We start from the raw sequence: 109,273 nt of genomic DNA, 5'->3' as shown, positions 1-109,273 counted from the left end.
ACGTTACCGGAGCTGGCTCCGGACTCGGCGGCCTGGCCCATCCCCGTGCCGACCGCGAGCGCCGAGCCGAGCAGCGCTGCGGCGGCACCTCCAATCACCAGCTTGCGCGTCCGGCTGCTGACTCCGCGTCGATACATGCACGGCTCCTCTTCGTCTCGGTACTGCTTGTGCCGAGATATACGAGCAACGATGTGGCGGCAGTTCATGACGCTGAGCAAGCGTTCCTTAAAGCTTCTTTAATGCAACTCCCGGGGCACTCACCTGGACCGTCACTGTGCCCTGGCGGGTCCGATGAGCCAGGCGCGTCATGCACGGGTGGTTACGAGTGCTCAGGCGAGTTGGCCACGCCGTGCCCGCTCTCTGGCGGATGACAGAGGGCCGGAGTGCTCCGATTGCCAGAAGTGCCAGATGTCCAGACCGGTGGCTGCCGCAGCCGCCGCCACCAGGTCGGTGAACTCACGGCCGTCAGGTAGTCGGACTCGTCCCTCTGCGGTCAGGTGGGCCTCGGCCGGAAACTGAAGGGAGAATCCGCCGATCGAGAGGGCCACATCAGGTTCGATCAGGCCCAATGTCACGAGATCGGTGACCCGCACGTCGTAGACGATGGCGAGCCCTCTTCGGGAGGCGGGCAGGGTCGTACGCCGGCACCTCGGACGGTCCGGCCGGGCTGGAGCCCAGGAAGGTCGTGGTAGACGGGTATTCCCCGCTCGACCGCGTGCAGCAGTCGCTCGCGGGCCTGCTCCTGACGAACCAGTGACGGACTCGGTGACTCCTGCTCCTGCCGGATCAGAGGCGCCAGGCGTGAATGACGGCCACATCCGGCATCCATAGCATCTGATCGGGCAGGTTGCCCGGCCAGTTCCACAGCCGGTCCAGCGCACTCAACCGCAGCAGGAGGTAACCCGCCACCGCAGCCGCGGCCGGATCCGTCGAGGTCTCGAGGAACAGACCCTCGGCCCAACCACAAGGCCGCCCAGCAAGCTTTGACCTGGCTCGCCGCAAGAAGCCACTAGATAGCCCGGTGAGTGGATCGGCCGAAGGACGCACCCCCGATGAAGGCGTGACCGGACCACCGACCGCGCCCACCGTAAGGTGGGGTCTGGGGGTCGCCCCCAGGCAAATATGGTGGGCCGGACGGGACTCGAACCAGTCGGCCGCACCCACCGCCGGCAGGAAGGGCGGGGTGGGGTCAGACGGTGGCCAGGGCCTCGGTCGGGGTCAGCCGGGCGGCTCGGATCGCCGGATACAGGCCGGCCAGCACCCCCGCAGCAAGCGCCCCGGCCACCCCGCCGGCCAGCGGCCCCGCCGGAATGACCAGCGGCCACTGCTGCCAGGTCACATAGGCGGCGGTGGCCACGATCCCGGTCGCCGCCCCGGCCGCCCCGCCCAGCGCCGACAGCAGCACCGACTCGGTGAGGAACTGGGCCCGGATGTGGCTGCGGTGCGCACCCAGAGCTCGCCGCAGCCCGATCTCCCGCCGCCGTTCCAGCACCGAGATGACCATCGTGTTGGCCACCCCGACCGCCCCCACCAGCAGCGACACCGCGGCCAGCCCGAGAAACAGTGCCCCGAAGGTACGGTCACCCTCGCGCTTGGCGGCCAGCGCGTCGGACGGCCGGCTCACCTGCACGAGCCCGGGCAACGACGGGTTGACCGTGGCCGGCAGCACGGACCGCACCGCGTCGATGGCGTCCTCGCGGGACCGCACATAGAGGACCGTCGGATGGCCGTCGAAGGCCAGCAACGACTTGGCCGAATCCCAGCCGACCAGGACCGCCTGGTCGAGTTCCGGGGCCAGGGGAGCGGGCGCCATGATCCCGCCGACGCTGAACCAGTGATTGCCGATCGATACGCGCGCGGACGGCGGCACCGACGAGATCCCGAGGCGGGCCGCCGCCTCGTACCCGAGAATCGCCACCGGGAAGCGCGCGGTGACCGCGGTGAGGAACGCACCGGTCTGCATGGTCGCCCCGGCGGCCGGCAGCAGGTCGGGCCGGGCGGCGAGCACGGTCAGGCCGGAGCCGTCGTTGGGGTCGATCAGGTCGTTGCGGCGCACCACCGCGTGGGTGTTGGCGACGGCGCTGACCTCGGTGACCGGGCCGATCCGGGCAACCATGCCGATCGACTCGGTGGGCAGAATCGTCGGCTCGTCGCCGGCGTCGACGGGCTGGACGCGCAGCAGGTTGGTGCCCAGGGCGGCCAGGCGGTCGGCCAGGGACTGGCGGCCGGCTGCCGGGATCGCGGTGACCACGACCATGGTGGCCACGCCGATCGCTATGCCCAGGGCGGACAGGGCGGCCCGGGCGCGGCGGCCGCGGACCCCGAGCAGGCCCAGCCGGAGGATGTCGCCGGGGCTCACCGGACGATCCGCCCGTCGCGCAGGGTGATGCGGCGGGGGAGCCGGGCGGCGATGTCGCGGTCGTGGGTGATGACCGCGATGGTGGTGCCGTCGGCCCGGTTCAGGTCGATGAGCAGGTCCAGGACGGCCTCGCCGTTCGCGGTGTCGAGGGCGCCGGTGGGCTCGTCGGCCAGCACCAGGGCGGGGCGGTGTACCAGGGCTCGGGCGATCGCGACCCGCTGTTTCTCGCCGCCGGACAGCTGCTGGGGGCGGTGGTCGGCGCGGTGGCCGAGGCCGACCCGGTCGAGGGCGGCGGCCGCGAGGGAGGAGCGGCGCCGGCGGGGCACGCCGGTGTAGAGCAGGGCGGTGGCCACGTTGTCGACCGCTGTCAGGGCGTCGAGCAGGTGGAACTGCTGGAAGACGAACCCGATGCGGGTGCCGCGCAGCGTGGCCAGATGGTGGTCGCGCAGGGTGCCGGCGTCGACGCCGTCGACCTCGACCGTGCCGGTGCTCGGTGCGTCGAGGGTGCCCATGATGTTGAGCAGGGTGGACTTGCCGGAGCCGGACGGGCCGACGATGCCGAGCAGGTCGCCGGCGGTGACGGTCAGCGAGACGTCGTCCAGGGCGGTGACGCCGCCGGGGTACGACTTGGTGACGTCGGTCAGGGCCAGGACGCTCACGGTGTGGTCACCACTTCCAGGCCTTCGGGCAGGAGATCGACCTCGACGAGGCCGTCGGCGAACATGCCGGTCTTCACCGGCACCAGGGAGCCGTCGCGTTTCTGCACGGCGTACCCGCCCTCGCGCAGTGCGACCAGCGCACCCACCGGGACGGTCAGCACCTGCTTGCGCACCTGCCCGGTGAAGCGCACCTGCACCGCCGCCGCGTCCTGTTTCGTCGCGGACACCTTGATGGTCACGGCCGCCTGGGCAGGGTCGGCGCCGGCCTCGGTGGCCGTCGCGATCGAGGCCACGACGCCGGGGATCGTCCCGCCGGAGGGCAGCTCGACGCTCACCGCGGTGCCGACCCGGACGCCGGCGGCATCCGTCGCGGACATCGGCACGGTAACGACCTTCCCGGTGCCGGTGACCGTGAACAGATCACCGGCGGCCGGGTCGCCGAGGCGGGCGGTGAGGGCGGAGACCCGCCCGGGACCATCGAGGACGACCGCGCGGGCAGGGGAGAGAACAGCCAGATCAAGATCTTCAAGCCACTTGTGTACGGCGTCGAGCAGTCCGGAATCGAGCACGTCGTTGTCCCGTACGCGATGGGACGCGTACCCCAGGAGCGTCAGATTCTCCCGCAGCTCGGCCACGTCCCGGCCGGTCAGGCCGGGTTTGTCGAGGCTGCGGAACAGGGGAGTGCGGCCGAACAGGACGACGACCGGTTGATCGTCCACCCGGTACAGCGGCTTCCCGCGACGCACCGTCGTGCCGGCCTTGGGCAGTTGGGTGACGATGCCGGTCCCGCTGCCACGCACGGTCACCCCGGCTCCGTAGCCGAGGGTGCCGGGCATGATCCGGCTGTCCGCGAGGTCGGCCCGGGTGACGGTGGCGACCGTGAGGGACGGTTTGGCCACCGGCGCCGGGGCCGCCCGTCCGGGGAACGCGCGGGCCGCCCCGAAACCGCCGGCGGCCAGCACGACCAGGGCGAGCGCGACCTTAACTGCCCGCACCGAACGCCTCCCGGATGCAGTCCTGCTCGATCTGGTCCTCGTTGGGCGGATGCACATTGGTGTCGCTGTCCCAGGTCCACTCGCCGGGCTTGGTCACGTGCACCTTGATGCCGTGTTTGCGCAGGCAGCGCACGTGATCGTTCCACTGCGCGGCGAAGTTCGGATTGCTGGCCTCGTCCAGCTCCCGGGGCTGCAGCGGCAGCTTGGAGGCGCAGGCGAGGTAGGCCGATTTCGGGTCGCCGCTGTCGTCGAGCCGCCGCGCGCCCTGCGGCCCGGGCACGGTCACCAGCACCTTCACGCCGTGCCCGACCAGGCAGTCGTCGTAGGCGGTGTAGAGCCGGTCCCGTTCCTCGTCGCTGGTGTCGAGCCGCAGCTGCGGCCGCGTGTCGGCGGGTGCCGAGGAGGCGGGCGGCGGACTGCTGATGGTGGCAACCTCGGGTGCCGCCACGGGGGTGGTGGCGGAGCACCCGCCGAGGGCCACCGCACCGGTCAGGGCGAGAACGATTTTTCGCATGCCGGAGACCCTGCCGGGCACTTTTAGTGAACCTGTCAGGATTTCGTGAGCCGTCGATGATCCCGCCTACACTCGCCGCCATGTGCGCACATGTGCTGGTCGCCGAGGACGACGCGAAGCAGGCCGAGCTGGTGCGCCGCTACCTCGAGCACGACGGCCACACCGTGACGGTGGTCGGCGACGGCCGCGCCGCGCTCGACGAATGGCGGCGCCGCGACCCCGATCTGCTGGTGCTCGACGTGCTGATGCCGCGGATGGACGGTCTCGACGTCTGCCGGGTGCTGCGCTCCGAGTCGAACCTGCCGGTGCTGATGCTCACCGCGCGGGCCGGCGAGAACGACCTGCTCCTGGGCCTGGACCTGGGCGCCGACGACTACCTGACCAAGCCGTACAGTCCGCGCGAGCTGGTCGCCCGGGTGCGCTCGCTGCTGCGGCGCACCGGCGCCGCGCGGTCCGCGCCGCCGGACCGGTCGCTGCGGGTGGGTTCGTTGCTCATCGATCCGGTACGCCACGAGGTGCGGGTCGCCGATCGCGAGATCGACTGCACTCCCGGCGAGTTCGAGCTGCTCTCGGCCCTGGCGAGCGAGCCCGGCCGGGTCTTCACGAGGGCTCAGCTGCTGCGCCGCCTGCACGGCTTCGACCGGTACGTGACGGTCCGCACGGTGGACGTACACGTCATGAATCTGCGCAAGAAGATCGAGGCCGACCCGCGCAACCCGGAACTGCTGATGACGGTGTACGGCGTGGGCTACAAGCTATGCGCTCCCTCCTGATCCGGCTGCTGGCCGCCCTGGCCGTGGTCTCGATCTGCTCGGTGGCCGCCACCGCCTGGCTGGTGGTGCGCACCACCACGAAGGCGATCCGCCAGGAGCAGGCGCAGGCCCTGACCGACGACGCCCGGGCCTACGACACCCTCCTCGGCTACGCCGCCACCCACCGCTCGTGGGAGTCGGCCGGCCCGGTGGTGTTCTCGCTGGCCGCGTCGACCGGCCACCGGGTGACGCTGACCCGCCAGGACGGCACGCCGATCGCCGACTCGGGCAGCGGTGCCCTGCCGGCCCGGCCGTCGGCCACGGTGGACCCGCTGCAGGACCTCTCCTCGCGGATCGACAGCCGCGCGGTCGGCCCGTTCCTGCTGCCGGCCGCCGAACGCACCGCGCTGGGCGTTCTGGCCGCGTCGGTCGTGGACTGCCTGCGCACCACCTCGGCCGGCGACTCCGAGCCGGGCGACCGGGTCGTGCGCGATGCCCGCGTCGTGGTCGACCCGAGCGGCCGTCCCCGCGTCGAGGCGCCCGGGGCCGACCTCTCCCTCGACGAGGCGTGCCTGCGCCCGCGCGGCGCCCTGGCCGAGCCGACGGCCACCGAACGCAAGGCCCTGGCCCAGCTGGAGAAGCTGGTCAACGACTGCCTGCGGCCGCGCGACGCCCCCGAGGTCCACATGTCACCCGACTTCACCTGGCGCTGGGCGGACCCGGGCGCCGTCCGCGCCGGCCTCGGCCTGGACACCGCGGTGGACCGGTGCGTGGCCCAGTCCCGCCGCACCCAGCTCGCCGCGTACACCGCCCCGGCCGCCCTGCTGTATCTGACGACACCGGGTGTCTCCCCGGCGACCGGCTTCGATCTGTCGCCGGCCAACCAGGCTCGGATCGCCGGGGTGAGCGCCCTGGTTCTGCTGGTGACGGTGCTGGCCGGGGCGTTGCTGGGCCGCCGCCTGGTCCGGCCGCTGCGGGCGCTGACGACGGCCGCCGCACGCATGCGGGACGGCGACGGCACGGCCCGGGTCACGGTGCGGGGCAACGACGAGATCGCCCGCCTGGGCGCGGCGTTCAACGACATGGCGGCCCGCCGGCAGGAGGCCGAGCAGCTGCGCCGCGACATGGTCGGCGACATCGCCCACGAGATGCGCACCCCGGTCACGAACATCCGGGGCTGGCTGGAAGCGGCCGAGGACGGCGTGGCCGTGCTCGACGAGGATCTGGTCAACTCGCTGCTGGAGGAGGCGATCATGCTCCAGCACGTGATCAACGACCTGCAGGACCTCTCCGCCGCCGACGCGGGCGAGCTGCGCCTGCACCGCGCCGAGGTCGACCTGGCCGAACTGCTGGCGCAGATCGCCGCCACGTTCCGCACCGCCGCGGTGTCCGTGCTGGTCGACGCCCCGGCCGGCCTGACGGCGCCGGCCGATCCGATTCGCCTGCGCCAGGCGATCGGCAATCTGACCAGCAATGCCGTACGCCATTCGCCGCCCGGCGGCACGGTGCGGCTGCTGGCCCGCCGCACCCAGGACACGGTGACGATCTCGGTGGCCGACCAGGGCCCCGGAATCGCCGCCGACGACCTGCCGCTGGTGTTCGAGCGCTTCTGGCGCGCCGAGAAGTCCCGCAGCCGCCAGACCGGCGGCAGCGGCCTGGGCCTGGCCATCACCCGCAAGCTGGCCGAGGCTCATGGCGGCACGGTCGCGGTGACCAGCCCGCCGGGCGAGGGCGCGACGTTCACCCTGCGCCTACCGGCGTACGGTGATTCGGGTGACTGATCTAGAGGGAGCTCTCCTCTTCGCCGGCATCCCGCTCGCCGTCGCGGCTCTGGTCTTCGGTTTCGTCTTCCTGACGAACGAGAAGCCGAGCCGCGAGCCCCTGGTCAAGCCGGTCATGGACGACAACCCGAAGGACTCACCCGGTCCGAGATGACAGCTGCGCGTCGGCCGTCCGGAAGGCGGCGGCGACCGCCTGCCGCAGTGGGGTCCGCCGGTGCTCGTCGGAGAGGATCTCGACGCCCCACGGGCCGTGCCACCCGGCGGTGCGCAGGGCGGCGATGACGCCGGCGAGGTCGAAGGTTCCCGTGCCGCACAGCCGGCGCCGGTGGACGGCGTCCTCGAACAGCGTCCCGAGCGGCTCGGCGTCCGCGTCGTTCAGCTCGACGCCGACGATGTACTCCAGCGGCACCCCGGCCAGGTCGGCCGGCGGGGTGTGGGCGCGCTCGGTGTGCCAGACGTCGATGATGAGGCCGCCGGCCGGATGACCGGCCGCCCGCACCAGGCCGAGGCCCTCGTGCACGGTCTTGATGTTGGACCAGGGCAGGAACTCGAGTCCGACCCGGGTGCCGGCCTCGGCCGCGTCGGCGGCCAGCGCGGCGAACGCGGCGGCCCACCGGTCGTGCTCCCACGGCCCGTCGGTGACGTCGGGCGCCACCTTGATGTGCCGGGCGCCGAGGGCGGCGGCCGCCTCGAGCAGGTCGCGGCGCACCCGGTCGGAGTCCGGCTCGGCGTTCCACCAGCCGGTGATCAGTTCGAGTTCGAGGTCGACGATCCCGTGATCGTCGAGCAGCGCGCGCAGGCCACCGGATCCGTACCCGTCGAGCGCGGGCATGAGGTCGTCGTGCAGAAGCCCGAGCCCCCGGAAACCGGCGGCGGCCGCGGCCTCGACCCGCTCGCGGATCGGAACCGGGCTGCGCTGATCACCGGGCAGCGGGCTCGCGTCGCCGGCGGTGGTCCAGCAGGTCGCGAGAAGGCGTTCGGTGGGCATGACCGGAGCGTAGGTGCCGGCGGGGGGCCGGTCGCCGGTCGGAACCCGTCAAAAGGCCCTCAGGCGCGGACGGTGGAGTCGCGGATCACCAGCTTGGCCGGGTGGCGGTGCAGGCCGGGGGAGGGGCTGCCGCCGATCGCCTTGAGCAGCAGCGACGCGGCGGCCCGTCCCAGGCCCTCCAGGTCCATGTCGATGCTGGTCAGCGGGGGACGGCTGGCCAGGGCGATCACGTCCCAGTTGTCGAAGCCGACCAGCGCCACGTCGCGCGGGACCACCCGGCCGGCCTCGCGCAGGGCGTCGGCCGCGCCGCGGGCTATCTGGTCGCTGCCGCACACCACGGCGTCGAACTCGGTGCGCTGGGCCAGGAGCAGGCCGGCGGCCTGACGGCCCCAGGCCTCGCTCCACTCGCCGTGCAGGGGTGGCGCGGCCAGCGACTCGCCGAGGTGGGCGACGGCGGCGCGGGCGCGCACCCGGGCCGAGTGGTGGTGCTCGGGGCCGGTGATCACGGCGATCCGGCGACGGCCCACGGTGCGCAGGTGGTCGACCGCGAGGCGGGCACCGCCCTCCTCGTCGGGGACCACCGAGCAGTCGGTGGCGGCCGAGGAGGCCAGGAAGGCGTAGACGACCGGCACGCCGGGGGCGACGGCCACGGGGGTGCGGGTGCCGGCCCGGCGGCCGGTGACGATGATGCCGTCGACCCGGCGGCTGAGCAGGATGCGCAGGTGATGCTGTTCGCGTATCGGGTCGTCGCGGGCGTCGCACAGCAGCACCGACATCTCGCCGGCGCCGAGGGTGTCCTCGGCCCCGATGAGCAGCGGGATGGAGAAACGGCCGATCGTGTCGGTGGTGATCATGCCGACCGTGAAGCTGCGGCCGGCGTGCAGGCTGCGGGCCGCCGGGTTGGGGTGGAAGTCGAGCTGGTCGGCGGCCTGGCGGACCCGGGCCACCGTGTCGGCGCGCAGCGAGCCGCGGCCGTTGAGCGCCTTGGATGCGGTGCCGACCGAGACGCCGGCGAGTGCGGCCACGTCGCGGATGGTGGCGGTGCGCGGCCGGGTCATGTCAGCAAACTACCGTGTGCCCGGGCCGGGATCGCACCGGCGGCCCCGGCCCGGGCTCATCAGGTCAGCCGGCTGTGCTCGAACCCGTTGCGGCGAGCGGGATCCAGACCCGCATCGGCCCGGCTTCCCGGTTGGCCCACAGGAAGTAGGGGATGGCCGGCACGGTGGCGCCGGGCCGGTCGGGGCCGTCCGGGGAGAGCGGCCGATAAAGAAGATCCGATTCAGCCGTACGGACTCGCAGGGTGGGCAGCAGCGTCACGGGGGCGATGCCGGTGCCGAGGGCGATCGGGGAACCGGCGTCGATGCTGAGGTCCTCGAACGGGACGCCGGACAACGACGGCGGCACGTCGGCGTGTTCGAGGCAGTAGACGATCGGGCCGCGGGTGAGCGCGACGCTGCCGCGCACCGCGTCGACCCGGGGGTGGGCGGCGATGAGCCGCGGCGGCATGGCCAGGGTGAGGGTGACGACGTCGCCGGCCTTCCAGGTCCGGGTGATCGGCAGATATCCGGACTGGGCCCCGGCCCGGATCAGCGAGCCGTTGACGGTCAGCCGCGCGTCCCGGCACCAGGCGGGCACCCGCAGCGACAGGGTCCGTGGCTGATCCGGAGCCGCCGCCACGGAGATCGTGATCGTCTCCTCCCACGGGTAGGAGGTCCGCACGTCCAGCACGAAGGACTCGGCGGTCACGGTGCCCGCCCCGTACAGATGAATCTGCACCCCGGCGGAGGTCGAAGTCGCGGCGTAGGCGTGCAGCGAGGCCATCAGCCGGGCCAGGTTGGGCGGGCAGCAGGCGCAGGAGTACCAGGTGAGCCGCTGCGACGGGGTGTCCTCGTGGGATCCGTCGTGCCCGGTGCGCAACTGCAGCGGGTTGGAGTAGAAGAACGCCCGCCCGTCCAGCGCGGTGCTCGCCGCGATCCCGTTGTAGAGCAGCCGTTCCATCTCGTCGGCGTAGGACGAGCGGCCGGTGGCCAGCAGCAGCCGCCAGGCGAGCTGGAAGCTGCCGATCGCCGCGCACGTCTCGGCGTAGGCCCGGTCCGGCGGCAGTTCGTACGGGTCGCCGAAGCCCTCGTCCTTGTGCCGCGAGCCCTGGCCGCCGGTCAGGTAGGTCTTGCTGGCCAGGGCCGAGTCCCACAGGCGTTCGGCGGCGGCCAGCAGCGCGGTGTCCTGCGTCTCGACGGCCACGTCCACCGCGCCGGCCAGCAGATAGACCTGGCGGACGGCGTGCCCGGTGGCCTCGTCGGCGGTCAGCAGCGGTTCGTGGTCCTGCCAGTACCGCGGCCCGAACCGGCCGTCGCCCAGCCGCCCGTGCCCGCGCAGGTCGAGGAAACGCCGCGCCAGGTCCAGGTAGGCGCCGTGGCCGGTCAGCCGGTACAGCTCGACGAGCGCGGTCTCCACCTCGGGATGCCCGTCGATCACGTCGTCGCCGTCGGCACCGAAACGGCGTACGAGCAGATCGGCGAACCGGCGCGCCACCGTGACCAACTGCGGCGACCCGGCGCCGCGCGCCGCGGCGACGGCCGCCTGGATGAGATGGCCGGCGATGTACATCTCGTGGCTGAAGCCCAGATCGGTCCACTGCTGGTCGCGCCGCTCGACCTGGTAGTACGAGTCCAGGTAGCCGTCCGGTTCCTGGGCCTTCTCGAGCAGCGCGGAGATGTCGGCGAGGAACTCCGGGAAGGTGCCCGACCAGGCCAGCGCCTCGAGGGTCTTGTAGACGTCGGTGTCGGCGAACCACATGCCGGTGAACTCGGCGTCCGCGTCACCGGTGACCCGGCGCAGGTTGTCGAGGTTGCCGTAGGTGGTCAGCTGCTCGATGACGTGCGGTAGCGTGGCGTCCGCATTACGTCGCTGCCAGCCGCCGAGCAGACCGTCCGGGTCGAACCGGACCGCGTCCAGGGCGAGCGGGTGCAGGGCGGCGAGCGCCGACGGGGTCGGCGCGGCGGGGCCGGTCATGCCAGCTCCTCGCTTCGCTCCGAGCTGCCATGAGCCAATTCCGGACTGAGCTTGCTGATTCCCTCGCTGCGCTCGGTCATGGGCGTTCCTCAATCTTTCACGGCGCCGGCGGTGACGCCGGCGGCCACGTAGCGCTGAGCCAGGATGAGCAGCAGCGTGGCGGGGATGGACGCGATGACGGCGGTGGCCATGATCGCGTTCCATTGCTGGTTGTTGTTGCCGATGTAGTGGTAGATGCCGAGGGTGATGGGCTGCCGCGGGCCGCCGCCGTCGAGCGTGGTGGCGAAGACGAAGTCGGACCAGGCCCAGAGGAAGGCGAACAGCGACACGGTGACGACGGCGTTGCGGCTCACCGGCAGCACCACCGAGCGGAAGGTCCGGAACGTCCCGGCGCCGTCGATCTTCGCGGCATTGATCAGCTCGGACGGAATGCCGGACATGAAAGCCGTGAAGATCAGAACCCCGAAGGGTACGGCGATCGTCGAGTCGGCGAGGACCAGGCCGGCCGCGCTGTTCAGGACGCCGAGCTTGAGGTAGATGGCGTAGAAGCCCATCGCCATGATGATGCCGGGGATCATCTGGGCCATGAGCAGCACGAAGCTCAGCGCTCCGCCGCCGCGGGGCCGCAGTTTCGCAAGCGAGTATCCGGCCGGGGCGGACAACGCGACGGTCAGGATCACCGTGCCCAGGCCGACCAGCAGACTCGTACCCAGATAGGGCATTTGTTGGTCTATTACCGCCCGATAGCCCTCGAGCGTTCCGTGGAGAGGGAACAACAGGGGCGGGTCGTGGCGCATGTCGGTGTCCTTGGTGAAGGACACGTTGACCATCCAGTAGACCGGGAACAGCATGATCGCGGTGAGGACCACGCCGATGCCGGTCTTTACCCGACTGTTCATGACACCTGCCTGCGCTGCATCCGGATGTAGAGCAGGCCGAAGATCAGCGCCATGATGATCAGCAGGTTGCCGACCGCCGCGCCCGGCCCGAACTGCGGCACGAGCGTGCCGAACCCCAACTTGTAGGACCAGGTCGCGAACGTGGTCGACGAGTCGGTCGGCCCGCCCTTGGTCATGATCCAGATGATGTCGAAGACCTTGAGCGTGTAGACCAGGCCGAGCAGCAGGGTGATCGCCGAGACCGGCCGCAGCAGCGGGAACGTGACCCGCCAGAACCGCTGCCAGCCGCTGGCTCCGTCCAGGGCAGCGGCCTCGTAGATCTCGGACGGGATGGCCTGCAGTCCGCTGTAGAGCACCACCAGGTTGAACGGGATCCCGATCCAGATGTTCGCGATGACTACTGAGGTCAGCGCCCACGAAGGCGAGGTGAGCCAGTTGACCGGATCGATCCCGACCGACCGGAGCGCGAAGTTGACCACCCCGGAGTCGCTGTTGAGCATCCACGACCAGGTCGACGCGCTCACGATCAGCGGCAGCAGCCACGGCACCAGGAACAGCGCCCGCAGCGTCGCCGACAGCTTGAAGTTCTGCGCGAAGAAGACCGCGAGGGCCATCCCGATCGTGAACTGGAAGAGCAGTGATACCCCGGTGAACACGACCGTGTGCAGGAACGCCGGCCAGAACGTGGCGTTGTCCAGGATCGTCCGGTAGTTGTCCAGCCCGCTGAACGGCGCATCACCCTGCACGAACGACCGCACCGTGTAGTGCCGCAGGCTCAGATCGAGGTTGCGGTACAGCGGGTACGCGTAGAACGCGATCAGGTAGATCACCACGGGGGCGAGGAACGCCCACGCCGCCCACTGCGGGGATCGCCGGCGCGGGGCCCGCGCCGGGGCAGCCGAAGCCGCCCCGGCGCGAGTCATGAGGCCGGAGGTCACTTGGTCGCCGAGGCAGCCGTCGTCTGGGCGGCCTTCAGGGCATCGGCGGGAGTCTTGCCACCCGAGAGGGCGGACTGGAACGCGTTCCACAGCGGCTCGGAGATCTTCGGGTACTTGGTGCCGAGGTTGTCCGACGTACGCCCCTTGGCGGCCTTGACCGCCTCGACCCACACCTTCAGATCCGGGTTGGCCGCGACCTGCTTGTCCTGCACCGCCGCGGTGGCCGCGACATACGACAGCGTGGTGTCCGTGGTGAGCGCGTTGTCGCTGCTGGACAGGCAGGCGATCAGCTTGTCGGTGGTCGCGTACCGCTTGGTGTCGGTCTGCACCGGCGCGGTCACGAACTCACCGCCGGTGGGGGCCGGGGCGGTGCCGCCCGCCTGCGACGGGATCGGGATGATCCCGTACTCGAAGCCGGCCTTCTTGGCGTTGGCCAGCTGCCACGTGCCGTTCTCGCTGAACGCGTAGTCGCCGGTGGCGAACTCCTGCCAGCTGGTGGTCTGGGTGTTGTTGAGCACCGAGTTGGGCGCGTAGCCCTTCTTCAGCCAGTCCGTCCACAGCGTCAGCGCGGCCACGCCCTGGGCCGAGTCGAGCTGGGTCAGCTGGGCGCCGGAGCCCCAGAACCACGGCAGGAACTGGAACGATCCCTCCTCGGTGCCGATCGCCGAGAACGTGATGCCCTTCTTGCCGGCCGCCTTGACCTTCTCCAGCGCGGCGGTCAGCGACGCCCAGTCCTTGACCGTGGCCGGGTCGACCTTGGCCGCGTCCAGGACCTTCTTGTTGTAGTAGAGCGCGAGGGTGTTGGCGCCGATCGGGATGCCGTAGGACTTGCCGTCCAGCTGTCCGGCGGCGAGCAGGTTGGGCTCGATGCCCGCGGTGTTCTCCGTAGTGTTCAGCACGCCCGCCTCGGCCAGCGTGGACACGACCGGGTTGTCGACGATCAGCACGTCGGGCGAGTTGCCCTGCTGGGCGGCGAGCAGGGCCTTGTTGGTCAGGTCGGTGGTGTCGTAACCGGTGCGCTTGACCGTGACACCGGCGTCGGTGCCGCACTTGGTCAGCAGCTTCACCCAGTCCGACGAGTCGTCGAACTGCGGGTAGGGATCCCAGATGTTGTAGGTGCCGCCGCCGGTGCTCGCGCTTTCGGTGGACGACGAGTTGGAGCATGCGGCCGTCAGGCAGACCGCGATCGAGAGGGCTGCGATGGCGCGCAGCCCTCGGCGGGGGAGGGTCATATTCGGTACCCCTTGGCTTCCGAGGAGAGGACTGAAGGCAACGGAAGGAAAACGATTGCCCTGACGCTAAGGAGGCTCTTGCGGCCATGTCAAGGGGAAGTTACGGTCTGGTTGCCGGAGCCGGGAAACGGGGAGGAAACACTGGGTGCCATCGATCGGGCCGCCACCATCAGCGAGGTCGCGGCCCTGGCCGGAGTTTCCCCCGGGACGGCGTCGAAAGCGCTCAACGGTCGGGGCGCGCTGCGCCCCGAGACCCGCCGCCGCGTGCAGGAGGCCGCCGAGCAGCTCGGCTTCGTGGCCAACGCCGCCGCCCGCAGCCTGCAGGCCGGCCGCACCTACACGGTCGGCATGATCACCACCGACAGCATCGGCCGGTTCAGCATCCCGCTGCTGATCGGCGCCGAGGACGCGCTCGGCGCCGGCCAGGTGAGCGTCTTCCTGTGCGACGCCCGCGACGACCCGATCCGCGAGCAGTACTACCTGCGCACCCTGCTGGGCCGCCAGGTCGACGGCATCATCGTCACCGGCCGCCGCACCCAGGCCCGCCCGCCGATCGGCGTCGGCCTGCCGGTCCCGGTCGTCTACGCCTTCATCAGCTCGACCGATCCCGCCGACTGCTCGGTGGTCCCCGATGAGGCCGACGGCGCCCGCCGCGCGATCGAACACCTGCTGGCCGTCGGCCGCCGCCGGATAGCCCACGTGACCGGCCCCGAACACCACCACTCGGCCACCGTCCGGGCCGCCGCCGCCCTGCGCACGCTGGCCGCCGCCGGCTTGGAACCGGCCGCGAACGTCCTCTTCGGCGAGTGGAGCGAGGCGTGGGGCCGGCAGGCCGCCGGCATCCTGCTCTCCACCGGCGCCGAGGTCGACGCGGTCTTCTGCGGCAGCGACCAGATCGCCCGCGGCCTGGCCGAGGCGCTGCAGGAGGCCGGCCGGGCCGTGCCGCGCGACGTGGCGCTGGTCGGCTTCGACAACTGGGACGTCATGGTCGACGGCAGCCGCCCCGCCCTGACCAGCATCGACATGGACCTGGAGGGAATCGGCCGCACCGCCGCCGAACTCCTGCTGACCGCGATAAACGGCGAGCCCGCGCACGGCCGCCACGCGCTCCCCGGCCGCTTGATCCCCAGAGCATCAACAGCGGTAAACCCTTTCTGAGTACGCTCCACGCCGGCCCCGCCGAGCAGTTCTCCCTGGCTGCAACACCGGGCCGTCCGCCCGCGGCGGCCCGGACGGGTGGCCTTCCCTATCGAACCAGACATCCATCCCTTAAGTGGTGTATCCCCGGACATATGTCCTACAGAACTTCATCTCGATCACGAGTGGCCGCATTGGCGCTGCTGGCGGTCCTGCTACCGGCAAGCCCGGCCGCGGCGCTCACCCCGGTAGCCGCACCCACGGCCGACCCGGCCGCGACCGCCGCCGACTCCGTCGACCTGGCCGTGACCGCCGACTCTGTCGACGTGGCCATGCCCGCCGCCGACTCCGTCGACCTGGCCGTGACCGCCGCCGACTCGGCCGACCCGGCCGAGGTCGGCAGCACCGTCACCTACAGCGCCGTGGTCAAGAACAACGGCCCGGTGTTCGCCACCGGCGTCGAGGTCACGGTCGCCGTGTCCGGCGCCGACCATGTCGTCCGCAGCGCCTCGGGCGGCACCGGCCCCTGCTTCCTGGACGCCTCGGTGGCCACCTGCACGATCAGCTCGATCCTCGCCGGCGCCACGGCCAAGGTCCAGATCATGGTCACCCCGCAGGCAGCCGGAACGATCTCCGCGCGAGTCACCGCCGCCACCGGCGAGCAGACCGACAGCACCCCGTCCAACAACGCCGCCACCGAGACCACCGTCGTCAACGCCCGCCCGTCGTCCACGGATCTGGCCGTGACCACGACCGGCCCCGCGGGCTCGGTCCAGGTCGGCGCCGGCTACCAATACCAGGCCGTCGTGACCAACAACGGCCCGGACGCCGCGACCGGGGTCAAGGCTGTCGTCACCCTGACCGGTGCGGACCGCACCATCCAAGCGGCCGCGGTGGGCACCGGGGCATGCTCGATCAGCGCACCGAGGGTCAACTGCGAGATCGGTGCCCTCGCCGAGGGCGCCTCGACCACGGTCACCGTGACGGTCCTGCCGCGGGCCACGGGGTCGATCACCGCCACGGCGGAGGCCGGCGTCGCGACGGGCGACGCGGTGCCGGGCAACAACACCGCCAAGGCGGACACCGTCATCGCGGCCGCGCCCGCGCCGCCATCGTCGGCCGACCTCGCGGTGACCGTCGCCGGCACCCGCGCGGTGGCTCTGGCCGGGACGTTCGCCGTCACCGGCACGGTGTCCAACCGCGGCCCGAGTGCCGCCGCTGCGGTCACCGCCACCGTGGCCCTGACCGGCGCCCCGAGCCTGATCCTCGGCGTGACCAGCAGCCGGGGCACCTGCGCGGCGACCGGCTCCACCGTGCGATGCGAGGTAGGCAACCTGACCCGGAACGCTCGCGCGACGATCACCGTCACCGTCGAGCCGCAGGCGCTCGGTGCGATCACCACCACCGCGACGGTATCCGCCGTTCCGGCCACAGCAACGATGCCCGCCGTTCCGGCTACGGCAATGATGCCCGCCGTTCCGGCTACGGCAACGGCGCCCGCCGATCCGGCTACGGCAACGGCGCCCGCCGATCCGGTCACGGCGAACAACACGGCCGTGCGGAACACGACGGTCGACAACCGGCTCGGCTGCACGATCGTCGGGACCGCCGGGAACAACGTCCTGATCGGCGGTCCGGGCCGGGACGTGATCTGCCCGCTCGGCGGCGACGACACCGTCAACGCCTCCGCCGGCAACGACATCGTCCACGGCGGCTCCGGCAACGACATCGTCCAGGCCGGTACCGGCCACGACACCATCTACGGCGGACTCGGCAACGACACTCTGACCGGCGGCCCCGGCTTCGACCGGCTCGACGGCGGTCCCGGCGCCGATATCTGCACGAGCGGCGAAATCGTGGTCAGCTGCCGGTAAGAGCCGATCGCGGTGTCGGCCCTGCTCGGCGGAATGACCGCGGCCGCGCTCCCGGTCGGTCCTGTGGCCGCCGGGGTCGGTCCTGTGGCCGCCGGGTCGGTCCTGCGGCCGCCCGGGTCGGTCCTGCGGCCGCCCGGTCGGTCCTGCGGCCCCCGGGTCGGTCCTACAGCCCCCTCGGCCCTCGGCTCCCGGCCCTCGGCCCTCGGCTCCCGGCCCTCGGCCCTCGGCTCCCGGCCCCCCGGCCCCCGGCGGCCCTCGGCGGGCCTGGCGGCACCCGGCGGCCCCGGTCACGCGGCGGATCGTCGACCTCGGCCAGGTGCGGGCCGGGCCTTGTCAGGCCCGGACGAAGGCCGAGCCGGACCAGGTGAAGCTGCGCGTCGCCGGGACGCTCGGGCAGCAGGACGAGTCCCGCTCGGCCCAGCCGATGGTGTCGATGGCGATCCGGCCGGCGGTGATCGTCATCTTCCGCACCAGGAGCCGCTCGTCGTCGTCGAGGAGCACGCCGAGGCGAACCGGCGCGTCGGCGGGGGAGGAGCCGTCGTAGACCGCCACCTGGTAGGGCCACGGGGACGTGTCGTGGACGCAGTCGACGCTCACGACGACGTCCTTCGTGCCGGGCCCGCGCAGCTCGGCGACCTGCCGGTCGCCGAGCTCGACGCCCTTGTTGACCGGGGCGCAGTCGAGGTCGTCGATGAGGCCGGCCCATTCGGCGTCGGTGAGGTCCGCGGCGGTCCGGGCCGGCGGCGCCGGCGACGGCCTGGCCGGCGGGGGATCGCCGCCGCACCCGGCCGCCATCGCGACCAGGACGACGGTCAGTATCCGCGTTCTCATCCCTGCGCTCCCTCGGCCACCACCGGCAGTGGCGGCAGGTCACGGATCCTTCCGGCGCGGCAGACGGACAGGCCCACCCCGGCGGCCTCCGCGGTCATCGGCGTCAGCCCGGCCGCCTCCCGCACCCGGGCGCAGGACGCCCGCTCCGGGTGGGCGGTGTAGACGGTGATCCCGCCGGTCGCGGCGCCGGCCGCGATGTGGTTGCCGTCCGGCGACCAGTCCAGCGCGGTGATGACGGCCGACCCGGTGGTGGTCTCGGCGAGCAGCGTGCCGCCGGCCGCCTGCCAGATGCGGACCCGGCCGTCGTAGCCGCCCGCCGCGAGCCTCGTGCCGTCCGGTGACCAGGACAGCGCGGTCGCGTCGCCGCCGATCCCGCTCAGGGTCCGCCTCAACCGCCGCTCGGCGACCGCCCAGACCCGCAGGGTGCCGTCCCGGGACACGGTGGCCAGCCCGGCACCGTCCGGCGACCAGGCCATGGCCCGGGCCCCGCCGGGCGCGGCCGTCCACGGCTCGCCGCCCGGGCGGCCGGTGGCGGTGTCCCAGCTGAGCGCCCGGCCGTCGGTCAGCCCGGCCCGCACCGTCCCGCCGTCCGCGGACCAGGCCAGCCAATCCGGTCGCCCGTACTCACCGATCGCCGCGGTCGGCGTGGCGGTGGGCCGCTCGCCGCGTTCGGCGGTCGCGGTGGGTTGCGCGCCGCTGTCGGCGGGCGCTGTCGGCCGCTCACTGCCGGCCGGGACGGTAAGGGTGGCGGTGGGCCGTTTTCCGCCGCTCGCCGCCCACAGCGTGATCCGGCCACGGGTGTCGCCGGCGGCCACCCGGTCGCCGCCCGGCGACCAGGCCAGCGCACGCGTGCCCCCGGAATTCCACAGCGGTTCACCCGCGACCACGGCGCCGGGCTGGTTTGCGGGCGTGGTGGTGGTGGCGAACTGGGCGAGCCGGACGCCGTCCTCGGCGGCCAGCGCGAGCGTGCCGTCGCCGCGCGGCGACCAGGCCACCGCGTTGGGTGAGTCGGCGGAGGGCCGGACGGTCCACCGGTCACGAGTGCGGGCATCGACGACGGCGACCGTCAGGTCCCCGGCGGCCAGGTGGTGGCTGTCCGGTGCCCAGTCGAGGACGCGGACGGTTCGCGGCAGCCCGGCGGGGGCGTCCGGCGGCAGCGGGGCCACCGCCCACACGTGCAGGTCGTCCAGCTCGGGGCTGCCGGCGAAACCGATACCGGCGGCGAGCATCCGGCCGTCCGGCGACCAGGCGAGCCGGCGCGGGCCCCGGTCGATCCCGGAGCGCAGCGGCGAACCGTACGGGATGAGCCGGCCGTCGCGCAGCGTCCACATCCGTAGGCCGTCGACCCCGCCGGCCGCCGCGAGCCGGTTGCCATCCCGCGACCAGGCCAGGTCGGCGACCCGGGAACGTTGGCCGATCGCCAGGGTGCCGCGCACCGCACCGCTGCGGCCGTCGCGGATCGTCACCTCGCCGTTGTCGGCGCCGACCGCGACCGTCGAGCCGGACGGGTGCCACGCGATCGACCACAGCCCGCTGGCGGAGGCGGCGGAGAGCAGCAGGCGGCGGTGCGGCACGTCCCAGAACCACATGCCCTGATCGCCCGCGACCAGAAGTCGCGTGCCGTCCGGCGACCACGCCGTACGCCAGGAAGTTGCCGGCCCGCCGCCCAGCGTGACCGACCGCCGGGCCCGCACCGTGTCCCACAGCTCGACGCCGCCGGGGATGGTGACCGCGAGGGTGCGGCCGTCCGGCGCGAAGGCGAGATCGCCGACCTCCGAGGCCGTCCGGAACGTCGCGCGGGTGCGCCCGGGCGGGGTGAGGTCGCGCAGGACCACCTCGTCAAGGCCGTTCTGCACGGCGAGGGTCGACTGGCCGTACCAGGCGACCGCGTCGTACCCGGGCGGGAGGACGGTGTCGAAGGCCGGCACCGCGGGCAGCGCGGCGCCGGTGCTCAGTTGCCAGCCCAGCACCGACCCGTCGTCGGCGGCCGCACGCAGCCGGCTGCCGTCCGGCGACCAGGAGAGTTCCCGCAGGGACAGGTCCGGGGAGGCGTACTGGGCGATCGGCCGGGTCGTCCAGGTGGCGGCCCGCTGCACGGCCGTGGCGTACGCCGTCCGGGCTTCCGGGAGCGGCTCCGGCGTGCGCTGCTCGGCGGCGATCGCCAGGCCCAGAGCCGCGTACGGGTCGGTGGCCGCGAGCGACTCGGCGGCGTACTGCCGGGCCTCGGCCACCGCCGCCCGGTCCTGCGCGACGTCGCGCTGCCGCACCGCGATCCAGGCCGCGGCCACCGCCAGTACGAGCAGCCCGGCGAGCACCGCGATCGCCGACCGCACCCAGCGCATCGTGCGGCGGTGCTGGCGGACGTCCTCGCCGATCAGCTCGTCCTTGGGCCGGCCGGAGATCGGGGCGGCGATGTCGGCGACCGCCGCCCGGAACAGCGGATCGTCCAGGGTCAGCCGGTCCCGGTCGCGGGCCCAGGCGAGGTCGACGATCCGCGGCTCGGCCGGGAAGAGACCGCGCAGGGCGGGCGGCAGCGCGGTGGTGCGGCTCCAGTCGAAGTCGCCGTCCGGCTCGCTCCAGACCAGGCGGTCCCCGTGGTCGGGGTCGGTGGCGACGACGATCAGCGTGTCCGGTTCCCGTTCCCGGCACCAGTATTCGAGTTCCCGGGCCACCCACGCCGAGTTCGCCGAGCCGCGCCCGGCCAGCAGCACCAGGAACCGGGACGCGGCGAGCGCCCGTTCCAGCGACGGCCACAGCCCCGGGTTGGCGCCGAGCGAGTCGTCGTCGCGGAACACCCGGCGGGCCCGCAACCGGTACCACGGCTTGGCGAACCGGTGCAGCGCGTCGTGCAGGGCGGCCGCGAGCCGCCCGTCGGCCTTGCGGTTGTAGGAGATGAACGCGTCGTACTCGTAGCGAGCCGCGAGATCGTCCACCATGGACCGAACGGTTCGCCTCCGCCGCAGAGCTGTCAACATCTGCGACGGAAACGAGACCGCGTCCGGGTTACTTCGCGATGGCGGTGCCGTGCCGGCAGCCGGCGCAGCTGACCGTGCTGAGGCCGGTCCAGGTGTTGAGGTCGGTGCTGGTGGCGGTGTAGATGCCGCCGCCGGTGCTGTACCGGTCGACGTAGATGCGCCAGCTGCCGTTGTCCAGCCTGACCAGGGACGGGCCCTCGTAGCCGGAGCTGAACAGCGTGCCGCGGTTGATCCAGCCGGTGGTGAGGCTGGCGGTGGTGGTCCAGTGCTCGATGTACTTGCCGGTCTCGTCCTTGGTGAAGGCGTGCCAGGTGCTGCCCGACTTCACCACGAACGTGTCGATGTGGTTGGTGCCGAGGCCCCACATCTGGGCCGGCCCGCTCCACGAGGTCAGGGCGGTGTTCTGGGCGGTGTATACGTACGGCCGGAAGCAGTTGGAGCAGGTGGTGGCCGCGACGCTGGTGATGATCCGGACCGTGCTGCCCTCGACGTAGAACTCGGGCGCCCACGTGTACTTGGTGCTGGCGATGCCGGAGGGGATGCTGGCGATGTTCGTCCAGCTGGTGAGGTTGCTGCTGGACGCGATATTGAAGTAGGTGGAGTTGGTGGTCCAGGACTGCACCGTGTAGGCGATGTAATAGATGCCGTTGTACTTCAGGATGCTCGGGTCGCGCAGCACCCCGGTGGGGCCGTGGAAGTTGGTGTCGGACAGCACGCTGTAGGTCGTACCGCCGTTGGTCGACTGGTAGATCCACAGTTCTTCGTCGGCGGCCGCGTCGCCCTTGAAGGTGGCGTACACCAGGGTGGTGGCCGCGGCGGCCGGTCGGGGCGCGGCCAGGACGCAGAGGAGCCCGGCGAGTACGGCGGCGAGAAGGCGCTTCACAGCCCCCACCCCCAGCGCAGCTGGGCCACCCCGGAGGCGTTGTTGACGGCCAGCCCGGAACCGCTCTGCCGGGTGATCGAGTAGGTGTCCCCGGACCGCAGGCCGGGCCAGTAGACGATGCCCATCTGCCGGGCCCGGGTGAGGTCGGTGGTGGCGGCGAAGTACGAGGTGAAGACGTTGCCGTCCTGGTTCGCCGCACCGGTGTAGTTGAGCCCGGTGGTCATCGGGGAGCCGGCCTCGTCGATGACGGTGCGCGACGAGTACGAGCCGAGCCGGTTGCTCAGGTTGGTGGTCCACGCGGCCCGGGTGGTGTCCGACGCCCAGAACCCGTAGAAGTGCAGGGAGAGCAGGGTGCCGCTGAGGGCGGAGGCCGCGCCCACGCCGGTGACGTTGTCGTTGTAGCCGGTGCCGCTGATCAGGACGCGGCCGCGGGGGATGTTCGCGTGCCGGGACAGCCAGGCCGAGCAGAGCGACACCCAGGCGCTGAGGCTGTAGCCGAACGGCTCGTTCATCGGCTCGAAGTAGACGTTGCCGTTACCGGCGAAGTCCGAGGTGACCTTGTCCCACATGGTGTTCCAGGCGGCCGGATCGTCGACGTAGCCGTCCTTGGCGGTGTCCGCCTCCCAGTACGACACGATCACCTTCATGCCGTGCGCGAGGGCGGAGTCGAACGCGGCCTTGTAGCTGGCCCACCAGGCCGAGTTGACGCTCTGCGGGTTGATCGGGAGCCGGACGGTGTTGGCGCCGAGCAGGCTCTGGAAGCCGCCGATGACGCCGTCGGCCTTGGTGTAGACGGTGCTGTAGCTGTCCGAGGCGGTCAGTCCGGACGGGATGACCCAGCCGTTGACGTAGTTGTCGCGGGCGTCGGCCCAGTTCACTCCGCGGAAGCTGTTGGTGGCCGCGGCGGCCTCGCCGGCCACGGCCACCAGGGGAACAGCCACTGCCACAGCGAGGACAGCGCCGAGCAGACGACGTCTCATAGCACTCCAACCGTTGCGAATGTTTACGCAAACATCGAGCTGGGGGAGCAGATGATGCCAACGTTCGGGGGTGGTCGGTGCGTCAGCGACGCATCCAAGTTGATGAATAGTTACGCCGACGTGACGTACATGTCAAGAAGTCTCCTGCGCCGCGAAAAGATCGTCGCCGTACCGCGTGACCCAGGTGGCGAGCGCCCGCATCGGCCCGTCCGCGAAAGTCCGGCCGAGCGGCGTCAGCGCGTAGTCGACCCGCGGGGGTGCCTCGGCGTACCACTGCCGTTCGGCCAGGCCGTTGGTGGTGAGCCGGTGCAGCGCCTCGGTGAGCGCCTTGTCGCTGATGCCGCCGATGGTCGCCCGGAGCGCGCGCCGGCGTTGCGGGCCGACCGTCAGCGCCGCCAGCACCACCGGGTCCCACACGTGCGTGAACAGGTCCGTCGCCATCCGCAGGCGGCAGTCCGCCACGAAGTCCATGCAGTCGTCCGCATCACGAGGCATCCCGCCATCGTGGCAGGGCCGATGCGCACCGGGTGGTTCGCGTCGGACTTTCTAGGGTCTGACGGTATGCGAATCGGAATCCTCGGCACCGGAACCCTGGCCACGGCGCTCGCCACCGGCTGGACCGGGGCCGGACACGACATCAGCATCGGCGGGCGCTCGGCCCAGCGCGCGGAGGCCGCGGCGAAGGCGTCCGGAGCTCGCGCCCGGCCCCTGTCCGAGGTCGTCGAGGACGCCGACGCCGTCCTGCTCTCCGTGCACTGGCAGGGCGTCGCCGACATCCTCACGGCGGCCGGCGCACCGGCCGGGTCGCTCGCCGGCAAACCGCTCATCGATCCGACCAATGCGGTCGACCACGGCATCGGCGTGCTGCGGACGGAAGCCGGGCGCGCGATGGCGCAGCAGGTCGCCGAACTCGCCCCCGGCGCCCACGTGGTCAAGGCGCTCCACCTGTTCCCGTCGACCCGGTGGACGACACGCGGGTTGCCGCCGGTGACGGTCGCGATGTGCGGCGACGACCCGCGAGCACTGGAGATCGTCGGCTCGCTCGTCCGCGACGTCGGCGGTGTCCCGGCCGTGCTCGGCGGGCTGGACCGGGCGCGCCAACTGGAGGAGGTCGCCGGGTTCGTCATCTCGCTCGCGTTCGCCGGCGTCGACCCGCAGCTGGCGATCCCCGCGGTAAAAGGGTGAACTGCGGCGCGCCTCCGCCGTCCGCGCCCCCGCGACCGGCAGGATCCTGGAGTGCAACTGGATGAGGACCTCGACACGTCGGTGCTGACCGAGCGACAACGGCAGATCCTCACCGTGATTCAGAAGTGGGCGCTGCGCTACGGCTACTCGCCGTCCAGCCGGGAGATCGCCGACTCGGTCGGGCTCGCCTCCACCTCGGCGGTCGGGCGGCACCTGCGGGCACTCGAAGAACTCGGTTTCCTGCGCCGCGGGAGGGCCACCCGGCCGGTCGACGTCCGGATGTTCCTGCAGCCGGCCGAGGCGCCGCAGGCCGATCCGAACACCATCGGGGTGCCGGTGCTCGGCGACATCGCGGCCGGCACGCCGATCCTCGCCGAGCAGAACTCCGACGAGGTGCTCGCGCTGCCGCGCGATCTGGTCGGCCGGGGCAACCTGTTCGGGCTGCGCGTCCGGGGCGACTCGATGATCGACGCGGCGATCTGCGACGGCGACATCGTCGTGGTCAAGCAGCAGCCCGAGGCCTACAACGGCGAGATCGTCGCGGCGATGATCGACGACGAGGCCACGGTCAAGGTCTACCGGCGGCGCGGCGGGCACGTCGTGCTCGAGCCGCGCAACCCCGCCTACGACGACATCGACGGCGACCGGGCCGTGGTGCTCGGCAAGGTCGTCTCGGTCCTGCGCCGGACGTAACCGTCAGAGCGTGAACAGCAGCGCGATCAGCAGCAGCACCGGGGCGCACGCGATGGTGGACAGGAAGATCGCGTCGCGGGCCAGGATCAGGCCGGTCTGGAAGCGCTGGCCGTAGAGGAAGACGTTCTGGGCGGTGGGCAGCGCGGCGAGCACCGTCACGGCGTACGTCTCCGGTTGGGAAAGGCGCAGGAAATAGGCCATGAGGAAGGCGATCGCCGGCATGCCGGCGGTTTTGAAGGCGACCGCCACGATCGTCGCCGTGCGGTCCGGGCCGGGTGCGAGGATGCGCCGGCCGTGCAGCGACATGCCGAAGGCGATCAGCACGAGGGGCACGGTGGCCTGACCGATCACGGTCAGCGGGTCGATGATCAGGGCCGGCATCCGGAAGCCGGTCGCGGCGGCGACCGCGCCCAGGGCGACCGCGATGATCAGCGGGTTGCGCAGCGACGAGATGATGGTCGAGCGCACCGAGCCGGCGGCCAGTAGGGTCAGCACGATCGGGGTGACGATCAGCAGTTGCACCATCACGATCGGCACGACCAGGGCGGCGTCCCGGAGCACGTAGGTGGCGACCGGGATGCCGATGTAGTTCGCGTTGACATAACCCGCGCACAGCGCGCCGATGATCTTCGTGCCCCGGTCGCGGCGGCGGAAGATCAGGGCGTACGCGAGGAAGACCAGCAACGCCACCGCGGCCGACACCAGAAGTGGCTCGCTGAACAGGACGTGCAGGTCGGCCCCGGCCACCACGGTGAACAGCAGGCACGGGGCCAGCACCAGGTAGACCAGGCGGCCCAGTACGTCGTCGGTGCCCTCCGGCAGGCCCGCGAACCGGCCCACCAGCCAGCCGGCCAGCACGATCGCGCCGATCAGCGCGAACCCCGACAATGCGTGGAGCACTTAGTGTGGGACCAGTTCGAACGGCATCAGGGAGAGTCTAGATGGCTTCGGTAGTGCTGTTTCACCACCTCCAGGGCCTGACACCGGGCGTGCTCGACCTGGCCGGCCGGCTGCGCACCGGCGGCCACGACGTGCACACGCCCGACCTGTTCGACGGCGCCCGGCCCGCGTCGATCGAGGAAGGCCTGGCCCTGACGGGCCGGATCGGCGAGGCGGAACTCGAGGCCCGCGCCGACGCCGCGGCCACTGCCGGGTCGGTCTTCGCCGGGATCTCGTACGGCGTGAAGCCGGCCCAGCGGCTCGCCCAGACCCGCCCCGGCGCCCGCGCGGCCCTGCTGTACGAGGCGTGCTTCCCGATCAGCGGCGAGTGGGCGTTCGGCCCGTGGCCGGCCGGCGTGGCGGCGCAGGTGCACGGCATGGAGAAGGACCCGTTCTTCGGCCTCGAGGGCGATCTCGAAGCCGCGCAGGAGCTGGCCTCCACCGTGCCCGGCGCGTCACTGTTCGTCTACCCCGGCGACCGGCACCTGTTCACCGACAGCTCGCTGCCGTCCTACGACGCGACGGCGACCGAACTGGTCGTTCAGCGGTCGCTGGCGTTCCTCGACCGGCTGAACTGATCGGCCGGCACCTCGTACACGATCTCCCGCCCGTCCTCGGAATCCCACTGCTCGCCGACCTTCACGAAGCCGTAGTGGGTGGCCAGTGAGTAGGACGCGACGTTGTCCGGCGCGATCGACACCCGCACCGTCTTGACCCGCGGATCATCGGCGGCCCGCCGCAGCAACGCCTCGAGCGCCGCACGGGCATAACCCTGCCGGCGGTGGGCGGGCTCCACCGCGTACCCGATCTCGACCAGCCCGGCCCCGTCGGGCGGCGCGTGAAAGCCGGCCCGCCCGACCGCCGTGCGGTTCTCCTCGTCCCAGATGATCCCGGTGACCCACCCGGCACACCCCGGGTCGGCGTCGGACTGGCGGGCGCGCATCGCCCACACTCCGCGGCACTCCGGCCCGGCGAGAAAGGCCGAGACGGGTACGGGACTGGCGCTGTTCGCGGCGTCGACGTCGCCGCGGGCGAGCGCGTGGAACACGGGGCCGGTCAGATGCACGATGCGAACGCGTGGGGTCACCCGGTAAGCCTCTCAACTTTTCGGTCAATGTCGACATCGGACGGAACCCCGGTAACGGCCCTCCCGTCTACTCCACACTTTCTCTTTCACACGATCGGGGGCGCCATGGGATTTTCGAAGAAACTATGGATAGGTTTGGCGGTGCCGGTGGCACTGCTGGCCGGCAGTTCCGCCGCGTACGCCGCGGTGACCGCCCTGCACGGCCGGGGTGAGCTGGTCAGCCAGCCACTGACCGGCGACCTGCAGGTCCTGGACGCCCAACTGGAACCCCTGCTGGTCCCCGGCGTCGCCAGCGACCTGGTGCTGAAGGTCCGCAACCGCAGCGCCACGAACGTGATCGCCGACCGGGTGCGCCTCCTCCAGCCGCTGCTCGACGTCAAACCGGCCGGCTGCCTGTCGGCGGTGTCCGGCCCGCTGCTGAGCCCCACCGGGGTAACCCTGCTGGACGAGCGCCGCGTCGTGCTGGGCCCTGGCCGCACCGAGACCGTCGTGGTGCCGTCCGCCCTGACCCTGGCGGCCGGCGCGAAGGGCGGCTGCGGTTTCCGCGTCCAGGTCGACATCCAGGCCGTGAAGGCGCCGCCGACCACCAACCCGCCCACCACGAGGCCGACCACGCCACCGACCGACGAGCCGCCGACTTCTGATCCGAGCAGCTGGCCGACGTTCCCGCCGACCACGGTCCCCTTCCCCGATCCACCCACCGGCGACCCGAGCAGCTGGCCGACTGTCCCGACGACCCCTCCGCCGACGGTGACCGATCCGATCTCGGAATAGTGATGATCGACGAGGTCGCCGGCCACTTCGAGCTGGGCCGGCTCACCGCCGCACCGGTGCGCGTGGCCGGCGGCCTCTCCAACGAGCTGTGGCGGGTGACCACCGACAACGGCGACTACGCGGTCAAGCGCATGGTCGTCAACGCGGACCGGCCGGAGTTCGTCACCAACGTCGAGGCCGCGTTCGCGGTGGAACAGCGAGCCTGGCGGGCGGGGGTCCCGATGCCGCAGCCGGTCACCTTGGCCGGCCGGGCGCTCGCCGCGGTTTCCGGCTCGCTGTTCCGCGTGCATCGGTGGGTGGACGGCACTCCTGGTGCGGGTTCTCCCACGCAGGCCGCCGAACTCCTGACGAGCATCCACGCCGCGGGCGCCCCACGCTGGGAGCCGACCCCGATCCTCGACTGGCCGCCGGACCTGGACGGGTCGTCCGACCAGGCGAGTGCGGACCCGGCAGCGGGCGGGCCGGCCGACCGGTGGGATGCGGATCCGGCGGTCAACGGGCTGCCCGACCTGGCCGACCTGGCCTGGCGGGTGCGGGCCGGCCCCACCCGGATGCTGGTCGTGGACAGCCATCGTGATCTGGACCGGAAGAACACCCTGCTGACCGCGGACGGGGTGCTGATGGCCCTGGACTGGGACGCGGCCGGCCCGATCGGCGCGGTCCACGAGGCGGCGTCGGTAGCGCTCGACTGGTCCGACGGCGACCCGGCCGTCTTCGCGGAGGCGATCCGGGCATATGGCGGTGAGCCCATACCCGCCGAGCCATGGATCTTCGCGTCCTGGGTCGCCGCGCAGGGCGGATGGCTGGATTACAACGCCACCCACCGCGCCGACACGCCGCTGGGCCAGGCCGAGATAGCCGCCACCCGGAGCAGGATGCAGGCGCTGGCCGCCGACCTGGACCGCTTCCTCAGCTGAGCGTGGCCGCCTGCATGTCGATGTTCCCGCAGGTGGGGTGAAAGACTTTGCGGGCCGTCCAGGTGACCACGAGCTCATTGCCCGCCGGCGCACGGAAGCGAATCGTGAAGCGCCCGGTCCGGATCGCCTCCCGGTTCTCCAGACTCGCGGTGGCCCGCTTCCCGGCGAGACTGACGGTCATCTGCCCCTCCGCCATCCAGACGCCCGCGTAGAACCGCAGCGTGCGAGTGGCGGCACCGGCCGGAACCCGGAGCGTGAAGCGACTGCCCGCGCCGCACGAGTAGACCCCGGTCGGTGTGCGGCCGGCAGCTCCGGTAGGGGTGCCCCCGCTCCAGCCGAACAGCTCCGGGTTGTTGTCGTAGCGGCCCCTCGCCGAGGTTCCCCGGTCGTCCTGGATCTCCCCGGTGCCCCGGGACTTGCGGTCCAGCGCCTCAGCGGATTCGAGCCCCCAGTGCACCCAGTCACGAGTGCCCTCAGCGGCCAGATCGACCGTCCCCGGAACGTCGGCGACGGCCAGCGACAGGACCGCCGTCGCGGTCGCCGTCGGCCTCCGGCTCGGCACGACCGTCGCGGATGGACTGTCGCTGACGACCGACGCAGGCAGCGGATCGGGCGGCAGCACGGTCACCGCCGGACTGGGCGTGAACGGCTCCCAGGGCACCGCCGTAGGAGGAGCCGAAGCGACCGGTTCATCCTGCCGGCGAGCAACAACGACGACGACCGTGGCGGCCAGCGCCAAACCGGCAAAGGCCGCCGAGGCAACGAGTACGCGCTGCCCATCCATCCATCTCAAGGGTGGATCCTCCGCATCACGCTCCGAGTCCGCAACAATACGGCCGGCGGCTCCAGCGAAGATTGCCACCCTCGACGCCTACGCCTGAGGAGACCGAGCGTCTTGGGAACCTCGGTCGAAGAGGCGCGGTCAGATCGGGTATACGCGGTACCGCAGTTTCTCGTCGTACCGAAGACCGGTGACGGCCGTGATGATCGACCAGAGGAAGTCCTCGTCCGGACCCCAGGACGGCACGGGAACCTCGGCCTCGACCGGCAGTGGCGTCCCTTCGTCCTCGACGGCCGCACCATCGGCGTAGACGTAGTGCCGGGTGCGTTCGCCGTTCGTGAACAGCGTGAAGCCGTAGGTGCTGGAGACGCTGCTGAAGAAGACCACCAGAGCCCTGCCGGGGTCGGTCGGTTCCCAGCCCATGACCACGTCCATCATCGGGTTCCACACCTGCGCCCAGCCGCCCGAATCGGCGGCATAGAGCGCGTCGGGCTTGAGGGCGCTGGTCGCCTGGTCGGCTTCGACCAGTTCACCGCTGAACTCCGTGATGGCGAGGTCGTCCACCGCCTCGTCCGCCGTGACGGCCTCACGGAAAAGCACCGAGGTGTTCCAACCCATGATCAAAATCCTTTCCCGGTACGGCGGAGGTCGCCACCCATTGTCGCGGGCCGCGCCCACCGAACCACCCGGGGAACGATACCGCCGGCACGCGCGGTCGATCCGGCCGCCGAGATCGTCGAACGGCTGACCGTCGGCCTGCTGCCGGCCCGGACGTCGGAGGTGAGGATCTCATCCCTTGCCGCTCCAGGGCAGCCGCTACCGACCGCAATCAAACTGAAACGGCGCAGGTGGGCGGACGCACGTTCGGGTTCGACAGCTCGGCCGATATTTGACCATGGACGATGACGCCAAGGTCAGCACTCGGGCTGCGATCGACGTGTGAATATCGCTCCTGTTGGGCTCCGGACACGTATCAAAGACACGAAGATCGGCCGGGGTGCGAACCTCGGCCATCAGTGTCTCCGGTTGGTCGGCGGTCATCCGCTGCGGCGGCGTCTTGCGGGATCGCTTACCTGCTGAGCACGATGCACTCAAGAGAGCCCTGACGGACCTTTTGCCGGAGGTAAAGGTGACGAGCGGTGCTCTCGTGTCGTCGCTTCCCGTCATCGCCATCACAATCACGATGGTTGTCGTCGTGGCGTTGTTTCTCGGCACGAGGATCGGCGTGAGCGAGCGATGAAGATCCTGGAGATGTTGCTCCGGGGGCGGCACCCTAATCCGACGGACGAAGTCCAACCTGCCGACGACGCTCGTGATTCGGCGTAATCGCGTGAACTCGAACCACTCGTCCGCCTGTCGTCCGTCCGCGCGTTGTTGTGCGCAGACGCGCGCGAGCGGACGGACGTCCGCGCGGACGATCGGGTCAGGCGCGCCAGCGTCCGCGAGTGACCTGCCGCGCACAAATCATCTCCGGGACCGGGCATGGCGACCTGCTCCAACAGCCCCACTACCGACGGAAATCGGACATTGGTACAGACTCGTCCGCACCCGGTCCCGGGGCCAAGGCGATGCGACAGCCGCTGTGCCAGCCAACGCTCCACGCCCTTGAGGGCCCGCTGACGATCTCCGCGGCGAAGGGATCCCAGCGGCTCCGCCAGCAGCCGGGCGAAACCATCCGCTAGCCGATCGGTCCGCTCTGCCCGATGGATACGCACGGAATTCATCGCGAGGCAGGCACGGGGAGCCGCTGGGACACCCAGTCCGCCCACGGATCAACTCACCTCAGATCCGCTCACGGCGAGCCGATCTCGTCGTGCGATCAAGCTTCTCAGTATTGAGGGTATGGCGGCTCCTGAGGGGCCTGCGGGTGACGCTCGCCGGGGTTCTTGGGGCTCGGCCCGTGCTGGTTGGCCGGGTGGCTGTCCTGCACGAAGAAGATCAGCAGAACGATCCAGCCGACGACCGGGACGAGGCCGATCAGCTGCCACCAGCCGGAGCGGCCGATGTCGTGTAGGCGCCGGGCACCCACGGCGAGGGACGGAACCAGCAGCGCCAGCTGGAGGACGCCCTGGATGGGCCCGGTGCCGCCGTACGAGCCGCTGCGAAGACCGAAGATCCCGTCGAGAATGCCGCCGACGGCGCTCACGATCGCGCTGAAGAGAACGAAGAACCAGAACTCCGAACGGCGCGCGCGGCCGCTGAAGTCCGCATATTTCCGTTGTAGGCAGACCCTGATGGCATCCTGGAACGACATGGGCGACCCTTCCGAGGATCTTGCTGAATAGATATATGCCGATACTAGTGCTGCAACGGCATTTCGGGTCGCTCTGCGTGCCCGGCTGATGCTTCGGAACGTCGGTCTGGCGCGGTCTATCCCGCCGTCACGGGTTGGCGGGCTGAGTTGGATGATTCGCTGAATTCATCGGTCCGTATCTCGGCAGGTCGGAGCTGCGACGGCGGGCGGGCTGGCATGCGGGCGAGGTAAGCCCGGACGGAATGCAGCGGCCGGCGGTGTACCGGAGCCGGCGCACGCCGGCACGAGGCAGAGGTTGGCGACAACCTCGGCCTTCAGCGTCTCCAGGGCCGGTTTATAGGTCATCCGGAGGCCGATCGGGCTGCAGAGCCCGCCTTGTCGCGCGGATCCGCCTTCCGGAGGAGCGGTCAGGACGTCGAGCACTACCTCGGCATAAACGCCGCTGATCTTCCGGACCGCTACGAAGGCGTGAAGCGTGCATTCCGCAGGATTAGGGATTTGCGCGGTCCTGCCGAGGGTGTGGTGCACCTGCCGAACCGGTCGCCGAACTTCCCGATCGAGGATTCACCGCCTACGGCCTCACCGACGACACCATCGCAGAACTCCGCGCATGGGCACCTGCGTGCGAACGCGACCTCGAGGCAAGGCGTAGCTGCCGACCGGGGAATCGTCAGGCGAAGCCGCGCAGGCGCATCAGGGCCTCGGTGTCGACGTCGCGGCCGCGGAACCTGCGGAAGGCCTCGTCCGGTGCGACGGCATTGCCGACCGAAAGGATGTCGTCGTGGAACGCCTTGGCGGTAGCCGGGTCCCAGACACCCCTCTGCTCGAACAGCTCCCACGCGTCGGCGGTCAGCGCGTCGGCCCAGAGATAGACGTAGTAGCCGGCCGAATATCCGTCGCCCGAGAAGATGTGCCCGAACTGGGTCGGGCGGTGGCGCATGACGATCTCCCGCGGCAGGCCGATCTCGGCCATGCAGCTCTTCTCGAAGGCGCCGGGATCGATCGTGCCGTCCGGCGTCGCGGCAAGGTGGATTCTCATGTCGTAGATCGCCGAGGCGAGAAATTCGACCGTACCGAAGCCCTGGTTGAACTTCAGCGACTTGTGCACCTTGGCGAGCAGCTCGGCGGGGATCGGCCGGCCGGTGTCGACGTGCAGGGCGAACCGGTTGAGCAGCTCCGGCGTGGGGAACCAATGCTCGTTGATCTGGCTGGGGAACTCGACGAAGTCGCGCTTGACCGAGGTGCCGGCGACGCCGGGGTAGGTGACGTTCGAGTTGAGGCCGTGCAGGGCGTGGCCGAACTCGTGGAACATGGTGACGGCGTCGTCCCACGAGATGAGGACGGGGCCGGAGCCCGACTTCACGAAGTTCGCGTTGTTGGAGACGATCGGGGTGACGTCCGCCTGGAAACGCTCCTGGGTGCGGTATTCGTTCATCCACGCACCGGAGCTCTTGCCGGCCCGGGCGTAGGGGTCGAAGTACCAAAGGCCCGCCCGCTTGCCGTCGCGGGTCACCTCGTAGACCGAGACGTCCTCGTGGTAGACGGGCAGACCGTCGAGCTTGGCGAATCGCAGGCCGTAGAGCCTTTCGGCGGCCCAGAACATGCCCTCGCGGACCTTGTCGAGCTGGAGGTAGGACTTCACCTCGTTCTGGTCGAGGTCGTACGTCGCCTTGCGCACCTTCTCCGAATAGAACCGGTGGTCCCAGGCTTCGATGGTGATGCCGTCGCCGGCCTGGTCGGCGATCGCCTGCATGTCGGCGATCTCCTTCTGGGCGCGCCGCAGGGCTGGGCCCCACAGCTTCATCATCAGGTCCATGGCGGCCTGCGGCGTCTTCGCCATGTTGTTCTCGACGGTCCAGTGGGCGTGTGTCTCGAAGCCGAGCAGCCGGGCCCGCTGGGTGCGGAGCTGGAGGATCTCGCTGATCACGGCCTTGTTGTCGGTGGCCGTGCCGTTGTCGCCGCGCATGATCCACATGCGCCAGCCCTTCTCCCGCAGGTCGCGCCGGGCGGAGTAGGTCAGGAACGGCTCCATCGAGGAACGCGTGTTGGTGAAGACCCACTTGCCCTTGGCCCCGTGCGCCTCGGCTGCCGCCGCGGCGGCCTCCCGCTGCGATTCGGGAAGACCCTCGAGATCTGCCTCGGTCTCGATGGTGAGCCGGTAGCTCTCCTCGTCGGCCAGCTCGTTCTGGCTGAACCTGGTGTAGAGCGAGGCGAGTTTCTGATTCAGGTCCTTCAGCGTGGCCTGGTCGGCGTCGTCGAGCGCCGCGCCCTGCCGGGTGAAGTCCTGGTAGTAGTTCTCGACGAGGCGTACCTGCTCCGGTGACAGCCCGGCAGTGGCCCGGCCGTCATGGACCGCCTTGATCCGGGCGAAGAGCCGGGCGTTCTGAATGATGTCGTCGCCGAAGGCCGAGAGGATGGGCGACATCTCGGTCTGCAGATCCTGCATTGCCTGGTCGTTCATCGTCGAGGTGAAGATGTCGAAAAAGCGTTGGGCGCGGTCGAGGGCGCGGCCGCTGTCCTCCAGCGCGGCGATGGTGTTGGCGAAGGTCGGGGTCTCGGCGGTGCCGGCGATCTCGGCGATCTCGGCCCTGCTGAGCTCCATACCCTTCTCGAGCGCTGCCTTGATCGAGGTCGGGTTCACCTGGTCGAAGGCCGGGTAACCGCCATGCTCTCCAGTCCACACCTCGATCAGCTTATCCTCCGGGTCGCTGCCGGCCGCGAGCGCGAGGCCGGGGAATCTGAGCGAGCCGAGTACGGCCGCGGTGGCGACGGACTGCAGAAAGACGCGGCGTTGCATGGGAGCAACACTATCGTACGTTTTAGAGTGTTTTGTGTAATAGTCGACCGTGCAACTCGGACGGTCACCGTCACATCGACCGGATGACATGATCTGTGGGCCGCCCGCGGGATGCGAGGATCCGTCGGTCAGGGCAGACTGCCGGTGATGAACGGCGATGGATTGTCCGGCCCGGCCGGCGCCGACCTGGTGCTCGGCGAGCGTTACCGGCTTATCTCGCAGGTGGGTGCCGGTGGCACCGCCGTCGTCTGGCAGGCGCACGACAGCGTCCTTGCGCGCACGGTGGCGGTCAAGATTCTGGCGGCCCCCTACGCCGGCGACCCGCTGTCGCGGGACCGGATCCGCAGTGAGGCACAGGCCGCGGCGATCCTCTCCCACCCGAACATCGCCCAGGTGTACGACTACGGTGAGGCCGACATCGACGGCGAAATCGTTCCGTACGTCGTGCTGGAACTGGTTCGTGGCAACACCCTGCACCAGCGGCTGAGCGAGGGCCCGGTCTCGCCCCGCTACGCGATGCGGGTGAGCGCGGAGATCGCCGCCGCTCTCGCCGCCGCACACGCCGAAGGTCTGTCGCATCGCGACATCAAGCCCGCCAACGTCATGCTGGCGCCCACCGGTGCCAAGGTGGTCGACTTCGGCATCGCCGCCGCGATCCGGCCGCCGGAATCCGGCTCCGACGATTTCGAGGTCTTCGGCACCCCGGCCTACCTGGCCCCCGAGCGGCTGCTGCACGACGCCGTGGAACCGGCGTCGGACGTTTACGCGCTCGGCGTGCTGCTCTACCGGCTCCTGACCGGCCACTCGCCGTGGACCACCGAGACGACCACCCAGATGCTCGCCGCGCACATCTATATCGAGCCGGAACCGCTGCCGTCCCTGCCCCAGGTGCCGCAGTATGTGACCGAGTTGTGCAACCGCTGCCTGGCCAAGGACCCGGCCGATCGACCGAGTGCCCGCGAGGTGGCGGCGCTGCTCGCACACGGCGCCGGGGTGCAGTCGATCACGGACGAGCCACCTGCCCCGGAGCCTGATCAGCCGCCGGACCCCGCCATCGGTTCTCCGCCGCCGGCCGCCGGCCGGCGGAACTGGCGACCGTACGCGGCGGCCGGGGCCCTCCTGGGCGTCATCATCGCCGTCCTGTGGGTGTCGAGCGCGGCGCACCAGGACGGGGCGGTGTCGCTGCCGGTTCCGAGCTCGGCCCCCGCGCCCGCGGTAAGCCGGTCCGCGGGGAACCCGCCACCCGTCCCGCCCGCGACGCCGGCCGGCACCGTGCCGGGCAGTCGAGGCCCCGCCCGGACCGGTGGGGCCACCGTCGCCACGGTCCAGCCGACGGCCGCCCCGGCGAACCCGGCCGTGCCGGCGACCACGGCTGCTCCGGACCCGGCCGTCACCACGACGGACCCGGCCGCCGAGCCGGATGAACGCACGCTGTCGTCGGTCGCCGGCTCGGTCCGTGCCACCTGCCCGGCTCCCGACACGGCACAGATCCTGTCCTGGGAGGCCACCAAGCCCTACAAGGTCGTCGAGGGCGACGATGAGCCCGGGTCCGCGCCCACGGTCTCCTTCAAGCACGGCAACAGCCAGGTGATCATGACGGTGACCTGCGCGGCCGGCGTGCCGTCGGCGACGAACACCTGACCTGTGGCGCGATACCGGGCTGCCGCCGTCGGCCGGCGTCGTCAGTAGCGGTTCAGGGCTTCCCGGGCCTGGGCGGTGATGTCGGCTATCACCGAGCCGGCGCTCTTGATCGCGTCGATCAGGCCTACGCCCTGGCCGGCCAGTAACGGCATCTCCTCCAGGTCGCCGGTGGTGGCGTCGCGCATCGGGACCAGGTTGGAGAAGCGGGGGATGTCCACCGGTTGGCCGCCCAGGACGGTGTGGCCGATTATCGGGCGTTCGGCGGTGAAGCGAGGCTTCTCGTCGATCACCCGGTTGCGGAGTACTCGCATCGGGTTGAAGTCGAGGGTCTCCGGGCCGAACAGCGATGTCACCACCGTGTCGGAGGCGGCCGCCGCTACCAGCCTCGCCTTGTAGTCCTCGTGGGCCAGGGACTCGTCGGTGGCGACCAGGCGGGTGCCGATCCAGGCTCCGTCGGCGCCCAGCATCAGGGCGGCGGCCAGCCCCCGGCCGTCGGCTATGCCGCCCGCGGCCAGGACCAGGGCTGGGGCCACCGCGTCCACCACCAGGGGGAGCAGGGCGAACGTCGGCAGGGTGGCGAAGTTGTGGCCGCCCGCCTCGGCGCCCTGGGCGACTATCACGTCGATGCCGTCGTCCGCCGCTCGCTTGGCCGCGTCCACGTCGCCCACCTGCTCGAAGACCCGGATGCCGGCGGCGTGCAGCTGGTCGATCCAGGACCGGGCGGGGTGACCCCAGTGGAACGAGACGGCCGGCACCCGCGCCTCGCAGACCGCGTCGATCTGCGGCTGTTCGGTGAAGACGGTGATGAAGTTGACGTGGAAGGGAGCGGGGGTGCCGGCTCGGACGGCCGCTATCAGCTGCAGCATCGCCGGTGGTGGCAGCAGGCCCACGCCCAGCGAACCCATTGCGCCGGCGTTGCCCACGGCCACGGCCAGGTCTGGGGTCATGCCTACGAAGGCCATGCCGGCCTGGGCTATCGGGGTGCTCAAGCCGTACGCCTCGGTGAACCTTGTCCTCAGTTCCATTCCCCGACCCTGGCGGATCGGGCGGCCGATTCCTGTCGGCCGCCGGACAGTGGCTGGTAGCGTCCGCTGGATGGATCTTGAGCTTGGTGGTGCGGTTGTTCTGGTGGTCGGTGGCACCGGGCTGATCGGGCGGGCGGTGGTCGCCCGGCTTCGGGCGGAGGGGGCCACGGCGATCGCGGCCTCGCGCGGTGCCACCGACGGCCTGGTTCTGGACGCTCGGGACCCGGCTTCGGTCACGGCGGGGGTGGACAGCGTGCTGGCGCGGCACGGGCGGCTCGACGGGCTGGTGGTCGCGGCGGCGCCCAGTGCGCGCACCCTGGATGCTGCCCGGCACGCCGATCCCGAGCAGGTGCTGGACGCGATCGACGCCAAGGCGATGTCGTTCCTGCGGCTGGCCAACGCGGCGCTGCCGACCATGAACCGGGCCGGTTACGGGCGGATCGTGGGCGTCAGCGGGCAGAACGCGTTCCTGACCGGCAACGTGACCGGGTCGGTGCGGAACGCCGCGCTGATCATCGCGGCCAAGAATCTCGCCGACACGGCCGCCGGATCGGGGGTCACGATCAACACGGTCAGCCCGGGGATCGTGTCCGATACCCCGGTGAGTGAGGTGGAGCCGGGCCGGGGCGGGGAGTCCAGCCCGGAGCAGATCGCCGACCTCATCGCGTTCCTGCTGTCGCCGCGGACGGGGGCGATCTCGGGGGAGTCCATCGCGGTCGGTCACCGGGTTCGCGGCGTGACCTCGATGTAGTTCGGGCCGGCCGCCCGCCCGCAGCGGGCGGACGGCCTCGAGTGGCACTCAGGGAGAACTGAGCGGCAGGGACTGTTCCGACCTCGTACTCATGAAGTGCGGTTTGCGGTTTTGACCAGCTCCTGCAGGGTTTCCGGGGTGAACGGGCTGCCGGGGAACATCGCCATGCGGTCGAGCGGGAAGCTCACCGCCATCTGCATCAGCGCGGGGTCGGAGGCCATCGCGGCGGCCATGCCGCCGCTGCCCTCGGCGGCCATCTTCGCGAAGACCTCGCCGAGCACCTCGGCGCCGCGCGGGTCGGCGAGCCACTCGCCGATGGTCGAGTCGGTGCTGAGCGGGATGCGCGCGCCGGCGCCGTCGCCGTCGAGGGTGACGGTGACGCCGGTGTGCAGGTGGCGGGAGGACGAACCGACGGCGATCGCGTAGGTGCCGGGCTCGACGATCCAGCGGTTGAGACGGACCTCCCAGTAGGCGAGATCGGCGCGGTCGATGTGGAGCTTGACGGTGACGGTCCGGCCGGCCGGGATCTCGACGTTGGCGAAGGCCTTCAGCTCGCGCGGGGCGCGGCTGACGCGGGAGCCGGGAAGGCTGAGGTACGCCTGGACCACCTCGCGGCCGTCGCGGTCGCCGGTGTTGGTGACGTCCACGCTCAGGTCGATGCCGGCGTCGGTCGCGGTGGCCGTCGCGGTGCCGTAGGCGAACGTCGTGTAGGACAGGCCGAAGCCGAACGGGTAGGCGACCTCCTGCTCGCGGGCGTCGAAACCGCGGTAGCCGACGTGGATGCCCTCGCCGTAGCGGACGTGCCCGGCCTCGCCCGGGAAGTCCAGGTAGGACGGATGGTCGGCGAGCTTCAGCGGGATCGTCTCGGCGAGCCGGCCGGACGGGTTGACCGTGCCGAGCAGGACGTCGGCGATGGCACTGCCGCCGGCCTGGCCGAGCAGCCAGCCCTCGAGGAGGCCCTGGACGTCGGCGTCCCAGGGTGTGGTGCGCACGACGGCGCCGTTGGCCAGCACGACCACGGTGCGTGGGTTCGCGGCCGCTACCTTCCGGATCAGGCCGATCTCCGTGGCGGGCAGGTCGAGTGACTCGCGGTCGGAACCCTCCGTCTCGAAGTCGGTGGCGGCGAAGACGATCGCCACGTCGGCGTCCCGGGCGAGTTGTTCGGCCTCGGCCGCGTCGGCAGTGAACCGGATCCGGCCGGGGGCGGCCGCTTCGAGCGCCGACAGGGCGTCGTCGAGGCGGGTCGGGGTGATCTGGGAGCTGCCGCCGCCCTGGTAGCGAGGGGTGCGGGCGGATTCGCCGATGACCGCGACGGTCTGGGCGGGGTTGAGCGGGAGGACAGCGCCCTCGTTCTTGAGCAGGACGATGCCGCGGGAGGCGATTTCGCGGGCGAGGGCGTGGTGCTCATCAATATCGTAATTTGTCGGAGTTGCCGCGACGGCCTTGGCGGCCAGGTCGCGAACCCGGGACGCTGACGTGGCAAGCGTGGAAGCCGGGAGGCGGCCGGCGCGAACCGCCTCGATCAGCGCCTGGTCACCGCCGTCGTCCGGGCCGGGCATGGTCAGATCGAGGCCGGCCCGGACCGCTTCGACCCGGTCGACCACGGCACCCCAGTCCGACATCACCAGGCCCTGGAAACCCCACTCGTCCCGGAGCACCTCGGTCAGCAGGAAGTGGTTCTGACTCGCATACACCCCGTTGACCTTGTTGTACGCGCACATCACGGTCCACGGCTGCGCCTCGGTCACCACCCGCTGGAACGCCCGCAGGTAGAGCTCACGCAGCGTGCGCTCGTCCACGTCGGCGCTGACCCGCATCCGGTCGGTCTCCTGGCTGTTGACCGCGAAGTGCTTGAGCGATGCCCCGACGCCCCGGCTCTGCAGGCCCTGCACCCAGGCGGTCGCGAGCACCCCGGCGACCAGGGGATCCTCGCTGAAGTACTCGAAGTTGCGGCCGCCGAGCGGGGTGCGCTTGAGGTTGATGCCCGGCCCGAGCAGCACGTGCACGCCCATCGCCCGGCACTCGTCGCCCAGTGCCTCGCCCATCCGCCGCAGCAGCTCGGGGTCCCAGGTCGAGCCGGACGCCACGGCCGGCGGGAAGCAGGTGGCGGGCTGCCCGGCCAGGATGTCGTCGGCGCCGGCGACCTGCAGGCGCACGCCGTGCGGGCCGTCGGTCAGGGTGATCGCCGGAACGTCACCGGCGGCCGTGGTGGACCAGAAGGCGGAGCCACTCGTGATGGCGGCCTGATCGTTGAGTTCCATGCGGCATCCCTACTGAGTACCTACTAGGTATTAACTACTTAGCAACATATGCTGGCCAGAGTGATCCTCACAAGAGGTCGTTCGCTGTGAAGGAGCTTCGCGCGTGACGCTGCGGCGTGAACGGCCCCGGCTGCCCGCCGCCGAGCGGCGCCGCCAGATCATCGACGTCACCACCCGGCTGATCGCCGAGCGCGGCTTCTGGGGCCTGTCGATGCAGGACGTGGCGGACGGCTGCGGGCTCACCGTGCCGGGCCTGCTGCACCACGTGGGTTCGAAGGACGGCCTGCTGCTCGCGGTCCTCGACCACCGCGACGAGGCGGACCTGATCTCGGTGGAGGTGCAGGCGTCCTCGCCCCGGGAGGTCTGTGCCGCGCTGGTGCGGCGCAACGCCGGGCAGCCGGAGATCGTTCGGCTGTTCGCCGTCCTGCAGGCCGAGTCGCTGGCCCCCGATCACCCTGCGCACGACTACTTCGCGGCCCGCCAGCAGAAGACCCTGGACGGGTTCTCGCTGCTGCTCAAGGGTCATACCGCCGACCCGGACGGGCTGGCCGTCAAGATCGCCGCGATGATGGACGGGCTCCAGGTGCACTGGCTGCGCGATCCGGACGAGATCGACCTCGTCGCGCAGTGGGAGTCGGCCGCCGAGATGATCTTCCGAGACCTCGACCCGCCAACTGGCGGGTAGTTTCCGCCGGATGGCGCTCGAAGGGCATCGCCGAGCGCCGCATCCTGGGTGACAGCGGTCACATTCCCATCCACCAGGAGGTTCCGCCGTGACACAGACCCTGCCCCCGCCGTTCGACCCGGAACTCGCCGCCGCCCTCGGCGTGATCCACGAGATGCTGCCGCCGTTCACCCTCGACAGCCTCGCCGAGGCCCGCGGCGGCGGGGCGGTGGCCGGGCCCACCGACGACGAGCTGCGCCGGGACGGCGCGTTCACCGTCACCGAGCGCGTCGTGCCCGGACTCGGCGACGACCCGGACATCACCCTGCTGATCTGCACACCGACCGCGGCCGCGGGCACGCTCGGCTGCGTCTACCACACGCACGGCGGCGGCATGGTGATCGGCGACCGGCGCACCGGCGTCGACGGCATGCTCGACTGGGCGGCGCAGTTCGGGCTGGTCGTCGTCTCGGTCGAGTACCGGCTGGCGCCCGAGACGCCGCACCCCGGGCCGATCGACGACTGCTACGCGGGCCTGCTCTGGACCGCCGCGCACGCCGACGAGCTCGGCTTCGACCCGGCCCGGCTGATCGTCGCCGGCGGGAGTGCCGGCGGCGGGCTCGCGGCCGCCCTGGCCCTGCGCGCCCGCGACGAGGGCGGCCCGGAGCTGCTCGGGCAGATGCTGATGTGCCCGATGCTCGACGACCGCAGCGACACCCCCTCGGCGGTGCAGATGGACGGGCTCGGCGTGTGGGACCGGCAGGCCAACCTGATGGGCTGGTCGGCGCTGCTCGGCGACCGGCGCGGCGGTCCGGAGGTCTCGCCCTACGCGGCGCCGGCCCGCGCCGCCGATCTGTCCGGCCTGCCGCCCGCGTTCATCGACGTCGGCTCGGCCGAGACGTTCCGCGACGAGGACGTCGCCTACGCCACCCGGATCTGGCAGGCCGGCGGCCGCGCCGAACTGCACGTCTGGCCGGGCGGCTTCCACGGCTTCGACATGATGGCCCCGGCCGCCGCGATCAGCCAGGACGCCCGCGCCGCACGGGTACGCTGGCTGAACCGCCTGTTCAGCTAGGGGTAAGCGTGAAGGATCTCGCGGTGCGGCTGGCGGCGCTCGATGCGGACGCCGGCGCCGCACTGCGGGTGATCGCCTACTTCGACAGCCTCACCGAGACCCGGGCCGGCCTGCAGGCGATCGTGCGCGGCGCCGCCGTGCTGGCCGGCTGTGCCGCCCGGCTCGACGATCACGGCCGCCGGGTGCACGTGCGGGTCGATGCGGAGGGCAACGCGGCGCCCGCGCCGGAGTCGGTCGACGCCTTGTGGATGCGTACCCTCCTGGTCCCGGACGGCTCGGCCGTCCTCGCGCTGGAGCGGACCGGTGAGCCCGGCCCGGTCGAGGCCATGATTCTGGAACGGGCCGCCGGCGCCGCACGCGCGGTCCTGGACCGCACCCGCGGCCGGGCGCCGGCCGCCGACCCCGCGCTGGTCGAGCTGGCCGTCGATGCTTCCGCTCCTTCTGACGTACGCGACCAGGCCGTTCACCAGCTGAATCTGGCCGTCGCCGGGGTCCGGGCGGTCGCGCTGCCCACCGGCCCGGCCCTGCTTCCGCCCGGGGTGGTGCCGTCCTGGGCCCGGGCCGGCATCGGACCGGCCGTGGTCCCGGCCGAGCTGCCCGCCTCCTACGCGGCGGCCCGGGTGGCGTTGCGCTTCGCCGCCGACGGCACGCCCGAGGACCCGGGGCCGACCGTGGTGCGGCACGACGAGCTGGGCGCCCTGGCCGTGCTGGCCGACCTGCCGGCCGGCGCCGACGTGCCCGACCTGCACCGGCTGGAACACGCGACGACGGCCGCGCCGTGGGCACTGTCCACTCTGTACGCGTACGCCGACGCGGCCAGCCTCCGGGCCGCCGCCACCGCGCTGCGCCTGCACCACTCCACCCTCCAGGACCGCATCACCCAGGCCGCCCACCTGCTCGGCTGGCCGATCACCACCCCGGCCGGGCGGCTGCGGCTGCAGGTCGCCCTGACGCTGCGCCGCCTACGCCGCCATCCCTGAGTCCACATCGTACTTACGGTGGGTGTTGCCGCGCTCACCCTTCGATAATGCTGGGACGGCGACGTCGGCAGATGCCGACCAAGGGGGGCGTCGATGTCTGTGATCGATGTGGCTGTTCTCGGAGCCGGGCCGTACGGGTTGGCCGTCGCGGCCGCCCTCCGGGACGCGGGCGTGGAACACCGGGTGATCGGCGAGCCGATGTCGTTCTGGAAGGGGATGCCGGACGGCATGCTCCTCCGGTCGAACTGGACCGCCACGTCCATCGCGGACCATCGGGGGCCGGTGTCCCTCGACGCGTACGTGGCGGACACCCGCGCCGAGGTGGGCCGGCCGGTGCCACTGGACAGCTTCATCGCGTACGGCGAATGGGTGTGCTCCCGGGTCGCACCCGGCCTGGACCGCCGGATGGTCCGCGAGGTCGCCCGGGAGGGCGACGGTTTCCGGCTGGCGTTCGCCGACGGGCCTCCGCTGGCGGCCCGGCGGGTCGTCGTCGCGGGCGGCATCGCGCCGTTCGCCCGGCACCCGGCGCCGTTCGTCGGCCTGTCCCGGGCCACCCACTCGAGCGAGCACCGCGATCTGTCGCGCTTCAAGGGGGAGCGGGTGCTCGTGGTCGGCGGCGGACAGAGCGCCCTCGAATCGGCGGCCCTGCTGCACGAGTCCGGGGCCGACGTCGAGGTGCTGGTCCGGCGCGACCAGCTGATCTGGCTGCACGGCGGGAAATACCAGCGCATGCTCGGCCGGGCCAAACCACTGTTCTACGCGCCCACCGACGTCGGGCCGCTCGGCCTGTCCCGGGTCGTCGCCGCCCCGCGACTGTTCCGCCGGCTGCCCCGGTCGGTGCAGACCCCGGCCGCGGCGCGGGCGATCCGGCCGGCCGGCGCCGAGTGGCTCATCGAGCGGCTGCGCGAGGTGCCGATCCGGCTCGACTTCCAGGTGCGGTCGGCCACCCAGGACGACCGGCGGATCCGGGTCCTGTCCACCACCGGGGAGATGGCGGTCGGCGACCACCTGATCTACGGGACCGGCTATCGGGTGGACGTCGCCCGCTACCCGTTCCTCGGGGCGCCGCTGGTCCGGGCCGTGCGGCGGGTCAACGGATACCCGCTGCTCGGGCCCGGCCTCGAAGCGAGCGTGCCCGGCCTGCACTTCGTCGGGGCGCCCGCGGCCTGGAGCTTCGGGCCGATCATGCGGTTCGTGTCGGGCGGTTGGTTCGCCAGCCGGGCCGTGGCCGGGCGGATCGCGGGCCGGCGCCGATGATGCCCGGGGCGGTCGTCCTCGGCGGTGATTACCAGGGGCTCGGCATCGCGCGCAGCCTCGGCCGGCGCGGCGTGCGCACCCTCGTCGTGGACGACGAGCGGTCCATCGCCCGCGCGTCGCGCTGGACGGCTGCCTCGCTCCGGGTGCCCAGCCTCCGGACCGACGACGATGTTCTCGACGCGCTGTCGCTGGCCCGGGCGCGTCGCGGCGACCTGACCGGGTGGGTGGTGTTCCCGACCCGCGACGAGCAGGTCGCGGCGCTCAGCCGGCACCGGTCGCTGCTCACCCGCACCTGGCGGATCCCGACGCCCGGCTGGGACTGCGTGCGGGTGGCGTGGGACAAGCGGGAGACCTACCGGATGGCGCAGAAACTGGGCGTGCCGGCGCCGCGCACCTCGTCCGAACCCGACTTCACCGCGCCGGTGCTGGTCAAACCGGCCATCAAGGAGCACTTCTTCTACGCCACCGGGGCCAAGGCGTGGCGGGCCGACTCGCCGGCCGAGTTGCGGGAGCGGTTCGCGGCGGCCGCGGCGATCGTGCCGGAGGACGAGATCATGGTGCAGGAGATGATCCCCGGCGACGACCAGTTCTCGTACTGCGCGTTCGTCAAGGACGGTTCCGCCGTGGCGAGCATGACCGTGCGGCGGGCCCGGCAGCATCCGTCCGACTTCGGCCGGGCCAGCACCTTCGTGCGGAGCGTTCCGGTGCCGGCCCTGGCCGAGCGGTCGCTGTGCTTCCTGCGGGAGATCGGCTACTACGGCCTCGTCGAGATGGAGTACAAACTGGACCCCCGGGACGGGGAGTTCAAGCTGCTCGACGTCAACGCGCGCACCTGGGGCTACCACACGCTCGGCGCGGCGGCCGGCATCGACTTCCCCTACCTGCTGTTCCGCGACCAGATCGGGCAGCCGCTCCCGGCGCCCGGCCCGGCCCGCGCCGGGGTCTCGTGGATCCGGCTCGCCACCGACCTGCCCAACTTCCTGGTCGATCTGCGGGCCGGGCGGGTGCGGGCCGGCGATTATCTGCGCACCCTGCGCGGCATCGACACCGAGGCGGTGTTCTCCTGGCGGGATCCGCTGCCCGGACTGTACGAGGTCGCCCTGCTGCCGTACCTCGCGGTCAAGCGCGGCCTGTGATGTTCGAGTCGACCGCCCGGTTCGCGTTCTTCGACTACTTCCGTGTCCCGTACCGGATCGGGCCGTTCCCGTGCCCGCCCGGCCGGCACGCCCTGCGACTGGCCGGCACCGACGGGCCGTTGCTGACCTGGCCGGCGGCCGGCGGAAAGCTCGCCCGGCACGTCGTGGACGGGGTACCGATCTTCGCGCACGTGGTGCCCGGCCGGCCGGACCGTTACACGCTGCCGTTCGATCCCGGCGAGGTGATGTGGCGGTACTGGAGCGAGCACTACCTGGACCGGTCCCACCTGCGCGCCGCCCTCGTCCGCCTCTACTACCTGCTGCGCCCGGCGATCCCGCGGCCGGTGCAGATCCGGCTGCGCCAGGCCTTCACCAAGGTGCAGGAACAATCGGCGTTCCCCGCCTTCCCGATCGAGACCGCGCTGCACGACTTCCACGAGTGGATGTTCCAGCTGGTCGCGTCGTTCGCCGGCCGCCCGGTGCCGTGGCTGGACCTGTGGCCCGGCGGCCACACGTGGGCGCTCGTGCTCACCCACGACGTGGAGACCGCGGCGGGCCTGGCCGGCATCGGCCCCCTCCGCGAGATCGAACGGTCGGCCGGCCTGCGCTCCTCGTGGAACTTCGTGCCGCTGCGCTACCCGACCCCCGACGAGGTGCCGGCCGCGCTGCGGGCCGAGGGCTGCGAGATCGGCGTGCACGGCCTGCGGCACGACGGCCGCGATCTTGGGTCGCGCCGGCTGCTCCGGCGCCGGCTTCCCACCATGCGGGCGTACGCCGACAGATGGCACGCCGAAGGATTCCGCTCACCCGCCACCCAGCGGACCTGGGAGTTGATGCCGGAGCTGGGTTTCGCCTACGACAGCTCCTACCACGACACCGCACCCTACGAGCCGAAGCCCGGCGGCAGCTGTAGTTACCTGCCCTACTTCATCGGTACGCCCGGCGGGCCCGGCGACATGGTCGAACTGCCGATCACCCTGCCGATGGACCACACCCTGTTCACCATCCTCCAGCAGGACGACGCCACCGTCTGGCTCGACAAGGCCGGCCACCTGCGTGACCGGGGCGGCATGGCGCTGATCCTCACCCACCCCGACTACGCCGGCGACCACCGGGTGACCGACGGCTACCGCCAGCTGCTGGACAAGTTCCGCGACGACCCCACCGTCTGGCAGGCCCTTCCGCACGAGGTCGCCGCCTGGTGGCAGCGCCGGGCCCGGTCCACGCCGGTGCTCCAGCCGACCGGCTGGACCGTCGACGGGCCGGCCGCCGTCGACGGAGCTGTCCGTTTCTGCACCCCCGGCCGCCCCGCGCTCGGTAACCCCGTGAGTTGACACCCTTGACATCAGGGCGTGATTGACTGCATCTAGGCATATGCCCGCAACGTGGCGGGGCGCTCCCGTCTCCGGACGGCCCGCCAGCGGCTACCGCGGACCGGCACGAGATGGGGAGCAGCGATGCGAATCAGCGACATTCTCCGCGTCAAGGGCGACCAGGTCGTCACGGTACGACCCGGCGCAGACGTAACCGAGCTTCTGACCCTCCTGGCCGAACACAAGATCGGCGCGGTGATCGTCTCCTCCGACGGCACCCGCGTCGAGGGCATCGTCAGCGAACGCGACGTGGTGCGCGCCCTGGCGGCCCGCGGCGCCGCCATCCTGACCCAGCCGGTGAGCAACATCCACACGACCCAGGTGCACTCGGTGGCCCCCGAGGCCGCGGTCGAAGAGGTCGAGCGCCTGATGACCGACAACCGCTTCCGCCACGTCCCGGTGGTGGAGAACGGCACGCTGCGCGGCGTGGTCAGCATCGGCGACGTGGTGAAGAACCGCATCGACGAGCTGGAAGCCGAACGCACCAGCCTGACCGGCTACATCACCGGCGAACGCGTCTGAGGCCGGCCGGCCCTGCGGCCCTTCGTAGCGGCCGGCCCGGCGGCTCTTCGTGGCCGCAGGGCAGCACCGCGGTCGCGGCTTGCCGTACCCCACCGCCGGGACGTGGCGGAAGCGGTTGCCGGCCGTCGCGGCGGGGATCCCTTCGCCCGCGCGTCGAGGGCCTGCTAGCGTGTTTGCCAGGTCATGAGTGTCAGCGCGTAGCCCCGGCTTGCTGACCGGCAACCCTTGCGTTCGCGATGGGGTGCCCCGGGTGAGGACCGGGCCTGCGTCGATCGACGCGGGCAAGCGCGGGCCCTCCCTGGGTCCCCGACCCTCGCGGAGGCTTTGTCATGTCCCTTGCCGTCCAGACCGCCGACCTCGACGTCATCGGCGCCGGTTTCGTACACCTCGACTACGCGGCCACCGCACCCTGCGTGCGAGCCGCCGCCGAAGCGGTCAACGCCCTGCTCCCCAGCTACGGCAGCGTCCACCGCGGCACCGGCCCGCGGTCGCAGACGTCCACCCTGGAGTACGAGCGAGCCCGCGACGTGATCGCCGACTTCCTCGGCTGCCGCCCCGGCGACCAGGTGGTTTTCACCCGCAACACCACCGACGCCCTCAACCTGCTGGCCCGAGCCCTCCCACCGGGCACGACGACGGTGGTCTTCGACGGCGAGCACCACGCCAACCTGCTGCCCTGGCCCAACCAGCTGCGCCTGCCCGCCCCAGCCACCCCCGAGGAGGCAGTGGCGGCCGTGGACCGAGCCCTGACCGACCTGCGCAGCGGCTCAGGCAGCCTTCACCCGAGCGGTGCCGGTTTCGGCGGCGCGCGGCGAGGCGCCGACCCGAGTGGTGCCGGTTTTAGCGGCGCGCGGCGAGGCGCCGACCCGAGCGGTGCCGGTTTCGGCGGCGCGCGGCGAAGCGCCTCGCCGAGCGGCGGTCGGCAGAGCGGACCGGTGCTGCTGGCCGTGACCGGTGCCAGCAACGTGACCGGTGAGGTCTGGCCGGTGCGTGCCCTGGCCGCGGTCGCGCACGCACACGGTGCGCGCATCGTGGTCGACGCCGCGCAGCTCGCCCCGCACGAGGCGATCGACCTGCGCGAGATCGACGCCGACTACGTGGCGTTGTCGGGGCACAAGCTCTACGCGCCGTTCGGAGCCGGGGTTCTCGCCGGCCGCGCCGACTGGCTGGACGCGGCACCGCCCTACCTGGCCGGCGGCGGCGCCAGCGCGGCGGTCGGCGACGAGGTCGGCGACGTGCGCTGGCAGACCGGCCCGGCGAGGCACGAGGGCGGCACGCCCAACCTGCTCGGCGCGGTGTCGCTGGCGGCGGTCTGCGCGGCGCTGGCGGCGACCGACCGGACAGCGCTGCACGACCGTGAACAGCAACTGCTCGCACAGCTGCGCGATGGCCTGCGGTATGTGAAGGGTGCGTCCGAGGTGACCATCTTCGGACCGTGGAGAGCGCGTGTGGGAATCGTATCGATCGCCCTGCCCGGCCGCGACCCGTCCGGCGTGGCGACACGCCTCGCCGACGAATTCGGCATCGGCGTCCGCGCGGGCCTGTTCTGCGCCCACCCGCTGGTCCGCCGCTTGACCGGGGCCACCGGCAACAACGGCTGTGAGGGCGGCCTGCTGCGCGCCAGCTTCGGCCTCGGCACCACCCCGGCCGACATCGACGCGCTCCTGGCCGCGCTGCACGCCATCCTGCGCTGAAGCGCCCGCGGGCACACGCCGGGTTTGTCCCTGACGCTGCGGACGCACGCGGGAGTTGGGCCAGACCGCGCAGGCGCACGCGGGGGTTGGGCCTGGCGCCGCGGGCAGACGCCGAAGTCGGATCTGATCCGGCGGCGCACGCCGGGGTTGGGCTTGACCGTGCGGATGCAAGCCGGTGTTGGGCCAGACCGCGCAGGCGCACGCGGGGGTTGGGCCTGGCGCCGCGGGCAGACGCCGGGGTCGGATCTGATCCGGCCGCGCACGCCGGGATCGGGCCTGATCCCGCGGGTGCACGCCGGGGTTGGGCCTGATCCCGCGGGTGCACGCCGGGTTGGGCCTGGCGCCGCGGGCACACGCCGGGTTCGAACCTGGGCGGCGGTACGGTCCGGGATGTCGTCGGCCGGGTCAGGTGATGGCCGTGGGTGCCGGATGTCGTCGGCGGGGTCAGGCCTGGGCGGCGGTGCGGTCCAGGATGTCGTCGGCGGGGGTGCGGCCGCGCAGAACGTAACGCTCGGTGAAATCCGCGACCGCGTCGCGCAGGGGGCGCGGGGCCCCCTGGCGGGCCAGAGCCGCATAGGCGGCGATGAAGCAATCCCGCGCCGCGGCGGCCAGTACCGGGTCGGTGAGGGCCTCGCGGGCGGCTCGTTCCCACAATTCGGACTCGGCGGCCAGGTGGGCGGTAGCGGCCGTCGCGTCGAGGGCGGCCTGCGGGTCGTCGAGCAGGGTGGCGACGATGGCGATCGGCACCGGCCAGCCGTCGCCGGGCTGGTGGTCGGCCACGTCGATCTCCAGGTGGCCGCGGGCGGCCACCGGCGGGCGCAGCGACTCCAGGTGCCGGGTCAGCTCCGCCGCCGGCGGCGCCGAACCCTCCCGGAACCGAGTGCGCAGGCTGCGGCCGTGCGGGTCGGGGGCGTCCATCGCGTACGCGATCCAGGCCTCCCGTGGCGCACCCGGCGGCACCACCGGCAGGTGACGCCGGGCCGCCTGCCGCACGCTGCGCCAGCCGCCGCCGGGTGTGTTGGCGAAGGCCGCGGCCAGCACCGGAGCGAGGGTGTGCGCGAGCCGCCACCGGTGGGCGAGGCCGAGCGGGCCGCCACCCTCCAGGCCCGCCTCGAGCGCGACCCGGATCCCGCCGCCGGCCACCTCCGGCCCGGAGAGCCCGCCGGCCACTGACCCGCCCAGGCGAGGAATCCCGGACCTGTCAGTCGCCGACCCGCCCGGGCCGAGGATTCCGAACCCGTCAGTTGCTGATCCGTCCAGGTGGAGAATCTCGGGTCCGTCGGTCGCTGATCCGCCGAGGTCGGGGCGCCCGGGTCCGTCGGCGACCGGTGTGCCGGTAGCCGCGATCATCGGGCGGGCCAGTTCGAGGTCTTCAGCCATGCGGGCCAGGCAGTTCGTCAGGCCGGGGGAGGGTGGGCCGCTCACCACGGCGGTTCGCACCGAGCGGGCCGCGAGGTAGCCGTGGCGCAGCCGGGTGCGTGCCTCCGGCGGGGTGAGCGCCGGGACGTCGACCGCGGCCCCGACGAAGCCGGGCGGCGCGGGCGCGAACGCTCGGTCGGCGATGAGCAGCTCGGCGGCCTGCTCGGTCAACTGTGTCACGTGGCGCCCCGCTCGGGTCGGCTCGTCCGGGAGACGTCAAGATAGCATTCCTATCTGCGAGATAGGAATACCCGTTCGGCCCATCAAGGCAGGTTGATTGTCGCTTCGGGGAGGTTTAAGCGAGTTGACGGCCCTGGAAGCGGCTGTCACTCTCGGGAGTCACAACTGAAGATCGCGCCGCACGAACCGCGGCGGGAGAGTCCCCGGCTCCGGCCGGGGCGCCGAAGGAGCAAATCCTCCCCGGGAATCTCTCAGGCCCCCGATACCGTCGCATGGCAGGCGCCTCTGGAAAGCCGGGACGACGTGGTCCCGCACCCACGGTGCAAACCGCCCGAAACCGGGCGGCGAAGCTCTCAGGTACCCATGACAGAGCGGGGAGGCCACCCTAAGCAGGGGAGCCTTGTCGTGCCGGTAAGCGCCTTCGACCTCTATTCCATCGGGATCGGCCCGTCGTCCTCGCACACCGTGGGACCGATGCGTGCCGCCCGCCTGTTCGCCGCCGAGTTCCCGCACGCCACCGCGATCAAGGTCGAGCTGTTCGGCTCGCTCGGCGCCACCGGCCGCGGCCACCACTCCGACTCCGCCGTGCTGCTCGGCCTGGAGGGCGAGGACCCGGCCACCGTCGACACCGCCCGCATCGCCGACCGGGTCGCCGCGATCCGGGAGAGCGGCACGGTCCTGCTGGCCGGCAAGCGCCCGGTCCCGTTCGAGCTGGTCCTGCACCGGCGCCGCAGCCTCCCTCTGCACCCTAACGGCCTGCTCTTCACCGCATGGGACGAAAAATCCGAAATGTTCGAGCGGACCTACTACTCGGTCGGCGGCGGCTTCGTCGTGACAGAGAAGGACCTGCGCCAGGAGAACCAGGCAAAAACGGCAAAGACCCAGGAGGGTACGGCGACCGCAAGGATCTCCGTGGCCGGCGTCGCGCATCCGTTCGCGACGGGGGACGGGCTGCTCGCGGTCTGTGGTCGGGAAAGGCTGTCGATCTCGGCAGTCATGCGGGCCAACGAGCGGGCCTGGCGGACCGACGACGAGATCCGGGACGGGCTGCTGGACATCTGGGCCGTCATGCGGGGCTGCGTCGAGCGCGGCCTGCGCGCCCCGGAGGAGTTGCTGCCCGGCGGGCTCAAGGTGCGGCGCCGGGCGCCGGCCCTGTTCCGGGACCTGACCGCGATGCCGGACCGGGACGACCCGCTGCACGTCATCGACTGGGTCAACCTCTACGCCCTCGCGGTCAACGAGGAGAACGCGGCCGGCGGCCGGGTGGTCACCGCCCCGACCAACGGCGCGGCCGGGATCATCCCGGCGGTGCTGCATTACTACCGGCAGTTCGTGCCGGGCGCGAGCGACGACGGCGTGGTGCGTTTCCTGCTCACGGCGGCCGCCGTCGGCATTCTGATCAAGGGCGCCGCGTCGATCTCCGGCGCCGAGGTGGGCTGCCAGGGGGAGGTGGGTTCGGCGGCCGCGATGGCGGCCGCCGGCTTGTGCGAGATCTTGGGGGGTACGCCGGAGCAGGTGGAGAACGCCGCCGAGATCGCTCTGGAGCACAGCCTCGGGCTGACCTGCGACCCGGTCGGCGGGCTGGTGCAGGTGCCGTGCATCGAGCGCAACGCGATCGCGAGCGTGAAGGCGATCAACGCGGCCCGGCTGGCGCTGCGTGGCGACGGCACCCACCGGGTCAGCCTGGACACCGCGATCGTCACGATGCGGGAGACCGGCCGGGACATGTCGACCAAGTACAAGGAGACGTCGACCGGGGGTCTCGCGGTGACGGTCGTCGAATGCTGAACGGATAGCAATCGTCAGGTCCGCGCGGCCGCTGCCGATGGGAGCCAGGAACCCCCAGGAGCAGCGGAGTGATGGTAGTGACTGAGATCCAGGCAGCGGACCTCACCGGCCTGGTCGTCGGCGACGAGCTGGGCCGGGGCGCGTTCACGACGGTGCATCGCGCCCGGCGTGACCACGCCACGTACGCCCTCAAACGTCCCAACCCGGACAACGCCGCCGACCCGGGCCTTCTCCTCGCATTCCACCGCGAGGCCGCGCTGCTCGCCTGCGTCGACGACCCGAGCGTGCCGCTCATCCTGGCGGCCGGCCGGCTCGGCGGCGCACCCGCCATGGTTCTCGAGTACATCCCCGGCGGCTCCCTGGCCGACCAGCTCTCGCACGGGCCGCTGCCGGCCGAGCGGGTGGTCGAGCTGGCCGCCCAGCTGGCCCGTGGCCTGGCCGCCGTGCACCGGGTCGGCCTGGTGCACCGCGACGTCAAGCCGGGCAACATCATGATGTCCCCGGACGGCACCGCGAAGCTGATCGATTTCGGGCTGGCGCTGCTCGGGGCCGAGCCGGAGACCGCTCAGGACCGGGCGGTCGGCACGTTCCTCTACACCTCGCCGGAGCAGTCCGGCATGCTCAAGCGCCCGGTCGACGGCCGTTCCGACCTCTACTCGCTCGGCGTGGTGCTGTTCGAGTGCCTCACCGGCGGGGTGCCGTTCGAGGCCGACGACGTGGGCCAACTGCTGCGGCTGCACCTGACCGCCCCGGTACCGGAGGTGACCGCGGGCAGCCCGGCGCTCGCCGCGGTCGTCGTCCGGCTGCTCGCGAAGGACCCCGACGACCGTTACCCGGACGCCGCCGCGCTGCTGGCCGCGTTGCGGGAGTGCCCCGGCGGTGAGGTCGCCGCCCAGGCGGCCGTCACCCGCTGGCCGATGTGCGGCCGGCTGACCGAGCGGGAGGGGCTCGCCGACCGGTGGCGCAGCGCCCGCACCGGCCGCGGCGGCGTCGCCGTCATCCGCGGTCCCGGCGGCTCGGGCCGCACCCGGCTGGCCGAGGAGGCCGCGGCGCTCGCCACCGACGTGCCGGTGCTGCGGGCCGCCTGCCAGGAGGACGAGGCCCTGCCGCTCGCCCCGCTGCGTGCCGCCGTCGAGGACTACCTGCAGGCCGTCGCCCTGCTGCCGGCCGACCGCCGGGCCGAGGCCGAGCAGCGCATCCGGGAGGCCGCCACGGTCGCCGGTCCGGTCCTGGTCGCCCGGCTGACCGGCCGGCTCGGGGAGTTGCTCGGCGACGCCGCCCGGGCCGGTGTCGAGGCCCGCGACGACCACCTGTTCGGGGCCGTCGCCACGTTCCTGGCCGAGCTGGCCCGCAACCACCACGGCCTGATGCTGATCTGCGACGACGCGCACTGGCTCGACCAGGGCAGCCGCGCCGTCCTGGCCCGGCTCCTGCCCGAGCTGCCCCGGCTGCCGCTGCTGCTGGTGCTCACCGAGCGGGACGGCTCCGGCATCCCGACCGAGGCGCACGCCGACCTCGAGCTGGACTGCACCCCGCTGGACCCGGCCGAGGTCGAGGCCCTCGTCGCGTCCCGGCTGCCCGGTGCGATCGTGCCGGCCGATCTGACCGCGCACGTGGCGGCCCGCACCGACGGTTCGCCGCTCGCCGTGGTCACCTACCTGCTGCGGCTGCTCGACGCCGGGCTGCTCACCCCGCTCTGGGGCACCTGGCACTTCGACCTGGCCGGCGCCGACGCGCTGCCCGCCGCCGAGGACGTGCGCGCCCTGCTGGCCTCCCGGCTCGCCACGCTCACCGACGGCGACCGGGACTTCCTGGTCACCGCGGCCGTCGTCGGTCCGCGGTTCCGCACCGAGACGCTGGTCGCGGCGGGTGGCGAAGCCGACGCGGTGGTGTCCGCGGTGGCCGCCGCGGTGGAACGCCGGGTCGTCGAGGCCCGGCCGGGCGGCTGGTTCGTCTTCATGCACCCACTGCTGCGCGAGGCGCTGCTGGACGGCGTCGGCGAGGAGCGGCTGCGCGGGCTGCACGCGGCCATCGCCGACGCCCTCGAGGGCCTGCCCGAGCACCTGCGCGACGCCGACCACGTGTACGCGGTCGCCCGGCACCACCGGCGGGCCGGTGACGCCATCGCCCCGGACCGGCGCCGGCGCAGCGCGCTCTCCGCCGGGCTGCGCGCCCTCGACGACATGGCTCCGGCCGAGGCGATCGGCTATCTGGAGGACGCGTTCGCCCTGGACCCGTCGCCGAGCTCCGCGGTGCTGCACCCGCTCGCCCTCGCCTACCTGCGCGCGGCCCGGTTCGCCGAGGCCGGCACCACCCTGGACACGGCGATGGCGGGCGAGCCGGACCGGCGGGTGCGCGCCGGGCTGCTCACCACCCGGATCGAGCTGCACCACACCGTCTGGGACGACCAGAAGGCCCTGGAGGCGGCCGGGGGAGCCCTCGCCGAGTTGCGCCGCCCGTTGCCGCGCAACCCGTTCGGGCTCGTCGCCTCCACGTTGGGCATCGGACTCGCCGGTGGGCTTGTCCGCCGTACCGGATGGGGTTTCGGAAAAGCTCAGGGCCGGCGGCGCGACGATCTCGCCGCGCTGGCCGCCGTCCTGGACGCCGGCGGCTATGCCGCCGCGGTCGGCCTGCGCGTGCGCGAGGCCGGCGTTCTCGCGATGCGGGCGATGTACGCCGTCAACCGGCTCGGCCCCTGCCCGGAGTACGTCCGGGTCTACTGCCTGGTCGGCTACGTCGCCGCCGTGATCAAGCTGCGCGGCACCGCCGACCGGCTGTTCGCCCGGGCCGCCGCGGTGGCCGAGCAGCTCGGCGACCCGGCCCTGACCGCCTACGTGGAGTGGATGCGCGGCGCCGCCTGGCTGTTCGGCAGCCACGACGGCGGCACCTCCTTCGAGGAGGCCATCACCCACAACGCCCGGTGGTACGGCCCGGCCCAGCTGATCCCCGGCTTCGCGACCATCGGCATCCGGATGCTGCTGCGCGGCTACATCGACCAGAGCCAGGCCGAGTACGAGCGTGGCCTGCGCTGGCTCTCCGACCCGGCGCTGGTGCGCGGCACGTCGTTCGGCATGCTGCCGGTGATGATCCCGGCCATGCAGGGCCGGCACGGTGACGCCGTCGCCGCCCTCGCCGACCTGCGGGAGAACCTGCCCTGGGACACCACGCCCAAGGTGCAGCTCGCCCACATGCTGGTCGCCAACGCGTGCGCGCTGGTCGAGCAGGGCGAGTTCGGTGAGCCGTTCGAGGCGCTGATCGCCGAGTGGCGCGGCCTCGGCCTGCGCGTCCGCGAGATGATGACGCAGCACAAGCTGTTCTACGCCTGGCAGTCGCACGGCCGGATGGCCCAGCTGCGGATGGCCACCGAGGCGCAGCGCCCGGCCCGGCTCGCGGCCGCCCGCGCCGCCGTCGCCGACCTGAACCGGGTCCGCAAGGCGACCCCGATCCTGGAGGCCGCCTACCTGATCGGCGAGGCCGCCATCGCCCAGATGACCGGGGAGCCGGCGAAGGCCGTCGAGTGGAGCGACAAGGCCGAGCACGTGGCCCGGCAGGCCGACGCGCCGATCATCCACTTCGAGGTGGCCCGCTTCCGCGCCCGGGCGTTCCGGCAGCTCGGCATGGTCAACGAGTCGGACCGGCAGGCCCGCCTGGCGATCGCGTTGGCCACCCACCACGGCTGGGAGTCGCGCCGCCGCCAGGCCCGCGCCGAGTTCGGCGCCGAGGACGGTGCCGCCACCAACCGGCACACCGCCATCGAACGCCGGGGCGGCCGGGACCGCCGGCTCGAAGCGCTGCAGCAGATCGGCGCGGCCGCGGCCACCGTCCTCGACCCGCAGGAGTTGGCCCGGGTCACGCTCGACGAGATGCTGCGCATCCTCGGCGCCGAGCGGGCGCTGTTCTTCCTGCTGGACGACGCGGGGGAGCCGGTGCAGTTCGCCGGCCGCACGGCCGGCGGCGCCGACCTGGCCGAGACCGCCGACTACGGCTCGTCACTGGTGCGGCGGGTCGCCGCCGACGGCGAGGCGGTCGTGGTCACCGGCACCGAACACGGCGCGGCGCTCGGCTCGCGCAGCGCGGTCCAGCACGGTCTGCGCAGCATCATGGTGGTGCCGGTCCGGTTCAAGGGGACCCTGCTGGGCGTCGTCTACCTGGACAGCCGGCTGGCGCGGGGCATCTTCACCGAGGACGACGTCGAGGTGCTCACCAGCGTGACCAGCCACGTCGCGGTCTCCCTGGAGACCGCCCGGGCCGCGCAACTGCACCTCGCCGTGCGTTCCGCCCAGCAGCAGCAGGCGTTCGCCGAGATGCTGCGGGCCAGCCTCGCCGAACTCAGCGGCATCCACAATCCGGCGCAGTTGCTGCGCACCCTGTTCGGCATGCTCGCCGACCACCTCGACGCCGCCGCCGGCCTGCTACTCAGCGCGGACGGCACGATGGTGATGGAGGCGACCGGCAAGGCCGACCCGGCCGTTCTCGGCGGCCCGCTGCCGGTGCCGGTCGTGGTGGGCGAGGAGCCGGCGCTGATCGACGCGCCCGCGCTGGCCGCGCTGCTCGGCGGCGCGACGGCGGTGCTGGCCGTGCCGTTGCAACACCGCGACGGCCGGGCCGGGGTCGCCCTGCTCGGCGCCGACGCGTTCGGCGAAGGCACCGCGCAGGTCGCGTCCGCGCTGGCCACCCAGGGGATGAGCGCCTACCTGAACGCGTGCCTGTTCAGCCGGGTGCAGGAACTGGCCACCATGGACGAGCTCACCGGCCAGCACAACCGGCGGCACTTCTACGCCATCGCCGGCGCCCTCGTGGAGGCGGCCGGCCGCGGCGAGCGGGTGCTCGCGGCCGCGATGCTGGACATCGACAAATTCAAGAACATCAACGATACGTACGGGCACGGCGTCGGCGACGAGGTGATCCGGGCCGTGGCCACCCGGGTCCGCGCGAGCATCCGGCACTCCGACGTGCTCGGCCGTTACGGCGGCGAGGAGTTCGCCGTGGTGCTGCCCGACCACGAGGGGGAGGCCGAGGACCTGGCCGAGCGGATGCGCCGCGCGGTCGGCGACGAGCCGATCCCGACCCAGGCCGGCGCGCTGACCGTCACGATCAGCGTCGGCCTGGCCCACCTCGACCCGTCCGACGCGTCCCTCGACCAGTTGCTGGCCCGCGCCGACCACGCGCTCTACGGCGCCAAGGAGGGCGGCCGGAACCGGGTTGTGGTTTCCTGATCGGATGACGACATATCCCACCATTCGGCAGGTCGTCCTGGACAGCACGGACGCCCGCGGGCTTGCCGAGTTCTACCGGAAGATGTTCGGCCTCTCGTATCGCCCCGGCGACGAACCGCCGGCGACGGGGGAGCCCGACGAGCTCGGCCGGGACTGGCTGGTGCTGCGCAGTCCGGCCGGCGTGCAGCTGGCCTTCCAGCAGACCGAGGCGTTCGCCCGCACCACGTGGCCGGACGCGGAGGTGCCGCAGCAGTACCACCTGGACACCGCGGTCGACTCGGTGGCCGAACTGGACCGCCAGCACGAGCGGGCGCTCGAGCTGGGCGCGACGCTGCGCTTCGACCGCAGCGACGACAAGGAAGAACCCCTCCGGGTGTACGCCGACCCGGACGGCCACCTGTTCTGCGTCTTCGTCGGCTGACCCGGCCGCACGCCGGCTCGGAGTCGGCGCCAGTTCGGCGTCTCCGTCAGTTCGGGGTCTCCGTCAGTTCGGGGTCTCCGTCAGTTCGGGTCTTCACCGGCTCGGGGTCTCGGTCGGCTCGGGGTCTCGGTCGGTTCGGGGTCGGCGTCGGCTCGCGGCCGGCGTCAGCGGGTCTCGGTGCCGGCCGGGTGCCAGCGCCAGTTCAGCTCCTCGGCGGTCGGTGCCGGGCCGGGCAGCGGTCCGCCCCGGCGCAGGCCGTCCAGCAGCATCGCCAGGTAGCGGCCGCGTAGTTCCCGGGTGCGCTCGGCATCCGGGACCCGCACCGCCGCGCACATCTCCAGCAGCATCGTGAGGTCGGCCGGCACCGCCTCGGGGCGCATGTCCGGCCGGGCCCGCTCGAACAGCGCCTCGGCCAGGATGTTGGCCCGGGTCGCGTCGGCGGCCAGCTGCTCGTCGGGCGGGAACGTGCCGGCCAGGTGCACGGTCAGCGAATGCACGTCGGCGTCGACCACCCCGCGCACGAACGACTCGAACGCCGCCCAGTCGCCGGGGATCTCCATCGCCCGGACGGCCTCGGCGATGAACCGCTGCAGCCCGTCGCCGCACAGGGTGCGCAGCATGTCCTCCTTCGACGGGTAGCGCCGGTAGAGCGCGCTGATCCCCACGCCGGCCCGCTCGGCGACCGCCGAGACCGGCGCCCGCTGGTCGGCCAGGAACACCTCGCGCGCCGCCGCCAGGATCACCTCGTTGTTGCGCGCGGCCTGCCGCGTCCGTCCCGCCGTCGTCATGCGGCCAATCTAGCAGTGGAACGGATCGTTCCGCTCTGCTACTCTAAAGCGGAACGAAACATTCCGTTCCAGGATTCGGGGAGTCAGCATGGAAGAGTTCCGCATCGCCGTTCCGCAGGCCGACGTCGACGATCTCCGCGACCGGCTGGCCCGCACCCGATGGGGCAGCGAGATCCCCGGTCAGGGGTGGATTCGCGGCGTCCCGGTCGACTACCTGCGCCCGCTCGCCCGTTACTGGGCCGAGCAGTTCGACTGGCGGGCCGCCGAGCGCCGGCTCAACGCGCTGCCGCAGTTCCGCACCGAGGTCGACGGGCAGATGCTGCACTTCGCGCACGTCCGCTCGGCCGACGAGACCGCCACGCCGCTGCTGATCAGCCACGACTGGCCCGGGTCGTTCGCGCTCTACCTGCCGGTCGTCGAGGCGCTGCGCGAGCACTTCCACCTGGTCCTGGTCAGCAACCCGGGGGTCGGCTTCTCCGGCCCGCTCACCTCACCCGGGTGGAACACGGCCCGCAGCGCCGCCGCGCTCAACGAGATCATGGCCCGGCTCGGTTACGGCCGCTACGGCGTGCAGGGCACCGGCGGTGGCGCCGCGATCGCGGTCGAGATGGGCCGGCAGCAGCCGGCGCGGGTGATCGGCGTGCACGTCAACGGGCACATCACGTTCCCGTTGGGCGATCCGGGCGACTTCGACGGCCTCACCGACGCCGAGCAGGACCGGCTGCGCCGCCTCCAGGAGTTCCGCGACGACAAGATGGGCTTCAACGCCATCCAGTCCACCCGCCCGCAGACCCTCGCCTTCGGCCTGCACGACTCGCCGGTCGGCCAGCTCGCCTGGATCGCCGAGAAGTTCACCGAGTGGACCGACCCGTCCGTCGAGGAGTCTGTCGACCGCGACCTGCTGCTCACCAACGTCAGTCTGTACTGGTTCACCGGCACCGCCGGCTCGTCGGCCAACCTCTACTGGGAGGCCGCGCACGACCCGGCGGCCTGGGCGCCGAAGGAGAAATCGCCGGTCCCGCTGGGCGTCGCGCTCGGCGTCACCGACATCACGATCCGCCGCTACGCGGAGCGGGAAGCGCCGGTCACCCACTGGACCGAACTCCCGGCCGGCGGCAACTTCCTCTCCGTCGAGCAACCCAAGCTGTACGCCGAGGACGTGCGAGCCTTCTTCACCGGCCTCGCGTAGGCCGGCGGGCCCGCCCGGCGCGGGCGCGCGGAGGGTGAGTTTCGCCCGGCCGGACCGAGTGCCACGGGACCGGTCGGGCCGCGTACGGAAAAGGGTTCAGGGTTTCGGTCCTCTGTGGCACACTTCCGGCCTGACCCACTTGCCGCGGCGGGAGGACTGGCCCGTGGACGACGCCGGCTTCCCCGACCGCCGCTGCCGATGAGGCGGCTGGCCGGGCGGGCCGCCGCGGTGCTGGGAGTGGCCGGCTCCCTGGCCCACCTGGCGATGGCCGGCGAGCATGCCCGGCACGCTCCGGCCCTCACGGTGGGAATGCTGCTGCTGGCGGTGGTGTGCGCCCGCTGCAGCGTCCACCTGTGGCGTCACCCCACCGACCTGGTGGCGTGGCGTGACCTGGTGATCCTCGCGGTCGTGATGACCGTGATGCACCTGCTCGCCGGCGGTCTGCCGGCCGCTTTCCTGGCGGTGCCGGTCCTGCAGCTGGCGCTGGGCCTGCCGTCCTTCCTGATGCCGGCGGCTTCGACGCTGACCCAGGCGCCTCGCCTTCGCGGTGGGCGGTTCAGGTAGCGGTGGGCGGTTCAGGTAGCGAGGTGGGCGGTTCAGGTAGCGAGGTGGGCGGCGAACCAGTCGGTGATCGCGGCGTCGACCGTCCTGGCCGGCGGTGTCTGGGGCGCGGGCTGGTCGCCGGGCCGTTCGGCCAGCGGGTGGGCCAGTCCGGGCACCGTGGTCAGGCGGGCCTTCGGCACCGCTGCCGCCAGGGCCGCGGCGTCGGCCCGGAAAGCCGGATAGTCCTCGTCGCCGCTGACGACCAGCACCGGTGTGCCGTGCAGGTCCGCGGCGCGGGCGATGAAGTCCAGCCGGTCGGCTGCGGTGCGCGAGTCGTCGTCCCACGGGTAGGGCTGCTCGGAGAGTCCCGCGACGAGTTCGACGACGGAGGAGGCGCGGATCGCGGCGTTGACGACGGCCAGCGCGGCCACCGGCACGATGCCGCTCGCGGTCACCGTGAGGGCCACCGCGCCGCCCAGTGAAGCGCCGACGACGCCGATCGGCTCGTCCGTGATCGGGAAGCGTTCCCGCAGGTCGGCGAGGGCGGCCGGGAATTCGTCGACCGCCTGGCGCACCACCGGGTCCACGTAGAGCATCATCGGGTCGCGGCGGGACAGTTCGTATCCTTCGGGATAGGACCGGGAGCCGCACCACGGCATGCCCAGATGAACCCGCCAGGCCGCGACATCGGCCATCGGCAGCGCGGCGGCGAACGCCGCGTCGGTGCACGGTGCGTCCATCATGTGCCAGGTCACGACGAGTGGGGCGGGTCCGTTGCCGCTGGGCGGCAGGGCGGTGAACGGGACGCCGGCGGCGGTGCCGATGATGGCCATGCCCCTACGTTAGGTGATCGATCCGGGCCTTTCGCGCCGCTGTCGCCCGATCGACGGATCGTGATCAAGACTGGTGGTGGGCTAGTGTCCCGCAGTTCGGTGGGGACCGTGTCCCGCCGGCGTCGAGCGGCATGGCGGTGCGGCTCGGCGGTTCTCGGAGCGCGCATGTGGGGGCACATGAGCACGACGGATCTGCCCGGTTCGGCCAGGCTGGCCGATCGGTATCGGCTGGTGGAACGGCTCGGCGCCGGCGGTATGTCGGTGGTCTGGCGCGGGTTCGACGAGGTGCTGGGCCGCCAGGTCGCGGTGAAGGTGCTCGCGCCGTCGACCAGCGCGGACCCGGTGTTCCGGCGGCGGCTGCGGGACGAGGCCCAGGCCGTCGCGCGGCTGAGCCATCCGAACATCGCGAACGTGTACGACTACGGCGAGGCCACCACCGCCGACGGTGAGCCGGTGCCGTTCGTGGTGATGGAGCTGGTGGACGGTGAGTCGCTGGCCGCGATGCTCGCCCGGACCAGGTCGCTGCCGTGGCAACAGGCGGTCCGGATCGGCGCGGAGGTCGCGGGCGGGCTGGCCGCCGCACACTCCCGCGGGATCGTGCACCGCGACGTGACACCGGCGAACGTGATGCTCCCGGCCGGCGGGGCGAAGGTCGTCGACTTCGGCATCTCCGCCCTGGTCGGCGAGAACGACATCGGCCCGGACGGCAGCCTGCTCGGCACGCCGGCCTACCTCGCGCCCGAGCGGCTCGAGGGTGGCCAGGTCAGCTCGGCCACCGACGTCTACGCGGTGGGTCTGCTGATCTACCGCACGCTGATCGGCCGGCTGCCGTGGGACGTCGGCACGACCACCGCGCTGCTGCGCGCCCACCAGTATGTCGAGCCCGACCCGCTGCCACCGGTCGAAGGCTTACCGGCCGCCGTCGCCGAACTGGTCGGCCGCTGCCTGGACAAGCGACCGCAGGACCGGCCGTCCAGCGCCGAATTGGCCGAGGTGCTGGCGGGCATCGCCGCCGAGGTGCCGGCCGGGCCCCTGCCCGATCGGAACGACGAGGACACCACGATCCTCCCGGCGCAGCGCTCCTATCCGGATGTGATCCGCGTCGGTAACCCGGCACCCGCCGCGGGCGAGCCGGTGACGTCGCGCCGGCGGCGACCCCGCCGGGTGCTGATCGCGGCGGCGACGGTGCTGCTGCTCGGTGCCGGAACGTACGCCTGGAGCCTGGTCGACAGCGGCCGAGGTGGACCCGCGACGACGACCACGACACCCCGCGCGATGCCGGCCGCCGGGGGGTGTGTGGTCGTCTATGTCGTCCGGACGGACCAGGCCCGCCGGTTCACCGCGCGGGTGACCGTGGCCAACCGCGGCGACACCCCGATCAGCGAGTGGAGTCTGTGGTTCATCCTGCCCGGCGACCAGGTGCTCACCGGTGGCGGGAAGACGCCGCTGACGCAGACCGGCAACACCGTGACGGTGACGTCGACCGGGCCGCTGGCCCCGATGAAGTCGGTCTCCGTGCCGGTCAGCGGCGGTTACCGGTCCAGCAACTCGGCGCCGCTGGCGTTCCGGCTGAACAACAGCCCGTGCGAGACGTTCGTGTCGTCCGAGCCGGGCGGGCCGCTGCGCCTGGTGCAGCGGCGACCCGGCGGCGGCACCCGCCTGGTGCCGGTGACCCCGGGCAGCGTCCCGCTCCCGGGGGTGTCGATCGACCCGGACGGTGGTGTGCATTTCGCCCCGATCACCTCCGCACCGTCGTCGACGGACACCGGCGGCACGGCCTCCGAGGAGCCGAGCCGGCCGCCTTCGTCGACGGGCACCGAATTCTCCGAGGTGCCCGAGCTTCCCAAAGCGCCCATACCGCCCGGGGTCGAGGACATCACACCGTCCAGCACGGAGCCGTCCGCGCAGAGCTCCTCGTGAGTCGGCGACGGGATCAGAGGCCGACCCAGGCGTAGACGCGCTGGTTGCCGGCGATCGCCCGCCGGCTCAACTCGCCGAGGTCGCCGAGCAGCCCGGCGAGGGCGTTGACGGCGAACTCGGGATCGTCGTCGTCATCCTCGTCGGCGACCGCCGCCGCCACCTCGGCCAGCCGGGCCGGCGTGGCGGCCGCGACGGCCCGCTGCAGCTCGTCCGTGACGGTATAGACCCACGACCGTCCGGTGTCGCCGATCACCGTGGCGAACCGCGGCCCGTCCTCGACGGACTCCTCGTCCTCGCCGCGCAGCTCCGCCTCCACCGTCGCCAGGACGATGATCGGATCCACATCGGGCAGATCGACGGCGTCGAAACCACTCTGCTCGGGCCCGTGCTCCACGGCGCCCGCAGCACGTTCGTCCGACTCGGCCACGAAATAGGTATGCAAGAGCCCCACGGCTCAGGATGGTAGGCGAGCGGGCGACCCGGTGGGGGGCAGCGGCAGCCCGGCCACGGTGTCCCGCAGGGCGGTCATCAGGGCCCCGGCCAGCGGTCGTGGCCGGCCGGTGGCGGTGACGACGCCGATGAAGCGGGACGGCCCCGGCGGCCGCAACGGCACGGTGGCCAGGCCGCCCAGGTCGGCGGTCAGCGCCACCTGGGGGATCATGCTGATCCCGACGCCGGCCCGGACCAGGGACTGGGCGAAGACGTAGTCGGTGCCGCGGCAGGCGGTGCGGACCTCGAAACCGGACATGGCCGCGTAGTGGTTCATCAGGGTGTCGATGGACAGGCAGCCGTGCACCCAGCGCTCGCCGGCCAGGTCGGCCAGGGCCAGCGACTCGCAGCCGGCCTGCGGATGATCGGCGGGCAGCACGATCCACATCGGGTCGTCGAGCAGCACCGTCCAGGTCAGGCCGGACCGGTCGCCCGGCCGGACCGGGGGCGGGCCGTCGAAGTGGTACGCCAGGGCCAGGTCGGCGGCGCCCGAGCGGACCAGCGGCAGGCTGTCCTCCGGCTCGTTCTCCAGGACGGTCAGCTCGACGCCGGGGTGTTCGGCGGTGAACCGCAGCAGGGCGGCCGGGAGCAGGCGCTGGCCGCCGCTGGTGAAGGTGGCCACGGTCAGGCGTTCGGTGCGGGCGGTGGCCAGCCGGGCGATCTCCTCCTCGGCGTTGGCCAGCTCGGCGGTGATGGCGTCGCTCGCCGCCGCCAGGACCAGGCCGGCCTCGGTCAGCTCGACGCCGCGGGTGCTGCGCCGCACCACCGCCGTGCCGAGTGCCCGTTCGAGGGCGCTGATCTGCTGGGACACCGCCGAGGGGGTGAGGCGCAGCGCGGCCGCGGCCCGGTTGAAGCTGCCGTGCCGGGCCACCTCGCGCAGCACGGCCAGCCGCCGCACGTCGATCATCAGCTCTCCTTAACACGACATCAGCAAGTCCCCACTACCGCTAACCACCATAGGGCGGCAGGCTCGGAACCGTGAATCGACGTGCCTGGTTTCTCTTCCTGCTGGTCGCGGTGCTCTGGGGCATCCCGTACTTCCTGATCAAGCTGGCCATCGAGGACCTCTCGCCGGTCTTCGTGGTGGCCGGCCGTGGCCTGATCGCGGCCCTCGTCCTGCTGCCGGTGGCGGCGGTGCGGGGCACCCTCGGCGCGCTGCGCGCGCACCTCGGGGTGGTGTCGGTGCTCGCGGTGGTGCACATCATCGGGCCGTTCCTGCTGATCACGTACGGCGAGGTGCACATCACCAGTTCGCTGACCGGCCTGCTGATCGCGGTCGAGCCGGTGGTGATCGCCCTGCTGATGTCCCGCACCGAACCGCTGACCCGTGGGCGTACCTCCGGCCTGGTCCTTGGTTTTGCCGGGGTTGCCGTGCTGGTCGGCCTGGACGTGTCGGGTGATCGACTGGGCCTGCTGGGCGCCGGGATGGTGCTGCTGGCCGCGATCAGCTACGCGGTGGCGACCATGCTGGTCCAGCGCCGCGCGGCCGACGTGCCGCCGGAGGCACTGGCCGGCGGCACCACCGCGATCACCGCGATCGTGCTGACCCCGTTCGCGATCCTGACCTGGCCGGTCGAGCCGGTGCACGCGTCGGCCTGGACCGCTCTGGCCCTGCTCGGCGTGCTGTGCACCGCGGTGGCCCTGCTGGCGTTCTACCGGCTGATCGCGCTGGCCGGCTCCACCCGCGCCGGGCTGGTCACCTACCTCAACCCGGTGGTGGCGGTGTTCCTCGGCGTGCTGTTCCTGAACGAGCCGCTGCGCTGGAGCACGGCGGCCGGCTTCGCCCTGGTCGTCGCGGGCTGCTGGCTGTCCACCCGGCCGACCCCGACCGTGGCTTCGGCGAACTCGGCCCCGGCCGATCGGGAGGCCGCAAGACTGGCGGGGTGACCTCGACCCGGTCGGCGCAGTGCGGGCTGGGGTGCGCACGCTGCCGAACCCCGAGTTGCTCCGGCACCGACCTGGCCCCGGCCCAGGCGTGGGCGGCCGGGCAGACCCACCTGCACCAGGCGCTCAGCCGGGTGGCCGGCAAGGTCGTCGAGGAGGATCTGGGCGCAACCCGGCCGCCACCCCCTGAGTCTGATACCTCAACCGAGCTCTTCAGTTGCCGATCACTACGGCACCAAGCCGAGTGGTCACTGAAGGGTTCTAATGGGCGCGAAAGCAATACCGCGGACAGTGCAGGTAACCGCGAAGCGGAACCCGCTGGCCGGCAAGCTCGCCGACTTCCGCGTCGGCACGAAGATCTACGTGTCGGTGCTGATCGTCGCGGTGGCGGCGCTCGGCATCGGGGTGTTCGGGATCAGCCGGATGAACAGCCTCAACGACGACATCAAGACCATGAAGGCGCGGCACGTCGACGCGCTCGTGCAGCTCAGCACGATGCGGGGCGCCTCCGCCGACAGCTTCCAGGGCATGTGGCTCTACGCCCTGATCCCCACCGGCAAGGACACCTACGTCACCCAGACGAAGACCGCCGACGCGGCGTTCGAGACGGCCCTGACCGCATACCGGCAACTCGCCGCCGGTTCGGCGAGCAGCACCGCCGCCGCGACGTCGCTCGCCGAGACGTTCGACTACTACCAGGTCCTGCGCAACGTGCTGGTCTTCCACGAGGCGGCGCCGAGCGGCTTCGACACCCCGACCGGCGACAAGATCGCCACGGTGTGGCGGCAGACCCAGACCGATCTGAAGAGCGCGATCGTCACGCTGCAGGAGACCGAGGAGTCCGAGGCGGCCGCGATGACCGCCCACGCCGAGAAGTCCTACCAGGACGCCCGGAACCAGCTGATCATCATCATGGCGGTGGCCCTGCTGGTCGCGCTCGGCCTGGCGATCTTCGTCTGCCGGCTCATCATGCGCCAGCTGGCCAGCGTCTCCGAGTCGCTCGGTGCGGTCGCCCAGGGTGACCTGTCGGTCGCCGCCGAGGTGCAGTCCCGCGACGAGCTCGGCGCGATGGCGGTCGCCGTCAACGAGGCCCGCGACGGCCTCCGCGACATGGTCGGCCACCTCACCGACAGCTCGCAGGCCCTGGGCCGCAGCACCGACCGGCTCACCGGCACCACCGAGCGGATCGGGGTCTCCGCTCAGGAGGCCGCCACCCAGGCCGACGCGGTCGCGGTCGCGGCCGGCACGGTGTCCACCAACGTCAGCACGGTCGCGGCCGGCAGTGACGAGATGGGTCTGTCCATCCGGGAGATCGCGGAGAGCGCGAACGAGGCGGCCCGGGTGGCCTCTGAGGCGGTCGGCGTCGCCGAGCACACCAACGCCACGGTGACCAAGCTGGGCGTGTCCAGCGCGGAGATCGGCAACGTGGTCAAGGCGATCACCGCGATCGCCGAGCAGACCAACCTGCTCGCCCTGAACGCCACCATCGAGGCGGCCCGGGCCGGCGAGTCCGGCAAGGGTTTCGCCGTGGTCGCCAGCGAGGTCAAGGACCTCGCCCAGGAGACGGCGAAGGCCACCGAGGACATCTCCCGCCGGGTGGATGCCATCCAGGCCGACACCGCCAACGCGGTCGTCGCGATCGGCGAGATCTCCGGGATCATCGCCCGGATCAACGACTACCAGCTGACCATCGCCTCGGCGGTGGAGGAGCAGACCGCCACCACCGGCGAGATGAGCCGCAGCGTCAGCGACGCGGCCGCCGGCAGCACCGAGATCGCCGGCACCATCGCCGGTGTCGCCAACGCCACCCAGACCACCACGGCCACCCTGGCCGAGGCGACCGGGGCGGTGCAGGAACTGGCGGGCATCAGCTCGGAGCTGCAGCAGGTCATCGGGCGCTTCCGCCTCTGACCGACCTTTTGCGACGGCCCGACCGGTATCTCCGGTCGGGCCGTCTCCCGTTTACCGGTCGTTCATGTCGTATCGGCGCGGCATCGATCCCGGCGGCAGCGGCCGCCGCGGCCCCGGTGGCGACGCACAAGCCGGGCCGGGCGGGCCCGCTCACGTTCAAGCCGATCCCGCCGAACCAGCTCGACACCCTGATCGTGCCGAACGGCTACGACTCCTCGGTGGTCATCCGCTGGGGCGACCCGGTCGTCCCCGGTGCACCCGCCTTCGACCTGGCCGAGCAGACCGCGCAGCGGCAGTCGCAGCAGTTCGGCTACAACAACGACTTCGTCGGGGTGCTGCCGTTCGGCGGCCGCGACGACCGGGCACTGCTCGTGGTGAACCACGAATACACCAACGAGGAGCTGATGTTCCCCGGCTTCACCAGCCTCGACGCGCTCAGCGTGGAGCGGCTTCGGGTGGCCATGGCCGCCCACGGGCTGTCCGTCGTGGAGATCCACCGGGTCGGGCACACCGGCCGGTGGCGACCGGCCGGAGGCCGCTACAACCGCCGGATCACCGCGCTCGCCACCCCGTTCCGGCTCACCGGCCCGGCGGCCGGCTCCCCGCTGCTGCGGACCGCCGCCGATCCGAAGGGCACCACCGTCATCGGCACCCTGAACAACTGCTCCGGCGGCGTCACGCCGTGGGGGACGGTGCTGTCCGGCGAGGAGAACTTCAACCAGTACTTCGTCGGCGGCGACCAGGCCCCCGAAACCCTCAAACCGAGCCTCACCCGGTACGGGGATCCCCACCACCGCCCGCTATCCGAGCCCGTCGCGCAGGTGGGAGCGGGCGCAGGAGCGCTTCGACCTGGCCAAGCACCCGAACGAGGCGCACCGGTCCGGCTGGATCGTCGAGGTCGACCCGTTCGACCCGCACTCGGCGCCGCGCAAGCACACCGCGCTGGGCCGGCTCAAGCACGAGGGCGCCAACGTCATCGTGGCGAAGAGCGGGCACGTGGTCGCGTACATGGGTGACGACGAGCGGTTCGACTACCTCTACAAGTTCGTCACGGACGGCCGCTACCGGCCGAACGACCGGCGGCACAACCTGACCCTGCTCGAGTCGGGCACCCTCTACATCGCGCGGGTCACCGGGGACAGCCCGGCCGCCGAGATCGACGGCACCGGCAAGCTGCCCGCCGACGGCGCGTTCGACGGCACCGGCAAATGGATCAGGCTGGTGTCCGGCACGACGTCGTACGTTCCCGGGATGACCGCGGCCGAGGTGCTCACCTTCACCCGGCTGGCCGGCGACAAGGTCGGCGCCCCCAAGATGGACCGCCCCGAGGACGTCCAGCCCAGCCTGAAGACCGGCAAGATCTACGCGGCGATGACCAACAACACCAACCGGGCGGTCGGCACCAACCCCGGCATGTACGAGGCCAACCCGCGGTCGGCCAACAAGCACGGGCACATCTTCGAGCTGGTCGAGAAACAGCGGCGACCACACCGGTACGACGTTCACCTGGTCACTGCCGATCGTCTGCGGCGACCCGGCCGACGCGTCGACCTACTTCGGCGGCTACGACAAGGCCGCGGTCTCGCCGATCTCCTGCCCCGACAACGTCGCCTTCGACAGCGCCGGCAACCTGTGGATCTCCACCGACGGCAACGCGCTGCGACTACGCCAAGCCGGCCGTGGTGGTCACCTGGCGCCTCGACGGCGGCCCGGTGGGCAGCTGACCCACCGATCGGCGCGGCCGGGCTCGCCGGCCGCGCCGGTTCAGCGGTCGGCCTGATAGCCGGCGGCCTGCAGGGTGAACAGCTCCGCGTAGCGGCCGCCCGCCGCCATCAGGTCCGCGTGCGTGCCCGCCTCGACCAGGGCGCCGAGGTGCATGACGTAGATCCGGTCGGCGTGGATGATGTTGGCCAGGCGGTGCGTGATCAGGATGGTGGTGCGCCGGCCCTGGCGGCTGCGCAGCGCCTGGAACAGGGCGTCCTCGGCGCGCGGGTCCAGGGCGGAGGACGGCTCGTCCATGATCAGCAGGGGAGCGTCGCGGTAGAAGCCGCGGGCCGCGGTGATCCGCTGCCACTGGCCGCCGGAGAGGTCCTGGCCGTCCTTGAAGGTGCGGTCCAGCAGGGTGTCGTAGCCGTGCGGAAGCTCCTCGATCATGTCGTGGGCGGCGGCCAGAGCGGCCGCGGTCTCGATCCGGCCGGGGTCGGTGGCCGCGTCGATGTCGCCCATGGCGATGTTGGTCGCCGCGCTGAACGGCCACTTGTGGTGATCCTGCTGGACGACCGCGATGTGCCGGCGCAACATCCGGTTGTCCCAGCCGGTGTACGGCCGGCCGTTCCAGGTCAGATGGCCGGCGGTCGGCTCGCGCAGGCCGGCGATCATCGCGGCCAGCGTCGACTTGCCGGAGCCGTTCTCGCCGACCAGGGCGATCGTCTGCCCGGTGCGCAGGGTCAGCGACAGGTTCTCCACCGCGGGCCGGTCCCGTTCCGGGTAGCGCAGCGTGACACCGTGCACGCCGAGCTCGTCGAATCCGCCGGGCACCGCCGCGTCCGGGGCCGGCCGGGGCGGCAGGTAGTCGTCCGCGGTGCGCAGGAACTTCACGTACTCGTTGAAGAACTGCCCGGACGCGTAGACCCGGTCCACCTGGAACGTCACCTGCGCGAGCGAGCGCTGGGCGGCCTGCACCGCGACCACGCAGGTGGCCGCGGCGGCGAGCGGGATGTGCCCGTTCAGCAGCAGCGTGCCGAGCAGCACGTACACCCCGGTGAGGGCGATCCCGCCGACCGCCGCGCCGATGCTCACCGTGGTGGTGGCCCGGCGGGCCACCGCGAGTTCCACCGCGATCTGCGCGCCCATCACCCGGTCGTACAACCCGAGAAGAAAACCCCGCAGGCCGTACGACCGGAGCTCGGCCGCCGATTTCCGCTCCGCCATCAGGGTCTGCAGCACCCACTGCCGGCGCCGCCGGGTCGAGCTGGCCAGATAGGTCTTGAACCGCTCGTGTCCCGCGCGCAGCGCCGCGTACGCCGTCGGGACGGTCGCCACCAGCAGCGCGAGCAGCAGCAACGGGTTGATCGCCACCACCGCGACGGTCACCGCGAGCAGGCTGACCAGGCCGGCGAACAGGTTCATGGTGTCCTGCACCAGCTCGATCGCGGCCTCGCTGCCCCGGGTCGCGCGTTCCATGCCCTCGTTGAAGCCGTCGTCGTCGAAGGCGGTCAGCGACACCGCCGTGGTGTGCTCGAACAGTTCCCGCTCGGCAACCTGGTGCACCCGGGGTTTCAGCCCGTTCAGCGCGTACCCGACCACCATGCCGAGGGTGCCGCGCACCGCGCTCGCCACGGCCAGCCACACCAGTGCGGGCAGAGCCGCCCGCACCCGGTCGGGGGTGGGCCCGCCCGCGAACAGCTCGATCAGCACCCGCTGGGTGGCGAGCAGCCCGAACGCCGCCATCGCGCCCGCGCCGACGGTGGCCACCGCGACCGCGGCGGTCCGGAACCGGTCGGCCCGCCACGCCACCCGGACCGCCTTGACCGTCAGCCCGGGCAGCTCGGTGAACACGCCGACCAGCCCGGTCGAGGCCCGCGCCCGCAGCCCGGTCTCCCACCAGGACGGCCGCAGCTCGGGCAGGACCGTCTCCGGCATGGCGTCCGACGGCTTCGCCTTGCTGGAAACGCTCACCGGTGCTGCCTCCCCGACCCGTGGACGCCCATAAATGGACCATCGCACACCGGCCGGGGATGAGGACATTTCATTCGCCCGGGAGGAGGACCGCCTGCTCGTCCGGCGGGTCCGGGTCGCTGAGCTGTTCGCGGACGTAGTCCCAGGCGGTGGCGAGCACCGCGGCGACCGGCACGGCGAGGAGGCTGCCGACGATGCCGGCCAGGCTGCCGCCGAGCGTCACGGCCAGCAGCACCACGGCCGCGTGCAGGCCGAGGCCGCGGCTCTGCACCATGGGCTGGAAGACGTTCCCCTCCAGCTGCTGCACCAGCACGATGATGCCCAGCACGATCAGAGCGCTGGTCAACCCCTTGAAGACCAGGGCGATGAGTACGGCTACGAACCCCGCGAACAGGGCGCCGACGATCGGGACGAACGCGGTCACGAAGGTGAGCACGGCCAGCGGCAGGACGAGCGGCACCCCGACGATCCACAGCCCCAGGCCGATGAAGACGGCGTCGAGCAGGCCGACGAACGCCTGCGAACGCACGAACGCCCCGAGCGTGTTCCAGGCGCGCCCGGCCACCTCGGGCAGGTCGCGGGCCAGCCGGCCGGGCACCTGACGGGTCAGCCAGGGCAGGAAGCGCGGGCCGTCCTTGAGGAAGAAGAACATCAGGAACAGCGCGAGGACGGTCACCACCACCGCGTTCACGATCGTGCCGACGCCGGTGACGGTGGCGTTGACGATGTCGCCGATCGAGCTCTGCAGTTTCGCGACGGCGCTGTCGATGGCCGAGGTGATCTGGTCGTCGCCGATGTTCAGCGGTGGCCCGGCCGCCCAGTCGCGCAGTTGCTGGATGCCGTCGACGACTCCGTCGGCGAGCTCGTCGGACTGGGCCGCCACCGGCACCGCGATGCCGACCAGGATGCCGGCCGCCAGCAGCAGGAACGCCACCGTCACGGTCGCCGCGGCGAGGGCGGGCTTCCAGCCGTGCCGGCGCAGGAACCGGGCCGGCGGCCAGGTCAGGGTGGTGATCAGCAGGGCGACCGTCAGCGGCCACACCACCGACCACATCTTGCCCAGGATCCACAGCGTCACCGCGGTCATCAGCAGGATCAGCAGCATCTCGGCCGACAGGCGTGCCGCGGTGCGCACCGCGGTGCGGCTCCTCGCGGTGCTCAGAACGGGCATGAACCTCACCCTAAGTTCCCGCCGCGCGGCCCAACCCAGGATCATGGAGGGATGCAGACTTTTGATGTGGTGGTCGTCGGGGCGGGCCCGGGCGGGGAGGTCGCGGCGGGCCGGCTCGCCGAGGCGGGGCTGTCGGTGGCGATCGTCGAGGCCGACCTGGTCGGCGGCGAGTGTTCCTACTACGCGTGCATGCCGTCGAAGTCGCTGCTGCGCCCGGGTGCGCTGCTCGCCGAGGCGCGCCGGGTTCCGGGGGTCCGCGAGGCGGTGACCGGACCGCTCGACGTGGCGGCCGTGCTGCGGCACCGGGACGAGATCATCAACAACCTGGACGACAGCGGCCAGGTGCCGTGGCTGACCGACCGCGGGGTGCGGCTGTTCCGCGGGTGGGGCCGGCTGGACGGCGAGAAGCGGGTGGTGGTCGGCGACGAGGTCCTCGAGGCGCGCAAGGGCGTGATCCTGGCCGGCGGCACCACGCCGACCATCCCGGACATCTCCGGGCTGGCCGAGGCGAACCCGTGGACCAACCGGGAGGCCACCACCGCCAAGGACATCCCGGCGTCACTGATCGTGATCGGCGGCGGCGTGGTCGGGGCCGAGATGACCCAGGCGTACGCCTCGTTCGGCACCCGGGTGACCCTGGTCGAGGGCGAGCACCGGCTCCTGTCGCGCGAGGAGGAATTCGCCTGCGTACAGGTCACCGAGTCGCTGACCGCGCAGGGCGTCGACATCCGCACCGGGCAGACCGCGAAGTCGGTGCGCCGCGACGGCGACCAGGTCACCGTGGTGCTGGCCGACGGTTCCACCGTCACGGCCGACCAGGTGCTGGTCGCCGCGGGCCGCACCCCGCAGTCGGCGCGCCTCGGTCTCGACACGGTCGGCGTGCGGACCGACGGCTACGTGAGCGTCGACGACCGGATGCGGGTGCCCGGCCACGACTGGCTGTACGTGATCGGCGACCTCAACGGGCGCGCCCTGTTCACCCACATGGCGAAGTACCAGGCGGCCATCGCCGCCGAGGACATCCAGGGCCGCGACATGGTCGAGCAGCACCTGGCCGACGGCCACGGCAGCCCGCGGGTGATCTTCACCGAGCCACAGGTGGCGGCGGTCGGCTACACCGCGGCCGGGGCGGAGAAGGCGGGCCTGAAGACGCGGGTGATCAACGTCGGCACCGAGGCCAACGCGGGTGGTTCGTTCACCGGCGGCGGCACCGGGACCTGCCGTTTCGTCGTCGACGAGGAGAAGGGCGTGCTGGTCGGCGCCACCTTCACCGGCTCCGAGGTGGCCGACTTCCTGCAGGCCGCCACGATCGCCATCGTCGGCGAGATCCCGCTGCGCCGGCTGCGGCACGCCATCCCGTCGTTCCCCACCCGCAGCGAGGTGTGGCTCTACCTGTTCAACTCCCTGGCCATGTGAGACCAGCGCAGTTGACCAGGGACTGTCCCTGGGGCGACGCCCGGGTCCGGTGGGCGATGGTTTCTCCAGCAGACACAAGGAGGAACGATGGTGGACTTCAAGCTCGAGGTCATTGTGGTGCCGGTCAGCGACCTCGACCGGGCCAAGGCCTTCTACCGCAACCTGGGTTTCCGGGAGGACATCGACTACAGCGGCGACGGTGGTTTCCGCCTCGTGCACTTCACCCCGCCCGGCTCCACGGCGTCGATCCTGCTCGGCAACTCCGAGGTCACCGACGCGGCCCCGGGCTCGGTGCGCGGCCTGCAGTTCGTGGTGGAGGACATCGAGGCGGCCCGCGCCGAGCTGGTCGCCAAGGGGGTCGAGCCCAGCGAGATCTTCCACGACGCGGGCGGCGTCTTCCACCACGCCGGCACCAAGGACCGGGTGCCGGGCATCGCGCCGGGCCGCCCCTCGTACGGCTCGTTCCTGACCTTCACCGACCCGGACGGCAACGAGTACGTGCTGCAGGAGGTCACCACCCGCCTGCCCGGCCGGGTCGAGGAGGTCGTCTACCGCAACGCCCGCGACCTCGAGGCGGCGCTGCGGGACGCGGCCGCGGCGCACGGCAAGCACGAGGAGGAGACCGGCCAGGCCGATGCGGAGTGGCCGGTCTGGTACGCCGACTACATGGCCAGGGAACGCCAGGCGTGACGGCGCGGGAGTCCCCGGCTCAGGCCAGGGGCTCCCAGACCCCGTCGTCGTTGGTGGCACCGGTTCCCAGCAGCACCTGGTCGGAGCCGTTGCCGTCGCTGTCGTCGGTGTAGGCGAGGGCGACCTCGTTCCACGGTGACACCGCCAGTGCGAGCTGGTCCTGTCGCCCGGCCGTGGTCCAGGCGAGCGGCGAGTCGGGCAGCCGCCCGGTCGCCGTACCGTCCGGGTTGAAGCCCCGCACCCGGACGTCCGCCGCCGACACCGTCCAGCCGGCGGTGACCCGGCCCTGGTCGTCGATCCCGACGCCGGGCACCGTGGCCCCGGCGCCGGTCGAGGCCTCGACCTCGGTGTGCCGGGCGGTACCGTCCGCCGTGAACGACCGCTCCCACACCCCCTTGGTGAGGGTGTGGTCGGACTCCCACGTCACCGCGAGGTCCCCGGCGAAGTTCGCGGCGATCGCCGGCCGGGTCTGCTGCCCGCCGCCGTTGAGATTGGCGATCCGGATGCTGAGCAGCACCGACCCGGTGGTCCGGGCCAGCCGGGTGAGGCCGATGTTGTAGTACGTGTTCGCATCGGCGTCCTCCTCCCAGACGACCGTGGCGTCGCCGGCCGCGCCGACGGCCACGTCCGGGTGGTGGTGGGTGCCGGCGGTCTGGCTCGCCTGCTTCTCGTACGCCTTGGCGCTGTCGAAGCCCGCAGCCCGCACCGTCACGGTCGACGGCTGGACGTCCTCCCACACCGCGGTGAACCCGACCGCCCCGGTGTTCGGGATGCCGTCCGGGTCGACCGCGACCTTCGGCCGGATCTGGTTGCCGTTCGTGTCGGCGTTGGCCCAGCCGGAGCCGGTGACCGTGCCGGCCGGTGCCACCACCCGGTAGGCCACGTTGAAGGACCCGTTGCCGTCCGGGTCGTCCGCCCACACCACCACCGCGTTGCCGCGGTCGTCCAGGCCGACGTCCGGGGTGACGTGCTTCCAGTTGGTGCCCGCGGCGCCGCCCGGAGACAGCTTCTTCTCGTACGCCGAGGTGCCGTTCTGGTAGAAGCGCAACCAGACGTCGGAGTGGCCGTCCCCGGCCGGGGCGTCCTCCCAGACCACGGCGACCCCGCCGGTCCGGTTGGTGGCCACCGACGGCCCGGACTGGTCGCCGGTGGCGTTGCTGTTGGCCGTGGTCCAGGTGACCGAGGTGGCGGCCAGCAGAAGAGCGAGTGCCTGCATGACGACCTCCTAGACGGCCTGAAGGCCGGGCCGGCCCTCGGCGATGACGAAGGACTTCTGGGTGCTGACCGGTGCGCCGTGCTCGGTGATCTTTTCGACGATCCGGAAGTCGGCGCGCATTTGCTGCTGCCCGATCACGGTGCGGGTGTAGCCGCGCCGCTCGGAGTAGAGCTTGATGTGCGGATTGGTGGACGGGTTGGGCAGCGTCGTGGTGGCCGTGCCGTCGCCGCCGGACGCGATCGACGTGCACACCAGCTCGGTGCCGACGGTCGCCGAGGAGGAGTTGGTGTAGTCGGCCTTCAGGTCGCAGGCCCAGGCCGTGTGCACGTCCCCGGTCAGCACCACCGGGTTGCGCACCCCGCGGTCGATCCAGCCCTGCTGGATGCGCGACCGGGAGGCCCGGTAGCCGTCCCAGGCGTCCATGTTGGCCCGCCCGCTCGCGTCGTAGTTCTTCGCGAAGAACACCTGCTGGCCGAGGATGTCCCAGGTGCCGAGCCGCTGGCCGAGCCCGTCGAGCAGCCACGCCTCCTGGGCCGCGCCGGTGATCGTGCGGGACGGGGTGTCGGCCGCCGCGCAGACCTGCATGCCGTCGCCGCAGGCCTGGTCGTCGCGGAACTGCCGGGTGTCGAGCAGGTGGAAGGTGGCCAGCTTTCCCCAGCGGACCCGCCGGTACAGCGGGATGCCGTTGCCGGCCGGGGCCTGTGCGGGCCGCAGCGGCATGTTCTCGTAGTAGGCCCGGTAGGCGGCGTTGCGGCGGGCCGTCCACTGCGTCGCGGTCAGTGCCGGGACGCTGTCGGCCCGGGTGTCGGTGGCGTAGTTGTTCTCCACCTCGTGGTCGTCCGGCACCACCAGCCACGGCGCGACGGCGTGCGTGGCCTGCAGGTCCGGGTCGGCTTTGTACTGCGCGTACCGCCGCCGGTAGTCGGCCAGCGACACGATCTCGGACGCCCCGGCGTGCTGACGCACGGCACCGGCCGTGGCCCCGTACTCGTAGATGTAGTCGCCCAGATGGAGGATGAGATCGGGCCGGTCCTCGGCCATCCGCCGATAGGCGGTGAAATACCCCGACTCGAAGTGCGCGCAGGACGCGAACGCCATGGTCAGGTCGCGGCCGAAGGTGCCGGTCGCCGGGGCGGTGCGGGTGCGGCCGACCGGGGAGAGGTGCCCCTGCGCCCGGAACCGGTAGAAGTAGTCGGCGTCCGGATTCAGCCCACCGGCGACCACGTGCACGGCGTGGCTGTCGGCGTAGCGGGCGGTTACCGTGCCGCCGGTGACCACCGAGCTGAACGTCTCGGAGGTGGAGATCTGCCAGTCGACGGCGACATCGGCGGCCGGCATGCCGCCCTGGCCGTCGGCGTTCAGCGGGGCCGGGGCGAGACGGGTCCAGAGGACCACGCTGTCCGCGTCCGGCTCGCCGGAGGCGATGCCGAGCTGGAACGGGTAGGGAGCGACGGCGGTGGCCATGCGGGTGGGCAGGACGAGGGCTCCGGCGGCGGCTGCGCCACCGAGGAGGAACGTGCGTCGGTGCAGCAATGGCATGGCGGAAACGCTGCGGGCGCCGCGTTACGGCCGGGCGATTTGCGGGGTACGCCGGGATGGCCGCCTTCTCAAGCAATCGATGACTACGAATGAAAAACGTCGGGATGCGCGGCGACACCCGGATGGCCGGAACCTTGCTCGGCCTGGTGATCGGCATAGTGTGAAGCCATGAGCCAGCGGATCTTGATCACCGGTGCCCGGCGCGGAATCGGGGCGGCCATCGCCGTCGGGCTGGCCCGCCCCGGCAACTCCCTGCTGCTGCACCACCTGGACGCCGCCGCCGAGGCCGAGACGGTCGCCGGACTGTGCCGTGACCTGGGCGCCGACGCCGAGCTGCTGGATGCCAACCTGGCCGACGCCGGCGCGGTCAGCGACCTCGCCGCGCGGGCCGGCGAGGTCGACGTACTGATCAACAACGCGGCCCGGGCGTCGAACGTGCCGTTCGGCTCGCTGCCGCTGGGGGAGTGGGCGGAGACCTTCGCGGTCAACGTCACCGCGCCGATGCTGCTGGCCCAGGACCTCAGTGCCGGCATGGCGTCGCGGGGCTGGGGCCGGATCGTCAACGTCGTGTCGCCCACTGTGCGGATGGGTGGCCCGTCCGGGCCGTCCTACGTGGCCAGCAAGGCCGCGCTGATCGGGCTCACCCGTTCGCTCGCCCGCAGCCTCGGGCCGCTCGGCATCACGGTCAACGCGCTGTCACCCGGCGCGATCCGCACCGAGGGCGAGGCCGAGCTGGCCGACGGCCACGACGTCGAGGCGCACGCCCCGCTGGTCGCCACCCAGGCCATCCCGCGGTCCCTGGTCCCGGAGGACCTGGTGGCCACCGTGCGGCTGCTCGTCTCCGACGGCGCCGGCGCCCTGACCGGTCAGGTGATCGAGGTCGGCGGCGGTCTCGTCTTCCGCTGACCATGATCTGCCTGACAACTGCGCGCCGGCGCCGGACACTGCGGCGATGGGATGGTCGCCGCAGGTCTGGGCCGCGCTGATCGGGCTGGCCGCCGGGGTGCTCGGCTCGGCCGTCAAATACGCCCTGGACCGGCGGGCGAAGGCGTACGAGGACCTGTGGAGCCGGCGCCTGGAGCACTACCGGGGAGCCTGGGAGCTGTCGGCGCTCTTCTCCCGCTGGCCACGGCAGGAGCCGACCCGGGACGACGTCCGCAACCTGCGAACCCAGTTGCGAAGCTGGTACTACGGCGACGGCGGCATGCTGATGTCGGCCAAGGCGCGGCGGCGCTACGAGTACGTGCAGAAGGGCCTGGAGGCGATCCGGTACGCCGAGGACCGGGTCGAGGACGGCGACTACGACCGGATGATGGAGATCTTCAGCCGGTACCGCAGTGCGCTGACCGACGACCTGCAGTCCCGGCGCAAGGGATCCGTCGTGTACGCACTGGTGGATCTGATCCGGGACCGCCGCATCCGGGCCGAGCTGGAGGAGCGTTACCGGCAGATCCTCGAGCCGGACCGATCACCCGGGGCCGTCGCCGGCCGCCGGGTGATCGGCACGACCGGTGTCACTCCAGGTGGTCGCTGAGGTCGCGGGTCGGGCCCGCCTCGTCCGCCCGGCGCGCCGACAGGTGGTCGGCGAGGGTGGCCGGCCGCCGCGGTCCGTCGGCCGGCGGGTTGAAGGCACCATCGTTGCCGTCGGACGGCGCCGAGAAGGAACCGTCGTTGCCGTCGGATGGCGGCGTGAAAGCGCCGTCGTTGCCGTCGGACGGTGCGGAGAAGGCGCCGTCGTTCGACAGGGTCTCGTCGGCCGGGCGGCGCATCCGCGGGACGCGGCCCGAGGTGTAGTCGCTCAGATCGGCGGGTCGGGACTCCCGCAGGTGGTCGGCGAGGTCGGCCGGGCGGCGCGACACCGGCTCGGCCGCGGGGGACGGCTGCGGTTCGGTCTCGGTCATGGGCTCTGACTCCGGGAAGGAGGGGACGGGCCGCCGGGGGAGCAGCTGATCGCCGAGCGTAGCCGGGCGGCGCGACGCCGTCAGCCCGTCCTTTGTGTAGGTCCCGAGGTCGGTCGGCCGATTCGGCGAGCGACGGGCCGGCGGCTGGTCGGCGAGCGTGGCCGGCCGGCCGGAACCCATCCGCGGCGCGAGGTCGGCGGCCGGGCCGGCCTCGCCCGAGGCGTACGCGTAGTCCGGCGCGCCCGGATCCGGCCCGAACAGGGTCGCGGCCGCCCGCGCGTAGAACTCCTCACCGAGCGGCCGCTCGCTGACCGCCGTCACATACCGCTCGTCGGCGGCGGCCCGGGCCGCCGGGGCGTAGGCCTCCTCCGCAGCCTCTTCCGCCGTAGGCCCGGCCTCCGCCTCGGCGGGAGCGGCCTCCGTGCCGGACACGTCGACGCCCGTCACATACCGCTCGTCCACGGCCGCCGGGGCGTAGCTTTCCTCGTCCGCTTCCGCGGCAATGCCGGCGAGAGCGGGCTCCGCGCCGGACACACCGGCGCCGGCATCCGACCCGGCCGCGCGGGACCCGTCGGCCGAAGCCGCAGGTGAGGTGGTGGGTTCGGGTGCCGGGCTGAGCGTGCCGGTCGTGGCCGGGGATCCGGCCTGTTCCCAGGCGGGCTCTTCGGGTGCCGGGCTCAGCGTGCCGGTCGTGGCCGGGGATCCGGCCCGGTCCCAGGCGGGCTCTTCGGGTGCCGGGCTCAGCGCGCCGGCCGAGGCCGGAGACTCGGCCTGTTCCCAGGCGGCCGGCTCGGGGAGATCGGCCAGGTCCGGGGCAGACGCGGCGACCGGCTCGGAAAGGTCGACCCGGTCCGGGGCGGCGAGTTCCTCCGCCTGCCGGCCGGTCGGGGAGGACTCGGCAACGGCTTCGGTCGTCGCCGGCACGGTGGGCTCCGCGAAGCCGTCGTGCTCCGCGAAGCCGTCGGTCGTGGCGCTGCCGCTGGGCTTGGTGAAGCCGTCGGACGTGGCCGGGGCGGTGGGCTCGGCGAAGCGGTCGTTCTCCGCGATGCCGTCGGAGCCGGCCGGGACGGATGTGGCGATGTCGCCGGTCGCGGCGGGTTCGGCGAAGTCGTCGGCCGCGGGCGGTTCGGCGTAGGCGTCGGGCTCGGCCGGGGCGCCGGACTCGGTGGGGCCGGACGGGTCGGCGTCGGTGATGGGGAGGGACATGCCGGGGACCACCGGCACCGAGACCGGTGGGCGGTCGTTCTCCCAGGGGCCGTCGTAGCGGTCCAGGCCGGGCGGCAGGGCCAGGGGGGATTGGGGAGCGCCGAAGAAGAACGCGTCGTCGGACTTCGGGCGGGGGGCCGGCGGCTCGTAGCGGGGCACGGCCGGCAGGAAACCGGAGAGCTCGGCCAGCCGGGTCGCGGAGACCTCGGGGTCGAATTCCGGCAGTTGGGGCAGTTCCGGCTGGGCGAAGAACAGGCCGGAGTCGACGATCTCCGCGTCGACCGGTTCCTCGTCGGCCACCGGGCGGGCCGCGGGAGCGGCCGGCAGGCTCAGCACCTGGGTGTCCTCGAAGCGGGCGATGACCTGGGTCTCGTCGGTGGCCGTGGTCGGAGCGGCCGGCAGCGCGAGTGCCGGCGCGGGAGCCGGGAGTGCCCGGCCGGAGAGGTCGTCGGTGGCCGGCGGCAGCGCGAGGGTGAAGTCGGAGTGGTAGGTGAGCACCTGGGTGTCGTCGGGGGCCGCGTGCCGGCCGGGCGCCGCCACCTCGTACTCGGCGAGGCCGGCGCGTTCCTGCAGGCGCCGCAGCGGGCCGGGCGCCCACCAGGCCGCGTTGCCGAGCAGGCGCAGGACGGCGGGCACCAGCAGCATCCGGACGATGGTCGCGTCGAGCAGCAGCGCGATGATCATGCCGACGCCGACGAAGCGCATGGTGGTGACCGAGGACATCGCGAAGGCGCCGGTGACCACGATGAGCAGCAGGGCGGCCGCGCTGATGACCCGGCCGGTGCGGGCCAGGCCGATGGTGACGGCGTCGTCGTTGGAGGCGCCGCGGATGCGCGCCTCGACCATCCGGGAGAGCAGGAACACCTCGTAGTCGGTGGACAGGCCGAACACGACGGCCGCCATCAGCACCACGATGCCGACTTCCAACGGCGCGGGGGAGACGTCGAGCAGGCCGGAGCCGTGGCCCTCCTGGAAGATCCAGACGAGGGCGCCGAAGGTGGCGCTGAGGCTGATCGCGCTCATCAGCACCGCCTTGATCGGCAGCAGGATCGAGCCGAACGCCAGGAACATCAGCAGCAGGGTGGCGCCGACCAGCAGCCCGATCATCAGCGGCAGCCGGTTCGCGGTGGCCTCGAGGCTGTCCACGTTGCGCGCGGTGGTGCCGCCGACCAGCAGCGACGCCCCGGCCGGGACCGGGATGGCCCGGATCGCCTGGACGACGTCGCGCGCCTCGGTGCTGAACGCGTCCTTGGTCTTCAGGGTGGCGGTGAACACCGCGACGCCGTCGGCCTTGCGGGGCACGCCCAGCTGGGCGATCCCGGGCACCTGCCGCAGCTGGACGGCGAACCCGGCGGTGTCGGCGGAGTTGCGCAGCACGATGTCCACGCTGTCGCCGGTGAACTGCGGGTAGTCCGCCTTCAGGGTTTCGATCGCCACCCGGGACGGGTCACCGGCCGGCAGTTGCCGTTCGTCGTTCTCGCCGAAGTGCGCGTGCCGGATCGGGGAGGCGAGCAGGAACAGCACGGCGAGGATCGGGATGGCCACCAGCAGCGGGCGGCGCAGCACGAAGCGGGCCAGCCGGGCCCAGCCGGAGGCTTCGATGTCGGCCTCGGCGGCGGGCTTGCGCCCGGGGAGGCGGACCGGGAGTTTGTCGACGCGCGGGCCGAGCACGGCCAGCAGCGCGGGCAGCAGGGTCAGCGAGAGCGCCGCGGCCAGGAAGACCGAGGCGAGCCCGCCGTAGGCCAGGGACTTGAGGAAGCCCTGGGGGAACAGCAGCAGGCCGGACAGGGCGATCATCAGCAGGGTGGCGGAGAAGACCACGGTGCGCCCGGCGGTGCCGACGGTCCGGGCCACCGCTTCGGCCGGCGTACGCCCCTCGGCCTGCTCTTCCCGGAACCGGCCGACCATGAACAGGCCGTAGTCGATGGCCATGCCGAGGCCGAGCAGGCTGGCCACGTTGACGGCGAACGAGTTGACGTCGTGGAAGCCGGCCACGGCGTGCAGGATGCCCAGCGAGCCGAGCACGGCGGCGCCGCCGACCAGCACCGGCAGCGACGCGGCGACCAGCGAGCCGAAGATGAACACCAGCAGGATCAGGGTGATCGGGACGCTGATCGCCTCGGCCTTGCCGAGGTCCTCGGTCGAGCGGGTGGAGGAGGCGTCGTTGAGCACGGTGGCGCCGGACAGCTGGACCGTGGCGCCGTCCACCGCGAACTTGTCGTCGATCTCGCGGTAGGCGTCGAGTTTCGCCGCGTCGTCGCCGCCGGCCAGGGTGATCAGGGCGATCGCGCTGGACTTGTCCTTCGCGGCGTACGCGGCGGACCTGGTCGACCAGTACGAGGTGGCGGCGGTCACCGCCGACTTGGGCAGCGCGGCAAGGGAGTCCTTGACGCTCTTGCCGAGCGCCGCGTCGTCGATCTTGCCCTTGGCCGGCGTGTAGATGACCACGAGGTCGCCGCCCTGCGCGCCGAACGCGTCGGTTATCGCGTCCGCGGCGTGCGAGGATTCGCTGTTCGGATCGGTGTAACCACCCTCGGTCAGCTCCGAGAAAAGACCCAGCCCCCAGACACCGGCGCTGATCACCGCGACGAGCGCGACGGACAGCACCGGCCACCGGAAGCGGGCAACCCACGATCCCCAGCCCGCGAACACGAAATCCCCTTATTTGCGCTTGAAACAGATGTAGATCAGCGCAGGGTGGCCGCTTCGAGCGCCACCCCGCCGCAGCCGTCCCCAAACGCCTGCGCGGTGTTCCACGTGAAGTTGATCCTGGTTGCTGCCGGTGCCCGGTAGGTGACCGTGTAAACCAGCGTGCGGAACGTACCGTCCCGCTGCTCGATCGAGCGAGACGCGGTCGCGGAACCGGCCGACAGCGAGGCCCGCAACTCTCCCTTCGCGCTGATGATGCCGACGTACAGCCGCAGCACCTTCGGCGAGGTCGACGCCGGGGCGCTCACCGTGAAGCCGTTCCCGGCGCCGCAGGTGCGGATGCCGGTGGTGGTGCCGTCACTGTGGTCGACCGGGTCGCCGCCGGTCCACCGGAAGAACTGCGGGCTCAGGGCATGCCGGAACCGGGGCGCGGTCGGCGTACCCTCCAAGATCTTGAAATTTCCGTCTTTGTCGCGTTCTAGCGAGAAGGTGCCGTCCTCGCCCCAGTGCACCCAGTCGGTGGTGCCCTCGGCGGTGAGGTCCACCGTCGACGGGACCGATGCGGCCCCGATCTGGATGCTGCCCTGGAAGGGCGGCGCTTTCGTGGTGGGCTTCGGGCTGGGCTTGCTCGGTGTCGCCGAGGGCGTCGGCGACGGGGCGGTCGAGAGCGATGGTGACGGACTGCCGATCGGGATCGGCGCGGGACTGCCGGAGGGCAGCTCGACACCACCGAGTGCGGCGGTCGGCGGCGGATCGGGCAGCGGGTTGTCGCCGTCGCCGCTGTTGATGATGCGGCTGGCCACGAAGCCGAAACCGACCACCACGATGACGCCCGCCAGGATCACCGAGGCGGACGACATGATCTCGTTCCATCCGCGGTGGTCTCGGGGGCCGTCCGGGGAGGATTCCGCGGCTCGGCGGAATCCGAAGTAGGCGGTCCGGCGGCGCGGACCGCGGCGGCGCGCGGGTTGGCGACCATAACCGGTCGACGGCAAACGGACCCTCCCCTGGTCGTCCGACGGCCCCGCCCGGCCGTGAAAGCGTTCTCACGTTGTGAACCGGTAAACGATCTCATTTCGATGCGTGACGGTGAAGAACGATTTGAGTGACGAACCGGATGGCCGATCACCCACATCGGCGGTTCGGTGGAGGTTTCGTGAGGGCTCCGTCACCGCTACGGGTACCGTGTCGGAAGTTTCCGCCCGAGCCCGTTACAGGAGAGTCGACAGCATATGAGCACCCAGACCGTGCGGCCCAGCAGCTCCGGGGAGTCGGCCAAGCGTCGCGGGCAGGCCGTCGCCGGCGCCCTCACGGGGGTGGCGATCGTCGTCGTCCTGGCCGTGGTCTTCTTCGTGGTCCGGAACAACGACGACAACGACAAGACGCCGGTCGCCGGCTCCGCGCCCGCCGCGTCGCAGCCGGCCGCCGCGCCGACCGAGGCCGCCGCGCCGACGGCGGAAGCTCCGACCGCCCCCGCCCAGCCGTCCGCGGCGGACGTGAACACCCCGGCTGCGCTCAGCAAGGAGCCGGACGTCAAGGCGGGCAAGGGCAAGCTGACCAAGCTGGCGGTGACCGTGCTGGTGCCGGGCACCGGCCCGGCCGTCGCCAAGGGCCAGACCGTCACCGCCAACTACAAGCTGATTAGCTACAGCACCGGTGAGGTCCTGGACTCGTCCTGGTCGCGGGGCGAGCCGTTCACCACCCAGATCGGCGTCGGTGCCGTCATTCAGGGCTGGGACCAGGGCGTCCTCGGCCAGAAGGTGGGCAGCCGGGTCCAGCTCGACGTGCCCGAGGCGCTCGCCTACCCGGGAAAGGGTGACCTGCGCTTCGTGGTCGACATCCTGGCCGCCCAGTAATCTCTCGGGGTGCTGATCCTGCTCCCGCCCTCCGAGGGCAAGACACCCGCCGTCTCCGGCCCGCCGGTCGATCACGGGCAACTGTGGCTTCCCGGCCTGGCCGGGGCCCGGCGGCGGGTGTTCAACCGCCTGGTGGCGATGTGCGCGCGGAGCAGCGCCCGGTCGGTGGCCGACTCGCTCAAGGTGCTCGGGCTCAGCGAGGGGCAGAAGGACGAGATCGCCCGCAACGCGGTGCTCGCGGAGGCGCCGGCCGCGCCGGCGATCGAGGTCTACACCGGCGTTCTGTACGAGGCACTGGACGCGCCCAGCCTCCCGACGGCCGCGCGGCGGTGGCTGTCGGAGTCGGCGGTCGTGTTCTCCGGGCTGTGGGGCGTGGTGCGGCTGGGCGACCGCATCCCGGCCTACCGGTGCGCGGTCGGCGTGACCCTGCCGGCGGTCGGTGGGCTCACGCCGTACTGGAAGAAGCACCTCAAGCCCGCGCTCGACCCGGCGGCGGCGGACGGCCCGGTGCTGGATCTGCGGTCCGGCGCCTACGGCGCCATGTGGTCGCCGGCCGGCGAGGCCGCGACCGTGCGGGTGCTGCACGAGCGGATCGTCGGCGGGGTGCCGAAGCGTTCGGTGGTCAGCCACTTCAACAAGGCCACCAAGGGCCGGATCGTGCGGGCGCTGGCCGAGTCGGGTGCCGCGCCGGCCTCGATCGACGAGGTGGTCGGCACGCTGCGTGACCTCAAGTATACGGTCGAGGACCAGCCGGGCCGGGTCCGGCAGCTCGACGTGGTGGTCCGCGACCTATAGCTCCTGGCGGCTCATGAGGGCGTCGCCGACGGTGGCGTAGACGCCCAGTCGCTGGGCCAGGCCGACCGTGTCGAGCAGTTGCTCGAGGAACTCCGGCGGGCTGGCCAGCCGCAGCCAGCCGCCGTCCGCGGCGGCCCGGTTGTGGCCGACGACGAACGTGCTCAGGCCGATGGAGTCGCAGAACTCGACGCCGGACAGGTCGATCACGACGCGCGGGGCCGGGCGGTCGAGGACCTGCTCGAGGGTGGTGGTCAGAACGGTGGCGCTGTCCACGTCGAGGTGCCCGCGGACCGTCACCACTACGGAGTCGTCCTGGTTGCCGACCACGGACACATGCATGACCAGAACCTCCTGAGGCAGGGTGAGGTCCTCTCTCTGCCCAGAACGTGACCGAAAGTCACCTAGTGGCGCCGGCGGCCGGCACCGAGATCGTGGTCTTGACGGTGGCCTGGTCCAACTCGCCGATCCGCACCGTGAACTTGATCTCGTACTGGCCGGGGTAGGGGAACGTGATCGCGCCGGCCGCGTGGTGCCGGGGTACGAGCGGGAGCAGCGGTTCGGTGACCGGTTCCAGGTCCTTGCCGAGCAGCTGGGAGGTGACGGTCCACTCGTCGGCGGGCAGCGGGGCACCGGCCGGGGTGTAGACGAACGCGTGGATCGTGTTGTTGTCGCCGACCTGGGTCGGGAAAATGTTGAACTGCAGCGTGTAGAGCGGGCAGGTCAGCGTCTGGGAAACCCCGTCCTCGCGCACCGCGCCCTCGTCGACGGTGGCGCTGCGCCCCGGGTTGACCTGCACGAGCACGGCGGACAGGCCGAGGATGACCACGGTGGCGGCGACCTCGATGCCGACGGTGCGGCGCATCGCGCCGGCCCCGGAGGCCGGCACCTGCCGCCGATTGACCAGCCTCCGGGCGTACGCCGCCACGGCGAGCGTGGCGGCCAGGACGCCCACCTTGGCCAGCAGCAGCCGGCCGTAGTCGGTCTCCCACAGCGCCCGGACCGTGCCGACCTGCACGACCGCCTGCACGACACCGCCGCCGACCAGCCACACCACGGCGAGCGCCGCCCAGCGCGACCAGACCGGGAGGATCACGCCGAGCACCCGGGGGTCGGTCCGGCGCAGCAGGAAGACGGTGAGGGTGATCAGGCCGCCGAGCCAGACCGCCATGGCGGCGATGTGCACGACGTCGGAGGCGATCACCGCGGCGGCCAGGGGTGAGGCGGCGGCGTGCCCGGTGAGCGGCCAGGTGACGAACCCGCCGAGGGCGACCGCCAGTAACGCCAGACCTCTTGTCCGGGACGCGCCGCCGCGCAGCACCGCCGGGAGCAGCGCGGCCGCGGCGGCGAGGGCGGCCAGGCGGGCGATCAGGGTGAGGCCGTAGTCGCTGGTGAGCACCTGGCCCAGCTCGGCCGGGCGGAGGTCCCACAGGGCGGCACCGCTGCTGGCCGGGGCCTGCGTCCAGAGCGAGCCGAGTGTCGCCACCCCGACCAGGGCCAGCCCCGCGTAGACCGTGCGGGTCGCACCGGTCCGGGAACGGCGGCGCGGCCACAGCAACGCGAGGAACAGGGCCGGGCCCACGGCGAGCGTGAGACCGGCGTACCCGAGGAAGCGCGTGACCGGCGTCGCGAGGGTGACCGACCGATGGGTCTCGGCCGGGCCGGCCTCGGGCGGCGTCGCCGACGGCGCGCCGACCGAGAAGGTGATGGCGCCGCCCACCGGATGGCTGTCGGCCGAGATCACCCGATAACTGATCAGGTACGTGCCGAGCGGCTGGGCGGCCTTGCGGACCGGGATGCGCAGGGTCGTCCCGGAGACGGTGGGGGTGCCGGAGATGCGCTTGCCGTCCGGGTCGAGCACCTGTACCCGGCCGGTCACCGCGGTGATGCCCTCGCTGAAGGTCACCACGATCTCGGTGGGGGAGGTGCCCACGATGCTGCCCGGCGCCGGGACGGAGCCGATCAGCGCCGCGTGCGCGCTCGCCGGGCTCGCCGGCAGGAAGAGAACACCGAGGGCGATCAGTACGGCCGCCAGCACCGCCTTTTTCACATGCGCCCTCTCGTCACGTCAGATAGTTCGGATACCGGATGTGAAAGGTTCAGCCGGTCCGGGGTATCGATAGGCTCCAGGCAGGTTACCTGCACCGAAGGAGGCCCCCTCATGTCCGTTGATCCCCGCGCCGGTACCCCCGCCGAACCCAGGGACCTGATCGACGTTCCGCGGGTGATCTCCCGGTACTACACCGAGCACCCCGACCCCGGCGTGGTCGGCGAGCGGGTCGCGTTCGGCACCTCCGGGCACCGCGGGTCCTCGCTGAAGACCGCGTTCAACGAGGACCACATCGCCGCGACCAGCCAGGCGATCGTCGAATACCGCAAGGCGCAGGGCACCGACGGGCCGCTGTTCCTGGGCCGCGACACGCACGCGCTCAGCGAGCCCGCGATGATCACCGCGCTCGAGGTGTTCGCGGCCAACGACGTGACCACGCTGATCGACAGCCGGGACGGCTACACCCCGACCCCGGCGGTGTCCCGGGCGATCCTCGCGCACAACCGCGGCCGCACCAGCGGGCTCGCCGACGGCGTGGTGGTCACCCCCTCGCACAACCCGCCGGCCGACGGCGGCTTCAAGTACAACCCGCCGAACGGCGGGCCGGCCGACACCGACGCCACCAGATGGATCCAGGACCGGGCGAACGCGATCATCGCGGCCGGCCTCAAGGAGGTACGCCGGGTGCCGGCCGCCCGGGCTCGCACGTCGGCCCAGGTCACCGGGTACGACTTCCTCGACGGCTACGTGTCGGCCCTGCCCGAGGTCATCGACCTCGACGCGATCCGATCGGCCGGGGTGCGGATCGGCGCCGACCCGCTCGGCGGGGCGAGTGTCGCCTACTGGGGCGCGATCGGCGAGCGGCACGGCCTCGACCTGACGGTGGTGAACCCGGTCGTCGACCCGACGTTCGGCTTCATGACGCTGGACTGGGACGGCAAGATCCGGATGGACTGCTCCTCGCCGTACGCGATGGCGTCCTTGATCGCCCAGAAGGACAAGTACCAGCTGGCCACCGGCAATGACGCGGACGCCGACCGGCACGGCATCGTCACCCCGGACGCCGGCCTGATGAACCCGAACCACTACCTGGCCGTGGCCATCTCCTACCTGTTCGCCCACCGGCCGGACTGGCCCGGCGCCGCCGCCATCGGCAAGACCCTGGTCTCGTCGTCGATGATCGACCGGGTGGCCGGTGACCTGGGCCGCCGCCTCGACGAGGTGCCGGTGGGGTTCAAGTGGTTCGTGCCCGGACTGCTGTCCGGCGAGGTCGGGTTCGGTGGCGAGGAGAGCGCGGGCGCGTCGTTCCTGCGCCGCGACGGTTCGGCCTGGAGCACCGACAAGGACGGCCTCATCCTCGACCTGCTGGCCTCGGAGATCATCGCGGTCACCGGCCGGTCGCCCAGTGAGCTTTATGCGGATCTGACCGCCCGATTCGGGCAACCTGCCTATGCTCGGATCGACGCACCGGCCACCCGCGAGGAGAAAGCGATCCTGGCGGCCCTGTCACCGGAGCAGGTCACCGCGAAGTCCCTGGCCGGCGAGCCGATCACCGGCGTGCTGACCACCGCGCCGGGCAACGGCGCCGCGATCGGCGGCCTCAAGGTGGTCACCGAGAACGGCTGGTTCGCGGCCCGCCCGTCCGGCACCGAGGACGTTTACAAGATCTACGCCGAGTCGTTCCAGGGTCCCGAGCACCTGGCACGCATCCAGGAGGAGGCCCGCGCGGTGGTCTCCGCCGCACTGCGGGGCTGATCTTCTCAGCTCTCCCGGCTCCCGGCCGACAGGTATGCCGCACAGCCATACCGTCTCGGGAGCCAGGGGAGCTCATGACACAACCCGTGGTGACCGCAGGCCGGTCCCGCGCCGCAGCCGGGCTCGTCCCGCTGCTGGTCGCGGGCGCGGCCACGGCCGCGGTGTGCTTGTGGCTCCTGCTGCACACCGGGGACAGCGTTCTGCTGGGCTACTTCGGTGGCCCGATCGCCCTGGTCGCGGCCGTCTTCAGTTGCTGGCGGATCGGCTCCAGCATCCGGGTGTCCCGCCCGGTGCGGGCCTTCTGGCGGGCCCTGTCGCACTCCGCGGTGCTGCTGCTGATCGGCTCGTGCGTCTCGCTCGCGCTCGCCAACAACAACGCCGGCCTGTCCCTGGTCGCCGCCGCACCCAACGTGCTCGGCATCATCTGGGTCCTGGTCGCCATGTTCCGGCTGCCGCTCGGCGACTCGACCGCGCTCGGCTGGACCCGCACGCTGCTCGACTGCGTCACCGTCGCGGTGGCCGGCACGCTGATCTTCTGGTACGTGGTGCTCAGCTTCGCCCCCACCGGCACCGACCTGGACACCCGGGCCGCGGCCGGCGCGGTGGGCGTGCTCGGCCTGCTCGCCCTGGTGATCATCGGCAAGGCCGCGGTGGTCCCGAACGCCCCGGTCGACTCGCTCGCGCTGCGGCTGATCGCGGTCGCCCCGATCGTCGGCGTCACCACCGCGGTGCTGCTGATCGCCGGCTCGGACGGGCCGCGCCTGGTCCAGTCGGTGCTCACCGGCCCGCTGGTCGCCCTGGCCTTCACCGCGGCCGCGTGGCGGCAGCGGCACGTGATGGCCCACCCGCCCGCCGACACCGCGCGCCGGCACCGCTCGCTCTGGGACATGCTCCCGCTGTTCGCCGTCGTCACCACGGCCGGCCTGGTCATCACGGTGTCGGCCCGGCAGATGGACGGCCGGGAACGGGCCGTGATCATCGGGGCCGTGCTGATCGTGGTCTGCGTGGTGGCCCGCCAGCTGCTCGGCCTGCGCGAGAACAAGCGGCTGCTGGACGGCATCCGCACCCAGCAGGTCCAGCTGGAACGCCTGGCGATGACCGACCCGCTGACCGGGCTGGCCAACCGCACCCGGTTCGGCGCCGCCCTGGCCGAGCGGCTCGGCGGGCACCGCCCGGTCACCGTGCTGCTGATCGACATCGACGACTTCAAGACGATCAACGACACGATGGGCCCGGCCCTCGGCGACCAACTGCTCTACCAGGTCGCTCAGCGGCTGCGGAACTCGAGCGCGGTGCGGGAGCTGCCGGCCCGCCTCGGCGGCGACGAGTTCGCGGTCCTGATCGACGCCGACGACGTCGCGGTGGCCGAGGACGCGGCCGCCCGCATCCAGCAGGCCCTGGCCGAGCCGTTCCGGGTCGGTGAGGAGCGGCTGCTCGCGCACGCCAGCATCGGCGTGGCGCTGGCCGGGCCGGGCGACAGCGCCGACGAGGTGCTGCGCAACGCCGACATCGCCATGTACGCGGCCAAGGAGGGCGGCAAGGCCAACTGGGTGCGGTTCGAGCCGCGGATGCGCCAGGAGGTCGTCAACCACGCCCGGCTCGGCAGCGAACTGCACAACGCGATCATCCGCAACGAGCTGTATCTGCTGTACCAACCGGTCTTCGACATCGTCACCGGCCGCCTGCACGGCGCCGAGGCGCTGGTCCGCTGGAAGCACCCGACCCGCGGGTTCGTCTCGCCGGGCGACTTCATCCCGGTCGCCGAGCGCTCCGGACTGATCGTGCCGCTCGGCATCTGGGTGCTGCGCGAGGCCTGCCGCCAGCTGGCCGCGTGGACGGCGGTTTACGGCCCCGGGGCGATCAAGGCGATCAACGTCAACGTGGCGGTCCGGCAGCTGCGCGAGCCCGGCTTCGTCGACGAGGTCGCGGCCGTGCTGTCCGAGCACGGGCTGCTGCCGGGGAACCTGGTCATCGAGATCACCGAGTCTTCGGTGGCCGACGGCCGGCAGGTGCGCGAGACCCTGCAGGCGCTGCACGAGATGGGAATCCGGCTCGCGCTGGACGACTTCGGCACCGGGCAGTCGTCGCTCTCGCTGCTGCGGGCCTTCCCGGTCGACGTCCTGAAACTGGACAAGTCGTTCGTCGACGGCATCGCCGACGGCGAGGACCGCGGCCGCCTCGCGGTGGCCGCGGCGGTGGCCCAGCTCGCCGAGTATCTCCAGCTGTCGGCGGTGGCCGAGGGCATCGAGAGCGAGGCCCAGCTGGACCGCCTGCGCGACATGGGTTACCGGCTGGGCCAGGGCTTCTTCATGGCGAAGCCGCTGCCCCCGGACGAGGCCGGCGCCCTGATGGCCCCTGAGCCAACCGGCTCCGCTCCGCTCCGCGGGGCGACCGCCCTTTAGGCCGATGAGGTGGCAGGCGGTTTTCCGCCGCCCGCAAACCCCGCGGACGTCGAAAAACCACCTGCCACCTCATCGACGGCGGTCGCCACCCCGTCGCGGCCAAGTACTAGGCGTCCACTTCCTTGCGGTCGTCGGTCGCCCACAGGGTGTGGAACGAGCCGTCCTTGTCGACGCGGTGGTACGTGTGCGCGCCGAAGAAGTCCCGCTGGCCCTGGATCAGGGCGGCCGGCAGGCGCTTGGCCCGCAGGCCGTCGTAGTAGGCCAGCGCCGACGCGAAGCCCGGCGCCGGGATGCCCTGCTGCGCGGCCGCCGCGGCGACCCGCCGCCACGCGTCCTGTGCGCCGCTCACGGCGTCCAGGAAGTAGTCGTCGACCAGCAGCGTCGCCAGCTCGGGCCGCTTGTCGTACGCCTGCTTGATGAAGTCGAGGAACTTTGCCCGGATGATGCAGCCGGCCCGCCAGATCTTCGCCATCGCGCCCGGGTCGATGTCCCAGCCGTACTCCTTGCTGGCCGCCTGGATCTGCTGGAAGCCCTGCGCGTACGCCACGATCTTGGAGGCGAACAGCGCCTGCTCGACGTCGGCCTGCAGGTCGCCGGCGTAGTTCTTCGCCGGGACCGGGCCGGGCAGGGCCGCGTCGGCCGCCGCCTTGCGCACGTCCGCGCCACCCGACAGGGCGCGGGCGAACACCGACTCGGCGATGCCGCTGACCGGAACACCGAGATCCAGAGCCGCCTGTACGGTCCAGCGACCGGTGCCCTTCTGCTCGGCCTGGTCGACCACGATGTCCACGAACGGCTTGCCGGTCTCCGCGTCGACCTGCTTGAGCACCTCGGCGGTGATCTCGATCAGGTAGGAGCCCAACCGGCCCTCGTTCCACCCCTGGAAGATCTCCGCGATCTCGGCCGGCTCGTGGCCGCCCACCTGGCGGAGCAGGTCGTACGCCTCCGCGATGAGCTGCATGTCGGCGTACTCGATGCCGTTGTGCACCATCTTCACGAAGTGGCCGGCGCCGTCCGGGCCGACGTGCACGCAGCACGGCTCCCCGTCCACCTTCGCCGCGATGTCCTCCAGCAGCGGGCCCAGCGCGTCGTAGGACTCCTTCGGGCCACCCGGCATGATGCTCGGACCGTGCAGCGCGCCCTCCTCGCCACCCGAGACGCCGGCGCCCACGAAGTGCAGGCCCTTGGCCTTCAGCGCCGCCTCCCGCCGCCGGGTGTCCAGGTAGTGCGCGTTGCCCGCGTCGATCAGCATGTCGCCCGGTTCCAGCAGCGGCGCGAACTCGTCGATCACCGCGTCGGTCGGACCACCGGCCTTGACCATGATCACAACCCGGCGAGGGCGTTCCAGGCTGGCCACGAAGTCCGCGGCGCTCTCGGACGGGATGAACTTCCCCTCGTGGCCGAATTCCTCCACGAGCTCCTTGGTGCGGCCGTACGAGCGGTTGTGCAGGGCCACGGTGTGGCCGTGCCGGGCGAAGTTGCGCGCCAGGTTGCGCCCCATCACCGCCAGACCGGTGACCCCGATCTGTGCCTTCTCCGACATCATTGACGTCCTTCCCTTGTTGCCAGCAACGCCCTCATTCTTACCTACGGGACAGGGCCGATCTTGGTTCGATCCCGACCTCCGGAAAGGCGTTCCCGGCGCGCCGCGGCCTGCGCGCCGCAGAAGATCCGTGCGGCTGTACCCTCGTGCGCATGTCATCGCCTGCCGCGTTCCGTACGCCCTCCGCGGTGCGCTGAGATGCGGCGCGGCGAGATCTGGACCATCGGCAACCGCACCGACCTGCGTTACCGCGTGCTGGTGCTCTCCGCGGACACCTACAACGAGCGGAAGAACGCCGCACCCTTCTGCGCGCCGATCGTACGGCAGCGCGGTGCCACCGAACTCCCGCCGTACGCGGTGCCGCTGAGCGAACAGGACCCGATCACCGGCGTGGTCGTGGTCAACCGGATGCGGCGGCTGCCCGCCGAGATCGGCGCCGAGCGGCTCGGCATGGTCACCGGAGCCAGCATGGTCCGCCTCACCGACGCGCTGCGCGAGTTCTTCGAGATCTGACCCCGGTCGGGTGAAAATCCGATCAGTAGGGCCGCAGGTCGATGCAGCCCGGATGAACGGCCGATGACGACCCCACCTTCACTGACGTACCAATGAGGCCGGTGTTCACGGACGGTCGGGAGGTACGCGTGGTGGGTCAGGTGGTGAGCACGCCGGCCGACGCTCTCATCGAGCGCGCCGTGGGGCTGCTCGCCGGCCGGTCCCGCTGCCGGCTCGCCGAGGCACACCACCACCTGGAGCGCATGGCCGTTGAGCAGCACCGGGACATCGCCGAAGTGGCCGCCGGCGTGATCCGGGTCCTGGACGTCGGCTACGCCATGCCCGAGTCGCCGGTGTCCGTGCCGCAGATGGTCGCCGCCGCCCTGACCGGCCCGCTGCCGGTCCGGCCCGAGCCGGTCCGCCGTTACGCTCCGTGGGTGTCGCTGGTGCAGCGAGTGCTCGACACCAGCCCCGGCATGTGTGGTTACCTGACCGCCGAGCGTGACCGGTCCGGCCGCATCATCGACCTGATCTGGCAGGCCGCCAGCCCCGGCGCCACCACCCCCGACGGCCGCCGCGGCCGGCAGCTGATCGGGCAGCGGGCCAGCGACCAGTTCCCCAACGGCTGGGACGTCTACCAGGACGTCCTCGACTCCGGCTGCCCCGCCGCGGTCGGCCCGTTCCGCTACGGCGACGGCCACTACACGGTCCGCGCCCACCGGCTCGGGCACGGCCTGCTGCTCAGCTGGTCCAAGCAGGACGGCGCCGACCGCTTCGCCGGCCTCGGCTGGGGCGAGTGGGACCTCACCAGCGGCGACATCTTCTGGTCCGAGCAGATGTACAAGATCTACGAACGCGACCCGCGCCTCGGCCCGCTCAGCGCCGCCGAGACCGACGCGCTCATGGAGCCCGGCGACACCACCATGATCCGGGCCGCCCTCGACGCGTACGACAACGAGTCCCAGGTGGACGTCACCGTCCGGGTGCGCCTCGGCCACCGGGTGAAACACCTGCGCACCGTGGCCGAGGCGGTCCGCGACGCGGCCGGCCGCCCGCTGCGCGTCTACGCGATCGTGCAGGACGTCACCGACCAGGCCTCCGCCCGGGCATCGGTCCGGGCCGACCGGCCGCCCATGCTGGCCGGTCACCTCCAGCGGATCATGCTGCCGCTGCCCGAGGAACCGATCGAGCTGCCCGGCCTCAAGGTGGCCCTGCGCTACCTGCCGGCCGGCCAGGAGAGCTTCGTCGGCGGCGACTGGTATCAAGCGACCCGCCTGCGTGACGGCTCGGTGCTGCTCGCCGTCGGCGACGTCGCCGGGCACGGCACTCCGGCCGCCACCACGATGGCTCAGCTGCGGCACGCGCTGCGCGCCCTCGCGGTGACCACCAGCGACCCCGGCGTGCTGCTCGGCCACCTCAACCGGCTGACCTGCGAACTGGAACGCGACAACCCGGAACTCTCGGCCACCGCCGTGGTCGCCCGCTACGACCCGGCGGCCGGCGAGATCACCTGGGCGCAGGCCGGTCACCCGCCACCGCTGCTGAGCCGGGGCGGGCGCACCATGCCGCTCGAACGGCCGCCCGGCCCGATCCTGGGCGTGGTCGACGACGCCGTCTATCCCACGTCGCGGATGCCGTTCCGGATCGGTGACGTGCTGCTGCTCTACACCGACGGCCTGGTGGAAAATCGGCACCGCGGCCCCGACGACGGCCTCGGCCAGGTGATCCGCACGGTCGACGAGGCGGTGCGGGCCTCGCCCCAGCAGCCGCTGGCCCAGTTGCTGGCCCGGCTGCGTCAGGCCAACCCCGACGACGACACGTGCATCCTGGCCGCCCGCCCGGTCACCGGCCAGACCCGGGACCTGCGGCATCACCTGCAAGCCTCAGGAGCCCGTAGCCAAACCCGGCCACGGTGATCGTCCCACCGGCCTGGTCGATGCCGCTCGCCAGGATCGGCGTCGCCGGCCCGGGCGCGCTGACCGTGGCCGGCTCCCGCCGAGGATTCAAAATCACCAGATAAGACCCGTTCCGGATGTACGCCAGGGGATAGGCCTCGTTGATCACCTGGGTCGTGCCCCGTGTCGGCGGCCGCACCCGGATCAGCTCACGGACGAAGTTGAGGGTCGAATCCGGATCGTTCTCCTGAGCGGCCACCGTCGGCCGCCGCGGATCCGGATCGATCGGCAGGTAGAGCTTCTCCGGTTCGGCCGTGGAGAAGCCGGCGTTCGGCCCGTCGTCCCACTGCATCGGCGTGCGGCAGCCGGCCCGGTTGTACAACGGATTGCAGATCGCACCCTCCACGTCGGGCATGTCCGGCAGGTAGCGCATGCCGATCTCGTCCCCGTAGTACAGGCTCGGCACGTTGCCCCAGGTGAACAGGAACATCAGCGCCGCCCGCAGCTGCTCCTCGGTGCGCGAGCCCACCCGCAGCCGGTCGTAGTCGTGATCGGCGGTGGCGAGCACGATCGGCCGCGCCGGATCGGCCGCCCGGGCCGCGTCCCACGCCTCCAGGAACGGCCGGGTGCTGCCCTTGCCCGCCTCGTCGAAGAACGGTTCCCGGGGCGGCTGGAACGGCAGGATCCCGGCGGCGTGATTGTCGAACAGGCTCGCGTGCGCGTCCTTGATGACCAGAAAGAAATCCGCGTCGAACGCGAGCGCCCCGCCGGTGCGCGGCTCGCTGCCCTCCGGGATCAGAACCGCTTCCGGGTACGCGACGTCGAGCCAATCCCGGATCTCCCGCCAGATCTGTACGGTGGCGCGGATCCCGTCGTCCCACAACTCGTCCTTGACCAGCGAGAACGCCATGTCCACCCGAAATCCGGCCACCCCCTTGGCCAGCCAGAACCCGATGATGTCGATGAGCGCCTGCCGGTTGCGCAGCGGCCCCGGCGCGTCGATGGCATCCCGCCACGGCTCGTCGCGACCGGGCCGGGCCACCCACCCGAAGTTGAGCGCCGGCTGCTCGTCGTAGAAGTTCTTGAGGTAGTAGCCTCGGCGCGGCCCCGGCGACGCCACCCAGGCCGGCACGCCCGGCGTGTCCCGGGTCCACCCGCCCTCCGGCAGCTCTTCGCACCAGATGTACCGGTCGCCCGCCGGGCTCGGCCCGTCCGCCGCGAGCTCCTGCTGGAACCAGGGGTGCTCGATCGAGGTGTGCCCCGCGACCAGATCGAGCATGACCCGGATGCCGCGCGCACCGGCCTTCTCGACCAGCTCCACCATGTCGTCGTTGCTGCCGTACCGCGGCGCGATGGCCAGATAGTCCGACACGTCGTACCCCGCGTCCACGAACGGCGACGCGAAGCAGGGATTGAACCAGATGACGTTGACCCCGAGCGAGGCGATGTGGTCCAGCCGGTCGATGACCCCTCGGAGATCCCCGACGCCGTCCCCGTTCGAGTCGGCGAACGACTGCGGGTAGATCTCGTACATCACCGCATCGGCAAACCAGTCACCAGCCACGCGGGCCATGCTAACCGGGACGCACGATCGGCGGCCCGTCCCCGGCCGCCGTCCGGCGCGGTCAGCCGCGCGGCGCGTGCACGATCTTCTCGGCGGCGATGGTCATGATGAGCCGCACCTGATCGCGGCCGCCGAACCACGGGTAGGGCCGGCCGAGGTACTTGTGCGCCAGCTCGTCGATGTGCTCGGCACCGTTCTTCGGGGTCACATCGATGACGCGACCCTTCACGGAGTAGTAGTCGGTCACGTCGTCCGGATCGGTCACGATGACCGAGACACGCGGGTCCCGCTCGACGTTGCGAACCTTCCGAAAGCCCTCCACCGTGTTGATCACAATGTGCTCGCCGTCCGTGCCGACCCAGGTCTCGGTCAACTGCGGCGAACCGTCCGGGTCAACGGTGGCGACGAAGCAGGGGCTCGGCCGGCGCAGCAGGGCCAGCAGGCCCTCGGGCAAGGTCATCATCCGGCAAACGTACGCCGCCCGCCCTCAATGCCACCAACCTTAACGTTCGTTAAAACATCGGCTGGCGTTAACAAGCCCGTCGCATGTTCGTGGTCCGGCCGCCACACCGTCGGCAGTAGGGCCGCAGCCAGGGTCGGCGGCGGTTCCACGAGTCTCATCCTGAGGTGACGCGGTGGGCGGAACAATTGTCCAAGCCGCCGGCGGGGCGGTCTGGCGGCACGCCAACGGCACGACCGAGGTGGCCGTGGTGCACCGGCCGCGGCACCGCGACTGGTCACTGCCCAAGGGCAAGGCGATCCGCGGCGAGCACCCGCTCGATACCGCCCGCCGGGAGGTCCGCGAGGAAACCGGCATCCATCCCGTGCTGGGACCCCGGCTGCCCACGCAGCGGTACCGGTCAGCCGCCGGCGACAAGGTCGTGCGTTTCTGGGCCATGTCCGGGCAGGACGGCGACTTCACCCCCACGACCGAGGTCGACGAGGCGATCTGGTTGCCGGTGCCCGAGGCGCGAGCCCGGCTGACCCACCGGCGCGACATCGCCGTCCTCGACGCGCTGGCCGGCGCCACCACCGTCGACGCCGTGGTGCTGCTGGTTCGCCACGCCGGCACTACCGGCCGCCGAGGTGCCGCGACTCCCGCGCTCGACGGTCCGGGACAGCGGCAGGCCCAGGCGCTACGCCGCCTGCTACCCGGCTTCGGCCCCAGTCGGCTGCTGTGCGCCGACGACCGGCGTCGTGCCACTCTCGCGCCCTTGGCCACGCGGTTGCGGCTGCCCGTCGCGTACGGGCAGAACCTTCGCGAGGCGTGCGGACGTCACCGGCCCACGGACGATCCGCACCTGATCCGCGACCTCGCCGCCGACGCGGGCACCACGGTGGTCGCCGCACCCGGATGGGTGGTCCGCGACGTGCTGACCGCACTCGCCGGCCAGGACGCGGTCGCGGTGCTGCCCGTCCGTCCCCGGAAGGGAAGCGTTTGGGCGCTGTTCTTCCACCGCGCCCGGCTGATCGGCGCGGACTACTACTCGATCAAGGGCTGAGCGCCCGGCCCGACAAGGCCGATCAGCAGCCGCCGATCTTCGTTGTCCCGACACCTTCGCCCTCAGTGAGGCGCCACCATGCTGATCATTTTGGTTTTCGCCCTGGCCGCCTTCGCCGGCGCCACCTTCTGCGTCCTCGACCGGCCGGTAGCCGTGAACAAACAGCTCAACCGGCGACTGTCCACCGGACTGCTGGGCATCAGCGCGGCCACCGTTGCGGTCGTGCTGATCTACGCGGCCGCCACCGTCGTCTCCGGCGGTGGGCCCGGCTGAGACCCGCAATCGGCTCAGCCGGGCGCCGCCGGATCGGCAGTCATCATGTTCTGGTCGCCGGGCGGTCAACTGCCGGCCACCGCCGCGTCGCAGGCTCATCCGGACGACGAACGGAGGAGCCTGATGACGCAACTCGACCTGATCGGTGCGGCCGCGGTCGTCGCCGGCTGGAACAACCTGCTGGTGTCGGCGGCCCGCACCGGTCGATGGATTCCGGCCGTGGGCAACAGCGTGCGCTCGACGTGATGATCGGATATCTGCTCGGCGCCGTCGCGGTCGCTTGGGGTGCCACGCTCGCCGTACTCGACCAGCCCACCGCCTCCGGCCGAAGCCACAACCGGCTCTGCATGGCCCTGCTGACCGGCGGCGCGGTGGTCACCATCGCCGGGGGAGTAGCCGCGGCGGTCTACCTCTGAAGGTGAACATTGGCCGAACGGCCGCGTCGCCGGTGGCCCCACGGGGCATGAGATTGAGCGACGCTGTCCGACGACAAGTGAGGTGTGCGATGACCGAGCCCGCGAACGCCGGTGGTCTCGTCGACCCGGAGACCGCCCTGCGACGCCAGGCCGAGACACTTGGCCAGCGCTTCCCCGACGTGGACCAGTCCGAGCTCGAGGAGCGGGTCCACGGCACCTACGAGCGGCTCAAGGACGAGGCGGCGGTCGACTCCCACCTGGTGGCCATGACCGAGAAACAGGTCACCGAGGATCTGCGCCGCAGCGGCGAGACGGTCCACGTCCGCAGCGACGATCCGGCCTGAGCGGGCACGCCGCGTGGTGAGCCGGCCGATCGGGCGTATCGCGGTCACCGATGTCGGGCCGGTCGTCGAGCGCGGCGAGCGGCCGGCGAAGTCGGTCACCGGTGAGGAGTTCGAGATCACCGCGACGGTGTTCCGCGAGGGCCACGAGGCGGTGGCCGCCGCGGTCGTGCTCACCGGCCCGGACGGCCACGAACACCGCACCCGGATGAGCCTCGTCGACGCCGGGCTCGACGCCTGGTCGGCTTCGGTCAGCGCCGACCGGCCCGGCCGCTGGTCCTACCGAGTCGAGGGCTGGTCCGACCCGCACGGCACGTGGCACCGCGACGCCGTCATCAAGGTCGGCGCCGGTGTCGATGTCGAGCTGATGCTCGAGGAGGGCGCACGCCTTCTCGAACAGGCCGTCGCCGAGGTGCCCCGCACCGCGGAGCAGGCCACGGTCTTGACGACCGCCATCGCCGGTCTGCGTGACACCGCACAACCGCCGGAGGCGAGGCTCAGTGGCGGCGTGTCCGCCGAGGTGCGCGCCGAACTCGCGGACCGGCCGCTCCGCGAGTACGTGACACCGTCGCCGGAGTTCCCATTGCTGGTCGAGCGGGAACGGGCCCTCTACGGAGCCTGGTACGAGCTGTTCCCGCGTTCCGAAGGCGCCCACGTCGACGCCCTCGGCCGCTGGCGCAGCGGCACCCTCGCGACCGCGGCCGGCCGGCTCGACGCGGTAGCCGCCATGGGCTTCGACGTGGTCTACCTGACCCCGATCCACCCGATCGGCCAGGTCAACCGCAAAGGCCGCAACAACGCCCTGCGTGCCGAACCGGGCGACCCCGGATCCCCGTACGCGATCGGGTCGCTCGCCGGGGGCCATGACGCGATCCATCCCGACCTGGGGTCGTTCGACGATTTCGACGCGTTTGTCGGCCGCGCGCGCGAGCTCGGCCTCGAGGTGGCCCTCGACCTCGCGCTCAACTGCGCGCCCGACCACCCCTGGATCGCCGCTCATCCGGAGTGGTTCACGACCCGAGCCGACGGCTGCATCGCGTACGCGGAGAACCCGCCGAAGAAGTACCAGGACATCTACCCGCTGAACTTCGACAACGACCCGGAGGGCCTCTACGCCGAGATCCGCCGGATCGTGCAGGTCTGGCTCGACCACGGAATCAGTGCCTTCCGGGTGGACAACCCGCACACCAAGCCGCTCTGGCTGTGGGAACGGCTGATCGCCGACGTCGCCACCGAGCATCCCGGCGTCATCTGGCTCGCCGAGGCGTTCACCCGCCCGCCGATGATGCACACCCTCGCCAAGGTGGGTTTCCAGCAGTCCTACACTTACTACACCTGGCGTCACACCAAGGACGAGCTCGAGCAGTATTGCGCCGAACTCGCCGGCCCGGCCGCCGCCTACATGCGGCCCAACTTCTGGCCGACCACCCACGACATACTGACGCCCTTCCTGCAGCGCGGTGGCCCGGCGGCGTGGAAGACGCGGGCCGCACTGGCCGCGACCCTGGCGCCCAGTTACGGCATCTACGCCGGCTACGAACTGATGGAACGCATCGCCCGGCCCGGCGCCGAGGAACAGATCGACAACGAGAAGTACGAGTACAAGGACCGGCGATGGGCGGAGCAGACCGCCGGGACCAGCCTCGCGCCCTACCTCACCGCACTCAACCAGATCCGGCGCGCCCACCCGGCCCTGCACCGGCTGCGCAACCTGCGTTTCCACCACGCCGACGACGGCCACGTGCTGGTCTTCTCCAAAGCCCGCCGGTTGCACGACCGCGACGACGTCATCATCGTGGTCGCCAACCTCGAACCGGATCACACCCGGGACACCTGGATCCACCTGCGGATGCCGGAGCTGGGCCTGGGCCCCTCCGACCGTTTCGTGGCCCACGATCTGATCACCGGTCAGCACTGGACCTGGGCGGAACACAACTTCGTCCGGCTCGGCCCGGACACCGAACCGGTGCACATCGTCCACGTGCGGCTGGAAGGCGTCACCAGCCCGCGCTGAGCCCGGAGCGACCGTCGCGCGTCGCCGTCGCCGGCGCGGACCTGCGGTGGCAACTCAGCGCGATCGACCGGCGATCAGGTCGTGGAGTCGCTCAGTCGCGGGATCGTGCGGGCGAGCGGCGAAGAATATGTGCAGCCAGCCATCGGCGTCGGCGTGCAGGAGATCGTCACGGATGGACGGGTCGGCGCCGTGCTCCAGGAGCAGGCGGATCACCTCGAGATGACCGGGCGGGATCGCCCAGTGCAGGCCGGTCCGCCCGTAATAGGGTGCGGCGTCGGGGTGGACGCCGCGGTCCAGGAACCAGCGCACGACCTCGATCCGGCCGTGCTGGCAGGCGTGGACGAACGCCTCCGCCACGATTTCCTGCGGATCATCGGTCGCCGGCAGCCGGGGTGGAAGGCCGGCGTCGGCGGGATTGGGACGTACCGCCACGGCGTCCGGCCGTAGCCTGCCGTCCGCGTCGAAGCAGGCTTGCACAAGATCCAGCCGGCCGCAGGCAGCGTACGTCCAGAGCGCCCGCGGGACGATCCCGTGCTCGTCGAGCAGGTCGACGACTCCGGTGTGGCCGTGGTGGACGGCGTTCTCCAGCGCGGTAGCGCCCCATGCCCGGGTGCCGGGGTCAGCACCGGCGCCGAGCAGCAGGCGCGCATACTCGACCCGATTGGAGCGGGCCGCCCAGATCAGTGGGAGGTCCAGGTCGGTGGCCTTGCTCAGCAGGACATCCACTGCGGCGCGCGGCACCCCGAGTTCCTCGTCGAACCGGACGCCGGGGATCGACTCCGGGCCCGCGAGCATGTGGAGCAGGGTGTCGGCCTGTTCGGCGCTCAGACCGGCCAGCCGATCGGTGTCGCCGGCCAGCACGGCTTCGGCCTCGCGGTGCAGGCTCCGCCACCTCTCGCGCCGTTCGTCGAGGTCACGCCGGGACTTCTCGGCCGACGACACAAGCTCATCCCAGGTCGGGAAACCAAGCTCGCGCGCGATGACCAGCCGTGCGTCCCGGAGCTCGGCGCTACTCGCCGAGGTGGCGGTGGCGTGCCGGGGCACGTACGCCCGTAACCGTTGCAGCGCGCCCGGCTCGTTCCGGCGCAGGTCGACCAGCAGGGTGTCGGCCATCGAGGCGTAGGCACCCAGCCCGATCCCCCAGAGGCGGGAGACCGGCCGGTAGCTCGAATGACGATCGGACATCGCAACCCCCGCCCGCGGACTGGCAGCGCCCCGCACGCTCCATTCAGCTCTGTGACCGGAGCCGCCCATCGTATGGGTAAGCCGCAACGCGCTCGCTATACCCGGAATCGGGAGACGACGGCCTCCAGCTCGGCGGACATCGCGGCCAGCTGCTGGGCGGAGTGCTGGGTGTCGGCGACTGTCGTGGTGGTGGTGCGGGCGGCGTCGGCGACACTGGCGATGTTGTCGGAGATGCTGGTGGAGCCGGTGGAGGCCTCGCCGATGGACCGGCTCATCTCCTGGGTGGTGGCAGTCTGCTCCTCGACGGCCGAAGCGATGGTCATCTGGTAGTCGTTGATCTGCGCGATGATCATCGAGATCCGTTCGATGGCGGCTACCGCGCCCTCGGTGTCGGACTGGATCGCCTCCACCCGCTGGGAGATGTCGCCGGTGGCCTTCGCGGTCTCCTGAGCCAGTTCCTTGACCTCGCCGGCGACCACCGCGAAGCCCTTGCCGGCCTCGCCGGCCCGGGCCGCCTCGATGGTGGCGTTCAGGGCGAGCAGGTTGGTCTGTTCGGCGATCGAGGTGATGACCTTGATGACGTTGCCGATCTCTGCCGAGGACTCACCGAGCTTGGCCACCGTGGCGTTGGTCGTCGCGGCCTCGGACACCGCCTTCGCGGCGACGCCGGCCGCGTCGTTGGCCGACTGGGAGATCTCCCGGATCGCCGATCCCATCTCCTCGGTGCCGGCCGCCACCGTCTGCACGCTGCGGGAGACGTCCTCGGACGCGGCGGCGAGCAGCCCGGTCTGGGTCGAGGTGTCGTGGGCGTTGGCGGCGATGGCTTCCGCGGACGCGGAGAGCTGACGCGACGAGTCGGCGAGCACGCGGGACGAATCCGTGAGTGTGGAGACGGTCTGCCGGATCGAGGTCGTGGCCCGGTTCACCGCGACGGCCATCATGCCGACCTCGTCGCCGCCGCTGGCGGCCGCGTGACCGGTCAGATCGCCGTCGGCGACGGCGTCGAGCACGTCGCGGACGCCGGCCAGGCGCCGGGAGATGCTGCGGCCGATCAGCAACGCGAGCGCGACGGACAGTACGACTCCGGCCAGCACCAGGATGAGGATCAACGCCTGGGCGCCGGTGGCGTCATTGTGGGCCTGGGTGCTGTCCTCCGTCGCCTGCGCGCGCTCCAGTTTCATCAGCTCGTCGACGGCGGTGTTCATCGTGGTCTCGGAGTTGCCCCACAGTGTGTACTGATCGGCCAGCGTCGTCGGCAGGGTGATCCCGGCCGGCGGAGCCTCCTGGAAGAGCAGGAGGTTGACCAGCGCCTTGTACTGTGCCCAGGCCGCACCGAACGCCTTGGTCTGGGTCTGCCAGGTGGTCGAGGGATCGGGCGCGGACACGTACTGATCGCCGGCCGTGTCCACCGCGGCCTGTCCGGCCTTGGTGGCTTCCTTGTACTGGGTCTTCTCGGCGGCGGACTGGGCTCCCTGGAAGAGGAAGAGCGCCCGGTACATGTCCGACATGCCGTTCTGCAGGCTGACCAGCGCGTCGAGCCGGGTGATGTTGTCGGCCTTGAGGCCTTGGACCCGGTCGTCCAGCGATCCCAGCCGCTGCCAGGCGACCCCGGCGGTGACCAGGGCGACCACGGCAACGACGGCCACGGCCAAGACGATCTTGGTGCCGACCCGCATGTTGTTGAGGCGATTCCCGGTCCGGGATGTGGTGGCTGGCCCGTCCATGTGGTGCTCCTGTTTCCGTCGCGGTGATGCCTCCCTCTCCCGTTCGACGGAAAAGCGCGGTCGCTGAGACGTTCACCCGATTTCGCCCCGTCCGATCGAAGAGATACGGGGCGTCACCGCAGTGCTGCTCACCGGCTAAGCCGCCGCCCAGCGGCGCAGGGCGTGCTCGACGAGCGCGGCGTTACCGGTCGCCGGTGTGCCGTCCGGAAGTGCGAGGGTGTCCTCGAGACCGACCCGGGTGGGCAGGCCGAGCCGGCCGGCGTGGCTGATCAGCGGCCAGCAGGCCTCCTCCTCGCCGTGCAGCAGACGCTCGCCGTGGTAGCCGGCCGTGTCCAGCCGGGCCAGGATCGCGTCGGCCGCCTCGACCGCCCGGGAAGCCGGGGTGTCGAGCACCTCGATCAGCACCCGCTCCAGCGGTAGCCTGCGGACGGCGTCGGCCTCCTCCGGGCGCCAGACACCGGCCTCGACGCCGACGCCCTTGGAGGCCAGCAGGCGTACCAGCTCGGCGAAGCCCTCCTCGCCCACGTTGACCGACGCGAAGTCGGGCATCTCGCGCCAGGAGGCGATCAGCGCCGCCCGGCGGTGTGCGTCGCCGCCGGTCATCCACAGGCCGGTGGAGACCCCTACCCGGATGCCGGGGCAGGCCGCCCGGATCGCGGCCACCGCGGCCCCGATGTCGGCGGGGGCGAGGGATTCCGCGCCGGCCGGGTCGCGCGGGTGCACGTGGACCGCCTCGGCGCCGGCCTGCACCGCGGCCGCGGCCTCGGCGGCCAGGTCAGCGGGGGAGGCGGGGAACGGGCGGCCGCCGTTGAGGCAGGCTTTGATCCGTCGAATCACCCGCCAAATGTGCCACGGCCGCCCCTGTTGCCGGGGACGGCCGTGTGGTGCGCCGAACTGGACGCCGCCGGACTAGACGCTGCCGGCCTCGCGGTTGGCCAGGACCTGCCGGCCGTGCGCCTCCCAGCGTTCGCGGGCCTGGGAGTACTGCTGTTCCCAGGCGTCGCGCTGCTCGTCGAACCCTTCGAGCCACTCACCGGTGCCCGAGTCGAAGCCCTCGGGGTAGATGTAGTTGCCGTCGTTGTCGTACGTCGCGGCCATGCCGTACAGGGTGGGGTCGAAGTTCTCGTCGCCCTCCTGGTAGGCCTCGGCGGCCTGGCGCAGCGACAGCGAGATGCGGCGCCGCTCCAGATCGATGTCGATGACCTTGGCGAAGACCTCGTCGCCGGTCTGGACGACCTGCTCGGGGGACTCGATGTGGCCGCCGGCCAGTTCCGAGATGTGCACCAGACCCTCGATGCCGTCGTCGACCTGGACGAACGCGCCGAACGGGACCAGCTTGGTGATCCGGCCGGGCACGATCTGGCCGATCTGGTGCGTGCGGGCGAAGTGCCGCCACGGGTCCTCCTGGGTCGCCTTGAGCGACAGGGAGACCCGCTTGCGCTCGGAGCTGACCTCGAGAACCTCGACCTCGACCTCCTGGCCGACCCGCACCACCTCGGACGGGTGGTCGACGTGCCGCCACGACAACTCGGAGACGTGCACGAGACCGTCGACGCCGCCGAGGTCGACGAACGCACCGAAGTTGACGATGGACGAGACGACGCCCTTGCGGACCTGGCCCTTGGCGAGCCGTTCGAACAGGCCGCTGCGGGCTTCGGTGCGGTGCTGCTCGAGCCAGGCGCGACGGGACAGGACCACGTTGTTGCGGGTGCGGTCCAGTTCGAGAATCTTGGCTTCGAGCTCACGGCCCACATAGGGACGCAGGTCGCGGACGCGGCGCATCTCGACGAGCGACGCGGGCAGGAAGCCCCGCACCCCGATGTCGAGGATCAGGCCGCCCTTGACCGCCTCGGTGACGGGGCCACGCACGGTCCCGTCCTCCTCCTTGATCTTCTCGATCGACGCCCACAACTCCTCGCGGGCGATCGCGGCCGGGTCCGGCGCGGCCGGCTCGGCCGTGTCGGGCTCCGGTCCATCGGCCCCGGAGGTAGGCGCGTCAGCCTCGGACGTAGGCGCGACGGCGTCAGCCTCGGACAAAGGCACGGCGGCCTCCGGCGAAGCAGGCTCGGGAGCGGAGAGCTCGGTATCGGGTGAAGCATGCTCCGGTGGTGCGGCAGAGATCTCGGGAGACGGAGCAGTCTCGGGTAGAACGGACTCTGGCGCCTCGGTTTCGGGCACCATGGCATCGGGCGAGCTCATCGACTATCCCACCTGTTCGTCGAACATCAGAGCTTACCAATCCCCATGGGCGCCTCGGAAGGCGACGAAACCGGCCGGAACACGCCGTCGAGAGCCAGGTCGATGGAGCGGCCGGCAGCGGCCACAGCTTCGGCGTGGTTGGTTGCTCCCTCGACGACGCCCTCGACCATACCGAACAACAGCACCAGGTCGTCAGGTACCAGATCGGCTCTTACGTAACCGTTGTCCTGAGCGCGCTTGAGCGGCTCGGCCAGAACCCCGATCAGGCGGCGCAGAAACCGCCCCCGGGTGGCCGCGTCGAGCCGGCGGGCGAGCTGGACCAGGGGCCGCATGGTGACCTGGGCGCGGAGGATCTCGCTGAGGGCGGTGCGGAACGTGGCGGGCTGTTCGAGGCCGGCCGCCACGCATCGCTCCAGGCCGTCGAGCAGGTAGCCGATGACCGCGGTGGCCAGCGCCATCCGGTCGGGGAAGTGCCGGTAGAGAGTGGCCTGGCCGATCCCGGCGCGCCGGGCGATCTCCGGCATCCCGACGGTGGCCTGCGGGCTGGCCATCAGCTCGCAGGCGGCCTGCAGGATGGCGGTGCGGTTGCGTTGGGCGTCCCGGCGGCGCGCCGGCTGAGCGCCGTAGAGCATGCTGCACCCCCAGTTGAACACGGGTTACTCGCCAGTAAAGTGACCAACGTTACTGGCAAGTAACGATAATGTCATGAAGTTCAAATTCTCGGTACTCACTCCTACGCTCCCGGCACCGGAGCGCTCCGGCACCGCTCCACTCTCGCCTCCGGGCGCGGCGGCACCAGCCACCCAGGTGTTGTCGCGCCCGTCCGTCCCGCCGAGGAGTGCGCATGGTGCCACGCCGCTCAACCCTGTTCGCCGCCGTGATATCGGTGCTGGCCGGGACCCTCCTGATCGGGGTCGCTCCCGGCCCGGCCGCCGCCGCGGCCACCACCACGAAGTTCGTCGACATCCCCGGCGACGGCGTGACCCTGAAGGCCAACGTGGTCGCCCCGGCCGCCGCCGGCAGTTACCCGGCGGTCGTCTTCCCGTCCAGCTGGGGCCTCAACGACGTCGAATACCTCGCGCAGGCCAAGAGCATGGCCGCCGACGGGTACGTGGTGGTCTCGTACACGCCGCGCGGCTGGTGGGCCAGCGGCGGTGCGATCGACACCGCCGGGCCGAAGGACATGGCCGACCTGTCCCGGGTGCTCGACTGGACGATCGCCAACACCCCGGCCGACCCGGCCCGCCTCGGCGCGGCCGGAGTGTCCTACGGCGCCGGGATCAGCCTGCTCGGCGCGGCGTTCGACAAGCGGATCCGGGCGGTCGCGATGCTCAGCGGCTGGACCGACCTGGTCTACTCGCTCTACAGCGACCAGACCCGGCACCTGCAGTCGTCCGGCCTGCTCAGCCTGGCCGCGCAGCTGGTCGGCCGGCCGAGCCCCGAGCTGACCACCATGCTCGGCGACTTCATGGCGAACCGGAACGTGCCGGCGGTGATGGAGTGGGCCAAGGTCCGCTCGCCGGCCACCTACCTGGACCGGATCAACGCGAACGCGCCGGCCGTGCTGATCGCGAACGCGTGGGGCGACACGTTCTTCCCGCCGAACCAGCTCGCCGACTTCTACGGCCGGCTCACCACTCCCAAGCGCCTCGAGCTGCGGCCCGGTGACCACGCGATCGCCGAGCTGACCGGCATCATCGGCCTGCCCAACGATGTGTGGGCGAGCACTACGGGGTGGTTCGACCGTTACCTCAAGGGCGATTCGGGCGGCACCAGGCCCGGCCAGGTGTACCTGAAGCCGGACAACGCCGCCGCCGAGACCTGGAGCGCCTGGAACGCGCAGACCACCAGCACCAAGCGGTACGGGCTGGGCGCGATCCGCTGGTACGACGGCACCGGCCTGCTCGGTGGCAGCCCCAGCACCGGCTGGTCGAAGAGCCTGCCCAACGACTACGACACGGTCGCCAACGGCGGCGTGGTGCTGCTGACCAACGGCGTCTCCGCGTTCACCGGGCAGCGCCCGTCGGTCTGGCTGCCGTTCGTCGACCGCAACCGGGCCGGCGTCTGGGCGGCCGAGCGCCCGTCCACGGCGCTGAAGGTCCGCGGCATCCCCCGGGTGCACCTGAACCTCACCGGCACCGCCGCCACCGGCTCCCTGGTGTCCTACCTCTACGACCTGGACGGCATCGGCAACGCCGCCCTGCTGACTCACGCTCCGGTGACGTGGCAGACGGCCACGGCGGGTAGCCGCTCGATCGACCTGTCACTGTCCGCCGTCAACTACGACCTGCCGGCCGGGCACTCGCTGACCCTGGTCGTCGACACGGTGGATCCGCTCTACTACGACGCCAACAGTGCCGGCACCACCACGATCACCGGCGGGTCATATCTGGATCTACCGGTGAAATAACTGACGTATACCGCCCGGCTGCCTGGGTACTCGGGCGGTATGCACCGGTACGGCGACGAGGTGGCGGCGATCGCGCGGCCCCTGCGCGACCCGGGCGACCTGGACATCCTGCTCGACCGGGCGGAGAACGCCCGGGTCGTGCTGATCGGCGAGGCCAGCCACGGCACGCACGAGTTCTACCAGTGGCGGGCCGCGCTG

Annotated in this window: 92 protein-coding genes, 3 pseudogenes and 2 riboswitches; of the genes and pseudogenes, 49 read left to right on the top strand and 46 right to left on the bottom strand. The window is 71.8% G+C overall.

Translation table 11 applies throughout. The annotated features are described in order from the left end of the window. Positions 1-329 precede the first annotated feature (329 nt). From Ato02nite_RS43105 to Ato02nite_RS43085, 6 genes are all read right to left on the bottom strand, one after another. Positions 330-593 carry a restriction system modified-DNA reader domain-containing protein gene (locus Ato02nite_RS43105; protein ID WP_213012498.1) on the bottom strand — a complete coding sequence of 88 codons (264 nt, stop codon included), beginning with the start codon at positions 591-593 and terminating at the stop codon, positions 330-332. Between the two features lie 193 nt (positions 594-786). Continuing rightward, positions 787-1,047, bottom strand: coding sequence for a hypothetical protein (locus Ato02nite_RS53455; protein ID WP_498371293.1), 261 nt, complete (start codon positions 1,045-1,047; stop codon positions 787-789). A gap of 142 nt (positions 1,048-1,189) precedes the next feature. Next, complete coding sequence (locus Ato02nite_RS43100; RefSeq protein WP_213012497.1) at positions 1,190-2,359, bottom strand: ABC transporter permease; 1,170 nt, start codon at positions 2,357-2,359, stop codon at positions 1,190-1,192. Further along, positions 2,356-3,018 carry an ABC transporter ATP-binding protein gene (locus tag Ato02nite_RS43095; protein WP_213012496.1) on the bottom strand — a complete coding sequence of 221 codons (663 nt, stop codon included), beginning with the start codon at positions 3,016-3,018 and terminating at the stop codon, positions 2,356-2,358. The genes Ato02nite_RS43100 and Ato02nite_RS43095 overlap by 4 nt, the downstream gene beginning before the upstream one ends. Further along, positions 3,015-4,013, bottom strand: coding sequence for an efflux RND transporter periplasmic adaptor subunit (locus tag Ato02nite_RS43090; protein ID WP_213012495.1), 999 nt, complete (start codon positions 4,011-4,013; stop codon positions 3,015-3,017). The genes Ato02nite_RS43095 and Ato02nite_RS43090 overlap by 4 nt, the downstream gene beginning before the upstream one ends. Continuing rightward, complete coding sequence (locus Ato02nite_RS43085; RefSeq protein ID WP_213012494.1) at positions 4,000-4,527, bottom strand: hypothetical protein; 528 nt, start codon at positions 4,525-4,527, stop codon at positions 4,000-4,002. The genes Ato02nite_RS43090 and Ato02nite_RS43085 overlap by 14 nt, the downstream gene beginning before the upstream one ends. Positions 4,528-4,607: 80 nt before the next feature. Here Ato02nite_RS43085 and Ato02nite_RS43080 point away from each other — a divergent pair, with 80 nt between their 5' ends. Genes Ato02nite_RS43080 through Ato02nite_RS43070 form a run of 3 tightly spaced genes read left to right on the top strand, consistent with a single transcriptional unit; the run spans position 4,608 to position 7,214 of the window. Then, positions 4,608-5,300 carry a response regulator gene (locus tag Ato02nite_RS43080; RefSeq protein WP_213012493.1) on the top strand — a complete coding sequence of 231 codons (693 nt, stop codon included), beginning with the start codon at positions 4,608-4,610 and terminating at the stop codon, positions 5,298-5,300. Next, positions 5,285-7,060: a sensor histidine kinase gene (locus Ato02nite_RS43075; RefSeq protein ID WP_213012492.1), complete on the top strand. Its 1,776-nt coding sequence runs from the start codon at positions 5,285-5,287 to the stop codon at positions 7,058-7,060. The genes Ato02nite_RS43080 and Ato02nite_RS43075 overlap by 16 nt, the downstream gene beginning before the upstream one ends. Continuing rightward, entirely contained in the window at positions 7,053-7,214 is a 162-nt protein-coding gene (locus Ato02nite_RS43070; protein ID WP_213012491.1) for a hypothetical protein, read from the top strand. The genes Ato02nite_RS43075 and Ato02nite_RS43070 overlap by 8 nt, the downstream gene beginning before the upstream one ends. Here the strand turns inward: Ato02nite_RS43070 and Ato02nite_RS43065 are convergent. The 6 genes from Ato02nite_RS43065 to Ato02nite_RS43040 all read right to left on the bottom strand — a co-directional run bounded on the left by Ato02nite_RS43065 (position 7,197) and on the right by Ato02nite_RS43040 (position 14,129). After that, positions 7,197-8,048 carry a sugar phosphate isomerase/epimerase family protein gene (locus Ato02nite_RS43065; RefSeq protein WP_213012490.1) on the bottom strand — a complete coding sequence of 284 codons (852 nt, stop codon included), beginning with the start codon at positions 8,046-8,048 and terminating at the stop codon, positions 7,197-7,199. The two genes, Ato02nite_RS43070 and Ato02nite_RS43065, sit on opposite strands and share 18 nt — an antisense overlap. Before the next feature lie 59 nt (positions 8,049-8,107). Beyond that, positions 8,108-9,106, bottom strand: a complete 999-nt coding sequence (locus Ato02nite_RS43060; RefSeq protein ID WP_213012489.1) for a LacI family DNA-binding transcriptional regulator — start codon at positions 9,104-9,106, stop codon at positions 8,108-8,110. 64 nt (positions 9,107-9,170) lie between these two features. Next, positions 9,171-11,060: a glycoside hydrolase family 127 protein gene (locus Ato02nite_RS43055; protein WP_213012488.1), complete on the bottom strand. Its 1,890-nt coding sequence runs from the start codon at positions 11,058-11,060 to the stop codon at positions 9,171-9,173. A gap of 89 nt (positions 11,061-11,149) precedes the next feature. Beyond that, positions 11,150-11,959 (bottom strand): carbohydrate ABC transporter permease, encoded by an 810-nt coding sequence (locus tag Ato02nite_RS43050; RefSeq protein ID WP_213012487.1) that lies wholly within the window; start codon positions 11,957-11,959, stop codon positions 11,150-11,152. Next, a complete protein-coding gene (locus Ato02nite_RS43045; protein ID WP_213012486.1) occupies positions 11,956-12,882 on the bottom strand; it encodes a carbohydrate ABC transporter permease in 927 nt (308 codons plus the stop codon). Before Ato02nite_RS43045 ends, Ato02nite_RS43050 begins: the two co-directional genes overlap by 4 nt. Before the next feature lie 11 nt (positions 12,883-12,893). Continuing rightward, entirely contained in the window at positions 12,894-14,129 is a 1,236-nt protein-coding gene (locus tag Ato02nite_RS43040) for a sugar ABC transporter substrate-binding protein (protein WP_213012485.1), read from the bottom strand. 111 nt (positions 14,130-14,240) lie between these two features. Between Ato02nite_RS43040 and Ato02nite_RS43035 the strand changes: the two genes are divergently transcribed. Continuing rightward, a complete protein-coding gene (locus Ato02nite_RS43035; RefSeq protein ID WP_246608066.1) occupies positions 14,241-15,287 on the top strand; it encodes a LacI family DNA-binding transcriptional regulator in 1,047 nt (348 codons plus the stop codon). A 164-nt stretch (positions 15,288-15,451) separates the two neighbouring features. Further along, positions 15,452-17,140 (top strand): CARDB domain-containing protein, encoded by a 1,689-nt coding sequence (locus tag Ato02nite_RS43030; protein ID WP_213012484.1) that lies wholly within the window; start codon positions 15,452-15,454, stop codon positions 17,138-17,140. A 333-nt stretch (positions 17,141-17,473) separates the two neighbouring features. Here the strand turns inward: Ato02nite_RS43030 and Ato02nite_RS43025 are convergent, their stop codons facing one another. The 5 genes from Ato02nite_RS43025 to Ato02nite_RS43005 form a co-directional block, all read right to left on the bottom strand. Then, positions 17,474-17,971, bottom strand: coding sequence for a hypothetical protein (locus tag Ato02nite_RS43025; RefSeq protein WP_213012483.1), 498 nt, complete (start codon positions 17,969-17,971; stop codon positions 17,474-17,476). Beyond that, entirely contained in the window at positions 17,968-20,907 is a 2,940-nt protein-coding gene (locus tag Ato02nite_RS43020; protein WP_213012482.1) for a WD40 domain-containing protein, read from the bottom strand. Before Ato02nite_RS43020 ends, Ato02nite_RS43025 begins: the two co-directional genes overlap by 4 nt. A 67-nt stretch (positions 20,908-20,974) precedes the next feature. Continuing rightward, positions 20,975-21,829, bottom strand: a complete 855-nt coding sequence (locus Ato02nite_RS43015) for a family 43 glycosylhydrolase (protein ID WP_213012481.1) — start codon at positions 21,827-21,829, stop codon at positions 20,975-20,977. Further along, entirely contained in the window at positions 21,826-22,770 is a 945-nt protein-coding gene (locus tag Ato02nite_RS43010) for a cellulase family glycosylhydrolase (protein WP_246608065.1), read from the bottom strand. The genes Ato02nite_RS43015 and Ato02nite_RS43010 overlap by 4 nt, the downstream gene beginning before the upstream one ends. Positions 22,771-22,941: 171 nt before the next feature. Next, positions 22,942-23,304 (bottom strand): winged helix-turn-helix transcriptional regulator, encoded by a 363-nt coding sequence (locus Ato02nite_RS43005; protein ID WP_213012479.1) that lies wholly within the window; start codon positions 23,302-23,304, stop codon positions 22,942-22,944. A 66-nt stretch (positions 23,305-23,370) separates the two neighbouring features. Between Ato02nite_RS43005 and Ato02nite_RS43000 the strand changes: the two genes are divergently transcribed. Then, positions 23,371-23,994 (top strand): NADPH-dependent F420 reductase, encoded by a 624-nt coding sequence (locus tag Ato02nite_RS43000; protein WP_213012478.1) that lies wholly within the window; start codon positions 23,371-23,373, stop codon positions 23,992-23,994. A gap of 51 nt (positions 23,995-24,045) precedes the next feature. Next, positions 24,046-24,687, top strand: a complete 642-nt coding sequence (gene lexA, locus Ato02nite_RS42995) for a transcriptional repressor LexA (RefSeq protein ID WP_213012477.1) — start codon at positions 24,046-24,048, stop codon at positions 24,685-24,687. A gap of 3 nt (positions 24,688-24,690) precedes the next feature. On the opposite strand, the gene Ato02nite_RS42990 is transcribed toward lexA, so the two are convergent. Beyond that, on the bottom strand, positions 24,691-25,575 hold the full coding sequence (locus Ato02nite_RS42990; protein WP_246608064.1) for an AEC family transporter: 885 nt from the start codon (positions 25,573-25,575) through the stop codon (positions 24,691-24,693). Between the two features lie 53 nt (positions 25,576-25,628). On the opposite strand from Ato02nite_RS42990, the gene Ato02nite_RS42985 reads away from it, so the two are divergent. Further along, on the top strand, positions 25,629-26,204 hold the full coding sequence (locus Ato02nite_RS42985) for a dienelactone hydrolase family protein (RefSeq protein WP_213012475.1): 576 nt from the start codon (positions 25,629-25,631) through the stop codon (positions 26,202-26,204). Here Ato02nite_RS42985 and Ato02nite_RS42980 read toward each other — a convergent pair. After that, positions 26,168-26,713, bottom strand: a complete 546-nt coding sequence (locus Ato02nite_RS42980) for a GNAT family N-acetyltransferase (RefSeq protein ID WP_213012474.1) — start codon at positions 26,711-26,713, stop codon at positions 26,168-26,170. The genes Ato02nite_RS42985 and Ato02nite_RS42980 overlap by 37 nt on opposite strands. Positions 26,714-26,854: 141 nt before the next feature. On the opposite strand from Ato02nite_RS42980, the gene Ato02nite_RS52750 reads away from it, so the two are divergent. Beyond that, on the top strand, positions 26,855-27,487 hold the full coding sequence (locus tag Ato02nite_RS52750; protein WP_213012473.1) for a hypothetical protein: 633 nt from the start codon (positions 26,855-26,857) through the stop codon (positions 27,485-27,487). Positions 27,488-27,489: 2 nt separating this feature from the next. Beyond that, positions 27,490-28,404, top strand: a complete 915-nt coding sequence (locus Ato02nite_RS42970) for an aminoglycoside phosphotransferase family protein (RefSeq protein WP_213012472.1) — start codon at positions 27,490-27,492, stop codon at positions 28,402-28,404. Here the strand turns inward: Ato02nite_RS42970 and Ato02nite_RS42965 are convergent. Together Ato02nite_RS42965 and Ato02nite_RS42960 are read right to left on the bottom strand one after the other, a co-directional pair. After that, positions 28,397-29,197 (bottom strand): hypothetical protein, encoded by an 801-nt coding sequence (locus tag Ato02nite_RS42965; RefSeq protein WP_213012471.1) that lies wholly within the window; start codon positions 29,195-29,197, stop codon positions 28,397-28,399. The genes Ato02nite_RS42970 and Ato02nite_RS42965 overlap by 8 nt on opposite strands. Before the next feature lie 129 nt (positions 29,198-29,326). Next, positions 29,327-29,803 (bottom strand): hypothetical protein, encoded by a 477-nt coding sequence (locus Ato02nite_RS42960; protein ID WP_213012470.1) that lies wholly within the window; start codon positions 29,801-29,803, stop codon positions 29,327-29,329. Positions 29,804-30,182: 379 nt separating this feature from the next. Between Ato02nite_RS42960 and Ato02nite_RS42955 the strand changes: the two genes are divergently transcribed. Beyond that, complete coding sequence (locus Ato02nite_RS42955; protein WP_213012469.1) at positions 30,183-30,425, top strand: hypothetical protein; 243 nt, start codon at positions 30,183-30,185, stop codon at positions 30,423-30,425. A gap of 588 nt (positions 30,426-31,013) precedes the next feature. Here Ato02nite_RS42955 and Ato02nite_RS42950 read toward each other — a convergent pair. Continuing rightward, entirely contained in the window at positions 31,014-31,439 is a 426-nt protein-coding gene (locus tag Ato02nite_RS42950) for a DUF805 domain-containing protein (protein ID WP_213012468.1), read from the bottom strand. Positions 31,440-32,109: 670 nt separating this feature from the next. Next, positions 32,110-34,236, bottom strand: a complete 2,127-nt coding sequence (locus tag Ato02nite_RS42945; RefSeq protein ID WP_213012467.1) for a M3 family metallopeptidase — start codon at positions 34,234-34,236, stop codon at positions 32,110-32,112. 147 nt (positions 34,237-34,383) lie between these two features. Between Ato02nite_RS42945 and Ato02nite_RS42940 the strand changes: the two genes are divergently transcribed. Then, positions 34,384-35,877, top strand: coding sequence for a serine/threonine-protein kinase (locus Ato02nite_RS42940; protein WP_213012466.1), 1,494 nt, complete (start codon positions 34,384-34,386; stop codon positions 35,875-35,877). A gap of 41 nt (positions 35,878-35,918) precedes the next feature. Here the strand turns inward: Ato02nite_RS42940 and Ato02nite_RS42935 are convergent, their stop codons facing one another. Further along, a complete protein-coding gene (locus Ato02nite_RS42935; protein WP_213012465.1) occupies positions 35,919-36,902 on the bottom strand; it encodes an NAD(P)H-dependent flavin oxidoreductase in 984 nt (327 codons plus the stop codon). Between the two features lie 70 nt (positions 36,903-36,972). Between Ato02nite_RS42935 and Ato02nite_RS42930 the strand changes: the two genes are divergently transcribed. Then, on the top strand, positions 36,973-37,653 hold the full coding sequence (locus Ato02nite_RS42930; protein WP_246608063.1) for an SDR family NAD(P)-dependent oxidoreductase: 681 nt from the start codon (positions 36,973-36,975) through the stop codon (positions 37,651-37,653). 89 nt (positions 37,654-37,742) lie between these two features. On the opposite strand, the gene Ato02nite_RS42925 is transcribed toward Ato02nite_RS42930, so the two are convergent. Continuing rightward, positions 37,743-39,914, bottom strand: a complete 2,172-nt coding sequence (locus Ato02nite_RS42925; protein WP_213012464.1) for a glycoside hydrolase family 3 C-terminal domain-containing protein — start codon at positions 39,912-39,914, stop codon at positions 37,743-37,745. Between the two features lie 103 nt (positions 39,915-40,017). On the opposite strand from Ato02nite_RS42925, the gene Ato02nite_RS42920 reads away from it, so the two are divergent. The 8 genes from Ato02nite_RS42920 to Ato02nite_RS52250 all read left to right on the top strand — a co-directional run bounded on the left by Ato02nite_RS42920 (position 40,018) and on the right by Ato02nite_RS52250 (position 48,615). After that, positions 40,018-40,599 (top strand): TetR/AcrR family transcriptional regulator, encoded by a 582-nt coding sequence (locus tag Ato02nite_RS42920; protein ID WP_213012463.1) that lies wholly within the window; start codon positions 40,018-40,020, stop codon positions 40,597-40,599. A gap of 88 nt (positions 40,600-40,687) precedes the next feature. Continuing rightward, positions 40,688-41,653, top strand: coding sequence for an alpha/beta hydrolase (locus Ato02nite_RS42915; protein ID WP_246608062.1), 966 nt, complete (start codon positions 40,688-40,690; stop codon positions 41,651-41,653). An 8-nt stretch (positions 41,654-41,661) separates the two neighbouring features. Then, on the top strand, positions 41,662-42,633 hold the full coding sequence (locus Ato02nite_RS42910) for a helix-turn-helix domain-containing protein (protein ID WP_246608061.1): 972 nt from the start codon (positions 41,662-41,664) through the stop codon (positions 42,631-42,633). A gap of 93 nt (positions 42,634-42,726) precedes the next feature. Then, on the top strand, positions 42,727-43,890 hold the full coding sequence (locus tag Ato02nite_RS42905) for an NAD(P)-binding domain-containing protein (protein ID WP_246608060.1): 1,164 nt from the start codon (positions 42,727-42,729) through the stop codon (positions 43,888-43,890). Next, entirely contained in the window at positions 43,887-45,026 is a 1,140-nt protein-coding gene (locus tag Ato02nite_RS42900) for a carboxylate--amine ligase (RefSeq protein ID WP_213012462.1), read from the top strand. Before Ato02nite_RS42905 ends, Ato02nite_RS42900 begins: the two co-directional genes overlap by 4 nt. Next, positions 45,026-46,360, top strand: coding sequence for a polysaccharide deacetylase family protein (locus Ato02nite_RS42895; protein ID WP_213012461.1), 1,335 nt, complete (start codon positions 45,026-45,028; stop codon positions 46,358-46,360). The genes Ato02nite_RS42900 and Ato02nite_RS42895 overlap by 1 nt, the downstream gene beginning before the upstream one ends. A gap of 123 nt (positions 46,361-46,483) precedes the next feature. Next, positions 46,484-46,921 carry a CBS domain-containing protein gene (locus tag Ato02nite_RS42890; protein WP_213012460.1) on the top strand — a complete coding sequence of 146 codons (438 nt, stop codon included), beginning with the start codon at positions 46,484-46,486 and terminating at the stop codon, positions 46,919-46,921. A gap of 179 nt (positions 46,922-47,100) precedes the next feature. Further along, positions 47,101-47,215, top strand: a riboswitch (SAM riboswitch). A 35-nt stretch (positions 47,216-47,250) separates the two neighbouring features. Beyond that, the gene (locus Ato02nite_RS52250) at positions 47,251-48,615 is read left to right on the top strand and encodes an aminotransferase class V-fold PLP-dependent enzyme (protein WP_246608059.1); all 1,365 of its coding nucleotides are present in this window, start codon (positions 47,251-47,253) and stop codon (positions 48,613-48,615) included. A 444-nt stretch (positions 48,616-49,059) separates the two neighbouring features. Here Ato02nite_RS52250 and Ato02nite_RS42875 read toward each other — a convergent pair whose 3' ends face one another. Next, a complete protein-coding gene (locus Ato02nite_RS42875) occupies positions 49,060-50,214 on the bottom strand; it encodes a glutamate-cysteine ligase family protein (protein ID WP_246608058.1) in 1,155 nt (384 codons plus the stop codon). A 182-nt stretch (positions 50,215-50,396) separates the two neighbouring features. Beyond that, a riboswitch (glycine riboswitch) is annotated at positions 50,397-50,492 on the top strand. 85 nt (positions 50,493-50,577) lie between these two features. On the opposite strand from Ato02nite_RS42875, the gene Ato02nite_RS42870 reads away from it, so the two are divergent. From Ato02nite_RS42870 to Ato02nite_RS42860, 3 genes are all read left to right on the top strand, one after another. Next, the gene (locus tag Ato02nite_RS42870; protein WP_213012459.1) at positions 50,578-52,002 is read left to right on the top strand and encodes an L-serine ammonia-lyase; all 1,425 of its coding nucleotides are present in this window, start codon (positions 50,578-50,580) and stop codon (positions 52,000-52,002) included. Positions 52,003-52,079: 77 nt separating this feature from the next. Then, the gene (locus Ato02nite_RS42865) at positions 52,080-57,218 is read left to right on the top strand and encodes a diguanylate cyclase (protein WP_246608057.1); all 5,139 of its coding nucleotides are present in this window, start codon (positions 52,080-52,082) and stop codon (positions 57,216-57,218) included. 4 nt (positions 57,219-57,222) lie between these two features. Next, a complete protein-coding gene (locus Ato02nite_RS42860) occupies positions 57,223-57,639 on the top strand; it encodes a VOC family protein (protein WP_213012458.1) in 417 nt (138 codons plus the stop codon). Positions 57,640-57,803: 164 nt separating this feature from the next. Here Ato02nite_RS42860 and Ato02nite_RS42855 read toward each other — a convergent pair whose 3' ends face one another. Further along, entirely contained in the window at positions 57,804-58,427 is a 624-nt protein-coding gene (locus tag Ato02nite_RS42855; protein WP_213012457.1) for a TetR/AcrR family transcriptional regulator, read from the bottom strand. A gap of 88 nt (positions 58,428-58,515) precedes the next feature. Here Ato02nite_RS42855 and Ato02nite_RS42850 point away from each other — a divergent pair, with 88 nt between their 5' ends. Both Ato02nite_RS42850 and Ato02nite_RS42845 read left to right on the top strand, forming a co-directional pair. Beyond that, positions 58,516-59,616 (top strand): epoxide hydrolase family protein, encoded by a 1,101-nt coding sequence (locus Ato02nite_RS42850; protein ID WP_213012456.1) that lies wholly within the window; start codon positions 58,516-58,518, stop codon positions 59,614-59,616. A 198-nt stretch (positions 59,617-59,814) separates the two neighbouring features. Continuing rightward, a complete protein-coding gene (locus Ato02nite_RS42845) occupies positions 59,815-60,180 on the top strand; it encodes a hypothetical protein (protein ID WP_213012455.1) in 366 nt (121 codons plus the stop codon). A gap of 32 nt (positions 60,181-60,212) precedes the next feature. Here the strand turns inward: Ato02nite_RS42845 and Ato02nite_RS42840 are convergent, their stop codons facing one another. Further along, the gene (locus Ato02nite_RS42840; RefSeq protein WP_213012454.1) at positions 60,213-60,992 is read right to left on the bottom strand and encodes an alpha/beta hydrolase family protein; all 780 of its coding nucleotides are present in this window, start codon (positions 60,990-60,992) and stop codon (positions 60,213-60,215) included. 177 nt (positions 60,993-61,169) lie between these two features. Here Ato02nite_RS42840 and Ato02nite_RS42835 point away from each other — a divergent pair, with 177 nt between their 5' ends. After that, positions 61,170-62,912: a serine/threonine-protein kinase gene (locus Ato02nite_RS42835; RefSeq protein ID WP_213012453.1), complete on the top strand. Its 1,743-nt coding sequence runs from the start codon at positions 61,170-61,172 to the stop codon at positions 62,910-62,912. A 13-nt stretch (positions 62,913-62,925) separates the two neighbouring features. On the opposite strand, the gene Ato02nite_RS42830 is transcribed toward Ato02nite_RS42835, so the two are convergent. Further along, on the bottom strand, positions 62,926-63,363 hold the full coding sequence (locus Ato02nite_RS42830; protein ID WP_213012452.1) for a hypothetical protein: 438 nt from the start codon (positions 63,361-63,363) through the stop codon (positions 62,926-62,928). A 3-nt stretch (positions 63,364-63,366) separates the two neighbouring features. Next, positions 63,367-64,308, bottom strand: coding sequence for a LysR family transcriptional regulator (locus Ato02nite_RS42825; protein ID WP_213012451.1), 942 nt, complete (start codon positions 64,306-64,308; stop codon positions 63,367-63,369). A gap of 71 nt (positions 64,309-64,379) precedes the next feature. Here Ato02nite_RS42825 and Ato02nite_RS42820 point away from each other — a divergent pair, with 71 nt between their 5' ends. From Ato02nite_RS42820 to Ato02nite_RS53115, 5 genes and pseudogenes are all read left to right on the top strand, one after another. Then, positions 64,380-65,288 (top strand): DMT family transporter, encoded by a 909-nt coding sequence (locus Ato02nite_RS42820; protein WP_213012450.1) that lies wholly within the window; start codon positions 64,380-64,382, stop codon positions 65,286-65,288. Positions 65,289-65,576: 288 nt separating this feature from the next. Next, positions 65,577-67,196 (top strand): methyl-accepting chemotaxis protein, encoded by a 1,620-nt coding sequence (locus tag Ato02nite_RS42815; protein ID WP_246608056.1) that lies wholly within the window; start codon positions 65,577-65,579, stop codon positions 67,194-67,196. Between the two features lie 116 nt (positions 67,197-67,312). Beyond that, a pseudogene (locus Ato02nite_RS53125) lies at positions 67,313-67,927 on the top strand (PhoX family protein); the annotation flags it as partial. Positions 67,928-67,979: 52 nt separating this feature from the next. Then, positions 67,980-68,642: pseudogene (locus tag Ato02nite_RS53120) on the top strand (PhoX family protein); the annotation flags it as partial. A 67-nt stretch (positions 68,643-68,709) separates the two neighbouring features. Continuing rightward, positions 68,710-68,976: an alkaline phosphatase PhoX gene (locus tag Ato02nite_RS53115; RefSeq protein ID WP_369076935.1), complete on the top strand. Its 267-nt coding sequence runs from the start codon at positions 68,710-68,712 to the stop codon at positions 68,974-68,976. Here Ato02nite_RS53115 and Ato02nite_RS42805 read toward each other — a convergent pair. Next, positions 68,961-70,838, bottom strand: a complete 1,878-nt coding sequence (locus tag Ato02nite_RS42805; RefSeq protein WP_246608068.1) for an ABC transporter ATP-binding protein — start codon at positions 70,836-70,838, stop codon at positions 68,961-68,963. The genes Ato02nite_RS53115 and Ato02nite_RS42805 overlap by 16 nt on opposite strands. A 106-nt stretch (positions 70,839-70,944) precedes the next feature. Next, positions 70,945-72,045 carry an AI-2E family transporter gene (locus Ato02nite_RS42800; protein ID WP_213012447.1) on the bottom strand — a complete coding sequence of 367 codons (1,101 nt, stop codon included), beginning with the start codon at positions 72,043-72,045 and terminating at the stop codon, positions 70,945-70,947. A 51-nt stretch (positions 72,046-72,096) separates the two neighbouring features. Here Ato02nite_RS42800 and Ato02nite_RS42795 point away from each other — a divergent pair, with 51 nt between their 5' ends. Continuing rightward, positions 72,097-73,461, top strand: a complete 1,365-nt coding sequence (locus Ato02nite_RS42795) for a dihydrolipoyl dehydrogenase family protein (protein ID WP_213012446.1) — start codon at positions 72,097-72,099, stop codon at positions 73,459-73,461. Between the two features lie 87 nt (positions 73,462-73,548). Continuing rightward, on the top strand, positions 73,549-74,151 hold the full coding sequence (locus Ato02nite_RS42790) for a VOC family protein (RefSeq protein WP_213012445.1): 603 nt from the start codon (positions 73,549-73,551) through the stop codon (positions 74,149-74,151). 19 nt (positions 74,152-74,170) lie between these two features. Here the strand turns inward: Ato02nite_RS42790 and Ato02nite_RS42785 are convergent, their stop codons facing one another. Together Ato02nite_RS42785 and Ato02nite_RS42780 are read right to left on the bottom strand one after the other, a co-directional pair. Continuing rightward, positions 74,171-75,367 carry a hypothetical protein gene (locus Ato02nite_RS42785; RefSeq protein WP_213012444.1) on the bottom strand — a complete coding sequence of 399 codons (1,197 nt, stop codon included), beginning with the start codon at positions 75,365-75,367 and terminating at the stop codon, positions 74,171-74,173. 9 nt (positions 75,368-75,376) lie between these two features. Then, positions 75,377-76,906, bottom strand: coding sequence for an alkaline phosphatase D family protein (locus Ato02nite_RS42780; protein ID WP_213012443.1), 1,530 nt, complete (start codon positions 76,904-76,906; stop codon positions 75,377-75,379). A gap of 168 nt (positions 76,907-77,074) precedes the next feature. On the opposite strand from Ato02nite_RS42780, the gene Ato02nite_RS42775 reads away from it, so the two are divergent. Further along, positions 77,075-77,812 carry an SDR family NAD(P)-dependent oxidoreductase gene (locus tag Ato02nite_RS42775; RefSeq protein ID WP_213012442.1) on the top strand — a complete coding sequence of 246 codons (738 nt, stop codon included), beginning with the start codon at positions 77,075-77,077 and terminating at the stop codon, positions 77,810-77,812. Between the two features lie 46 nt (positions 77,813-77,858). Beyond that, positions 77,859-78,440 (top strand): hypothetical protein, encoded by a 582-nt coding sequence (locus Ato02nite_RS42770; protein ID WP_213012441.1) that lies wholly within the window; start codon positions 77,859-77,861, stop codon positions 78,438-78,440. Here Ato02nite_RS42770 and Ato02nite_RS52245 read toward each other — a convergent pair. After that, positions 78,421-82,665 (bottom strand): MMPL family transporter, encoded by a 4,245-nt coding sequence (locus Ato02nite_RS52245; protein ID WP_281419897.1) that lies wholly within the window; start codon positions 82,663-82,665, stop codon positions 78,421-78,423. The two genes, Ato02nite_RS42770 and Ato02nite_RS52245, sit on opposite strands and share 20 nt — an antisense overlap. Positions 82,666-82,700: 35 nt before the next feature. Beyond that, positions 82,701-83,522 (bottom strand): hypothetical protein, encoded by an 822-nt coding sequence (locus Ato02nite_RS42760; protein ID WP_213012440.1) that lies wholly within the window; start codon positions 83,520-83,522, stop codon positions 82,701-82,703. Between the two features lie 372 nt (positions 83,523-83,894). Here Ato02nite_RS42760 and Ato02nite_RS42755 point away from each other — a divergent pair, with 372 nt between their 5' ends. After that, complete coding sequence (locus tag Ato02nite_RS42755; RefSeq protein WP_213012439.1) at positions 83,895-84,518, top strand: FKBP-type peptidyl-prolyl cis-trans isomerase; 624 nt, start codon at positions 83,895-83,897, stop codon at positions 84,516-84,518. A gap of 9 nt (positions 84,519-84,527) precedes the next feature. After that, the gene (yaaA, locus tag Ato02nite_RS42750; protein WP_213012438.1) at positions 84,528-85,313 is read left to right on the top strand and encodes a peroxide stress protein YaaA; all 786 of its coding nucleotides are present in this window, start codon (positions 84,528-84,530) and stop codon (positions 85,311-85,313) included. Here the strand turns inward: yaaA and Ato02nite_RS42745 are convergent. Together Ato02nite_RS42745 and Ato02nite_RS42740 are read right to left on the bottom strand one after the other, a co-directional pair. Beyond that, a complete protein-coding gene (locus Ato02nite_RS42745; protein WP_213012437.1) occupies positions 85,308-85,652 on the bottom strand; it encodes an STAS domain-containing protein in 345 nt (114 codons plus the stop codon). The genes yaaA and Ato02nite_RS42745 overlap by 6 nt on opposite strands. A 58-nt stretch (positions 85,653-85,710) precedes the next feature. Beyond that, entirely contained in the window at positions 85,711-87,360 is a 1,650-nt protein-coding gene (locus Ato02nite_RS42740) for a copper resistance CopC/CopD family protein (RefSeq protein WP_246608055.1), read from the bottom strand. Positions 87,361-87,471: 111 nt separating this feature from the next. Here Ato02nite_RS42740 and pgm point away from each other — a divergent pair, with 111 nt between their 5' ends. Together pgm and Ato02nite_RS42730 are read left to right on the top strand one after the other, a co-directional pair. Further along, positions 87,472-89,115 (top strand): phosphoglucomutase (alpha-D-glucose-1,6-bisphosphate-dependent), encoded by a 1,644-nt coding sequence (gene pgm / locus Ato02nite_RS42735; RefSeq protein WP_213012436.1) that lies wholly within the window; start codon positions 87,472-87,474, stop codon positions 89,113-89,115. Between the two features lie 74 nt (positions 89,116-89,189). Continuing rightward, on the top strand, positions 89,190-91,517 hold the full coding sequence (locus Ato02nite_RS42730; RefSeq protein ID WP_213012435.1) for a putative bifunctional diguanylate cyclase/phosphodiesterase: 2,328 nt from the start codon (positions 89,190-89,192) through the stop codon (positions 91,515-91,517). A 106-nt stretch (positions 91,518-91,623) separates the two neighbouring features. Here the strand turns inward: Ato02nite_RS42730 and gnd are convergent, their stop codons facing one another. Next, positions 91,624-93,060, bottom strand: coding sequence for an NADP-dependent phosphogluconate dehydrogenase (gene gnd / locus Ato02nite_RS42725; RefSeq protein WP_213012434.1), 1,437 nt, complete (start codon positions 93,058-93,060; stop codon positions 91,624-91,626). Positions 93,061-93,258: 198 nt separating this feature from the next. Here gnd and Ato02nite_RS42720 point away from each other — a divergent pair, with 198 nt between their 5' ends. Together Ato02nite_RS42720 and Ato02nite_RS42715 are read left to right on the top strand one after the other, a co-directional pair. Further along, the gene (locus tag Ato02nite_RS42720; protein WP_213012433.1) at positions 93,259-93,573 is read left to right on the top strand and encodes a type II toxin-antitoxin system PemK/MazF family toxin; all 315 of its coding nucleotides are present in this window, start codon (positions 93,259-93,261) and stop codon (positions 93,571-93,573) included. Between the two features lie 101 nt (positions 93,574-93,674). Continuing rightward, the gene (locus tag Ato02nite_RS42715; RefSeq protein ID WP_246608054.1) at positions 93,675-95,468 is read left to right on the top strand and encodes a SpoIIE family protein phosphatase; all 1,794 of its coding nucleotides are present in this window, start codon (positions 93,675-93,677) and stop codon (positions 95,466-95,468) included. Here Ato02nite_RS42715 and Ato02nite_RS42710 read toward each other — a convergent pair. Both Ato02nite_RS42710 and Ato02nite_RS42705 read right to left on the bottom strand, forming a co-directional pair. Further along, positions 95,395-97,011, bottom strand: coding sequence for an alpha-amylase family glycosyl hydrolase (locus tag Ato02nite_RS42710; protein WP_213012431.1), 1,617 nt, complete (start codon positions 97,009-97,011; stop codon positions 95,395-95,397). The genes Ato02nite_RS42715 and Ato02nite_RS42710 overlap by 74 nt on opposite strands. A 61-nt stretch (positions 97,012-97,072) precedes the next feature. Then, positions 97,073-97,474: a PPOX class F420-dependent oxidoreductase gene (locus tag Ato02nite_RS42705; RefSeq protein ID WP_213012430.1), complete on the bottom strand. Its 402-nt coding sequence runs from the start codon at positions 97,472-97,474 to the stop codon at positions 97,073-97,075. Positions 97,475-97,646: 172 nt separating this feature from the next. Between Ato02nite_RS42705 and Ato02nite_RS42700 the strand changes: the two genes are divergently transcribed. The 6 genes from Ato02nite_RS42700 to Ato02nite_RS42680 all read left to right on the top strand — a co-directional run bounded on the left by Ato02nite_RS42700 (position 97,647) and on the right by Ato02nite_RS42680 (position 101,557). Further along, complete coding sequence (locus Ato02nite_RS42700) at positions 97,647-98,513, top strand: NUDIX hydrolase (RefSeq protein ID WP_213012429.1); 867 nt, start codon at positions 97,647-97,649, stop codon at positions 98,511-98,513. A 78-nt stretch (positions 98,514-98,591) separates the two neighbouring features. After that, positions 98,592-98,786, top strand: coding sequence for a hypothetical protein (locus tag Ato02nite_RS42695; RefSeq protein ID WP_213012428.1), 195 nt, complete (start codon positions 98,592-98,594; stop codon positions 98,784-98,786). A gap of 123 nt (positions 98,787-98,909) precedes the next feature. Continuing rightward, complete coding sequence (locus Ato02nite_RS52745; RefSeq protein ID WP_281419896.1) at positions 98,910-99,032, top strand: hypothetical protein; 123 nt, start codon at positions 98,910-98,912, stop codon at positions 99,030-99,032. After that, positions 99,032-99,202 (top strand): hypothetical protein, encoded by a 171-nt coding sequence (locus Ato02nite_RS42690; protein WP_213012427.1) that lies wholly within the window; start codon positions 99,032-99,034, stop codon positions 99,200-99,202. Before Ato02nite_RS52745 ends, Ato02nite_RS42690 begins: the two co-directional genes overlap by 1 nt. Before the next feature lie 89 nt (positions 99,203-99,291). Next, positions 99,292-99,546, top strand: coding sequence for a three-helix bundle dimerization domain-containing protein (locus Ato02nite_RS42685; RefSeq protein WP_213012426.1), 255 nt, complete (start codon positions 99,292-99,294; stop codon positions 99,544-99,546). A 16-nt stretch (positions 99,547-99,562) separates the two neighbouring features. After that, on the top strand, positions 99,563-101,557 hold the full coding sequence (locus Ato02nite_RS42680; RefSeq protein WP_246608053.1) for a maltotransferase domain-containing protein: 1,995 nt from the start codon (positions 99,563-99,565) through the stop codon (positions 101,555-101,557). Between the two features lie 54 nt (positions 101,558-101,611). Here Ato02nite_RS42680 and Ato02nite_RS42675 read toward each other — a convergent pair whose 3' ends face one another. From Ato02nite_RS42675 to Ato02nite_RS42655, 5 genes and pseudogenes are all read right to left on the bottom strand, one after another. Then, complete coding sequence (locus Ato02nite_RS42675; RefSeq protein WP_213012425.1) at positions 101,612-102,742, bottom strand: ankyrin repeat domain-containing protein; 1,131 nt, start codon at positions 102,740-102,742, stop codon at positions 101,612-101,614. 95 nt (positions 102,743-102,837) lie between these two features. Beyond that, positions 102,838-104,466 carry a methyl-accepting chemotaxis protein gene (locus tag Ato02nite_RS42670; protein WP_246608052.1) on the bottom strand — a complete coding sequence of 543 codons (1,629 nt, stop codon included), beginning with the start codon at positions 104,464-104,466 and terminating at the stop codon, positions 102,838-102,840. Between the two features lie 135 nt (positions 104,467-104,601). Further along, positions 104,602-105,303, bottom strand: coding sequence for a 3-keto-5-aminohexanoate cleavage protein (locus Ato02nite_RS42665; RefSeq protein WP_213012424.1), 702 nt, complete (start codon positions 105,301-105,303; stop codon positions 104,602-104,604). Positions 105,304-105,326: 23 nt separating this feature from the next. After that, positions 105,327-106,383: pseudogene (locus Ato02nite_RS42660) on the bottom strand (S1 RNA-binding domain-containing protein); the annotation flags it as partial. Positions 106,384-106,691: 308 nt separating this feature from the next. After that, positions 106,692-107,318 carry a TetR/AcrR family transcriptional regulator gene (locus Ato02nite_RS42655; RefSeq protein ID WP_246608051.1) on the bottom strand — a complete coding sequence of 209 codons (627 nt, stop codon included), beginning with the start codon at positions 107,316-107,318 and terminating at the stop codon, positions 106,692-106,694. Positions 107,319-107,509: 191 nt separating this feature from the next. On the opposite strand from Ato02nite_RS42655, the gene Ato02nite_RS42650 reads away from it, so the two are divergent. Beyond that, a complete protein-coding gene (locus Ato02nite_RS42650; RefSeq protein WP_213012422.1) occupies positions 107,510-109,075 on the top strand; it encodes a CocE/NonD family hydrolase in 1,566 nt (521 codons plus the stop codon). The last annotated feature ends 198 nt before the right edge of the window (positions 109,076-109,273 follow it).

The sequence above is a fragment of the Paractinoplanes toevensis genome (assembly GCF_018332695.1).
Classification (GTDB): domain Bacteria; phylum Actinomycetota; class Actinomycetes; order Mycobacteriales; family Micromonosporaceae; genus Actinoplanes; species Actinoplanes toevensis.
This window is presented reverse-complemented; position numbering and strand designations above follow the sequence as displayed.

What these genes read in the sequence shown, in the direction of transcription:
- Ato02nite_RS42775 (WP_213012442.1), top strand. Translation starts at nt 77,075, where the DNA reads ATGAGCCAGCGGATCTTGATCACCGGTGCCCGGCGCGGAATCGGGGCG.
- Ato02nite_RS42835 (WP_213012453.1), top strand. Translation starts at nt 61,170, where the DNA reads ATGAGCACGACGGATCTGCCCGGTTCGGCCAGGCTGGCCGATCGGTAT.
- Ato02nite_RS42650 (WP_213012422.1), top strand. Translation starts at nt 107,510, where the DNA reads ATGGTGCCACGCCGCTCAACCCTGTTCGCCGCCGTGATATCGGTGCTG.
- Ato02nite_RS43060 (WP_213012489.1), bottom strand. Translation starts at nt 9,106, where the DNA reads ATGACCCGGCCGCGCACCGCCACCATCCGCGACGTGGCCGCACTCGCC.
- Ato02nite_RS43065 (WP_213012490.1), bottom strand. Translation starts at nt 8,048, where the DNA reads ATGCCCACCGAACGCCTTCTCGCGACCTGCTGGACCACCGCCGGCGAC.
- Ato02nite_RS42840 (WP_213012454.1), bottom strand. Translation starts at nt 60,992, where the DNA reads ATGGCCATCATCGGCACCGCCGCCGGCGTCCCGTTCACCGCCCTGCCG.
- Ato02nite_RS42985 (WP_213012475.1), top strand. Translation starts at nt 25,629, where the DNA reads ATGGCTTCGGTAGTGCTGTTTCACCACCTCCAGGGCCTGACACCGGGC.
- Ato02nite_RS42935 (WP_213012465.1), bottom strand. Translation starts at nt 36,902, where the DNA reads ATGGAACTGAGGACAAGGTTCACCGAGGCGTACGGCTTGAGCACCCCG.
- Ato02nite_RS43040 (WP_213012485.1), bottom strand. Translation starts at nt 14,129, where the DNA reads ATGACCCTCCCCCGCCGAGGGCTGCGCGCCATCGCAGCCCTCTCGATC.
- Ato02nite_RS42805 (WP_246608068.1), bottom strand. Translation starts at nt 70,838, where the DNA reads ATGCCGGAGACGGTCCTGCCCGAGCTGCGGCCGTCCTGGTGGGAGACC.
- Ato02nite_RS42870 (WP_213012459.1), top strand. Translation starts at nt 50,578, where the DNA reads ATGACAGAGCGGGGAGGCCACCCTAAGCAGGGGAGCCTTGTCGTGCCG.
- Ato02nite_RS42745 (WP_213012437.1), bottom strand. Translation starts at nt 85,652, where the DNA reads ATGCATGTGTCCGTGGTCGGCAACCAGGACGACTCCGTAGTGGTGACG.
- Ato02nite_RS43055 (WP_213012488.1), bottom strand. Translation starts at nt 11,060, where the DNA reads ATGACCGGCCCCGCCGCGCCGACCCCGTCGGCGCTCGCCGCCCTGCAC.
- Ato02nite_RS43000 (WP_213012478.1), top strand. Translation starts at nt 23,371, where the DNA reads ATGCGAATCGGAATCCTCGGCACCGGAACCCTGGCCACGGCGCTCGCC.
- Ato02nite_RS42695 (WP_213012428.1), top strand. Translation starts at nt 98,592, where the DNA reads ATGCTGATCATTTTGGTTTTCGCCCTGGCCGCCTTCGCCGGCGCCACC.
- Ato02nite_RS42685 (WP_213012426.1), top strand. Translation starts at nt 99,292, where the DNA reads ATGACCGAGCCCGCGAACGCCGGTGGTCTCGTCGACCCGGAGACCGCC.
- Ato02nite_RS42895 (WP_213012461.1), top strand. Translation starts at nt 45,026, where the DNA reads ATGTTCGAGTCGACCGCCCGGTTCGCGTTCTTCGACTACTTCCGTGTC.
- Ato02nite_RS42845 (WP_213012455.1), top strand. Translation starts at nt 59,815, where the DNA reads ATGAGGCGGCTGGCCGGGCGGGCCGCCGCGGTGCTGGGAGTGGCCGGC.
- Ato02nite_RS42945 (WP_213012467.1), bottom strand. Translation starts at nt 34,236, where the DNA reads ATGCAACGCCGCGTCTTTCTGCAGTCCGTCGCCACCGCGGCCGTACTC.
- Ato02nite_RS43075 (WP_213012492.1), top strand. Translation starts at nt 5,285, where the DNA reads ATGCGCTCCCTCCTGATCCGGCTGCTGGCCGCCCTGGCCGTGGTCTCG.
- Ato02nite_RS42670 (WP_246608052.1), bottom strand. Translation starts at nt 104,466, where the DNA reads ATGGACGGGCCAGCCACCACATCCCGGACCGGGAATCGCCTCAACAAC.
- Ato02nite_RS43080 (WP_213012493.1), top strand. Translation starts at nt 4,608, where the DNA reads ATGTGCGCACATGTGCTGGTCGCCGAGGACGACGCGAAGCAGGCCGAG.
- Ato02nite_RS42705 (WP_213012430.1), bottom strand. Translation starts at nt 97,474, where the DNA reads ATGATGACCTTGCCCGAGGGCCTGCTGGCCCTGCTGCGCCGGCCGAGC.
- Ato02nite_RS43085 (WP_213012494.1), bottom strand. Translation starts at nt 4,527, where the DNA reads ATGCGAAAAATCGTTCTCGCCCTGACCGGTGCGGTGGCCCTCGGCGGG.
- Ato02nite_RS42905 (WP_246608060.1), top strand. Translation starts at nt 42,727, where the DNA reads ATGTCTGTGATCGATGTGGCTGTTCTCGGAGCCGGGCCGTACGGGTTG.
- gnd (WP_213012434.1), bottom strand. Translation starts at nt 93,060, where the DNA reads ATGTCGGAGAAGGCACAGATCGGGGTCACCGGTCTGGCGGTGATGGGG.
- Ato02nite_RS42930 (WP_246608063.1), top strand. Translation starts at nt 36,973, where the DNA reads ATGGATCTTGAGCTTGGTGGTGCGGTTGTTCTGGTGGTCGGTGGCACC.
- Ato02nite_RS42850 (WP_213012456.1), top strand. Translation starts at nt 58,516, where the DNA reads ATGGAAGAGTTCCGCATCGCCGTTCCGCAGGCCGACGTCGACGATCTC.
- Ato02nite_RS42950 (WP_213012468.1), bottom strand. Translation starts at nt 31,439, where the DNA reads ATGTCGTTCCAGGATGCCATCAGGGTCTGCCTACAACGGAAATATGCG.
- Ato02nite_RS42825 (WP_213012451.1), bottom strand. Translation starts at nt 64,308, where the DNA reads ATGATCGACGTGCGGCGGCTGGCCGTGCTGCGCGAGGTGGCCCGGCAC.
- Ato02nite_RS42970 (WP_213012472.1), top strand. Translation starts at nt 27,490, where the DNA reads ATGATCGACGAGGTCGCCGGCCACTTCGAGCTGGGCCGGCTCACCGCC.
- Ato02nite_RS42800 (WP_213012447.1), bottom strand. Translation starts at nt 72,045, where the DNA reads ATGCCCGTTCTGAGCACCGCGAGGAGCCGCACCGCGGTGCGCACCGCG.
- Ato02nite_RS43020 (WP_213012482.1), bottom strand. Translation starts at nt 20,907, where the DNA reads ATGGTGGACGATCTCGCGGCTCGCTACGAGTACGACGCGTTCATCTCC.
- Ato02nite_RS42900 (WP_213012462.1), top strand. Translation starts at nt 43,887, where the DNA reads ATGATGCCCGGGGCGGTCGTCCTCGGCGGTGATTACCAGGGGCTCGGC.
- Ato02nite_RS42720 (WP_213012433.1), top strand. Translation starts at nt 93,259, where the DNA reads ATGCGGCGCGGCGAGATCTGGACCATCGGCAACCGCACCGACCTGCGT.
- Ato02nite_RS42770 (WP_213012441.1), top strand. Translation starts at nt 77,859, where the DNA reads ATGGGATGGTCGCCGCAGGTCTGGGCCGCGCTGATCGGGCTGGCCGCC.
- Ato02nite_RS43045 (WP_213012486.1), bottom strand. Translation starts at nt 12,882, where the DNA reads ATGACTCGCGCCGGGGCGGCTTCGGCTGCCCCGGCGCGGGCCCCGCGC.
- Ato02nite_RS42785 (WP_213012444.1), bottom strand. Translation starts at nt 75,367, where the DNA reads ATGCAGGCACTCGCTCTTCTGCTGGCCGCCACCTCGGTCACCTGGACC.
- Ato02nite_RS42855 (WP_213012457.1), bottom strand. Translation starts at nt 58,427, where the DNA reads ATGACGACGGCGGGACGGACGCGGCAGGCCGCGCGCAACAACGAGGTG.
- Ato02nite_RS42940 (WP_213012466.1), top strand. Translation starts at nt 34,384, where the DNA reads ATGAACGGCGATGGATTGTCCGGCCCGGCCGGCGCCGACCTGGTGCTC.
- Ato02nite_RS43025 (WP_213012483.1), bottom strand. Translation starts at nt 17,971, where the DNA reads ATGAGAACGCGGATACTGACCGTCGTCCTGGTCGCGATGGCGGCCGGG.
- Ato02nite_RS42790 (WP_213012445.1), top strand. Translation starts at nt 73,549, where the DNA reads ATGGTGGACTTCAAGCTCGAGGTCATTGTGGTGCCGGTCAGCGACCTC.
- Ato02nite_RS42755 (WP_213012439.1), top strand. Translation starts at nt 83,895, where the DNA reads ATGAGCACCCAGACCGTGCGGCCCAGCAGCTCCGGGGAGTCGGCCAAG.
- pgm (WP_213012436.1), top strand. Translation starts at nt 87,472, where the DNA reads ATGTCCGTTGATCCCCGCGCCGGTACCCCCGCCGAACCCAGGGACCTG.
- Ato02nite_RS42860 (WP_213012458.1), top strand. Translation starts at nt 57,223, where the DNA reads ATGACGACATATCCCACCATTCGGCAGGTCGTCCTGGACAGCACGGAC.
- Ato02nite_RS43005 (WP_213012479.1), bottom strand. Translation starts at nt 23,304, where the DNA reads ATGCCTCGTGATGCGGACGACTGCATGGACTTCGTGGCGGACTGCCGC.
- Ato02nite_RS52745 (WP_281419896.1), top strand. Translation starts at nt 98,910, where the DNA reads ATGACGCAACTCGACCTGATCGGTGCGGCCGCGGTCGTCGCCGGCTGG.
- Ato02nite_RS42925 (WP_213012464.1), bottom strand. Translation starts at nt 39,914, where the DNA reads ATGGAACTCAACGATCAGGCCGCCATCACGAGTGGCTCCGCCTTCTGG.
- Ato02nite_RS42780 (WP_213012443.1), bottom strand. Translation starts at nt 76,906, where the DNA reads ATGCCATTGCTGCACCGACGCACGTTCCTCCTCGGTGGCGCAGCCGCC.
- Ato02nite_RS42730 (WP_213012435.1), top strand. Translation starts at nt 89,190, where the DNA reads ATGACACAACCCGTGGTGACCGCAGGCCGGTCCCGCGCCGCAGCCGGG.
- Ato02nite_RS42690 (WP_213012427.1), top strand. Translation starts at nt 99,032, where the DNA reads ATGATCGGATATCTGCTCGGCGCCGTCGCGGTCGCTTGGGGTGCCACG.
- Ato02nite_RS42890 (WP_213012460.1), top strand. Translation starts at nt 46,484, where the DNA reads ATGCGAATCAGCGACATTCTCCGCGTCAAGGGCGACCAGGTCGTCACG.
- Ato02nite_RS42760 (WP_213012440.1), bottom strand. Translation starts at nt 83,522, where the DNA reads ATGTCGTCCGCCTCGGTGATCCTGGCGGGCGTCATCGTGGTGGTCGGT.
- Ato02nite_RS42675 (WP_213012425.1), bottom strand. Translation starts at nt 102,742, where the DNA reads ATGTCCGATCGTCATTCGAGCTACCGGCCGGTCTCCCGCCTCTGGGGG.
- Ato02nite_RS42795 (WP_213012446.1), top strand. Translation starts at nt 72,097, where the DNA reads ATGCAGACTTTTGATGTGGTGGTCGTCGGGGCGGGCCCGGGCGGGGAG.
- Ato02nite_RS43050 (WP_213012487.1), bottom strand. Translation starts at nt 11,959, where the DNA reads ATGAACAGTCGGGTAAAGACCGGCATCGGCGTGGTCCTCACCGCGATC.
- Ato02nite_RS42960 (WP_213012470.1), bottom strand. Translation starts at nt 29,803, where the DNA reads ATGGGTTGGAACACCTCGGTGCTTTTCCGTGAGGCCGTCACGGCGGAC.
- Ato02nite_RS52250 (WP_246608059.1), top strand. Translation starts at nt 47,251, where the DNA reads ATGTCCCTTGCCGTCCAGACCGCCGACCTCGACGTCATCGGCGCCGGT.